A 115,343-nucleotide genomic window follows, 5' to 3' on the forward strand; every position below is an offset into this window, starting at 1 on the left:
TTTATCAACGTATTCGATGTCTTCTGCTAGCTCAATGCGATCAATAGGCTCTCCGGCTGCTATAGAGCCAAGTAGAGGTATTTGTATAATGCGATCTATGGGAAGACTACCAGATTGTGCATCTTTTACTCGAATGGCACTCTCATATTCTCTTCTTAGCTCTTCAGCTTTAATCAATCTAATCAGTTGATTATGGAGTTCATGGGGAGCCCTCTCCATTAATGCTGCCAGTAGCAGATCCTCTGGATTAGTATTTATCGCTTTCGCAATTGCACGAGTCAACTCATCTGTTGCAGGGTTTTTTACTTTCCCGTTTTGTAGTCTACTTATGTACCCCTTGCCCACCCCAAAACCATCATTTTCGATTTTTTCAGCTATTTCTTCTAGTGTAAGTCCGGATTCTTTTATTCTTTTTTTCAAAAGTTCAAAATAATTCATTCCTCTTAATAGCCTCCTTTTCGATATCATCAGTATACACTCGTTTAACTAATAAGTAAACAAATTATTGTTGTTATAGCTTGACGTAAACTTTTGCTGTGTTACACTATGACTACAACAAGAGTTTAACTTCTTGTTTAACAAGTGGTTTGAGGAGGTGGACACAGATGCGATATGCCAATATCCTCTCTAACGCAATTGCCGAAAGTGGTATGACTTATTCACAAATCTCCATGAAATGTGAATTAAAAGGTAAAAAATTATCTAGAGCGTACCTTTCTCTCTTATGTACAGGTCATAAACCTCCAGCAACAGATGAGACAAACAAGGTTTTAGCTTCTGTACTAGCTTCTCTGGATTTTAGAGAACTCACAGTAGCTAAATACAGAGAAGTTTTGTCGCCAGAGACATTTAACATCATTTGCACACAGGGGGCGAAGATATGCGAAGAGTCGAAGACATCCTAAAAGATATGCAGGCGTTGGGGTTATCGCCGGAAACAATTGATGAAGACATATTGGCGATGCAAAGAAATATTCTGGATCATGTTGTAAGCATTGACGAGAGTATGAGCGATGATCAAGTACGCGGGGCATTTAAATTTGTAACTGATTGTCACAAGCGTCGTCCAATTGATCGCCCTGTTTCAATTAAGTTGAACGAGTCTGGCGGGGTTGTTTTGAATCGCGGAAGCATAACTAGCTTGGATGCTACTCAAGTAGCCGAAAAGCATAAAGCAAGGTTGCTAGCAAGGGAACCTTCTGCAATGCAATTAAATCGATTGCTAACCCTGCAGAGTGAAGAAACGGGCTAATGGGATTTTAAACTCTTATTTAAGGAAGTGTATCCACTTGAACAAATCACCAAGCTTTGCACCGCCAGAAGTAATGGATTTCTGCGCTAATCCAGAATGTGCTTCTGAAATCGTAGATGGCCAGATCGCCGTACGACATGGCAAAGATCTGTATTGCAAGTTGAGCTGCATGGCCAAGTCCATCGGTGCTGTAACGATCACAGCTGGAGAGGACGGTGGCATCGATGCAGATCCCACAGAATCTATTCCAGGATAAGTACTGGAAATGCACGCTTTACCTGTTCATGAATCAGCCACGGCTTTCACAATGCCTGACAAGCAAGTATTTCGACCTGCAGGGTGGAATCATCAAGTCAGCTGCGTTGAAGAAGCTCTCCAAGCCCTGGAGCCAATCGGAAAGGTTCATGCTCCATCTGGCACTGCACCTGTTCAACTCAGGACTAGCCAAAGTGAATCTGGCTGATATGGACTACCTGGACAGCAACAATAAAGCTCTGGTCCATGAAGCCTTAAAAATACGGTTTGGATGAGGAGGATCAGGATCTATGAGTCGGCCGAAGAAGGCAGCGTATGCGGTCTACCGGGGAGATGAGTTAATTGCTACGGGTAACGTTGATGAATGTGCGAAGGCGCTAGGTGTTTCTGCAGCGTACATTTACTGGCTGATAACTCCCACCGCGAAGAAACGACTTGCGAAGCGCGACAATCCGGATCAGTGCATCGATGCTGTAAAGATTGAAGATGACGAATGAGAGGAGGTGAGAATCTTGCCCTTGATGACAGAACAGCATTACAAAGCAGCCTGTGGCTTTTACTTGGCCCTTGCAAGTCAGATGCGCCGCAGTGGCCATATCAAAGTCGCTACACATGCGGACAAGCAGTACCGGACGTATCGTAATCGTCTGCACGCAAAAATGCAGCTGGAAGGCTCCTACCCCTTGTCAGCTGCACACAATTAAACACTCTATCGTCAGTTTACCACTGATAGAAAGGATTATGCAATGAATGTATCCGGAAAGGTTTGGCTTGCCCTCACTCGTGATGAACGAATGATCTGTTTAGAATTTGCTGCTTACGAGAATGCCAAGCGTCAAGCACGTATTCATTCGCTAAAATATTTAGCCCGATTTAAAGCCGGTTTACGGAAGAGAGGAGATTCAGTATGAGCATGAAAGCTACTGGTATTGTTCGCCGCATCGATGACCTGGGCCGTGTCGTTATTCCGAAAGAGCTTCGCCGGGTTCACGGTATCGAGGAAGGAGATCCGCTTGAGTTCTTCGTGGACGGTGACAAGATCATTCTTCGCAAGTATCAACCTGGTTGCTTCTTTTGCGGAAATGATGAAAGTCTGAACTTATTTCATGGTAAGCAGATCTGTACACCTTGCATTAAGCAGGCAGCTGAGAATGTTCACTGACCTGTATAAATCAGATATCCCTTGGGATATTGTCACAGACGATAGCGGAAAGGTGATCGGTGAGGTGTACAAGCCTCTACCGGTTCCGCCGCCAAGGAGGCGACAAGCTAAATGGGGCATTATTTCTACATCACTCCAGGGGAGTATGAAGAAGCGGCCAAGCTCGGAATAAAGCCGGCAATGTTAGATCGGCGTGTACGTGCACAGGGTTGGCCAAAACATCGTGCGATGACAACGCCGCCTCGCCCTCTCACAGATCGTAAACACTGGAGAGCTGAAGCAGAGAAAAATGGAATCAGTTATGAAACGTTTATGTCTCGTGTCAACCGAGGTTGGACGATGGAACGATCTGCAATGGAGCCACTTCAGACGCCCGAGCAAGCAAGGGCTGTAGCAATAGCTGCTTCTGAGCATATCAGAGTTCTACCTAAGGAGTTTACCCAACTCGCTGAGGAAAACAAAATCCCGTACTTCACGTTCCACCGCAGGGTACACGTAATGGGCTGGGATCTGCAAAGAGCGGCCACTGAACCGCTATGGACTCGTCAGCAGTCAGGGACTCTTGGGGCTCAACGGCTACGAGAGCGCGAAGGTGATTGGGCAGTACAGATTTTTGGGAAGCAGGTGTAGGTCGTGAATACAGAAGTAAATCCACTGCAAGAAATAACCCTGATTTCTCACCGGCTACCTACCATTGTCCTGAATGACATCAATCGACGTATCGGTGACTGGCTAGCTTCTGGTGGCAATGAAACGGACCCTTATATTGAACAACAACTGCGCTTTGCACGCAGATTCATATCTGAATAAAGAAAGGTGACCGCCATGATCAAAATTAATAAGCTCGAAATCGAAAATGTAAAGCGCGTCAAAGCTGTAAAAATGGAGCCATCCAGTGCAGGGCTTACGCTCGTCGGTGGTCGGAATAACCAGGGCAAGACAAGCGTTCTGGATGCCATTGCATGGGCTCTTGGTGGAAATAAATATCGTCCTTCCCAAGCTAACCGTGAAGGATCGATGGTAGCACCATACCTGCAGCTTACCTTGTCTAACGGGCTGGTAGTCGAGCGGAAAGGTAAAAACTCTGACCTGAAGGTAATCGATCCGGACGGCCAGAAAGGTGGTCAGCAACTTTTGGATAGCTTTGTGGAAGAGTTGGCCATTGATCTGCCAAAGTTCATGAATGCTACGAGTAAGGAGAAAGCCAACATCCTACTCCGGATCATCGGTGTTGGTGAACAGCTTCAGGCTTTCGAGAAGCAGGAACAGGAGGTTTACAGTCATCGCCATACCATTGGTCAAATTGCAGACCAGAAAGCCAAGTTTGCTAAAGAACAGCCTTACTTCACAGATGCACCGAAGGAACCTGTCTCTGCTTCAGAGCTAATCAGTCAGCAACAGGAGATCCTGGCACGCAATGGCCAGAACCAACTCAAGCGACAACGTGTGACACAGATTCAGGCGGAGTTTGAGCAACAAGGCCGCGAAGTCGTTCGGCTGACAGCAATTCTGAACGCCGCCCAGGAGAAATACACTCAGCTGCAGACGGATCTGGGCATCGCTCAGAAGGATGCACTTGATCTGCATGACCAATCAACCACTGAGCTGGAACAGAACATTACTCAAATTGACGAGATTAACCGGAAGGTCCGCGCTAATCTGGACAAGGATAAGGCTGAGACAGACGCTAGCGATTATCGCGTTCAATACGATCAATTGTCTACTCAGATCAACGAGATCCGCCAGCAGAAAGCTGAGCTGCTGAACAATGCTAATCTGCCGCTGGAAGGATTGTCAGTAGATGATGGTGAGCTGATCTACAACGGACAGCGCTGGGACAACATGAGCGGATCTGATCAGCTGAAGGTGTCCACGGCCATTGTTCGTAAGTTGAAGCCAGACTGTGGTTTCATTCTCCTGGACAAGCTCGAGCAAATGGATCTGCAGACGCTGAATGAGTTTGGTGTTTGGCTTGAGCAAGAGGGCCTGCAGGCAATCGCAACACGTGTCAGCACCGGCGATGAATGCAGCATTATTATCGAAGACGGCTACGTAGCTGGACAGGAGCAAGCGATCGCAACGGACGCCCCGCCTGCAGCTGAAACAAAAACTTGGAAAGCAGGTGAGTTCTGATGCAAGTCATCAGTGGAAAAGTGCAGAAAGCAAAGAAGGTCGTCATCTATGGTCCGGAAGGCATCGGTAAATCATCCCTTGCTGGACGATTCCCACGTCCCGTATTTATTGATACAGAAGGTTCCACAACAGAAATGGATGTCGATCGGGTACCCAAGCCCACAAGCTGGACCATGCTGAACGAGCAAGTCAGATGGGTATGGCAACAGGGCAACCGCTTCGGTACCTTGGTCATTGATACAGTCGATTGGGCAGAGATGCTTGCTGTAAGCAGTGTATGCGCGATTCACAACAAAAGCGGTGTCGAGGACTTCGGGTATGGCAAAGGATATGTATTCGTCGCCGAAGAAATTGGACGTTTCCTGAATCTCCTTCAGGATGTAGTCGATTCCGGAATCCATGTGGTGCTAACCGCTCATGCTCAGATCATCAAGTTTGAACAGCCGGATGAAATGGGAGCCTATGACCGGTACCAGCTCAAACTCGGTGCCAAGACGGGAAGCCGTACAGCGCCACTCGTAAAAGAATGGGCTGACATGGTTTTGTTCATCAATTACAAGACATTCAGTGTGGCTGCCGATGAGAAAGGCAAGAAGCATAAGGCGCAAGGTGGTAGCCGAACCATGTACACAACTCACCATCCTGCATGGGATGCGAAGAACCGGCATGGACTCCCTGACGAGCTGCCGTTGGATTATGGCCATATTGCACACATCTTTGACGGAGTGGTACAAGCCAGTCCTTCTCAAGCGCCTGTCACTCCACCGCCAGTGAACACACAATCAGCACCACCTGCAACAACGTCGGCACAACCTGTTACGCCGCCACCTGCACCTGTGCAGACGCCAGCACCATCTGCTCCCGCACAGGTTGCAGATACAAGTCAGGGACTGAATCCAAGCATCCCTGCATCACTTCGCGATCTGATGGTTCAGTACCAGGTGACGGAGAACGACATTCAGATTGTGGTGAGCAATAAGGGGTACTACCCGATTGATACGCCAATTGCCAATTATGACCCTGGATTCGTAGATGGTGTCCTGGTCGGAGCTTGGCAACAAGTGTACGGCATGGTTCAGGATATGAACAAACAAATTCCGTTTTCATAAATTTTAATACACATTAGGAGGACTCATACATGACTCAAATGGAAAGAGAATTTGGTTGGGATGACGAGATTGTCAATGAAGGAGGGACAGGCTTCACTATTCTCCCACCTGGAGACTACAACTTCACGGTAGCAAAATTTGAACGTGGACGTTTCGCCGGCAGTGAAAAAATGCCTGCTTGCAATCAAGCGAAAATGGAGATTATCGTTCATTCTCCAGAACACGGGGATGTGACGTTAACACACAACTTGTTGTTGCACAGTAAGACAGAAGGTTTCCTTTCAAACTTCTTCGCAGGCGTTGGATTGAAGAGAAAAGGTGAACCCCTGAAAATGAACTGGCCAGCTACGTTGGGACGTAAGGGTCGTCTGAAAATTGAGATTCGCAATTATACCTATAAAGGTGAACCGCGTTCGGCCAATGAGATTAAGACGTTCTATGCTCAAGATGAGGTTCAGCAACCAGGTACTCAGCCAACTGGACAACAGTCCTATCAAGCTCCACAACAACAACAGCAGCAGCAGACGCAATATAATCAGCCACAGACACAGTACAATCCACCAGCTCAACAACAGAATGCACCATTTCCTGGTCAACAACAAACAGGTAACTGGAATCCAGGTCAATTCTAGGAGGTAACCGATGGAACTCAGACCCTATCAGCAAGAAGCGCGTCAGTCCATCCAAGCTGAATGGAACAAAGGAGTCAAGCGTACGTTGCTTGTGCTCCCTACCGGATGCGGTAAGACGATTGTATTTTCTAAGGTAACAGAAGACCGGGTTAAGCTGGGTGAGCGTGTGCTCATCCTGGCTCACCGGGGTGAACTACTTGATCAAGCTTCAGATAAGTTGGAGAAATCGACTGGACTGAAAACAGCAACCGAGAAGGCAGATCAGACATCGATCGGCAGCTGGTACCGGGTCGTTGTGGGCAGTATCCAAACTCTAATGCGAGATAAACGTCTGCAACAATTCGCGGCAAATCACTTTGACACAATTATTATTGATGAAGCCCACCACTGTTTATCTGACAGTTATCAGCGCGTGCTGCAATATTTTGAAACAGCCAACGTGCTTGGCGTTACGGCTACACCAGATCGTGGCGACATGCGAAACTTGGGCAGCTTCTTCGAAAGCCTAGCCTACGAATACACGTTACCCAAGGCCATAAAGGCCGGGTTCCTTAGCCCAATCAAGGCCATGACAATTCCCCTGCAGATAAACTTGTCAGCGGTTGGCCAACAGGCAGGCGACTTCAAAACGCAGGACTTGGGTACCGCATTGGATCCGTACCTGGATTCCATTGCTGAGGAAATGCTTCGTGTAGCTAAAGACAGAAAGATTGTTGTATTCCTTCCTCTGGTGAAGACCAGTCAGAAATTTACCCAGATTCTGAACTCGATTGGGTTCCGAGCAGCTGAGGTAAATGGGGATTCTCAAGATCGATCACAGATATTAGAAGACTTTGATGGCGACAAATATAACGTACTTTGCAACTCCATGTTGCTCACCGAAGGATGGGATTGTCCGAGCGTCGATTGTGTCGTAGTGCTTCGGCCCACCAAGGTTCGCAGCTTGTACAGTCAGATGGTCGGGCGTGGTACCCGTCTATTCCCTGGCAAGACAGAACTTCTGCTGTTGGACTTCCTGTGGCATACCGAGCGGCACGAGCTTTGCCATCCTGCTCACCTCATTGCGGAAAATGAAGAGATTGCCCAGGCCATGACCAAGCAGATCGAGGAGGCGGGTATTGCACTGGATCTGGAAGACGTGGAGAAGCAGGCAGCTGAGGATGTCGTTGCTCAGCGTGAGGAAGCTTTGGCCAAGCAATTGGCCGAGATGAAGCGCCGCAAGCGTGCCTTGGTGGATCCGCTGCAGTTTGAAATGAGTATCCAGGCTGAGGATCTATCCAGCTATGTACCATCGTTCGGTTGGGAACAAGCGCCCCCTTCTGATGCTCAGGTTAAGACACTCGAAAAGTTGGGCATCATGCCGGAACAAATCGATAATGCCGGCAAGGCGACGAAGCTATTGGAACGCTTGGACAAGCGTCGTGAAGAAGGGCTGACTACGCCGAAGCAGATCCGCTTCCTGGAAGGCAGAGGTTTTGAACATGTGGGTACCTGGTCCTTTGACTCGGCCAAAAAGATGATTGATCGGATCGCCGGGAACGGGTGGAAAGTACCTGCAGGTGTTGAGCCGAAACAGTACCGGGGTGAGTAACGATGATCCAGGACTATAAGGGCATTCGATTAGAACTGATCAATCGGAAATATGAGGGGCGTGCTGCTAAGCGTTATACGCTTGGTGGCACGAACCAGAATGTGTGGATTCCCAATAAACACCTCGAAGCGGATGGGCAGATCAAAGAAGGCGAGAACATTGATTATGTTTTCCGCAAGGCACAGCGGCAGCTTGAACTAGCGGGTTACACAGGGCCGATTGTGGGCATCAAACGTCGTTCAAATAACCAATAAGGGAGCAATCATATATGAGTTGGGTACGCATGAATATTTTTAACGATCAATTATCTGGTGAACTGGAAATGGACCAGCTTGGAGCTGGAGAAACGAAGGCTGTCATTGAGGGATTCTTTGGAGCATTCGGCCTGCAGGTGAAGGATAGTAAGCCTGAAGTGATTGCACCAGTTCGGACACTGGCTATCTCTCCACCGTTTTCTGCCTCGGATATAACTCCTGCTGCAGAAATTCAGACGAAGGTCATGGCCAGCACGATTAAGAGCAAGCAGGCTGTAAAAGAAATATTGAAAGATGCTGTTATAGAGAATGCAAAAAGGGTCACGAAGCCGGCCATGATTCATTCTGAACGTACTCTCTCAACTTCACTGGGTGAAAAGTTGGCCGAGGCTTACCAAAACATCGATTCAGAGTCTCTGAACGTGATCTCCAATTCTACTGAGACAAACGAGCAGGTAGATGATTATAAAGTGACTGGCATCAAGTACAAGGATGGCGTGCCTCACTACAAGTGCCGGTACTGGTGCAAGAATCCGAAATGCCGTGCTAAGGGGAATCTCTACATCATTCCGGAAGAGAAGACAGTAGAGTGCTACGATTGCGGATCCGTTCATGAGGTGCGGGAAGCTGTATTCGCTGATCCCCTGAAAAGGGACGATTGGGGCAACTTCTTCATTGCAGACCACTTGGCATAATTATGGGGCTCCGGCCCCTTCAAAGGAGCGGATAAGTATGAATAAAGCGGTTTACACCAAAAACGGATCTTTGCGTAAGAACCCACCGCCTCAATATGTCATTCGTGGAACTGACATAACTGTGCCAACCAAACAGTTGCAAAAAATAAGGCTGACAGGCATCACTTTTATAGTTGGTCCTCACGGTCAATCGTTGGACGAAAATCCGAATTACACCGAGTGGATTCGGTTGAGGGAGGTAAAGTCATGAGTGATCGTAGATACAAATTACTCAACGGATTCACTCTGGTTGTAAGCGAGGAATGTCTCGGTGTTCAGCTTGATACAGGTATGACAATCACAACTGATGGGGATGAGATCATAGATGATGTACTTGTCTTACTTGATCAAACCAAATCCGAACGGGATCAAGCCATTCGAGATCTCCGTGATTATAAATCGAAGCGCGGCGAGAATATTGGTGAAATGTTGGATGCTCGTGCTGAAGCTGATCGGCTCCGTTTGGAGCTTGAAAGGGAGAAAGAGCATTGTACCAAAGCCATAAGGCTGCTTGTGCAGGTGACGGACATTCTGAGTATGGGCAGGACACCGGATAGAACTGGGGCGGCATTAAAGGTAATTTACCAGTGGTTACACGACAATAAGCCTGAGAGTCAAGAAGGAGGAGGAAATAAATGCTTGCAATGAAATCAGTTAAGTTGATGCGAAAATACGCTGCGTGTGTTGATTGTGGTAATGAGCTGGTTGGAGACGGAGAAGGTGTCCTGCTGATTGAAGACGACATTTTCAAACGCAGTTGCAAGTGTGGGTGGAGCATCGAAGTGGACGAGGATGATAAGCCGCTGCTTGATCTGAATGTGGCTTGCTGGGCGACGATCGGACCGAAACGAGTCTATGAGATCCACGATAGACAAGGAAAATTCTATGGTTATGTCAACGTGAATAAGCTGCAGGAAATGGGACATGTGAAACGCATTAATCATACCAAGAAAACGGAAGAGTTTATAAATACGCCTGAAGGCAAAAGTTGGGTAGATCAAAATCGATTTTTTAATATCTAAGTAAAGGTAGTGAAACGGATGGAGCACAAACTGGATCTTATGGCATTGCTGGACCACGTTGATCCTTCGTACCTGGATTACCAGGAATGGGTCAACGTCGGAATGGCATTGAAATATGAAGGTTATACGGCCAGTGATTGGGATGATTGGAGCAAACGGGACAGCGGCCGGTACCGTCCCGGGGAGTGCTTCAGAAAGTGGACTTCCTTTGAAGGTTCAGGCATCCCTGTTACTGGTGCAACCATTACGCAGATGGCCAAGGATAACGGATGGGTACCACGTTCTGCAGGTCGAGAGGATCGGGAGCTGGGCTGGGATGATGAAATTGCCGGCGGCGATTATGTCGTGGTCGATAAGAACTGGATTGAAGGCAAGGAGATCCACGAACCAGCCGTATGGAATCCGATTCAGCAGCTCACCACATACCTGCAGACGCTGTTCGAAGCATCGGAGAACGTGGGATATGTAACGGATACTTGGCAGAACGATGAAGGTAAGTATCTCCCCACCAAAGGAGCATACGATCGGACAGCAGGTGAGCTGATCCAGGCGCTCAACCAGAGCGGTGATGATATCGGTTCCGTGCTGGGTGATTACGATTCAGCTGCCGGCGCGTGGATCCGGTTCAACCCGTTGGATGGTAAAGGGGTCAAGAACGATAACGTGACCGAATTCCGGTACGCACTTGTTGAGTCAGACACGATGGACATTGAGAAGCAGAACGCGATTATGCGGGAACTGGAGCTGCCTATCGCTGTGATGGTCTACAGTGGCGGGAAGAGTGTTCACGCTATTGTGAAAGTGGATGCAGCTGATTATGACGAGTACCGGAAGCGGGTTGACTACCTATATAACGTTTGTAAGAAAAACGGCCTGAATATCGATAAGCAGAATCGAAATCCCTCGAGGCTTTCACGGATGCCAGGTGTCGAACGTAATGGGAAAAAGCAGTTCATTGTGGATACCAATATTGGCCGTGCAAGTTGGGCGGAATGGCATGAATGGATCGAGGGTGTGAATGACGATCTTCCGGATCCGGAGAGCCTGACCGACTATTGGGATAACATGCCGGTGCTGGCTCCACCTTTGATTCATGGGGTACTGCGGCAAGGTCACAAGATGCTGATGGCCGGACCGTCGAAGGCAGGTAAGTCGTTCGCTTTGATCGAGCTGAGTATTGCCCTGGCTGAGGGAGATAAGTGGTTGGGCTGGCAATGTACTAAGGGTAAAGTTCTGTACGTCAATCTGGAGCTTGATAGAGCCAGCGCCTTGCATCGTTTCAAGGATGTGTACCAGGCGCTTGGGCTCCCGCCGAAGAACATTGGAAATATCGATATTTGGAACCTTCGGGGTAAGACGGTACCGATGGACAAGCTGGCTCCTAAATTGATTCGTCGTTCTGCAAAGAAAGATTATATTGCTGTCATTATCGATCCGATCTATAAGGTCCTGACAGGCGACGAAAACAGCGCGGACCAGATGGCCCATTTCACCAATCAGTTTGACAAAGTGGCTACTGAGTTGGGTGCCAGCGTTATTTACTGTCATCATCACTCCAAGGGTTCCCAGGGCGGTAAGAAGTCCATGGACCGTGCATCAGGCAGCGGCGTTTTCGCTCGGGATCCGGATGCACTGATTGACTTGGTGGAACTGGACATTCCGGAAGCGTTGCGGAATCAGGAAGAGAACAAGGCGATCTGTTCGATGTACCAGCGTCTCTTCGAACAGTACAACCCATCATACCTGCAGGAGCATGTTTCCCAGGATGATCAGCTCAGTGCAAAGGCTATGGAGGACCACGCTAAGCGTGCAATTCCAGGAGTCATGGCGAACATCAAGCCAGAGATTGATCGAGTCATCAAGACTGTACGTGGGCATTCTGCATGGCGTGTAGAAGGTACGTTGCGGGAGTATGCCAAGTTCGAGCCGGTGAACATGTGGTTCCAGTATCCGGTTCATCGCATCGATGATGTGGGCAGCCTGAAGGACATCGATACGGACAGTGAAGCTTCAACGCCGGCATGGCAAAAGGCTTCCGGCAAAAGGAAGGATAAGGCTAAGCAAGAACGTCGAACCAAAGCTGAAGAGTTTGAGGATGTCGTGAACAATTGTAACTTTGGTGAACCTCCTACTTTAATGGATATTATGGCCTGGTACGGATCTACTGGTAAGGAAGTTGCCGAGCGTACTGTAAGAGATTGGATTAAGAAGTTTGGGTATGAAATTGATCGTTCTAATGGCTTCCGCATCGTCAAAAAAGAAGAGGAAGCAGAATAATGAAGTTGCGGGGCGACCATAAATTTATGGTGGTTGCAATCCGCACAAAGTTGCGGCAATGATCATCATTTTATGGTCGCCGCAACTTGCGAAACATGGTTGCCGCAATTCCGCGAAAAGTTGCGGGGATTTAGGTACGTCCTGATTGCCGCAACATGCGGCGGCAACCACTATATATAAATATATAAGGAATAAGGGAGGGGGTCTAGAACTCCCCCTCCCCCTTCCCCTAAATTTATTTGAAAGTCACCCCCCCGCAAAATTAAAGTTTAAAAATGGAAGTGGTGAAATAGATGACAGAATTTTTTATGCCGATGAAACCACCGACAGCGACGCACCAGGAGAAGAAGGTAACGATTGTGAATGGCAAACCTGTCTTTTACGAACCAGACGATCTGAAAGCAGCTCGTGCGAAGTTAACAGCTCACTTGGGTCAGCATGTGCCTGAGAAAAAATATACGGGGGCGCTGCGTGTAATTGTAAAGTGGCTGTTCCCGATTACGAAGGGGAGCAAGCATTACGACGGAGAGTGGAAAAAGACAAAGCCAGATACACACAACCTGAACAAGTTGCCGTTTGATATTATGACTGATCTGGGATTCTGGACAGATGACGCGATTGTGGCCAGTGAGATCATCGAGAAGTTCTGGGCTGATCATCCAGGCATTTACGTCAAGATCGAGGAGCTGTAGGCCATGGACTATAAAGCATTTTTCTGGGACATGTTCCTGTGGACCCAGGGTGTGAACGATGCAGCGAGACAGTTCGGGATGCAGAGCCCTGACTTCTGGAAGTGGGTTGCAGATTCTGCTGGTGCGATCTGTAGGAAGTACGAGGATAACCGTCTGGCCGTAAAGCAAATGGTCATGATGATTGAATGGCTGGAGGAAGTATACGAGAAACAAAGGCAGGCGGGTTGATCTGTCCGGAGTGCTGCAGCGATATGGACGAGATCCAGCCGGATCTGTATGAGTGCGTGGGTTGTGGCTTTACGGCAGAGCAGATTGCTTTCAAGTTAGATCAACATGGAGAGGGTGAGCCCTTTGAGTAACTGGCACTATGGCATTCCCAAGCGAGAGAACGAATTGAGAGCTGCAGTTAAATCTCCCGTCATAACTACGCAATTGTCACCCGAAGAGCTGGAGGAAATCCGGCAGAAGTACCCTGCAACGAAGGCTGATAAGGCCTTCAAAAAGCCGGTTGAGATAAAAAGCAGACCTAAGGGGGATAACGATATGGCAAAACCAAAATTCAACCTGACGGAAGAACAGTTCAACGCTGAACGTGCTTCTGGCAAAACGATCGGACGGATCGCAGAGGAACAAGGGGTTACAGAGGTGACAGTATACAATCACATTAGCAAATGGACCGAAGCGCGGAAGCCAGGACAGGAGAAGCTTCTGAGGGAGAAGAACGTTTCACCGCCAGGACCACCAAGCGCGGAACTGCTGGACAAAGCTGAGAAGGAGATCGAGCGGCTGTCGATGGCGTTGGTTGAAACACAGAACGAACGTGACAGTCTGTCGGTTGAGCGTGAACAATTGTCTGCAGAAAATCAACGGCTTGACCAAAGAATGATATCGGCACAGAACGAAGCGACGAAAGCTTGGGCTGAGGTTGAACGGCTGCGAGATAAGCAGGATGAATCTGATCGACAATGGACAAAGCACAACGAAATAATGCAGATCAAAAATAAAGAATTGGATAAAGAGCGAGACGATTTGATTCAAGAGATTAACCGGTTGAACGATTGGATAGTTGGTCTGGAGGAGCAGCTGCGTCAGCAGGAGCCTGTCAATGCGGTACCGGACAGCGAGGTTCAGCGTTTGGAATTAGCCATACAGGATCTTACCCGTGCGCGTTGGATTCTGAACCGACTGTCTGCATCGGGGGAATAGCCTATGACAACCACAACCAAAGCCACATGGATTGAGACACTGATCAGTCAATATGCAACGGATTCCCGAGCCTTGGACAAGTACCGGAAGGGTCTAGATCTGGACGATCCCCAAGAGAAAGAGGAGGCTGGCACGGTCTCTGAAATGTTATCGGACATGCGATATGCCCTGACGTGGCTAAAACGCGGGAGACGGCCAGGCAGCCGCCGTGGCGTCGAGATTACCGACGTGTATCGGCAACGGGAAATCTATATCAAGCTGTCCGGACAGGAGATCACCGATGCTGAACGGTTGAAGCTGGTGGATGCACTACTGGCCTTGAGTGATCGGGAGCGGACGTGTTTCCTGCTGCACATGGCGCAGGGGTTGACGCTTCTGGAGATTTCGTCTAAACTAGGACTAAGTAAGAGAACGGTTCAGGACTATGTGGACCGGGCTAAAGACAAGATTTCAAAAGAATTTTTGTGATCTTGCCGTACGGACTGCCGTACGTCGTGCCGTACAACATGTACACCATAAGTCTGTCTATAACAGGGCTCTCCATTGCGGAGGGCTCTTTTTTGCGTTCAAAACTATCTTAGGAGGTCGATTCTGTGGATCGGATTAATGATCGGCATAAGCACATGTTTGCTAAAATGCGCCAAGCATTTGTACGCTTGAGCGAATCTTTCGCAAACTTCGCCAATGCGATCCAGGAGCACCAGGGAGTCGTCGAAATGCTGGAACTGATCGAGCAGTATGACGAGCAACCTGCGAAGACGAAGCCACTTCGTTTGCGGGATCTGCCAAGAGCTTTGCCGATGAGGCACCAGGTACTGAACCGAAAGCCGGTTCTTCAGGTGGCACGGAGTCGTTGTTAAAAGAGGAAGAACATCCCTTTTTGTCGAATTTGTGTTTGACAGGAGGTGGATGATAGCATGAGCAAAGTAGAATCAACTTGTCCGAAATGTGGCGGACCCATTTACGAAGATGAAAATGCGTTAACTGGATTTTGTGAGAAGTGTTCCAAAGAAGAAGAGTAAACCAAGCATCCTTCGGGGTGCTTTTTCTTTTGCCAAAATACATAGAGGAGCTGACTGATATGGCATTGACGGCCAAGCAACAACACTTTGTAAAAGAATACCTGATTGACCTCAATGCCAAGCAGGCAGCGATCAGAGCAGGATATAGCCCCAAGACGGCTGAACAACAGGCCAGTAGATTGTTAAGTAATGTTAAGGTTCAGGCAGCCATACAGAAGGCCATGGACAAACGAGCGGCCAAGGTTGAGGTTACGGCCGATATGGTGCTTCGACGATGGTGGGATCTGGCTACTGCCGATCCTAACGAGCTGATCCATTTGAGACGTTTGGCGTGCCGGTATTGCTACGGAATCGATCACCAGTACCAATGGGTCGATGCGGCTGAGTATGCCCAGGCGGTAGAGGATGCCATTAACGATGCCGAGGCTAAAGCAGAGGAGATGGATAAGCCGGTACAAGATATCCTGCCGAGTGAAGCTGGCGGATATGGCTTTGATCGTCTTGCGGATCCACATCCATTCTGCCCTCAGTGCCGTGGCGAGGGTCGCCCCGATTTGCATATCGAGGACACCCGTAAGCTTCAGGGCGGCGCTAAGCTACTGTACTCTGGCATTAAGCAGACGAAGGCAGGGCTTGAAATTGTGATGCATGATCAGGCGAAGGCGCTGGAGAATGTCGCCCGGCACCTGGGAATGTTTAAGGATAAGGTGGAGCTGTCGGGTGGGGTTAGCGTCAGTGATCCGTTCCAGGGGCTAACTACGGAGGATCTGAAGAAGTTGGTCCGAGATGGTTAATCTTGCGGCAATCAAGCGTGGTGCCCGTGTAGAACTGGCGAGACGTGAGTTCTTCTATTTCTGCCAAGCTATGGCACCGGACTTCTACCAGGAAAATCGTCAGTTCCTTGTTGATCTGTGCAATGAGATGCAAGACTTCTATGAGTCGGACGACGATATTCTGATCGTCAATGAGCCCCCACGCCATGGTAAAAGCCGAACGGCATCGATGTTTGCACAGTGGGTATTCGGACAGGATCAGTCAGCCAAAATTATGACCGGTTCCTATAACGAGACGCTATCGACCACGTTCTCCAAAGCGGTGCGCAACGGGATCAGCACGGAGAAGGCTGATGAGAATATCATCGTGTACAGTGACATTTTCCCTCAAGTGCAGATCCGCCGAGGGGATGGAGCTATGAACCTTTGGAGCCTTGAAGGTGGATACAGCAACTATCTGGCCACGTCTCCTACGGGTACAGCAACGGGCTTTGGTGCTTCTATTCTCATGATTGATGACTTGATCAAGAATGCCGAAGAAGCGAGCAATGAGAGTGTTCTGGAGAAGCACTGGGATTGGTTCACGAATACGATGCTGAGCCGTTTGGAAGAGGGCGGCAAGATCATCATTATCATGACCCGATGGGCAACAGGAGACCTTGCAGGCAGGGCCCTGGAGCATTTTGCAGAGGAGAAGAAGAAGGTACGGCACCTGAGCATGAAGGCCCTACAGGATGACGGTACGATGCTCTGCGAAGAGATCCTTTCCCGCGAGTCTTACAACATGAAGGTACGGGCCATGGGTGCGGACATTGCCAGCGCTAACTATCAGCAGATTCCAATTGATATCAAGGGTAAGCTTTACAGCAGCTTCAAGACATTTGAGCATCTACCGCTGGATTCTTCTGGAGAACCGCTGTTCACTGGCATTTACGCTTATTGCGATTCAGCAGATGAGGGTGCGGATTATCTGTGCAACATCATATGGGGTGCGTACAACAAAGAGGCGTATGTGCTTGATATCATCTACACCAAAGAGCCTATGGAGATTACAGAGCCGGCAGTTGCTAAGGCTCTTTTTGCGTTTCAGGTGAATAGGGCACGGATTGAAAGTAATAACGGGGGACGTTCATTCGCTCGGAGTGTTAAACGGATTCTGGAACAGGACCTGAGAAGTAACCGGACAGACGTGAGCTGGTTCCATCAAAGCAAGAACAAAGTAGCTCGTATTGTATCGAATGCAACATGGGTCATGCAGCATGTCTACTTCCCTGTGAACTGGCGGGACCGCTGGCCGGAGTATCACAAGGCTATGAACAATTATCAGCGCGAGGGTAAGAACACCCATGATGATGCGCCAGATGGTACGACAGGCATCGCAGAAACGATGTACATGTTAGGAGGCTGAGGAAATGGGGTGGTTTCAGAATATGGTCATGAAGATATTGAGGATACAACCAGCACCGGAGAACAAGTCATTTATCATCCGTGAGCCATTCAGCTATCGGACCAGTGTCCTGCGTAACCGGCTCTGGTATCGTGGAGATCCGTCCGAGCTGGAACAGTTCTACAAGCAGTCGGTCACAGATAACGTGAGCCGTTCCCGATTCTGGGCAGCGGTCCCGAGTGAGAACCGGCATATTCGGAAGATCCATTCAGGGCTACCAGCTATGATCGTGGAACGTCTGTCTGACATCGTGGTTTCGGATATGGACCAGATCGAGCTGAAGACGCCGGATCAGACGAATCTGTGGGAGGAAATCGCCAAGGATAACAAATTTGATGAGCTGCTGGGTAGTAGCCTAATTGAAGCGCTGGTAGAGGGGGATGGTGCATTCAAGGTAACACTGGATACAGCTATCACCCCTTATCCGATCATTGAGTTCTACGCAGGCGATAAAGTGCAATACAGACGAGAACGTGGCAGGCTCCAGGAGATCATCTATTACACGGAGTACCGCCACAACGATAAGGATTACCAGCTGGAAGAGACATTTGGCAAAGGGAAGATCAACTACAAGCTACTGAGTGCAGACGGGAAAGAGGTTCCTCTGGCTATGGTGCCTGAATTGGCTGGCTTGGATGAAACGACATTTACGGGTGACTTTATTTGGGGTGTGCCGCTGTCTGTGTTCAAATCATCCAAGTGGCCTGATCGTGGCAAGTCCATTTATGAGAGCAAGGCAGATAGCTTTGACGCTTTGGACGAGGTTATCAGCCAGTGGTGGGATGCAATTCGGTCAGGGAGAGTGCAGAAGTACATCCCGGAAGACTTGCTCCCCCGAGATCCGAATAACGGAATGCCCATCAAGCCAAATCCATTTGATATGGACTTTATCGCGGCTGGTAGGACAATGGCCGAGGATACCAAGGATCAGATTTCCCTGGTGCAGCCGGCAATCCTCTATGAGGCGTTCGTATCGTCTTATGCGTCTGCATTGGACATGTGCTTGCAGGGGATTGTATCGCCCTCAACGCTTGGCATCGATCTGAAGAAGACGGATAATGCCGAGGCGCAGCGTGAGAAAGAGAAGGCCACACTTTACACCCGTGGCAAGATCATTGAACGTCTGAACGAAGTCATTCCGGAATTGGTGTCTATCGTTCTGAAGGTGCATGACAACAACCAACAACGGACTCCAGGAGATTATGAAGCATCCGTCAAGTTTGGGGAGTATGCCAGCCCTTCCTTCGACGCTGTTGTTGAGACGGTGGGCAAGGCCCGGACGTTTGGTGTGATGAGTGTTGAACGTGCGGTTGAAGAGATGTACGGCGACACCTGGACTGATGCGGAAAAGACAGAAGAGGTTAAACGCCTGAAGGATGAACAGGGGATCATCTTTGAAGAACCGGCACTGAATCGTGATGCTCCACCAGATCCGGATAACCCGGAAGATGATGACGAATGAAAAAGAAATATGACATTCGCCAGATCTTCAGCGACATGGAAATGGATCTGATAAAGTCCATGCAGCGTAACCTTCAGCGTCACGAGGATGACGAGGAACGAGAGGGCAAGGAATGGGAGCAATGGCAACAACGTAAGCTGGAGGATATTCAGCGGTACCGTAAGGAGACCCGCCAGATATCCAAGAAGTATGAGCCGGAAGTGAAGAAGGCCGCCGAGGAAGAGGTTAAAGGCTCCTGGCGGCGCGGGGCTGATCGTGTGGTGAACACCGTCAAGGGCCTGTGGAACAAGATTACGGGCAAAAAGCCGGATATAGAGTCAGAGGATGGTTCAGATCGGAGCTTCTTTAGGATCAATGAGAAGCGGGTTAACGCTCTGGCAGATGCAGCAGAGAACAATCTACAATTAGCTCGTCATGCCATGCTGAGACAAGCGGATGACGTGTATAGACAGACCATCTATAAGAGCCAGGTATACCTGAACAGTGGAGCTGCTTCGCTGAATCAAGCAATCGACAGGGCTACTAAGGATTTTCTTGAAAAGGGCTTCGACTCCATCACATATGCCAATGGTCGCAGGGTGAATGTGGCCAGTTATGCGGAAATGGCGCTGCGTACAGCTTCCCAGCGTGCAGTATTCGCCGGAGAGGGTGCCAAACGGGATCAGCTCGGCATCCGTACCGTTGTTATATCGTCACATGCTAACTGTTCCAAACTGTGCCTGCCATATCAGGGCAAAGTGTTCATAGACGACGTTTATTCAGGCGGGACTGAAGCTGATGGCAAGTATCCGCTTCTGAGTACCGCCATTGCTGCTGGTTTGTTCCATCCGAACTGTCGCCATAACATGACTACGTTCATTGTGGGGACCAGCTCACTGCCTAAGCCAGCTGATGATGAGAAAGCTTTGGCCAACTACCAGGCAGAACAGAAACAGCGCTACATGGAACGTCAGATACGCAAGTACAAGCGCCTGGAAGCAGGTAGCGTGGACGAAGGAAACCAGGCGAATTACAAGGCGAAGGTTAGACAGTGGCAAGCCCAATTACGGATACACCTGAAAGAACATGATTACTTACGTAGAGATCCCAAACGGGAGAAGGTAAGAGTTTGAAGGCCCTAGCTGAGACTGCTGGGGCCTATTGCTCGTTGACCGGAGCATCACGGTCCGCTCCCTTAGCTGGAGAGCAGCTATATAAATCTATGGAGGCTGATGACAAATGGATTGGCTTAGAGAACTGTTGAAACAAGCAGGTTGGGAAGATGCGAAGATCGATGCATTTATTGGGGACGTAAACAAGGAATTACCGAAGCATTTTGTACCTAAATCGCAGTACAACGAGTTATCCGAGACTAGGAAGAAGCTGGAGAAGGACGTTGCAGATCGTGATAAACAGATTGATGACCTGGGCAAAACTGCGGGGCTGTCTGAGGATCTGAAACAACAGATCGAGACGCTGAAAACCGAGAATCAGACAGCCAAGACACAATATGAATCCGATCTGAAGGAAGTCAAGATCAGCAACGCCATTACGGCTGCATTAACGGGCAAGGTTCATAACGAGAAAGTTGTAACAGGCCTGATCGATAAGACGAAGCTGGTTCTTGGAGACGATGGCAAGATTGTTGGTTTGGATGAGCAGCTGACAGGCTTGAAGACATCCGATGCTTATTTGTTCAAGCCTGAAGAAGGGCAACAACAGCAACAACAGCAGCAACCAGGCATTAAAGTGGGTGCCGGAAAAACCGAGCCACCTGCAGGCGGACAGCTCTCCCTGGGAGATGCCATTGCCGCACACTTTACAAAATAGAACAGGAGCTGATTTGAATGGCAGTAACATTGGCAGAAGCAAAGAAAAACGTACAGGATGCAATTACACTTGGGGTGATTGACGAATTCCGGAAGAATAACTTCCTGCTGGAAAACCTCACCTTTGACGATGCGGTCTCCCCAACGGGTGGCGGCGCTACACTGACATACGGTTATACACGTTTGATCACACAGCCTACCGCGCAGTTCCGTGAAATTAATAAAGAGTACACTCCACATGAGGTATCCAAACAACGGCACACCGTTGACCTGAAGGTGTTCGGTGGTACGTTCCAGATTGACCGAGTTATCGCTAATATGGGTGGTATCGTGAGCGAGGTTACGTTGCAAATGGCGCAGAAGGTCAAAGCTGCTCAGGCACTGTTTAATGATACCGTGATTAACGGTGATTCTGCAGTAGAGGCATTGGCGTTTGATGGTCTAGACAAAGCACTGGCAGGCTCCAGCACTGAGTATCTACCGTCTACGCCTATTGATCTGTCCACCTCTGCTGCTGTTGATGCCAACTACAAGGTGTTTTTGGATCAACTGGACGAATTCCTGATGGGCTTAGATGGACCGCCTTCCGCAATTATGGGCAATCTCAAAATGATTGCTCGGATTAGAGCTGTAGCCCGTCGATCCGGATCATATACGACAACCCGCGATGAATTTGGCCGTCAAGTTGAGAAGTACAATGAGATTCCATTAATCGATCTTGGGGCGAAGTCTGGATCTAACGAGGACGTGGTTGGTACGGATGCCAATGGTGAAACCAGCATCTACATCCCGCGTTTAGGTTTGGATGGCTTCCACGGCGTTTCCATGGCAGGCGTAGCACCTGTACAAACGTGGCTGCCTGATTACAGCACGTCAGGTGCAGTTAAGACAGGTGAAGTCGAGATGGTAGCAGCTGTGGCGTTAAAAGCGACCAAAGCGGCTGGCGTTATGCGTAATATTAAAGTTTCCTAGGAGGGATATTTCATGGCTAAAGTAATTGCACCAAATAAGGAATACACAGGGCTGTCCGCAGGTATCCCCTTTGCAAATGGCGTAGGTGAGACGGACAACGAGCATTTGCTGCAGTGGTTTGAGGGGAAGGGATACACGGTGGATCGATCGGAACCGGATACGGATCCGCAGACAGATGAGATTGCAAAGGCCGCTGAGCTTGAGAAGAAAGAGGCAGATAAGCGGTTGAAGGCTCTGCGTAAGAAAGCAACGGATCTCGGGATCGAGGGCGCAGCAGAAAAAGACGCTGCTACGCTTGAGGCCGAGATTGAAGCTGCAGGGAAGTGATCCTATGGCTTATGCCACAGCTGATGAGTATGAACTGTATGGTGACGGGATGATCCCGGCTGAGGACTTGAATAAGGCTCTTAGTCGGGCATCCGACCAAATAGACAGCCTGACCTATAATCGCATCGTACAACGTAGCCTGGAAGGTCTGACAGCCTTTCAGCGGGGGAACGTGGTTAAGGCAGTATGCCAGCAAGCGGATTTCCAGTATCAATATGGGGATTACTTGGACTTCCCTCTCTCTGGATACTCCGCAGGCAGCGTCAGCGTATCATTTAAGGCCGTTGATGGACCCGGAGGGGTTAAGACTACCGAAGGTGTAGCAAGCCTGCTGAGAGCCACAGGGCTGATGAATAGGGGGCTACGTTGATGCGGGGTAAGTTTCCGTTTCCACATTGGATATTGAAGACACCGGTTCAAGTGTTTCACACCAAGCTGTCAGAAGACGGGGAGCCTGTCGAGGAATTAATCTTTGACGGGCTTGCTTGTTATGACGAGAAGATGCGTCAGAAGCTGGATAAGGAGCGCCGATTGGTCACGCTATCCGGTAAGGTGATCATCCGGGGCGATATCCTGCCAGGAGAATTGATTGAGGGCTTTGTCCGGGTTGGTGGAACCGATCGAATCATATTCAGCGCTTCAAGGCCGCAGCATCCAGACGGCAGCGTCTTTTCTACGGAATTGGAGCTGAGCTAATGGTTAAAGTGAAAGTGACGATGGATCCCCGGGCTATGCGGGAGCTTGCAAATGCCCCGATCAAGGCGCTTGAAGTCATAGCGAACGGGAAGGAACAGAGCATTTTGACCGAGATTGCCAATGCTCAGGTTGTGCCGAAGCAAACAGGTGAGTTGGAACGAAGCGCTTGGGTAGACAAAACTGGGCTGAAAAAGGGCCAGGTGAAGATTGTCTATGACACGCCATATGCGCGCCGTCTTTACTGGCATCCAGAATACAACTTCCGCAGGGATAAGAACGCCAACGCCCAAGGGCTATGGCTGGAAGCTTGGCAGAAGGAACAGAAAGGTTGGATTCGCAAAACGTTTGAAAAGCTGGTCAAGAAGTTTGGGGGTGGGTTCATCAAATGATGCTGTCCGAGATTCGGGATTGGCTGAAAACGCAGATCGATTCCCCATATTGGTACATTGGCAAGATCGACGGCAAGAAGGAACAGTCCATTGGTGTTTACAACCTGAACACCGGACAACCTTACATTGCCATCGGAGGGCTGGAGAACACCAGCTATGCCAGCAAGTCCATATCCATCCTGGTTCACTGGAGTAAAAACGCAGATACAGCGGAGCGTAAGGCCCATGAGGTCTATGCTGCGCTATTTGGTCGTTCTGATGGCGAGATAGCAGGGCACCGCGTCATTGCCTTTGAGATGCGGACACCATGGCCTATTGATGTGGGCACGGATGATGCTGGGATTTACGAATATGTGATTGAGACAACTATTTATTATGAGAGGTAGGGGATTGATTTGCTGAAACTTGACTTGCAATTATTCGGGGGCACTGGTGTTTTCCCGGTTCATAACAACATTTTCAAAATTGGTATTAAGGGCAGGGCTTCCACAGATACGGATATGGTATTGATCAAGGATTTAGAGAACTTTGCACCAGCTATCGACGGTAACACTGAAGAATGGAGTGCGATGGACCAAGCGGGTTGGACGAGACGTGCAGTAACGGGTAAGTCCTTGTCTTTCAGCTTTAGCGGTAAACGTAACTATGGCGATCCAGGTAATGATTACATTGCAGGTTTGATGCTGGGGACGGGTCAAGATGTGGAAACGATTTTTGAATGGACCTTGCCTTCAGGTGCCACGCTCACGATGAATTGCGTGATTAACTTGACCACACCAGCAGGCGGCGATTCGACCAACATTGACGGTCTAGAATTTGAGCTGCTGTCTGACGGTAAGCCGGAATTTGAGAAAGCACCAACTACACCATAATTCATAAACCAAGGGGGATTTACCCATGTCAAAAGTTATTAATATTACAGATAAGTTTTCTACAGAAATGCCATCTATCCAGATCGGTGAGAAGTTGTATCCAGTCAATAACGGTATTTCAGCCATGTTGGCGTTTGAAGAAGCTGCAACAGGTGGCGTTACTGGCATCCTGAAAGCCTTGGAAGGTGCGTTTGGCAAAAAGGCATATAAGGAAATGGGGGTCGAGGACATGAACATGGGGAACATCATGGTCCTGTCTTCTGCTGTCCTTGCTGCAATGTCCAATATCAGTTATGAGGAAGCTGATGCGCGATTTCAGCGGGGCGTCCAGTCCTAACAGTTGGTATGACCTGTATGAAGATTGGGAGCTGATTGAAGCCAGTCTTGCCAAGCAGTACGGTATCCGCATTCGGCAGCAAGGAGATATGCCGTGGGAAGAGTTCTGCACATTGGTTGGTGGTCTTATGCCCGATACACCGCTTGGAAGCATTGTTTCAATTCGAGCAGAGCAAGACCCTAAAACGATTAAGGGGTTCAACGCAGATCAGCGCCGCATCTATAACGCTTGGCGTAAACGCCAATCAGATCAGAAGATGATTGAGCCCAAGAAATTGGATCAGGAAATGAAGAGTATGGAAGCGGTTCTAGAGCGGTTATTTGGGGGTGGGTAGATGTCAAGCGCAGGCCGCGTAGATTTAGACTTGGGCTTGAACTACGGAGCCTTTCAACAGCAGCTCAATAGTATATCGAGTACCGCTACTAATATGGTTGGCGGGGCATTCAAGAGACTGGGCGGGATCGTTGCCGCAGCCTTTGCAGTCAATAGCTTAAAAGAGTTTGGTAAGGAAGCCATTAACCTGGCATCGGATCTGGCCGAAGTGCAGAACGTAGTTAACGTTACGTTCGGTGCCATGACTAGCCAAATTAATAACTGGTCCACTAACCTTATTGACAGCTTTGGTTTGTCGGAGCTGGCAGGGAAGCGATATGCATCCACTATGGGTGCCATGCTCAAGTCATCCGGGATTTCCGGTGAAGCCATGAAACAGATGTCTGTCAAGTTGACGGAATTATCTGCTGACATGGCTTCTTTTTATAACATCTCGAATGACATGGCCTATCAAAAAGTATTTAGCGGTATGGTCGGTGAGACTGAGCCGCTGAAGCAATTGGGTGTCAATATGTCTGTGGTCAATATGGAAGCCTACGCGATGTCCCAGGGCATCACGAAATCTTGGCTATCCATGACCCAGTCTGAACAAGCCATGCTTCGTTACGGATACTTGCTACAGGTAACAGCCGATGCTCAGGGCGACTTTGCCCGTAACGGTCAGTCATGGGCGAACCAAGTCCGTATGATGTCCGAACAGTGGAACATCTTCAAGGGCACAATGGGCGCGGGGTTCATTAACATTCTGACGCCGATCCTGAAAGGGCTCAACTGGATCATTGCCAAACTACAAGTTGCGGCGGCTTATTTCAAAGCATTTACGGAACTGGTCTTTGGTGACGCTGTGAACGCTGGTGGTGCCGGAATGACGGTGGCTACGGATGCCATGGGCGGCATGGGTGATGCAGCAGCGGCCGCAGCTCCTGCTGTAGAAGATACAGGGAAAGCGGCTGAGAAGGCAGGCAAGAAGGCTAAAAAAGCCGGAAAAGACATGAAGGGCAGTCTGGCCGGATTCGATCAGCTCAATACACTGGCCCAATCAGCGGCGTCCGCTCTGGATGATGCTGGTTCAAAGGCGAAGGGCGCAGGCGCTGGGATAGGCGGTCTGGGTGCGATGGCTGGATTTGGTGACCTGGACTTGGGCACACCTTCAATTGAGATCGATCCGATCAAGCAGCAAGTGGCAGCGTTCTTGGAAGACGTCAAATCCCGATTCTCAAAAGCTTGGGCGTATATCTCTTCGGGCTGGGGTGAAATGCGGCCGGCACTGCAACCGTTCATTGATATGATGGTGCCTATTCGTCAATCGGTATCAAACATGGGCAAGACGTTCTTGGATCTGAAAGACAAGGTGCTTGTTCCGGTGGCGAAGTACATTTTGGGCGATTTCATTCCGGCTATCGTCACAGGCTTTGTTAAATCGTTTGCTCCAGTCATTGCGAAGCAGATCGTATGGACATTTGATTTCCTTGACCGGACATTCCGGAATTCAACGGATCAATCCATTAAGCTGTGGGAAAACGTCTGGTTACCGAGTCTGGAGAAGGTAAAGAACGCCTTTGTTACCAATATGCCGTTAATCGCAGCAGCCTTGCAAAGCTTGCTGGACGGGACACTTAATCCATTCACCGACTTTATGATGAATGACTTTGCTATCCCAGTATCTACGGTGCTTGCTGAAACACTGGTACCCATCTTCACGGATACACTGGTCTGGGCCATTGACACATTCACCAAGACTTTCACGAATGCAGTCAACCATATCAATGATCTATGGGACAGCACACTTAATCCAGCGCTTGAGCAGTTCAGGGATTTGTTCTTGGACATCATTCCGCAGATCGGGAAATCATTTTCTGACTTGCTGAATGGTACGTTAAAGCCATTTGTGGATTATGCCTTGAATGATTTCATCATCCCAATTGCCGCGAAGATTATTGATACGCTGGTACCTGTGTTCACGGATACTTTGGTTTGGGCCTTTAAAGAAGCTGCCAACACGTTTGAATGGGCCGTCAAGCTGATCAATGATATCTATAACACGGTGTTGAAACCCGTCTTTGATCTGATTAAAAAAATTGTCTTGGACACGTTGGAGACGATCAAGGGGCTTTGGAACAAATACGGTGCGGAGCTACTTGCGAAACTCACGGAGTTCATGACCAATACACGGAATCTGTTCCAGAAGCTTTGGGATGATATCCTGAAACCGATTATAGAGCCGTTCCTCAAAAAAATGAATGAAATTTGGGACGGCACACTCAAGGGGATCATCAAGCAAGTGGGCGAAGTGGTCATGAAACTGGTTAACGCTGCACTGGACATTTACAACAAGTTCATTGTGCCATTGATTAGTTATGTAATAGACAAACTGGCACCTGGATTTGTGAAGGGCTTCAACATCATTTTGAACATAGTAACGACTGTGGTCCAAAGCGTTGGGGGCGTCATCAAGGGGCTGCTTAAAACCTTAGGCGGCATTATTGATTTTGTGGCGGGTGCTTTCACAGGTGACTGGAAGAAGGCATGGACCGGGGTTAAGGATATCTTTGGTGGCATATTCGATTCCTTGTACAGCTTGGTCAAAGCGCCGCTGAACCTGATCATAGATGGCATTAACAAGGTCATCGAAGGATTCAACAGCTTGAGCGTAAGCATTCCTGAGTTTGAGGTCTTTGGTCAGAAGGTCGGCGGGGGCAACATTGGGGTACCACAGATCCCGAAAATTCCGAAGCTGGCGAAAGGCGGTTTGGCTTACGGGCCGACACTTGCCATGGTCGGGGATAACCGAGGGGCTTCCGTTGACCCCGAAGTCGTGTCACCGTTGTCTAAGCTTCAAGACATGATCGGTGGGAACAATCAGCCGATGGTGGAAATATTGCTCCTGATTCTGGATGCCATCAAGAACGGAGACAAACAGACCGTCATTCAGCTCAACGGTACGGAGCTGGGGCGTGCTACTGTGAGTGCAATAAACGAGATCACAAGGCGTCAAGGCCGTTCACCATTAACGACATAGGAGGGATGCAGAGTGGAAATTAAAATTAATGGTCAAGAGATTGCAGCCTATCCTTCATCGTACCAGGTGACGGTCCTTGACTTGGATGATGCGAATTCATCCGTACGTACTGCAAACGGAACCTTGAACCGGGACCGGATAGCGGTCAAACGGCAGATAGACATGACTTGGGGGATGCTGACATGGGCAGAAATGTCCTCCATCCTTCAATCCATGTCCAATGTGTTTTTTGATTGTACGTATCCAGATCCGATGACAGGTAAGCATGAAACCAAACGGATGTATGTCGGCAATCGGCCCGCACCGTTCAGTGTGATGAGTGGCGGCGTCATGTACTGGAACGGGCTCAAATTGACGCTGACGGAGAGGTGATTGGATGTTTCCTATATCGCCACTTTACAAAGATTATTTAAGACGGCCTGACCGGGAATTTATTGTCAAGGCTCTGGTGGGCAGTGAGGAATACGATAGCAGTAGGATTGTGGATTTCAGCATTGAAAACAGCTTGAGTCTGACAGAAGGGTTCGAGATTGGGACGTCTATCCCTTCGAAACTGACAATTAAGTTACGAACCAATGAAATCATACCAGCAAATGCACGAATCGTGCCGTACCTGTCACTGTCTCTGGCTGGCCTGACGTGGTTGGAAGCGCAGTACCCATGGAAAGACATGAACCTAACGTGGACGGGCTCAGGGACGGACTGGTTGCCGCTGGGAGAGTTCTTTGTTGATGACCGGGAAAAGATCAATGATGTCTGGACATTCACCTGTTATGACAAGCTGGTTATGGCTGACGTGGCGTACATATCGTCATTGACATACCCAACTACCCAGAAAGCAGTTTTTGATGAGATATGTAAGCGTCTGGGTTGGACGTATGACAGCAGCGTGGTCATTAATTCTGCATACCGGATTCAGGCAGGGCCAGCGGGATACACCATGCGTCAGGTACTGGCTTATATTGCTTCTGCCAATAGCGCAAGCATTTATATCGATAAAGCCGGTACGCTCAAATTCAAGCGGTTCACAGCTTCTGAAAACCCTGTGTTTGATATGACCACGGCCGATTATGTGACCGTCAAACAAACGAATCCGGTCAAGACCTACACGCGGGTTGTGGTCACATACAACACGGAGGACGGCTTGCAGTATGAAGCGGGTACCGGGGATGAGAATCATACACTGTATGTAGAAAATCCATTCGCTACGCAGGCGGTCACGAACGGCCTTCTATCAACGCTGAATGGATTTTCCTATCTACCTCTTACGATGGATGCGCGGGGCTATCCGCAGCTTGAACAAGGTGACGTCATCGGGTTTGAGCAGCAGGAAGGTACCACTTGGGATGAAACGGTATCGACCTGGCAGGACACAAATATTCCATGGGATGGCGTTGTCAGATACAAGACCATTATCCTGCATCAAGTATTCAGTTTTGCAGGCGGCTTGAAGATGAGCCTGGAAGCACCGTCTGTGTCCGAACAGCGAAGTGAGTTTATCGTTGAAGGCAGTCTAACGCAACAAGTGAACAAGCTGAACAAGGATGCCATCAAGGAAGGCAAGTCCTATTACGGGGCGACCATCACACGTACTGAGGGATTGATCATTGAGCGGGAAGACCACAGAAGCAAGGCGGTGTTCAACTCAGATGAATTGACCTTCTACCGTGGATCGGATAAGGCCCTTTGGTTTGACTTGCCAAGTAACCGATATAAATTCAATGGTACTCTGGAAGCCGTGGATGGTGTATTCTCGGGAAACTTGAGCGCGGCAGGTGGTACATTTGCCGGAACCTTGCAAGGCGTGGATGGTACGTTTACAGGTAATCTGAGTGCTGCTGGGGGAACTTTCAAAGGCAACCTTAGTGCTGCGGGTGGGACCTTCACGGGTACACTTGTTGGTGTGGATGGTACGTTCTCAGGCACTTTGCAAGCGGCCACAATTAACGGTGGTACGATCAATGGTTCAACTATCATTGGTTCGGTATTAAAGACGGCCAACAGCGGGAGACGAATTGAGATTGATTCGGGGGGCTTCCGTTCTTATGACTCCAACGGACGTAACAGGGTTCAGATTGCGACCACCGATGATGCTTCTGCTGCCGCTGTGATCTGGAGGGATTCGAACGGGACGGCTGTAGGTGAAATTAACTCATATCAATCGAGTGGCGTTCTGACTATGTATGGTAATAACATCACGATCGGATCAAACAACACAGGGAATCCGATTCGCATGCAAGGTGCTGTAACATTTGGCGGTGCGATAAATGGGTTAGATATCTCAGATGTAAACGGGTTACAATCCCAATTGACATCTTTACAAACTCAAATTTCTAATTTATTAGTTACTTTTTATGCTCACTCACACAACTTCACGTTGCCTACGCACAACCACGGGCTTGCTAATGCCGCAAATTGGGGCGGAACCTTCACAACTTCAACTCCGTAATGTATCATAATAGGAAAATAGCACCAATACGGAGGTAGAGTTATGAAGAAGTTTGCACATAAAGCTGCATACATTGCAGGTGGAATAATTATTGGTGTGGTTTTTTCGACATCAGCAGGAGCATTTGCGGATACGGTTAAGAGTATGGTAGGTAAAAAAGTAAGCGGAGAATACACAATCATTGTAGATGGAAAGAAACTGTCGGACAAAGGAGCAGTAATTGACTCCCGGGCAAATGTCCCAGCGCGCGCCCTGTCCGAATCATTAGGAGCTGATGTAAGGGTGTCTGGAAAAACAATAATTATTACATCGGAAGTAAATGGACCTGGTGAAATTACTACCTCGAATCCGACAAATAATCAGAGTAACAAGTATGCCGGGAAATCAAAATCTTACTTAGAAGCTATGAAGTCGGAATACAATAACAAGATCCTGCCACCTATAGTTACCGGACTGGAAAAAGTAACTAAAGAATACGAGGGTATAAAAGCTGCTGGACAAGATGATGTGACTGCCTTGGCAAAACAAAAGGTTGAAGATTATCAAAAATTGGTAGACGATGCACAAGCCGAACTGAAACTGATCGACGAAGCACTAGCAACAGCAAATTAATATCAACATTACAGAGAGTCCATTTCATGGGCTCTTTTTTTGTTGCCCAAAAAGGGGATGATTTCTTGGAAGTGGACGGTATTACCTATAAAAGACCATTGGCGTGCTGCGGATACTGTGGCACGTCTGTTTTTGTTCTGCACAAGGATGTCCAGGCAAAGGAACAGATTTTTGAAAGCATTCTGAAATCCAAAGGGATTCCACCGCAGCCTGATCCGTTTCCTGAGCAGGAACCACGATGCGCTACTTGCGACGAGGTTTGGACTCAATCTGATTTTACATTGAGGGAGGGTGAAGGACGTGGAGGAACAGCAATTACGCGAGATTATCCGTGAGGAATTGATTGCCCATGACGAAAGGATTAAGGCTGAAACCATAACGATCCGGGTCAATGATCAGACGAAGGCCACCATGCTTGAAATCATGAAGAATATGAAATGGGGTGCACCAGGTGAGAATTAAAAAGGTTCTTGAACTGTCCGTGGATGTGAGCGACATTTTTCGTGAGAGCCCATTAGTGATCCGTGCCATGCTGGAGACGTTGCCGACCCTTGAATCTCAGGTGGCATTCCTTCAGGCAATCCGGCAGGACGTTGACACGCTATTGAAAGGAGCTGAAGCAAATGGCGAACCGTTACGCGAATCTGGAAGGAAGTAAAAAGATCAGTGAGGATTTCCCAAATATTAATATTGGCTTTGACCGTGTGCAGGCTGAAATGGATACCAAAGGCACGCCAGCCGATGCCCAGTCTAAAGCCGATGCAGCTAAGGCAGCAGCCATTGCCGCCGCTGCTGCTGATCTGGCTGCACATAAGGCACGCGGGGCAGATGAGCATCCCACGGCAAAGGGAAATGCCGCAGGGTTCATGAGTGCTGCCGACAAGCTAAAATCTGATGCCAGCACCAGCGCCGCAACTGCTGACACGCTTATGCAACGTGACGCCACAGGGCGTGCGAAGGTAGCGGCTCCAGCGGCAACGGATGACATTGCCCGGAAGGCAGAGACAGACGCCGTACAATCCAATCTGGACAGCCATACGGGCGATACAGTAAAGCACGTCACACAGGCCGAGCACGACAAACTGAACGGCATTGCCGCAGGAGCTGAGGTCAATCAAAACGCCTTTGCAGTTATCAATGACGTGGCAGCAACCAGCAAGTCCGATACGGTTACATTTGTGGGCGGTACCGGGATTACCGTTACAACCGATCCAGACGGGAAACGGGTTGTCCTTACGGCAACAGGGGAAGCAACGCCAGGTGCTCATGCGTCATCTCATATCACTGGCGGTACAGACGTTATTCCAGATGCAGTGATCGGTGGATCTAGTGGCTTGATGAGCGGGGCAGATGCCAAGTATGTCCGCCAGGACGGGGAAACTAAGACAGGGGCGCAGGCAAAGGCAGACGCGGTAAAGGAATATGTGGATGATCAGATTTCGGCCATTCCACCTGTTAATGATGCTTCCCTAACTGAAAAAGGAATAACGATGCTTTCTGATGCAACGGACGGAACCCGCAGTAATGTAGCTGCGACTGAGAAAGCGGTTGGACTGGCTTTTCAAGCTGGAGTTGAACGTAAAGCGGAAGTGGTTGCCGCGCTTAACTCCATAGGTGTATCGGCATCCACAAGCGAATCATGGGACGCGCTCATTGCCAAGATGTCTGGGGTGATTCGGGCGACAGGAACAGCCACAGCCGCTCAAGTTCTAGCAGGGTCAACGTTCAGTAACGCTACAGGCAATAACCGATCAGGCACAATGGTTAACCGCGGGGCAGTATCACAGGATATCACGACTCAAAACGGTTCGTATGTAGTCCCGCAGGGGTATCACAGCGGATCTGGTATTATCCGTGCTGTATTCGCCAATCTGATTGCAGCCAATATTCGTAACGGTGTGAACGTTGGTGGAGTCGTGGGAACGTTGAATGAAGGTATTAGGTACGCGACAGGTACAACAGGAATATCCGGTTCGGCCCGATCATTCCAAAGGACTGATGGTGTAGTAAACAAGTATTATATAGAAGTTAGTGGACTGGCTTTCAAACCGAAAATAATTGTGGTAACAGTGGAGGCTGGGGTCCCTATCCTATCCGGATCAACAATTACAGCTCAAAGCTCGGTATACACAGAGAAACCGGTTCGAGCATCCAACGGAAGTCAATTTGCAGGGATGTCTACCGTTACGATAGGAAATGGAGAAAAGTTTTATGTCGAAGGAACATATGCCTTTGTTTCCGAGACAGGATTTCGAATACCTTTAGACCTCAATAACACGGGGGTAAACTTCACTTGGTATGCATTCGACATTTAAGGAGGTTCAGCAATGGAGATAGGCAGAAAAGTTTATTACGAGAAAGCGTCTGGAAATGTGATATGGGTTACTGACCAACGAATGGGTATGGTAGTTGAAACAACTGTAGAACAAGACTTCGCTTTCTATTCAGCATTGGCCGGACGCGTTCCTGAAACGGTAGGCTTGTTGCAATTGGAATTTGATGCCTACGAAGCCGACTATGGCGCTGGTGGACAAATAACTCGGATTGATCTGGAGACAATGGAACCGCTGTTCACCTATCCAGATCCAACCGATCCAGAAACACCACAGGAACCACGTCCGGCACTCAGTAAACAGGTTGATCAGTTAGCCGCAGAAAGCAATGCAAACCAACTGGCGCTTATGGAGCTTCACATGATGTTGCTTGGCGAGATGCCAGATGCGGAATAACATCGGCAGGCTGCTGATCCGTTGGGCTGTGGTACTCATGAGAGGGGGTGACACCATGTTAGCTGTATACGTAATGATGATCCATAAAGGCTTGATCAAGCTGGAGCAAGTGCCAACAGGCAGCCGGGATAAAGTGGCTGCCGTGCTGGAAGCAGCAGAGATGGACCAAAACGGGAATATTGTGTAACAGGCGTTCCAATTATGGAGCGCTATTTTTATGCCCTCTGGAGTGGTCAGGGGGCTTTTCCATATATTCAGATAGAGACGGGGGATTGGCGTATGGAAGCCATACCAGGAGGTGTGAACGACATGCAGGTGCAGGATGTGAATACGATTGTTGATTTGAAGGTTCAACTGGCCCGGATTGAAGAAGCCTTAAAACCTTTGGCGGCTTTGGCTCCAGGTGTAGCAGAGGTTAGAGAGATTTCCAAAGAAGCCTTGCAGACAGCGCAACAAACGGCTTTGAGACTCGTTGAACTTGAAGCGGAATTGAAGAAGACAACCGATGTAGCCCATGAAGCCAAGCGCAATGCGGCCGATGCGCTGACACGTTTAAATAAGCATGACGAGGACCAAAAGTGGTTAAAGCGTACCGTGTATGGTGCGGCATTAACTGGATTGACTGGACTTCTTATCGCGGCTGTATGGGCCGGAATTAAGTTAGGGGGAATGTAGTGTGGAATGGGACATTATTCAAGGGTTGATTGATGGTAGGCTGCTGATCGTATTGGCAGCCTGCTGGGTGATCGGATATGTATTGAAGAAGACGCCGAAGGTACAGGATTGGACCATCGTTTATATCGTCTCCGGTGTAGCAATTGTATTTTCTATCCTGATGCTTGGCCTGAGTGTGGAGAGCGTGGTACAGGGCGTTCTAGTGGGCGCTGTGGCGGTTTATGGGAATCAGTTGGTGAAGCAGACGAAAAAGGGAGCTGGTACAGATGCAAGCACGTAAACAGGGGAATGCACAGGGGATTGACGTATCCCATCACAATGGTAATATCGATTTCAAGAAGGTGGCAGCGGACGGGATTTCCTTTGTCTTCATGAAGGCGACACAAGGCAAGTCCTTCAGGTCATCGAAGTTCCTTCAGTTCGTGAAGGATGCCAAGGCGGCTGGTCTGCTAATCGGTGCATATCATTACGTGGATGACTCTGCCGGCAGTGTGGATGCTGCAAAGGCAGAAGCACAGAATTTCTTCAGAGCCATTCAGGATGCAGGCGGGATTGGTGTGTTTGATTTGCCACCTGTTATGGACTATGAATCAAACAAAAAGGGCCACAGTAAAGCAACGATTACGGCAGTAGCCAAGACGTTTCTGGAAGAGGTTCACAGGCTTACAGGGGTCAAGCCATTGGTATACACTTATCCGGCATTCATCGGAAATTTCAGCGGTCTGAGCGGGTACCCTTTGTGGATTGCACGATACAGTAATCAAACGCCTGCTGATGCTTCTGGTTGGACACGTTGGGACTTCTGGCAGTACAGCGATGGAGCGGCTGGTGGATATCTGCCACGGGGTAATCGCAAGGTTGACGGGATCAACGGTGCGGTGGATCTGAATGAGTTTGACGGGACAGTTGCAGAGCTAAAGTCCAAGTATTCGAAGAAGAGTGAACCAGTTAAGGAGGACAAGCCAGTGACACAGGAGAAAGACATTAACGTGCCCAGCAAGTGGGCAGAAGCGGCATGGGCAGAGGTTACAGCCAATGGTTATTTTGATGGGACACGTCCGGGGGCGCAGATCACGAGAGAAGAAACAGCGGTAGTCATTAATCGGCTCAGGAAAAATATCCTGGCCTTGATTGCAGGAACCAATGAGGATGTCAAAGACATGGACCTGAGATTGAAGAAGATTGAAGCAACTCAGGAATAATCCCAATCACTTGGAAAAATCAAAGGCCCTTCCAGTTAATCTGGCGGGGCCTTTTTTTTTGCGTTCATTAAAACATATACATACACAATAACCTATTGACTAAAGTAAATAGATATGGTATATTATTTATGGGAGGTGAGAACAAGGATGAAGAAAAAAAGGAGAAAGAAAAAGGAACTCCCGGTGGACAAGCTGGTTACGCTTCTCACGGCCATTGTCAGCTTGCTTACCGCAGTAGTCAACCTCATCATAGTCCTACGCCGATAGGCGGGACTTGAGGGTAGCACGGTCGGTTAATCCCAAAGGCCGACCGTGTGAGTTCCTTAATCCTTCTCTTCCCTTAGTATAGCATGACAAGAAGGGAGCATGTATAATCATGAGTATGTCAAAAATAACTAAAGTGACTTTGATCATCAGTTTGCTTTCGCTGGGTCTAAGTGTCGCTACAATGGTAATATTGATTACGAGGTGATTTGATGGAACGGGACGATCTGATCCGCATCATACAAGAGAACGTAATAACAGCAAGCGAAGCGGTGGAGATGCTTGGTGGATCAAAGCAGAACCTTTCTTCATTGGTGAAACGTAAGAAGCTGCTTCCAATAAAAGAGTCCGGGTCAGTTCGTCTCTTTCTCAAATCGGATGTTGAGGACCGTAAGCGAGAGGCGGAACAGTTGCGTGAGAAGTATAGACCATATGAATGAATATTTTAACCCACCAGCTCATTCCGGTGGGTTTTTCTCTTTTGTCTTCAAGGGCTTTTTCGTAAGAGTCTTATAATACTCCCAAGGTACATTTTTGTAATGCGATCGGGTCTGCTGCTTTTCTCTCTTCTGAATGACTACCTTTAATTCGACGTTTGAAACCTTCCGCTGAAAACCTGACGCATACTCCTTACATTGCGTTAGTCCTCTTTTCTCGGTTTCACCATAAAAAACGTTTAATGTAAAGCCATTCGCAATTAGTTCCATCCTGTACACGTTCATCTGCTTGTCCCTTTCTGGATGTGATTACTTAAATCATACCAAAAACATCCGTTAAAGCTACTTCGTTAAAACAGATAAACGATAATATATAGATAATATTCGACAATATAATACGCATTAACAAGAACGTATGTTCCGTGTATAATGTGAAGTATATCTTCCGTGTAAAGTTAATTCATCGTTTGCAGAAGCCAATAGATGTAAAGTTTTACCTTCGGGACGTTCGACATATTATGACACCGAATGTCATAGGAAAAAGGTATTATTTACATATAAATACCTTACACGCTCATTCGCTTATTTAAGAAAGGGGAAGATATTATGATCGATATAAATGTATGGCTTAACCATACAAATGCCCGTGGGGAGAGCCGACCAGGCTCAATGATAGATCAAATCGTATAAATCTTCAACTCGGCAGCCTAAGGCATACGCTATAGTAAGCATAGCATCTGCAGACATCTTATCCTGATTATTGGCCCAATTAGATATAAGGTGTCTGCTATAGCCTGTTAGCTTTACTAAGTCAGATTGTTTCATACGACGCTCTTTGAGAAGTATTTTAAGTCGGCATCTCCCACGGGAGACTTTGACCACTTTTGTAATTCTCCTTGTGTATAAGGGTGATTCGAGGCAAATTATAGCACGCGGGGAAAATGGGGTAAACATCAATACTTATATCTACCTTTCCAAAACATTAGATATTTAACATGCTGCACGAGAATGGGGAGTGTGATTCGAATTGATTAATAGAGCAGAATCCATAGGAGAAGTGTTTTTGATAGCATGGGAAAAAGGACTACGTATTAATGTAGAAAAAAATGAGAACAGCATAAATTCATACGATGACTTAAGTGTTGATGATCTACTTTGTGTTGGTTGGGATGGGGAAAACCCACCGACAGAAGAAGACGATGTAGCGTTTATCGCGCAGTACATCCAGTTTAAGAAAATCTACTCTTCAAATAAAAAAGCCTGATAAACCAGGCTTTTTTATTTGTTTGTAAAAAGAGTCTATCATGGCGCTATGTACAAATTTAGAGGCCATGAACGCTACGCACCGCTCCTAACCGCGCTGTTGATTCAAGCCTTTCAAGCGATGAGTGAGGAACAGAATTCTGCTTTGGCAAAAGAACCCCCAGCCCCCGTGGCTCATTCCGCCACACATGCTCAACAAACGAAGCCGCAATGGCGGCCTGACGCGGTCACCTATGTCCCGGTGAGCGGCGAGCGCCTGGCCGAGCGCGGCTTCAATCAGGCGGAGCGGCTGGCTGTTGGACTCGCCACCGCTTGCCGCCTACCCATCGTGGATCTGTTGCAGCGCCAGATCAACACCACCAAACAAAGCTTCAAATCACGTGGTGAGCGTATTGAAACGATGAAGAACGCTTTTTCCATCAACCCGGATGGCACGAAGTTAATTGAAGGGCTATACAAGGGATCTCATCTGCCAACACATATGGGCATATCGCGTGCCAAACCCATACAGTTACTGCTGATTGATGATATCTATACAACAGGCAGCACCTTGGACGCTTGTGGCCGGGTTATTCTAAATGCTGGCTTCCACATGGAGATTCCGGTCAATGTTTACACACTGACACTGGCGAGATCCTAATCGGCAAATCAGTATATTGAGCTACTGTTTAATATTCTTCAGGTCTCCCTGCATACACAACCTACGCTTCATCTTTTAATAGATAGGAAAATGCGTTCTCGTATTAGTGATTTCACAATTGCGAATTACTGTCTTCGTATTTATACCGTTTGAAATATAGTTGTTTGATGAAATTATAAATGAAAGCGTAATAAGAAATTTTTTACATGTAAAAAAGAGGAATTGTCTTTCTCGCGCAGAATAGATAGTTTTGCCGTTCACCACAGGTGACAGCATAGGGAGTGGCACAACATATCTGTTGAAGGGGAGAACAAAAGTGGTCGCAGGAAAAAGAAAAAACGGATTTTACTTATGGACTGTCCGTCTACTAGTATTCATGCTGGTATTCGGACAGTTTGGCGTGTACGGGGGGAACCGTGCAGATGCTGCAACGAGTAATAGAATTATCGCATCCAGTAATGATTATCGTTTTGTATTATCAGAACAGAATGGAAATCTGATGGTGAATCAGAAACCGGTTGATTTGGGTTGGGTAAGATCATACAGCTTTTCAGCAACAGGATATTCCTTCTCAAGAAGTCAGTCTATTAGAGGAACTGTTGAAGATATGACCAATGTTACCTTTGGTAAATATACTTCTACCTATACTGGGCAAGTGACTAATGCATTTATCGTTGACTTTTCCGAGGTTTGGGAATATTACAGTACCATGGAATATAGACAATCAGGTATGAATGTAGGTGTTTGGGACATTTCCAGAGTCGATGAATTTGGAATGGAAACACCCAGATATGTACAAAGTTATGAAGCCTCTCAACTTAGTTTGGTGATTAGTGCGGATACGGGCGCTGTGGTAGATTTTGTATCCAACCTTAATCCATATTACACACGCAAGGCAGAATCATTCAGCTTTGTTAAGGAGTCGGGAACAAAGGAGCCAATTACGACGGTTCCTGCTATTCCAACTGGCCTGGTAGCCACAGCGAATGATGCGACGATCAACCTTAACTGGTCAGCTGCACAACAAGCAGTTCAGTATGAGATTGAAGAAAATGGTGTAACTAAAGGTCCATTCTATGGTCTGAACTATACAAGTAGTCCTTATAGAAATAATACAAACTATACTTACAGAGTACGTGGTATTAATCAAAGAGGTACAGGTGAGTGGAGTGATCCATTCTCTCTGAGAACTTTACTTGAAAAACCGATCTTAACCGTAAAAGGCGAAGAGGGAAAGAATACATTGAATTGGAAATCCGTTGAATTTGCAGATCGATATCAATTGCGAATTGACGGAGGAGAACCTATTGAATTGGGCAATGTGAACTCATATGAGCATGACGATTTGGAGGCCAATTCAACACACACCTATGTGCTGAAAGCATTCTCAACTGACAATGAGAGTTCGTGGAGTAAATCACTAAGTCAATTGACAGTACCTAACCGTGCAGATGGTTTGAAAATCACAGATGCTACATTGAATAAATTGTCTGTATCCTGGACTGCTGTTAAGGGAGCTACTGGATATGATCTGGAGATCAATGGGGCGGTTGTTGCGGTAACAGGAACAACATACAACAAGACTGGACTTGCAGCCAATACAGAATATACCTTCAGAATCAGATCCAAAAATGCTGGTGGGGTAGGAAGTTGGAGTGATCCAGTAATGGGCACCACTCAATTGAGCACACCTGTAGTTCAGTCTAATGCCACGGCGGAGGAAGTTGTGCTTGTGTGGGCTCCAATCGAAGGTGCATCTTCGTATGAAATTGAAGCAGATGGAGTTGTTTCTTCAGGTTTAGAAGATCCAATCTTTAACCACACCAATCTGACACCAGGCACAGCGCATAAATATCGTGTGCGGGCAATCAATGAGACGAATACGAGTGCTTGGACAGCAGTAGTGACGCAAAATACCTTGCCTGGCTCTGTCAGTGGGTTGAATGTGAGTGCAGTCACCAATGCAGCCATTACGGTAAAATGGAATGCAGTTACCGGCGCTACAGGCTACGATCTGGAAATTGACGGCACCCCGATTTCTTTGACAGCTACAAGTTATACGAAGAGTGGACTCGCCGGAAACACGGAGCACACTTTCCGTATTCGTTCGAAGAACGTTGCAGGTGCAGGAGCCTGGAGCGAAATAGTAACAGGTCGTACGCAATTTAATTTGCCTGTATTGAAGGCATCCTCTGAGGAAACAGCAATCACTTTGACGTGGACATCCATACCAGATGCTACTGCATATGAAGTTGAAGCAGATGGTGTAATTGTTGCGAATGTAAGTGAATCAAACTACACACACGAAAATATATTACCAGGTACTTCTCATAAATATCGTGTTCGTGTAGCTACTGACAATAACACAAGTGCTTGGACAGCTGTCCTGACACAGAGTACATTGCCTGCAATAGTATCAGGTCTCAATATAGCATCCACAACGAATGCTGCAATTTCCTTGAAATGGAGTGCAGTGACCGGTAGCTCTGGATATGACTTGGAGATTGATGGAGTAGTAGTTCCAGTTACTGGTTTAACATATACGAAGAGTGGTCTTGCAGCGAATACGGACCATACATTCCGTATCCGTTCCAAAAATATGGCAGGTGTGGGTGTGTGGAGTGACGTGGTAAGTGGTACGACTCAACTCAATACGCCTGTTCTGAAAGCATCTTCCCAAGAAGATGCAATTACAGTAACTTGGGCAGATGTTACTGATGCAACCAAATATGAAGTGGAGGCAGATGGTATTGTTGTAACTACGGTTACGGCGCCAGTCTATACACACGAGAGTTTGACTCCAGGAACAACGCATAAGTATCGTGTAAGAGCCCTGACGGAGATGAACGTTAGCCCTTGGACTGCACTTCTCACTCAGAATACTTTACCGGGTTCAGTCACAGGGTTGAGTGTAACCTCTGCAACCAATGTCGCTATCGCGCTTAAGTGGAATGCCGTAACTGGAGCAACGGGTTACGACTTGGAGATTGATGGCACGGTAGTAGCTGTAAGTGGATTAACCTACAACAAGACAGGTCTTGCAGCCAATACGAATCATACGTTCCGCGTTCGCTCTAAAAATACGGCAGGTGCCGGAGCATGGAGTGATCTCATTGATGGTACGACATTGTTGAATACCCCTGTTTTAAAAGCTTCCTCGGAAGAGACTGCGATTACATTGACATGGGCAGATGTATCAGATGCGATCAAGTATGAGATTGAAGCAGATGGCTCAATTGTGGCAACAGTTAATGAGCCGAAGTATGTACATTCAAGTCTTCAGCCAGGAACAGCGCATAAGTATCGTGTACGAGCACTGACAGATACAAACAACGGGGCTTGGACTGCTGTCTTAAATCAAAATACACTACCAGGTTCAGTTACTGGATTGGGCATTACCTCTGTAACGAACACAACAATGGCTTTAAAATGGAATGCTGTAACCGGAGCAACAGGTTATGAGCTTGAAATTGATGGCACGGTAGTAGCTGCTACTGGATTAACCTACAACAAGACCGGACTTGCGGCTAATACGGATCATACGTTCCGCGTTCGCTCCAAAAATGCGGCAGGGACCGGAGCATGGAGTGATGAGGTAAGTGGTACAACGTTATTGAATACCCCTGTTCTAAAGGCTTCCTCGGAAGAGACTGCGATTACATTGACATGGGCAGATGTAACAGATGCAACCAAGTATGAGATTGAAGCAGATGGAGTCGTTACTGGTACAATTAGCGAACCGAAATATGTGCACACTAGTTTGCTTCCAGGAACGGCGCATAAATATCGTCTACGTGCACTGACGGACTCTAATACAGGTGCCTGGACTGCGGTGCTGACGCAAAGTACGATACCTGCTTCAGTTACTGGTTTAAGTATTAGCTCTGTTACCAATGTAGCCATTGCCTTAAAATGGACGGCAGTAACGGGAGCAACAGGATATGATCTTGAGATCGATGGTACAGTTGTACCAGTAACGGGAGTAGCTTATACGAAGAGCGGGCTTGTGACAAATACGGATCACACGTTTCGTATTCGTTCTAAAAATACAGCAGGTGCAGGCATATGGAGTGAGATTGTAGATGGCACAACTTTACTGAACACACCTGTGCTGAAGGCTTCTTCTGAGGAACAAGCGGTCACGTTGACATGGCCTGAAGTTAAAGATGCAACTAAATATGAGATTGAAGCGGATGGAGTCTTAGTGGCTACTGTTAAGGAGCCTACTTATACTCACAATAAACTTATAGCTGGAACAGCACATAAATACCGCGTACGCGCTCTGACCGAAACCAATGTTGGAGCTTGGACTGCGGTCTTGACACAAAATACGTTGCCTGGTTCTGTTACCGGGCTAACGGTAACAAGCGTAACGAACACAACTGTTGCTCTGAAGTGGAACGCAGTCTCAGGAGCGACAGGATATGACCTTGAAATTGATGGCACGGTGGTACCTGTTAGTGGAGTGGTTTACACCAAAACGGGACTTATCGCCAATACGGACCATACATTCCGTATTCGTTCCAAGAATACTGCTGGAGCTGGGGCTTGGGGAGATGTAACAGATGTTACAACCCAGTTAAACACACCTGCTCTGAAAGCAACATCAGAGGAAACAGCTATTACTTTGAATTGGCTTGATATTAAAGATGCAACCAAATACGAAATTGAGGCAGATGGAACAATTGTTTCTACAGTAACCGATCCCTCATATGTTCATAGTAATTTGCTTGCAGGAACATCGCACACCTATCGTGTGCGTGCATTAACGGATAAGAACAGTAGCGCTTGGTCTACGGTCTTGACTCAAAACACTTTCCCGGGCATTGTGACCGGATTGAGCATGAATTCTGCAACAACAGTAGCCATTGCTATGAAGTGGAATGCAGTTACGGGAGCAACAGGATATGATCTGGAAATTGACGGTAAAATAGTCGCTGTAACCGCTTTGGCTTATACCAAAACAGCACTTCTGGCCAATACAGATCATACCTTCCGCATTCGTGCCAAAAATGCTGCCGGCGTCGGTAGCTGGAGTGAGATCGTAACTGCCTCGACCCAATTAAATGTACCAACGACGTTGAAAGCTGTACCTGAAGAAACTTCAGTTACGCTGACATGGAATGAAGTTGCTGGTGCAACAAAATATGAGATTGAGGCAGACGGCATAGTAGTTGCTACGGTGAGTGATCTCTCGTATGTCCATAATGGAGTACTTGGTGGCACCATTCATAAATATCGTATTCGTGCCCTGAATGACACTAATGTGAGTGCATGGACATCAATATTGTCCCAAACTACGTTGCCTGCCAGTGTCTCAGGTTTGAGTATTAACTCAGCAACAACAGCGGCTATCTCGCTGAGATGGGGTGCTGTTACCGGAGCTACCGGGTATGATCTGGAGATTGATGGTACGGTGGTTGCCGTGAGTGGAGTTGCTTATACGAAGAGTGGGCTTGCACCAAATACGGAGCATACTTTCCGGATTCGTGCCAAAAATGCTTCTGGTGCGGGAGCTTGGAGTGAGATCATAACGGGAATGACTCAATTAACTACACCTGTGCTGAAAGGAACTTCGGACAAAACAAACGTTATTCTGACGTGGGACGCGGCTGTGGGAGCTTCGTCTTACGAAATTGAAGCCGATGGGCAAATTGTGGCGACGGTCAGTGATGCAACATTTATTCATTCTGACCTGTTACCGTCCAGTTTGCATAAATATCGTGTTCGGGCATTCAACGATCAGAACACAAGCATATGGTCTTCTGTACTAAGTATTAGAACATTGAATTAGGGATATAAAATTGGGGAGCAGGGATGCGTATATGTGCATCCTACTCCCTTCTTTTGTTTTGCAAATAGACTATGGCTTCATCAGAGAAAATAAGGTAATCTATAGTTATTATCTATTCGGAAATGGAAGTTTGAGAGGGGCGTTTTAGCGATGAATCTAGGTAATTGTCCTCGCTGTGGTAAATTATATGCGTTGAATTTTCGAGATGTATGCTCGAATTGTATTAAGGAAATGGAACAGGAATATCAGATCTGTGTAGATTATTTGCGCGAAAATAAAGGCACCAATATCCAGGAACTATCTGATGCAACAGAAGTTTCGATCAAAACCATTACCAAGTTCATCCGTGAGGGACGGATTTCCATCGAAAATGCCCCGAATATGATGTATCCTTGTGAAGTATGCGGAACATTGATTCGTGAAGGTCATATGTGTGACTCTTGTCGTCATCGCTTGACGAAAGACTTAGCTAGTGCAGCTCGTGATGTAGGTCAGAAGGATAACGGCAATATAGGCGGACGAACCTACAATGCTGTCGACAAACTACGCGATTCATAGGAACGAGGTCTTAAATACAGATCTTGCTATAACAAATGTTTTGAAACGTACCGATAAACTTATTAAAGATTATCGGTTTTTTTTATTATCCTAATCATCTCGATAACATAAAGATAAAGTAAGAAAAACGCATATCAATGTAAAATTCTAACGTGGAAGGAAGTGTAGTTCATATGAAAATCAATGAACCGAGTAGAATTGGAGCAATCAATTCATATCAAAGGAACGTTGAATCCAATCAGCAGGCTGATGCCAAGAAGAACCGCCGTAAGGACGAAGTATCCATTTCTCCGGAGGCGATGAAGATGCTTGAGGAACAAAGTCGTACACAAGATGCAGGACGCATTCAGCGGATACAGGAACTGAAAGAACAGGTCAGTTCGGGAACGTATCAGGTAGACAGCAGCAAGCTTGCTGACAAATTGCTACCGTATTTTAAGTCTTTTGATAAGGAATAGGTGATCACGTAATGGCAGCATTGGACAGATTAATTGCAGTTTTGCAGCAAATGGAACAAAGTCACCGCGATATGCTGGCACTCAGCGAGGTCAAGAGACAGGTCATTGTCAAAAACGATGTGGATGAACTCATTGCCGTTCTGAACAAAGAATCCCGTTTCATGAAACAACAGGAGCCATTGGAGATTGAGCGGCAGAGCGCAGTTCACGAATTGCTTCAGGAGCGGGGCATCAAGTCCATGCTGAACCTGAATATCACCGAGATCTCAAAGCTGATTTTTGATCCGGCTGACAAACTGCGATTGCTTGAAGTCCAGAAGAAGCTGGCGGGAACACTGCAGGAGTTAAAGGAAATCAATCAACTGAATCAAAAGCTGATCGAGCAATCGTTGATGTTTATTGATCTCTCAATGGACATCTTTGCTTCTCGGCCAGAACAGGATGCCACATATCAGCATCCTGCTGATAAGAACGGCAATCCAGGGCGAATCGGTCTGTTTGACACGCGTGCCTGATTAATTAGGGGGAAACCAGGTGACATCTACATTTCATTCAATCGAAACGGCTAAACGCAGTTTGTTCACACAGACGACAGCTCTTAGCACAACAGGTCATAACGTAGCCAATGCCAATACGGAAGGGTACTCACGCCAAAAGGTAAACATGCAGGCATCCATTCCAATGGAGCCATTTGCATTTCTGCATAGCACAACACCAGGACAGCTCGGTACAGGGGTAGAGTTCGACTCCATTACCCGTGTGCGTGAGAAATTCTTGGACGACCAATATCGTAATGAAAACACCAACTTCGGGAGTTGGTCCATTCAACGAGACACGCTTGAGAAACTAGAAGCTATTGTCAACGAGCCATCGGATACCGGATTTCGGACTGTTATGGATAACTTCTACAAATCATGGTCAGATCTGAGTAAAAACCCTGAGGACGTTACGGCACGCCGAATTGTTAAGGAAACCACACTCGCTCTTACAGATGCAATGAATCAGATTAGCCGTCAATTGGATGCGCTTAGTCAGGATTTGGATAGTAACATCGCTGTGAAAAGTAATGAGATCCAGGGTTACCTGGGTAACATTGCAAACCTTAATAGTGCCATCGTGAAAATTGAGTCTCTTGGAGACAATGCCAACGATTTGCGTGACCAACGTGATCTGATGACAGACAAGCTGTCCAAAATCATGAACGTTACCGTTACAGATTCTCCGCAAGGATACCAGGTTCAGATGAATGGACAGGCACTCGTCACAGGCGGGGCAGTACAAGTGGCGGTAGATCCTGCTTTTCTGAATGCCGCGTATACAGCAGGCACGCTCACTAATGGTGAAGTCCACGGCATGATTAAGTCCAGAGACACGTTGGTGAGTGATTACCAGAAACAAATGGATGACTTGGCTAATACCCTTGCTAACGGAGATATTGAAATTACTCTTCCTGCTGGCTCGGTATTGCCAGACAATACTGTACTGGATGGTGTTACATACACAGGTGCAACACGCACACTCGCTACAGACTTGAAGGTTACGGTCAAAGGACTGAACGGTCTGCATCAGCTTGGATACAGCATGGATGGAACTAACTCTGGAGGAGTCCCATTCTTCACAGCAGCAGGTGGGGGAACAGCCATTACAGCTGGCAATATCTCATTGAATGCAGAAATTTTAGCTGATCCGAATAAAATTGCTACTTCTTTGCGTACAACAGATGCGTCCGGCACAGAGACTGTAATCAAAGGTAATAATACACTTGCCATCTTGCTCGCGAATCTGAAAGATACACCGATGAAATCTGCAGACGGGTTACGTAATGCAACGATCGGTGCACAATTCAGTGCCATTGTGGGACAACTGGGGGTACAATCTCAGGAAGCTGCACGTCAGACATCCAACTCGGAGTTCCTTGTGGAGCAAGTGGACACCCGTCGTCAATCTGTTAGTGGTGTATCGCTGGATGAAGAGATGGCCAACATGATCAAGTTCCAGCATGCCTATAGTGCATCTGCGCGTTTTATGACCACATTTGATCAACTGCTTGATAAATTGATTAACTCTACTGGCGTAGTAGGCAGATAGTTAAGGAAGGAGTAAGCATCTATTATGAGAATTACTAATAATATGTTGAGTTCGCAACTGCTTTTGAACTTGAACCGGAATGCACAACAGATGAATAATACCCAGACTCAGTTAGCGACAGGCAGGAAAATAAACAAGCCTTCTGATGACCCTGTAGGGATCACCTATTCCCTTCGCTATCGTGCAGAATTGTCCTCTAATGAGCAATATCAGAAAAACGTGGACAGTGCAGTTTCTTGGCTGGAATTCAATGACACTGTTTTGAACCAGGCTGGAAACGTAATGCAACGTCTTCGTGAGTTAACGGTGCAAGCTTCGACGGGAACAAATCCTCAATCGGCATTGGATAGTATCAATGAAGAAGTACAACAACTTAAGGAACAGCTTGTGGATATATCCAACAGTAAACTGAACGGAAAATATATTTTTAATGGCGAGACCTATGATGTTAAGCCTTATGAATTCCCTTCTAATCCAGATGGCTCTTTCGACACAACCAATGCTGCTTCTGTTGTAACGGATAAAGGTAAGATTAATTTTATTGTTGGTGAGAGTGTACAATTACCAATTAACGTGGATGGTAATGAAGTGTTTGGTACAAGTACAGAAGATGACAATTTATTTGTTATTATGAATACAATTATGAAAGCATTGTCGGATGGTGACCAGAAGGAGCTTTCAAATCAACTTGATAACATTGACAGTCGGATGGACAAAATGCTGGCAATTCGCTCTGAGATTGGTGCGAAGACGAATCGTGTTGATTTGATGATGGGCCGATTAGATGATCTAGGGATTAACTTAACCAATCTTCAATCCAAGGTTGAGGATGCCGACTATGCAGAGCTTGCTATACAATCTAAGATTCAAGAGAATATTTACAATGCTTCCTTGTCTGCAGGTGCCAAAATCATTTCTCCGTCTTTGGTAGATTTCCTAAGATAGAAGGGGGAACGGACTCTTGAAGACTCTTCCTGTCGTTCAGATTCGAACAACGCCATCTATTCTTAACTTTAATGTTGATCCTGGGCATTACTCCATTCGTCAGCCTAAGGCGGAAGTTCAACTAAACACCAGACCTGCCAAACTTACAGTGGAGAGTCATCCGATTACTCTTCATGTAGATCAGAGCAAGGCCTTCTCTGCATACAATGGTGGAAATATGATTGACATGAATGCCCGAATTTACTCGGGTATTCAACAACAGTTTTTGCAAAACATGGCTGAACGCGTTCAACAAGGAAATCAGTTGGCGGCTATTCATAAACCTAGAAACACGATAGCTAATATTATTGGTACGGACTGGAAACCAAAGCCTTTTCCAGAAACGAGGACTCCCGCATCATTTGATAACGTAGATATTCAAATTGATACGAGACCGCCAGACATTAGTTATGAACCAGCTGTCTCCGAAATGAACGTTATTGTTAATAAACCGGAAATTGAGTATCAACGAGGTAAGTTGGATATCTATGTGAAACAGTATGCATCAGTTCAATACACTCCACCTGCCATAGATGTGGGGTTATGAGTTATAATGTAGAGCTATAGACGGTCTCGGATGCAGCCCTCTATGGCTCTTTTTGTATATATTATTAATCGCCAAGGAGGCGTTCGTTATTATTATTCATACAAGTACCTGGGGAGATGTAGAGGTTAGTGGGGAAGATGTATATCAGTTTCCCAAAGGTTTGCCTGGATTTGAAGAAGAGACGGAGTTTGCGCTAATTCCATGGGAGGGAACGCCGTTTAGTTATTTACAGTCTGTGCGAGAACAGGATTTATCGTTCTTGTTGGTAAGTCCATTTACGTTTGTGCCCGATTATAGCTTTGAGCTGAGCCATGCGGACAAGGAGGAGATGGGAATCATTGATCAAGTATCGGTGTATTCCATGGTTACGATCCATTCCCAAACGAATAAATCTACAATGAACCTTCTTGCACCTATTGTGCTTAATCCCGTAAATCGTGTGGGTAAGCAAGTTGTACTCCATCAATCCAGCTATGAGACACGTCATCTCATATGGGCAGAAGATGAAGCAAAATCAGTGAAGGGTGGAGTCTGACATGCTGGTACTATCACGAAAAAAGGGCGAGTCCATCATCATTCAGGATCACATTGAGGTGACTGTACTTGCCGTAGAGGGTGATACGGTACGAATAGGTATCTCTGCACCCAAGCATATTGATATATTCCGGCAGGAGATATATGCATCGATCCAAGAAGCGAACCGTGAGTCTGCAACACCTCTAGCAGCCAACGTTGAAGCGTTTATGGAACGTTTGCGAAATGATAGTAATAAAAAAGAATAAAAAAATTCCAATTTGCTATAAACAGTTGCTCCTCTTCTGTCGATATATTATTTAGACGCTGCTTCGGCAGGGCGGCCGACCTTAATGTCGCGGCGTTTACCACAAGGATGTGGAACTAACTTATTTTCAGGGAGGAAATATCAAATGATTATTAACCACAATATCGCGGCGTTGAACACTCATCGTCAACTGTCTGCAAACACTGCTAACACTAACAAAAATATCGAGAAACTGTCTTCTGGTCTTCGCATCAACCGTGCTGGTGACGATGCTGCAGGTCTGGCAATTTCCGAAAAAATGCGCGGTCAAATCCGTGGTTTGGATCAAGCATCCCGTAACTCGCAAGATGGTATCTCTTTGATCCAAACTGCTGAGGGTGCATTAAACGAAACTCACTCCATCCTGCAACGTATGCGTGAACTCGCAGTTCAATCCGGTAATGATACGAATACTGCTGGCGACCGTAAAAACCTGCAAGATGAAATGAACCAATTGAATGAAGAGATTGATCGCATTCAATCTACTACGCAATTCAATACTAAGAACCTTCTTGACGGTTCTATGGGTAAAGCTGTTAACTCTGCTGTTGCGAATGTTAATGTAAACACTAGTCTTACAGTTTCAGCAGCTGGAGGATTGACTACAGGAGCTAAGGCTACAGATCTTTTGGATAAAAACGGTAACGATTTAGGTATTGTGAATGGTGATATTGTTACAGTATCTTATGTAAAAGATGGGACTACTTTTACTAAGGATCTTAAAGCATCTGTTGCTACTCTTGCAACTTTAGGTGTTGGTACAGCCGCAATCACATCTGCTGGTTCTGCTGTATCAGGAGCATTGAAAATTACATCTTCAGTAGCTGGTACTGCAGGTGCGATCAATGGTTTGACGATTTCTGTGAAAGATAAAGACGGAAATGTCAAAACAGCAGCAACTAATGCTCTCTCTTCCTTCACAGAGCAAACTGCAGCAACAAATAAAAGAACTGATGGAACAGCAACATTCCAAATCGGTGCTAATACAGGTCAAACAATGAATCTTTCCATCGAAGATATGGGTACTTCTGCTTTAGGCGTTAAAGGATTGCAGGTCTCCACACAATCCCAAGCAACAGTGGCTATTAAAGTTATTGATGTGGCGACACAAAAAGTATCTAGCGAACGTTCTAAACTGGGTGCAATTCAAAACCGTCTCGAGCACACAATTAACAACTTGGGAACAGCCTCAGAGAATCTAACTGCAGCTGAATCCCGTATCCGTGACGTTGACATGGCTAAAGAGATGATGCAACAAACTAAAAATAACATTCTGGCACAAGCTTCGCAAGCAATGCTGGCTCAAGCTAATCAACAACCGCAAGGCGTTCTGCAATTGCTCAGATAATTCCTTTTTCGTAGTAATAATGCCCCACACTTGTGGGGCTATCTTTTTATACAAGGAAACAAAGTTATGCATAAAGGGGAATAATATGTTGGAATTTTTGGATAATAATATAAATGTTTTGTCGAGAAACTCACTACACTGGATCAGTGAGCCTATAGATAAAGAAATCTCCTTTCAATTACATGAAAAAGATCATGATAAAGGTGATTTAGTTGAAGTTGATGGTAGCTTTATATATATAAAAAATGATTTTGATGAGAGCAGTAAGCCCAATCCAGACAAAAAAGAATTGATTTTTGTTATGGGTATTTATTCGATAACTGAAATTATGCAGTTGATTCAAACTATGAGCAAAGAGTCTTTTTTGGTAATCATAGAACCAGGATTTTCATTTTTTAATTACGTTTTAAGTGATGAAGATCTATTATTTTTTGAGTCCTCAAACGTAATTCTTTTTGCTGATGATTTGAGTAATATACCTGTATTTTTAGATCGTTTGTTTTCGACAAGCTTAATATTTTACCTGAAAAATATTAATTTTTATTTCACCTCATATTATAGGAACCATGATGTCGATTCATGTATCTCGCTAGTGAGAGAAGTAAAAGGAGCAGCTAAATACAAAACTACAATCTACGGAAATTCTGTTGATGACAGTTTAATTGGCTTTAGACATAATATGAAAAATATTAAACATATTATTCGATCAAAAGATGTTTCCCAAATCAAGGGGATCTTTAGTAATATTCCGGCAATTGTCGTAGCGGCGGGTCCTTCCCTGAACAAGAATATTGATTATATTAAACAATTCAAAAATAAAGCCTTAATTATTGCAGTGGATACTATTGCTGAACGACTGCTTAAAGAAGGCATTACCCCTGAGTTTATTTGTTCGGTTGAGAGGGGAGAAATGACATATTCCTATTTCTATAAAGGCAAGTCTTACCCATCGGAGGTTTCTCTAGTAGGTCCGTTACTTCTTTATCCAAACATTTTCGAAGAGTTCAAGAATGAATTAATCATTCCGATACGAGAAAATGTAGGTGAATATGCCTGGTTGAAGGAAATGCTAAATCTTGCAGATAATAATTCTATTAGCATGGGACAATCATGCGCTCATGTTGCCTTCGGATTGGCAGAACACCTGGGTGCTTCACCAATCATTTTGGTTGGACAGGATCTTGCTTACGGGAAAACTCAGGAGGAAACGCATGCAAGTAATACTATATATGATCTGAAACCTGTGACTACTGCCACTAATGTTAAAAGTATAACTACGGATGGCTATTATGACGAACAGGTGGAAACAACAGAGATTTGGAATGCATTCCGAAATTGGTTTGAATCCGAAACGTTTAATAAAAAGTTGAATGTTATTAATGCAACAGAAGGCGGTGCGAAAATTCACCATACCGTGCAAATGAATCTTTCTGAAGTATACGAAAAGTATTGTAGTGACAGTTTAATCGATTTTCAGGAGAAAATAAGAAGTGCAAATAATTATCCAGTAGATATGGATCAGGTTTTTCTGAATTTGCAGAGAGAACTTAAGAGCTTTAAGGCTATTAAAAGGAAACTTGAAGAACAACTTAGTCTGTTGTTAAAAATTAAAATAGAAGCGGACTTTACAGAAAAAAAACTCTTAAACGTCTTGAATAACTTAGAGAAAACGGACGTTATATTTAATGAAGTAATGGGCAATATGCTCTTACGTCATAATTTACAAGCCATGTTAATCACAACCGTTTGGAATCTATTTGAAATTGAGCAAGTTCTGACTGCTGAGAATTTAAGCAGGAACAAAGATGTACAAGTTAATTTTCTGGAGACGGGTATAGTGGTCTTAACTGAACTCATTGAAGTATTGGAATCAACGATTATAAATTAAAATTGAAAAAATATAGAAATAGTAATTGGAAATTCAGAAATTTAATGAGAGATCAATTCTCAGGAGGCTACAGTTGATGAATATAGAATTATCCTTATCCACAAATGGGGCAATAACTACCCAACGTAGTACAGAACACTCTAATTTAAACAATACTGCAGAAAACTCCACGAATTTCAAGATGAATTCTAACGAATTAGCGTTTCCAAAACGTCAAGCGACAATAGCAAGGGTAGCGGACGAACAGCTTGTCAAAACAATCGAGCGTGCAATTAAATCATTACAAGGTCCTGAGACTTCTCTGGAAATTAGTGTTCACGAAAAGACACATGATATTATGGTGAAAGTATTGAACAGAGAAACTGGTGAATTAATTCGTGAGATTCCACCTGAAAAAACATTAGATTTAGTAGCTAAAATGATGGAAATTGCTGGGATTATTATTGATGAAAAAATCTGAACTAAAGGGAGAAAGTTATTATGGTAACTCGTATTAATGGTTTCTCAGGTATGGATATAGATAGTCTTGTGAAAAGTATGATGACTGCAAAACGTGCTTCATACGATAAAATTACCCAAAATAAACAATTAGTCGAATGGAAGCGTGACAGCTATCGGGAGATAAATAGCAAGCTCTATGATTTTCGTTTTAATAAATTAACGGATAAGTATGGTAAAGATTCAGCATTAAACGCGAATAAAGCTATTGTTACGGGGAATACGGATGCACTTAAAGCAGATGCCACTGCTGATGCTAATGGGATTGATATGAAAGTACAAATATCAAAACTTGCAACAAGTGCTACCGTGCAAACTACAGGTACGGATAAAACTTATAAAGGTACTTCTACTCTTGCAGAAGTTGATGGTGTTAATTTAGCGGGAATGAGTGAAACTGATCGTAAGAATTATCTTGATAAAGGCTTCGACCTAGTCATCAATGGTGTAAGTTTCAAAGATGATAATGGAAAGCCATTGTTCAATGGTCTTACATCAATTTCAAGTATGATTTCTACAATTAACTCTAATACCAAAGCGAATGTTAATGCAAGTTATGACGAATTAACAGGCCAGTTGATCATTCGCTCTAAGACAAGTGGCCCTGCTGGTAAGGTAGATATCGGAGGGAACACTGGTACAAATTCTGTTATTAATTTATTTGGTGGTACACCTGATAAAACAGTTATCGAGACCATCGGCGCAGGTTCAGGTTTTTTAGGAAGTACCAAGTTGTCTGCACTTACTGGAGGCACTGAACCTTTTTCTCTCAAAGTTAACAATGAAACTTTTAGTTTTGCAGGTTCTGTTACTATTGATGATGTCATAGCAGACGTATCGTCTCGAGCAGGTGCGAATGCAACAGCAAGTTTTGATAATGCAACTGGGAAATTGGTGTTCACCTCCAAAAATGGAGATCCAATTAAACTGGGAACGGATACTGGTGATAACACCTTACTGAATTTGTTTAATGGTGAGAAAACATTTAAATCTGGTGAAAATGCAAAATTAAATATTAACGGAATAGATGTTGAGAAGGATAGCAACAACTTCATATTAAATGGAATTACATTCAATTTACTTTCAACAACCCCCCCTGGCGAGACCGTTAATATAACAACTCAAAGAAATCCCGATAATGTTTTGGAAACTATTAAGGGATTTATTGAAGATTATAATTCTTTACTCAGTACATTGAATACCAAAACGAGTGAAGCAAAATATCGTAGTTTTGCGCCACTTACAGACGAGCAAAAGAAGGATATGAAAGAGTCCGATATCAAGGCATGGACAGAAAAATCACAAAGTGGGTTGCTAAAAAATGATGATATATTGACATCTACGGTATCGCAGATGAGAATGATCATCACCGCGAATTTGGGTGATCTTAGTGCTATGGGGATAACTACAGGCAAGTATTATGATGAAGGTAAACTTATACTGGATGAGTCTAAATTGAAGACTGCTATCACTGAAAATCCTCAAAAAATATTGGATCTATTTCAAGGACCGGGGAGTTCTCCTTCTACGGGGATTTTTGATAAGTTGGCTGATAAAGTTAGTAATTCAATCAACACGATTTCTGATCGTGCAGGTACTGACCGTTTTTCTGGCTCGATCACAGGAGCTTATAAACCTGAGAGTGTTATGGGGCGTGAACTGAAGTCATATAATAGTCGTATGGATACAATGCTGAAAAATCTTACTATTGCTGAAAATAGATATTACAAACAATTTACTGCAATGGAACAGGCAATTAGCAAATTAAATTCCCAGTCTTCCAGTTTATTATCAAGTCTGGGCTCGAATTCATAATTAGAGGTGAGCGAATTGATTAATTCTCCTTACAATAAATACAAACAATCGGCGGTCCAAACTTCAACTCCAGCTCAACTGGTTGTTATGCTGTATGATGGAGCAATAAGGTTTATCAAAACTGCGCTTCAAGGCATGCAACAACATGATAATGAGAAGACAAGTACAAATCTTGGTAAGGCCCAATCTATTGTCAGTGAATTGATGGGCACGCTTAATTTTGATTATGAGATATCGAAGAATTTGTACTCACTTTATGAATATACCAACTATCTGCTTATCGAAGCGAATATACGCAAAGATCATCAAAAGATTGAAGAAGCGTTAAGTTATCTAGTTGAGTTACGTGAGACTTGGGTTCAAGCAAATAAATTAGCATTAGGTCAAACGGAAGCAGCTAATGGATAATTATATCGAACAATTAGAAAAGTTAACCACTTCATTTATGGACAGTATCGAGATATGTTCTTATGAGGAAGTAGAAGAATTCATTACTAAGAGACAATCCATTGTGGATTTCATTAATATGGAATTGCAAAATGAAGAAGTATCCACTGAAGATCAAAAAGACAGGATTAAACGAGTTCTCAGATTGGATCCGGTGATACTGGGGAGAATGGAGTCACTCCGTCTTGAAGCTCAGGAATGGTTGTATAATCGTAGGCAAGCGGCAACACAACGGAGTGCCTATGAATCTAATTCCTCATCTGGAAGTATTCTTATGGACCGTAGGAAATAACGGAGAATTTATGTGTAGTTAACCTCTCAGTTTAAAATTGAGGGGTTTTTTTTGTTGTAAGGATTCATATAGTAGGGTTTTATACCGATAATGATATTAATGATACTATTAATGAAAAAATACTGTGAAGTCGCATTAATTTAAGGATGTGCATAAAAATGAAATCAATCTATACTGAAAAAAAGATTCTCGTTATAGGTGGTACAGGAACTATCGGAAAACAGTTGGTGCAGCATTTACTCAAATATAATCCACATGTTATTAGGATTTTCAGTAGAGATGAGCATAAACAATATGAATTGAATCATGAACTTAGTTCTTTCTCTGATCAACTTCGATTCTTAATCGGAGATGTGAGAGATTTATCCAGACTGATGAGAGCTATGGAGGATATTGATTATGTTTTTCATTTAGCTGCAATGAAGCATGTACCTTCATGTGAATATAATCCTTTTGAAGCGGTACAGACCAATGTTATTGGAACACAAAATGTTATTCAGGCTGCAATTTCTAATGGTGTGAAGAAAGTATTGTTTACAAGCACTGATAAAGCAATTTCTCCGACCAACACATATGGAGCAACGAAACTTACCGCGGAAAGACTGATTTCGGCTGCAGAGTATCAAAAGGGTTCAAAAGATACTGTATTTTCATCTGTAAGGTTTGGTAATGTTATGGGATCACGTGGTTCTGTAATTCCATTGTTTAAGAAACAGATTATGGAGCAGGGAAAAATCACAGTGACTGATTTGGACATGCTTAGATATATGATGACTCCTACACAAGCTATTGATCTAATTTTGCAGGCTAATGATAGAGCTGTGGGAGGAGAAGTGTTTGTTCTCAAAATGCCTGTGATTCGTATTGGTGACTTGGCAGAGGTTTTAATAGAAAAGGTATCTGAGCATTATCGTATTTCTAAACAGGTGGATATACATGTGATTGGACTTCGCCCTGGTGAAAAAAGATATGAAGAACTGATGACTATGGATGAACACTTGATAGCTGAGGAAGATGAAAATATGTTTATTGTTCCCCCTTTTTTTAGTGAAGAGGCTAAGAAAAAAAAACTTTCATATGTTACTCCTTTGGAAATGATTCCGATTCCTAAGATGCTCATTGCTGATTGGTTGGAGACAGAAAATCTTATTTGATTTCAGGGGGATTTTATGAACACTATAGCCATTATTCAGGCTCGTATGGGCTCTAATCGTTTACCCGGAAAAGTAATGAAAATTTTGGGGGATCGTTCTGTATTAGGTCATGTAATTAAACGCTGTCTTGCAATCCCTTCGGTTAATCAAGTTGTAGTTGCTACTTCTAATTTGGAAGAGGATACAATCATTTGTCAAGAGGCAGAACGTTATGGGGTATCTTATTACCGAGGGAGTCAAGAGAATGTTCTCAGTCGCTATTATGAAGCGGCTAAGGAAAATGGAGCTGAAAATATTGTTCGTATTACTTCAGACTGCCCACTCCTTGATCCAAATATCTCAGAGTCAGTAATTAGTCATTTTTTGGATAATAATTTCGACTACTCAAGTAGTGGGTTAAGTGGGACATTCCCCCGAGGACTGGATACGGAAGTTTTTACTTTTTATGCATTAGAAAGATGCTATTTGGAAGCCACAATTGAATATGAGCATGAGCATGTAACTCCATATATATATCAACATCCTGAATTTTTCAATTTTTATAAGTACTATAATTCAGAAGATGATTCTCGATATCGATTAACATTGGATACACCAGAAGATTGGAAGTTAATTCAGCTTATCTATAAGGAACTATATAAAGGGGAGATTTTTTATTGGGAGGAGATACGTCAACTGTTAAAAAATCGTCCTGAATTAATGATGATTAACGAAGGAGTTAAACAAAAGATTTTGGGAGAGTGAGATAAAATAACAAGGATTTGTTTCCCGATGCTACATCGGATCTATATTGGACTAAATCCTGTGTTGGTAAAGGATGAATGCACGGATGAGGATTGTTGCAATTAGGACTAGTGCTTCTTCTCTAATAGGTATAGGGCATTTTATGCGTTGTTTAACACTGGCTTGTATGCTAAAGGAGCTTGGAATTCATATTATTTTTATTTGTAACAGGGATCTTCCGTCTGAGCTTGTTCAAGATATACAGCAGGAACATTTTGATCTTAAAAATACAAATGAGTTAACTACTGAAAAATTAAATTTAGTTGAAGATGCTATGTACACAACAGATGCCCTGAAAAATTTTCAAGTTGAATGGTTAATTGTAGATCATTATGGGATAAATGAAAATTGGGAACGACAGTTAAGAGCTTGCGTGCGTAATATTATTGTTATTGATGATTTAGCGAATCGTCATCATGATTGCGATGTGCTTCTTGATCAAAACCTTTATCCCAATCCTGAACTAAGATATCATGGGCTTGTTCCAGAAAAGACCATTCTTTTCCTGGGGCCTGCTTACTTTTTAATTCGACCTAATTTCTATGAACATTATGATTCTAAACATAAGCAGAAGGACTATTTTCATGTTTTTGTGAACTTTGGAGGTAGTGATCCTACAAAAGAAACAAACAAAATATTGAGTTTAATATATAAAAATGAACAGGTATTGCCTAGATTACATTTCCACATTGTAGCTGGTCCGGCCAACCCACAAAAAAAAATAATGTATCAAAACTCTCAATATTTAAACCAAGTAACTTATTATGAACAAGCTAACATTCCACAATTACTTACTATCGCTGATTTTGCAATTGGCGCTGGCGGGACTATGCTTTGGGAGCGGTGCTTTATGGGTGTTCCCTCAGCAGTTATTATTGTTGCAGATAATCAAAGAGAAGGCACACGAGAGGCTGAACGGCTAGGGTTAATTTGGAATTTAGGTGAGAGTAAAGATGTAACAGAGGGAAAGATTCTTCATTTTCTCCAGTCAATGCTTACATTTAATGAAGAGAGAGATAAGTTGCGTGAAAGGTGTCTATCATTTATGGAACCTTTGCGTAAAAAGGGCCAACACCCCGTTGTTACTATGATTAAGGAGGAAACATGATTGGAATTTCAAATTGGAGATCGCTGGATCGGCTCTAATCACAAGCCATTCATTATTGCCGAGATGTCGGGCAATCATAACCATTCCCTTGAACGAGCTTTGCAGATTGTAGAGGCTGCTGCTGCTGCTGGAGCAGATGCACTTAAACTCCAAACATATACAGCCAATACGATGACGCTAGATCTACATGAAGGTGACTTTTTTATTGAAGACTCTAATAGTTTATGGAAAGGGCAGTCACTTTATAAACTATATCAAGAAGCCTATACTCCATGGGAGTGGCATAAACCAATCTTTGATCTTTGTACTGAACTTGGTATGTTGGCTTTTAGCACACCATTTGACGAAACAGCTGTTGATTTTTTGGAAAGTTTGAGTGTGCCTGCTTACAAAATAGCTTCTTTCGAGAATACAGATGTTCAATTGATACGCAAAGTTGCTTCAACTGGTAAGCCAATAATCATCTCCACTGGAATGGCATCCATCGCAGAACTTGATGAGAGTGTTCGTGCAGCGCGTGAAGCTGGCTGTGAAAAACTTGTTCTATTAAAGTGTACCAGCACATATCCTGCATCACCAGAAAATACGAATATTTCAACCCTCCCGCATATGCAGGAGCTATTTAAATGTATGGTAGGAATGTCTGATCATACAATGGGGGTTGGTGTGTCTGTGGCTGCTGTCGCATTGGGAGCTACTGTAATCGAGAAACATTTTACATTAAGCCGCGCTGATGGTGGTGTTGATTCTGCTTTTTCGTTAGAGCCGGAAGAAATGCTCGCTCTCGTAACAGAAACTGAAAGAGCATGGAGGTCATTGGGGGAAATTACTTATGGCGCGACTGAACTAGAGAAAGAATCTGTAAAGCTTCGTCGATCACTCTATATCTCTGAAGACCTAAAAAAAGGAGACGTTCTTACTCAAGAAAATATTAAAGCAATCCGTCCAGGTCTCGGGTTACCAACTAAATATTTGAATGAACTACTTGGACGTAGCGTATCCAGAGATGTAGTCAGAGGCACACCGCTTACATGGGAGGTTATTTAATTATGGGACAAAATATTTTACTTACCGGAGGGGCTGGCTTTATAGGCCGATGGGTTGCTAAACATCTTTTGGATGTTGGTCATAATCTTTGGATTTTGGATGATCTGTCGAACGGTCGTGAATCCAATCTTATTGAATTTCAAAAACATCCTAATCTTAAGGCCTTTATTCGAGGAACAATCCTTGACGAGAAATTACTAACGAGCCTTTTCACAGAAAATAATTTTTCAGTATGTTATCACCTTGGCGCTTCAATTAATGTGCAAGATTCAATTGACGACCCACGGACAACGTTTAACAATGATACGGTCGGTACATTCTATATTTTGGAACAATGCAAGAAATTCAATACTAAAGTTGTTTTTATGAGTACTTGTATGGTGTACGATCAATGTAGCAGTGAGAGTGGTATCGATGAGATGCATCCCATAAAACCTGCTTCTCCATACGCAGGTGCTAAAATCGGGGCGGAGAATATGGTGCTTTCATATTATCATGCATATGGTTTGCCTACTGTCGTTATTCGTCCGTTTAACACATACGGTCCGTTCCAAAAAACAGGAGGAGAGGGTGGAGTAGTAGCGATCTTTATCAAAAATGAACTGGATGAAGAAGTACTTAACATCTATGGAGAAGGTACTCAAACCCGAGACCTGCTGTACGTGGAAGATTGTGCACGTTTTGTTGTATCTGCTGGTTTTACAGATGCTGTAAATGGAGAAATTATTAATGCTGGGCTTGGACGTGATATCTCAGTAAATGATTTGGCGCTGCTGATTGTCAAAGACTCGAGCAAAATTAGACATGTCAAACACATTCATCCACAAAGTGAGATTCAGAAACTTCTATGTAATTCAGCCAAGGCAAAAGAATTGCTTGATTGGGAGCCGGAGTTTTCACTTGAAGATGGGATATCACGTACTCGTGAATGGATTGTAAAAGGCGGGCTGGCTTAGCCGGTCTTTTCTTCTATGTTGTAAAGTGAATTATAATATTTTTGTTTGAGGGAGGCTGCAGCAATGATACATGGAAATGAGAAAAGATCTACCATGCTACCTTATGGGCAACAGTGGCTGGATGAAGCGGATATCGAGGCAGTCGTAAAGGTTTTGAAAGGAGATTTCATCACACAGGGACCAGTAATACAAGCTTTCGAGCAAAAATTAGCAGATTATGTGGGAGCGAAATACGGGGTAGCCTTTACTAATGGAACTGCTGCTTTGCATGGGGCCTGTTATGCTGCGGGAATTGGTCCAGGTGACGAAGTGATTACTAGTCCTTTAACGTTCCTTGCGAGCAGTAATTGTGTTCTATACCAAGGTGGAAAGCCAGTATTCGCTGATATCGATCCCCAAACATATAATATTAATCCTGCTGAAATTGAAGCGAAACTAACCTCAGCTACTAAAGCAATTATTGCAGTGGATTTTACCGGACAACCGGTCGAGATTGATCGGATTTCTAAGATTGCCAGTGACCATAACCTCGTTTTGATTCAAGATGCAGCACATTCCATTGGGGCAGATTATGATGGTCGCAAAATTGGCTCGTGGGCGGATATGACAATGTTCAGCTTCCATCCGGTTAAGCATGTAACTACTGGAGAAGGCGGCATGATTATGACAGACAACGAAGAATACTATCGAAAACTTTTAAAATTTCGAAGTCATGGAATGACTCGAGACCCACAAGAATTAACCAAAAATGATGGCTCATGGTATTATGAAATGCAAACGCTTGGTTACAATTACCGCATGACCGATATACAAGCAGCACTAGGATTATCTCAAGTGAAGAAATTGGATGATTTTATCCTCAGAAGAAGAGAAATTGTAAAAATTTATAATCGCGAACTATCAGGCATTCAAGGTCTTGTTCTTCCAGAACAGAACACTAAGTCCAATTCTAGCTGGCATCTGTATGTAGTACGTTTCCTACCCGAATATTTTTCAGCTTCTCGAAGAGAAATTTTTGACGCATTTAGGTGTATGAATATTGGTGTGAATGTGCACTATCTTCCGGTCTATCTTCAGCCGTATTATAGGGAATTAGGATTCGAAGAAGGATTGTGTCCAATTGCTGAGGAGTATTATGAGACTGCAATTACTCTCCCGCTTTATCCTAAGATGAAAGATTCAGATGTAATAGATGTAATAGATGCAGTTGAACTTATAGCAAAGAGTTTCCTAAAATGAGGGAGATAATAGAGATTGATTTTCGAGAAGTAAATAGTTCTGATATGATGTTACTTTATGAATGGGCAAATGATCCAATAACTAGGGCGATGTCATTTAATACTACTATTATTTCTAAAACAGAACATGAAAAGTGGTTTGAAAAAAGTTTACACTCTAAAAACCTTTATTTATTTATAATAGAGATTAACGAATTAAATCTACCTGTCGGTCTTATACGTATAGATGAGGAAGGATTATTGGGAATTTCGATAGATAAGCAGTTTAGGGGACTAGGCTTAGGAAGTGAAATCCTAAAAAAATTCATTAAGTATATAAAAATTAATAATTATATTCCTAAGATTGAGAAAATAATAGCTCTTATCAAGAGTGAAAATAAGGCATCAATTGTTTCATTTGAGAGAGCAGGGTTTGTAGAGAAGGGATATTCATACTTTAAAGGCCAGGCATGCTTAAATTACCACTATAGTTTACGATGAGTATATGAGAACGATGTTTTCGTTATTATCTAAATGACCAACAATGGTCATGTTAACTAGACAATGAAGAAGGATTGCAGCGTTGCAAAGGTACTCATAGAACGGACACTTAATAAAAGGTGTGCGGTCTATGGGTACTATTTTGTGTGCTGGAGTAAGCACTGGGGAATACATTATGATAAAGGAGTAATTTACGGAAGAAGACATGAACAAATGTTAAAGGGGAGGCCATCAAGAATCACTTCCTCAGTCACTGAAAAAGTGTCTCTTATAGAAACGTCAAAAAACGAGCCTTTAGAATCGCTTCTAAGGCTCGTTTTGCGTCCTGGAAATCTATGCTACCCTAAGCCTCTACTCTTTTAAAAAAGATTAATATGTTATTTCAATGAAAACTTCAGCAATATCCCTTACGCCTTCTTGTACGACTCCAACTGAACCAACAGCCTCACCAGGGATTGTCGGTGGTAATTTTAAAGCTCTTACTAGACCTGAATTTGTAACGCTGAAATAAGGCCCACCTTCGCTATATTGACTTGGATAGTATTTGTAATTACGACCGTATGGCAGTTGATAGGTTTCACCAACTTTGAGTTTTACTTGATAAGTAAGCATCTGAATCGTGACATCTGCTTTTGCTACGGGTTTAATTGTTGCATCTGATGCGGATGCAATGCCAGTGCTTAGTGAGAGCAATAGAAGTGCAGATGCAGTAAGTAGTACTTTTTTAGAATTAAACAAATTGAACATCTCCTTGGAATATATTTACTATCGCTCTAAATATATCACAAATAAATATTTATTTATTAAATACTTGTTATAAATCCAAATTGTTACATATTGTATCTGTTATCATATGTACTAATAAGATATCAGACGACTATAGCTATACATAATGTGAATGTTGCTGGTCTACTTTCGCGTTATAATTTTCTGTAAATGCACCTTGTTCTCTATTCATGTCGTTCGTTGTATCCCAGCTTTTCACCATGTTCAGAGGCAATTACATTGTATTTCAATCATCGCTTATAATCCGCTTTAGTTACTCTTTACATCGATGAGTCTCGCAATTTTCGTTGTTGTGTTGCTTGGTATGTAACAGAAGAAAACATTCTAAAAGATGCTCTGCTCAGAGGTTACTCCTATAAGTTGCTACATAAGTTTGATTGCATTTGCTATAGTTGTAGCACAGCTAGATTGTTATTTGCGCAATGTAATATATATTTTATGTTACCCTATTAGCGTTGCGTTTGTTAATCTTACTTGTATATAAGGTCACATCCGTACTTTAACAACTGATATATTCAAGTTATCCCACCTTTCAACACAATCCCCAATTAATCTACAAAAAATTCCAAGAAAACATTTACTTTTCCAATTGACAATGGATAACTTTGGATGGTATTATCTGAATTGTGGGCAGAGGTTAAGGCCGAAAGCTTCACTTCATTTGATGACGAAGGGAATGTTAGTGCATGCAAGGTAAAGTAAAATGGTTCAACGCAGAAAAAGGTTACGGTTTCATTGAGACTGAAGACGGCGGCGACGTATTCGTACATTTCTCCGCAATTCAATCCGAAGGATTCAAAACTTTGGAAGAAGGTCAATCCGTAGAATTCGACATCGTCGAAGGCGCGCGTGGACCGCAAGCAGCTAACGTAATCAAATTATAATCATCCGGACAATCCGACCTACATATATGGTTAGATGGTTACCAAATTGAATTATCGCTAGCATCAGACTCCGGTGTTCCGGGGTCTTTTTTTGTTTCAATAGGTTCGAGATTTGAGGATCATCCTAGACACATTATTCTAGTGAGTTTAATAGATTCAAGAGATAGATTGAAGTTCATTTTACATATTAGATTGAGCAGGCTCAAAATGGGTTAAATACATCATCAAGCGCCTAATAAGACATTCCATGCAAATATACGATTATGGCTGAATATGATGAAATATCGCGAAATATGGCGTTATGCCTACGTTGGCAGATGTGGCTTGAACAGATGTCATTATTCGGTCACCGGGAGTTTTTACATGGCGCTTACATTCGTGTTATAATGAAGTGGCAAAGGAAAAAGGAGGAGTGCCCTATGAATTTAAGTATTCGAGGTCAACAAATCGAGGTTACTGATGCTTTGAAGGATTATGTCGACAAAAAGTTGAGTAGACTCGAGAAGTATTTCGATGCACCCCTTAACTCTGACGGTGCTGTTACATTGAGCACGACGAGAGGTTTGCATACGGTAGAGGTGACAATCCCTTTGAAAGGCATTGTGCTCCGCGCCGAGGATGAGAGCGACGATATGTACGCATCCATTGACTCCGTGGTGGACAAGCTGGAACGTCAGATCCGCAAACACAAAACAAAAATTAACCGTAAGTTCCGCCAGGAAGGTAGCCTGAAAACACTCTTCGTTGAAGATCCAACAGGTACTGTAGCTACAGCTGAACTGGATGCGGATACGGATGACGATGATTTTGAAGTTGTACGGACGAAACGCTTTATGTTGAAACCAATGGACGTGGAAGAGGCCATCCTCCAAATGAACATGGTTGGTCACAATTTCTTCGTATTCTCCAACATTGACAGTGAAGAAGTTAGCGTTGTGTACAAACGGAACGATGGTAAGTACGGATTGATCGAACAAGGTTAATCTTAACGTACAGGATCATCGGATCGGAGTTGCGTATGAATATCTAATAATAATGAAGACAGGGACTATAGTTTCCTGGATTAGAATTAACAAGAGCTTCCATCCCTTAGGGGATGGGGCTCTTTTGTGCGTAGAGAAGCTGGGAAATGACCTTTGAAAATAAAATGGTGAAACTATTCCCTAAGCTGCTGCGTCTAATAGATAGTAAGAAGAATCACAATTGGTGCAAGTTTATCACCAGATTCTGGTGATTACGAAAATATTCGTACGCCTACATTTGAGAACTGGATATTGAGATTTCCATCCAAATTTACCATCAAAATTCGATGACAGGGCTGTCTACCCTGCAAAATGAAACATGACAATCGAACGCTTCCGCTAACGACTATGATTTTTTGCACTTAAACTCCATTTGATATGTCTTAGAAGTTCAAAGAAGTGTGCCGTGGCGTGTTGCGGCGGCTCTTACAAACTGTTACAATTTATGCAAAGAGAATCATTGTCCTGATGAGGAATTGTCAACGAATGATCGCTAATCATAATCAATGACAGGCACAGCACCATGAACATGATTCGCAAGGCTCGGGCTTCGGCTGGTTTTTAATAACCGAATCCATTTGAATACCGAATCAGCTTCATGAGGAACCTTTGGCAAGCCTGGAGTTGATTCATCATATTACTTATTAGCATATGATTTGAATTTGATTTTTACACGAATGACGAAGAGGGCAGAAATGACCTGTAGAAGCGAAGCGTTCGCCTGAAAGCTTTCTGAAAGAAAGCTACATCGGAAGCATACGCTTTATCCCCGGATTTTCCCCTCTGAGAAGAGAGTTTAAAAGAAATCAGGGGATAACAGCGATCGAAAGGACATTCTGGCAACTGAGTTGACGAAGTGTAACCTTCATTAAGCTCAAATCATATTGTTTGTCACCCCCGGGTAAGTGGATACAACATCCATCCGATGGTGTCGCGTGGCGGCAACAGGGGGTCTATTCTGTTTTGCACGAAAGGGGTATACCATGCTAGGACTTGTCAAAAAGATCTTCGGCGACATGAATGAACGTGATGTTAAACGTCTGATGAAGACGGTCGATGTGATCAATAAACTGGAACCACAATTTCAGGCGTTGTCTGATGAACAACTGAAAGGTAAAACGGACGAATACCGTGCTCGTATTGAAAAGGGAGAAACAACAGATGAGCTTCTTCCAGAGGCATTTGCAACCGTACGTGAGGCTTCACGCCGTGTACTGGGCAAACGTCACTACGATGTACAGATGCTGGGCGGTATTGCTCTGCATGAAGGCCGTATTTCCGAGATGAAAACGGGTGAAGGTAAAACGCTGGTAGGAACACTTCCGGTATATCTGAACGCGTTGATGTCCAAAGGTGTACACGTGGTCACGGTCAATGACTATTTGGCACAACGGGATAGCCAGGAAATGGGACAAATCTATGAATTTATGGGCATGACGGTAGGGGTTAACCTGAGCGGTATGGACCATGCTTTGAAACAACATGCGTATGCATGTGATATTACGTACGGAACGAACAATGAGTTTGGTTTTGACTATCTGCGTGACAACATGGTGCTGTACAAAGAACAAATGGTACAACGTCCATTGTTCTTCTGTATCATTGATGAAGTAGACTCCATCTTGGTCGATGAGGCGCGTACACCACTCATTATCTCTGGACAAGCTCAGAAGTCGACGGATATGTACTATGCAGCAGATCGTTTTGTGAAGCGTTTGGTGCCGGAAGAAGACTTTACGGTAGACATTAAGGTGAAATCCGTAGCGTTGACTGAGGCGGGCGTAGCAAAAGCAGAGAAAGCATTTGGTATCGAGAACTTGTATGATCATGCCAATGTAACTCTCAACCATCACATTGTTCAGGGCTTGAAAGCTAATGCAATCATGCGTCGTGACGTGGATTATGTAGTCAGTGATGAGGAAGTTATGATCGTTGATGAATTCACAGGTCGTCTGATGTCTGGACGTCGTTACAGTGATGGATTGCACCAAGCGATTGAAGCCAAAGAAGGCATTGAAGTACAAAACGAGAGCATGACGCTTGCTACGATTACCTTCCAGAACTATTTCCGGATGTACCGTAAACTTGCAGGTATGACGGGTACAGCGAAAACCGAGGAAGAAGAGTTCAAAAAAATCTACGGTCTCGAAGTACTGCAAATTCCAACCAACCGTCCAAACAAGCGGGATGACATGGCAGATGTCGTGTATAAGAGCATCGATGGCAAGTTCAATGCCGTTGTAGAAGAGATCGTGGCACGCCACAGTAAGAACCAGCCGGTTCTGGTAGGTACAGTATCCATCGAGAACTCGGAGCGCCTGTCTGACATGCTCAAACGCCGTGGTGTAAAACACCAGGTACTGAACGCCAAGTACCATGCGGAAGAAGCAGAGATCATCTCAGGAGCCGGCCAAGCGGGTGCAGTAACAATTGCAACCAACATGGCTGGACGTGGTACGGATATTATCTTGGGTGAAGGTGTAGCTGAAGTAGGCGGCCTTCATATCATCGGTACAGAGCGTCACGAATCACGCCGGATTGATAATCAGCTGCGTGGTCGTGCGGGACGTCAAGGTGACCCGGGTTCAACACAATTCTACCTGTCACTGGGTGATGAATTGATGAGACGTTTCGGTGCAGACAATGTATTGAACATGATGGAACGCCTTGGTTTTGAAGAAGACCAACCGATCGAGAGCCGGATGATTACCCGTGCAGTAGAATCGGCGCAGAAGCGTGTTGAAGGTAACAACTTTGACGTGCGTAAAGTCGTTCTCCAATATGATGATGTTATGAACCAACAACGTGAAATTATATATAAACAGCGCCGCGAGGTACTGGAGTCGGAAAATATCAAACAGATCGTTATGGATATGATCAAACCTTCCATTGAACGTATCGTTGAAGCTCATTGCAGTGACGATATTCCGGAAAACTGGGAGCTGCAGGAAGTTGCCGATTACATGAACAGCAAATTGCTGGACGATGGTTCGGTAACAAAAGATGATCTGTGGGGCAAGGAAGCAGAAGAAATCATCGAGTTCCTGTTCACGAAAGTTCAGAACAAGTACAATGCACGTGAAGAGCGAATTGGCGAAGAGATGGTTCGTGAGTTCGAGAAAGTGGTTGTTCTCCGTGCAGTAGACAGCAAGTGGATGGATCATATTGATGCAATGGATCAATTGCGTCAAGGTATCCACCTTCGTGCCTACGGCGGTACAGATCCACTGCGTGAGTACCAATTCGAAGGCTTCGAGATGTTCCATCAGATGATCGCTTCGATTCAGGAAGAAGTAGCGACTTATGTGATGAGAGCACAGATCGAGAGCAATCAGGAGCGTCAAGCGGTTGTTGAGGAAAGTCAGATCTCGACAAGCGGTGAACCTGCTGAGAAACGTCCAGTGAAGGTTTCTGACCAAATCGGACGTAACGATCCATGCCCATGCGGTAGTGGCAAGAAGTTCAAACACTGCCACGGTCAAGAGTAGAGCGATGGTTTTTATATACACTATAGTGTAATAAGTTGAACCTTGATTTTACACCATAACGGAGAGTGCAGAAGCAATCTGAAGAAGCGGAGCGTTCGCCTTTATCCCCGGATTTTTCCCTTGTAAGAGGGAATCAAGAAAATCTGGGGATAAGAGCGATCGGAAGATGCTGCTGTAATCGGAGTGACCGGTGTAACATGAACTAGATCAACTTATATAGATTGACATGAACGGCTCCTTGCAGCCGGGTATTCCATAGGATGAAGTGAAGGATGCAAAACCGGTTAATGGTGCATAGTTATAATAATATGACCATGATCACGGGGAAGAGATATACTGATACAACAGTAGTCTCAACACCAGGGTGGCGCATCACTTACTTGATCTGGAGGAATGTCCTGGATGCGGGGAGCTTATCTTAATGAAAAGAGGAATTGCACATGATCGATCCAAACGTGAAGCATGACCTGCGTGAAATAGGCAAGAAACTAACAAACCTTAGGGGGTCTCTTTGACTTAGATCTGAAGCAAGAGATGATCGGCAACTTCGAAGTTAAGATGTCTGCCCCGGATTTCTGGGATGATAGTGATAAGGCGCAATCCGTAATCGCTGAGCTAAACGCGGTGAAGGGATCTGTGGATCAATACACCAAACTTCAACAGGACTATGATGATGCGGTGATGATGATAGAGCTGGCGGACGAAGAAGGCGACGAAGACCTTGCTACCGAGATTGGTAACAGTATTACCGCGATCGTGAATAAGGTCGCAGAGTTCGAACTTCAGCTTCTCCTGAATCAACCGTACGACAAGATGAACGCGATTCTGGAGCTTCACCCGGGTGCGGGTGGTACCGAGTCCCAGGATTGGGGACAGATGCTGCTCCGGATGTACACACGTTGGTCCGAGAAGCGTGGCTTCAAGGTTGAGGTACTGGATTATCTGCCAGGTGACGAGGCTGGGATTAAGAGTGTTACATTGTCGATCAAGGGGCATAACGCTTATGGTTATCTGAAAGCCGAGAAGGGTGTACACCGACTGGTGCGGATCTCACCTTTTGACTCATCGGGCCGTAGACATACGTCTTTCGTATCCTGTGATGTGGTACCGGAGATTGATGATACGATTGAATTGGACATTCGCACAGAGGACCTCAAGATCGATACGTACCGGGCAAGTGGCGCGGGTGGACAACATATCAATACCACCGACTCTGCCGTACGGATTACTCACCTTCCAACAGGTGTAGTTGTAACGTGTCAGAATGAACGTTCACAGATCAAGAACCGTGAGCGAGCGATGACAATGCTTCGTTCGAAATTGTATGAGCGTAAAATTGAAGAGCAAAAACAACAGCTGGATGAAATCCGAGGAGATCAGTCGGATATTTCATGGGGTAGCCAGATTCGCTCCTATGTGTTCCATCCCTATAGTATGGTAAAGGATCACCGTACAAGCGTAGAGACTGGAAACACAGGAGCAGTAATGGACGGCGACCTCGATGCATTCATCGATGGTTATTTGCGTAGCCAGATTAAAGTAGAAACCGATTAATATAAGTTCCTGTATGGACCCATGCGTGTAGGCGTATGCTGGTGTATACGGGAGCTTTTTTTTGAATAATTTTATAGGATAGAAAAAATGAGCGAACATCTGATCAGTCACATAAAAGGAGAGCACGAGAACATGCAACAACGATCACAATTTCATAATAACCGCAAAAAGAGGTTAACCAGCCTCATTCCCCTTAATGGTCCATGGAGAAACGTCGTGGATACGGTATCTATCATTGTAGGCTCGTTTTTAATCGCAGTGGCCTTTAATCTATTTTTATTACCGAATCAGATCGCTTCAGGTGGGGTGTCCGGGTTATCCATCCTGGGCAAGGAGTGGCTCAATCTGGAGCCGGCATACACCCAGTGGGCGATTAACATTCCACTCCTTATCGCGGGTTTCCTGCTCATTGGGAAGCAGTATGGTGTGCGCTCTGTATTGGGCAGTATTGTCCTGCCATTGTTAGTCTATCTCACGAAGGATTGGGCCATTCCAACAACGAATCCACTACTTGGTTCACTGTATGGTGGGATTGGCGTTGGTCTCGGGATTGGAATTGTATATAGAGGTAGAGGGTCAACAGGGGGTATGAGCATTCTTGCCAGAATCGTACAGAAATACAGCGGACTGAGTTACTCTCTGTGTGTCGTAATTATGGATGCTACGGTTATTATTATGGCTGCATTTGTGTTGTCCTTGGAGCAGTCCCTCTATGCGCTGATTGGGTTGTATGTTACCGGTAAAGTGATCGATGCCGTTGAGATGGGCCTAGGCTTTTCCAAGGTGGCGTATATTATTTCCAACCAGACAGAAGCGATTAGCAAAGTGATTCTGGATGACCTGGATCGCGGATTAACGAAGCTGGAAGCCAAAGGCGGTTACACTGATGATCAACGAACAGTACTGATGGTCGTGGTTGGGCAAAATGAGGTGCCAAGACTCAAAGCGTTGATCCGGTCTGTGGACCCGGGAGCTTTTGTCATTATCAGTAACGCGCACGAAGTGCTCGGCGAAGGTTTTAAGCGGGGAGAACATGTGTGAACGGGTGTGAAAAATAGCGGATGAGCCGTGTAGGCTCATAAGAAATGACTTCAACAAAAAAAAGCAGGCATATCCTTCTCCGAAATGACGGGAGAGGATATGCCTGTTTTTTTACTACTAAACATCACGATAACGGAGAGGACAGAAATAGCCTTAAGAAACGAAGCGTTCGCTTAAAAGCTTTCTGAAAGAAAGCTACTTCGGAAGGCGATTCTGTCATCGGAGTGCCACCACTACAGAATCGGAGATAGCAGACGGGAAATGGCTTCTTTGAAGCGGATAATCAGACTGCGTTTTTGGTATTCATCAAGCGTCATTTCCCGCGATACATGCAGGTCGTGCTCAAAGGTTTGTACAAGTGCTGTCGCAATCGTTTCATCATACATAAAAGCATTAACCTCAAAGTTCAACCGGAAACTGCGGTAGTCAATATTGGCGGTTCCCACGGATGCTACCAAACTGTCAATGATAAGTGTTTTGGCATGAATGAAGCCATTATCATATATAAATACTTTGGCGCCAACCTTCAGCAACTCACCAATATAAGATAACGTAGCCCAATATACAAAAGCATGGTCTGGTTTATTTGGAATCATGATGCGAACATCTATGCCGGACAGACACGCGAGACGAATAGCTTCGAATACACTGGCATCCGGGATAAAATAAGGCGTTTGAATCAGGATTGATTGTTTGGCCCCGTTAATCATCTTAAGGTAACTGTTCTTGATATGCTCGGTCTCTGCATCTGGTCCACTGGAGACAATCTGCATGGCAATCTTTCCTGTACCCTCGATATTAGGGAAATGCGCGGGAACGTAAGGTGTGTCGTGTTGTTTGGACGCTTCATTCCAATCCAGGAGGAACCGGGTCTGCAGCGCATGAACGGCATTCCCCTGAATACGCAGATGTGTGTCACGCCAGTAACCGAATTTCGAGTTCAAGCCAAGATACTCATCTCCAACGTTAAACCCTCCTGTGTACCCAAGGTTACCATCGATGATGACAATCTTCCGGTGGTTCCGATAGTTCATACGCAAGTTGATCAGACTGAATTTGGATGGGAAAAAGACTTCAACCAAACCGCCTGCTTCGCGCAATTCTTTGAAAAAGCGTTTCGATACCCGCCGTGATCCGAGCGCGTCATACAGCAAACGAACTTTAATGCCTTCCCGCGCTTTGCGGATGAGTGCATCCCGAATTCTTTTGCCCAGACGGTCGCCTCTATAAATGTAGTATTGCACGTGCACGTGATCCTGAGCCGCTTCGATGTCATCCAAGAGCCGCTGGAACTTGTCTGTTCCGTCCGTAATGATCTCAACTGCATTATCCTCCGTTAACAGAGCACCGTTCTGCTTCAGGTTCATATAGATCATGTCCTGACTACTCTCGGTTGCTTGGTTGCGGAAAGGGGTGCGGTTATCGTGCAACTGCGTGAGCTGGGCTTCAATACGTTCCTCTAGCCCGAGTTTCTTACGTTCTTTCCACTGGAAAAGCCGGTATCGGGTCAGGTTCTGACCGGTTAAAAGATAAAGTACAAACCCAAACACCGGAATAAAGTTCAAAACGAGCAGCCAAGCCCAGGAAGCGCTGGCATCCTTCCGTTCGAAGAAAACGACTGCTGCGGCAAAAATAATATTCAGGCCCAGGAGCACAATAAGTAAAATGGATTCGATATGCACTATAGTCCCCCACGTCTCATAATGACCATCATGAATCTATTCATATGTCCTTGACTAGCAGGTTAGTTATGAATGAGACCCTGATTGTAATGTTTCCTACTAATACGTATTTTAACAGAAGTATACCTGTTCGTCCCGGATGTTAAAAAAAGATATGTTCGGATTGGATGGAAATCCATGTGAAATTGATGATAGAGTGTTGTATTTATATAACCAGAGTCGTATAATAATACACAAATATGCATATAAGCGACGGAATTGCTGTGTTCAGGCCTCGTTCAGGCAAGGGCATAGCACAAGTAGCGCATACATCGAGATTGGGGGAGCGAGAGTGAATAACAAATTAAAAGTAGCAATCGTCGGTTCCACCGGCTACGGCGGGGTGGAACTGATTCGTTTTTTCCAGAACCATCCGTTGGTTGAAATCACATCAGTGATCTCATCATCGAGTAGTGGTGAGTCCATCGCAGATGGATTCCCGCATTTGACGGATGTGATTCACAGGCCACTCGACGGCGTAGATCCGGCTGAAATTGCGAGTCGTGCGGATCTGGTATTCACAGCGACCCCGTCCGGCGTAAGTGCAAAGCTCGTACCAAGCCTGCTGGCGGCAGGGCTTAAGGTTATTGATCTGTCTGGCGATTTCAGACTCAAAGATGGAACAGTGTACGAAGAGTGGTATAAACATCCGGCGCCTTCAGCGGATTTGCTGGAACAAGCGGTATACGGCATGGCTGAGGTGTATGGCGAAGAAGTGAAAGGACAGAATTTTATATCGAACCCGGGCTGTTATCCAACAGCTACACTTCTTGGACTGATCCCTGCTGTAGAGGCAGGCTGGATTGATCCTTCTACTATTATAATTGATGCTAAATCAGGCGTATCCGGTGCAGGACGGGGAACCCATCTGTCATACCATTATGCAGAGATGAACGAGAATCTCAAAGCCTATAAACTGAATAAACATCAACATATTCCCGAGATCGAACAAGTGCTTGGCAATATAACGGGAACGCCTGTTACGGTTACCTTCACAACACATCTGGTGCCAATGACACGTGGAATCATGAGTACGATGTATGCAAACCTCGTTGGGGAACACAGCGACCGGGAGATCGTAGATTTGTACCGTAAATATTATGAGAACAGACCTTTCGTACGTGTACGTGAACCGGGCATCTGGCCTTCTACCAAAGAAGTGTACGGATCCAACTATTGTGATATCGGATTTGCGGTGGATCCTCGGACAGGGCGTTTGACAATTATTTCGGTCATCGACAACCTGGTGAAGGGTGCTTCCGGGCAAGCGATTCAAAATATGAACCTGATGATGGGATGGGAGGAGAACCTCGGGCTGAACATGACACCGGTATATCCATAAGGGATTGGAATTCAGGAGGAGTGCTGGAACATTCGGTGTAGAGTGCTCTCTCGGAGTCAACTTAGGGAGAATGGATCAGGTTAAGCAGGCGATCATCAGCATATAGCTGAACGCATACGGGGGATATGATATGGGAACGAATGTGGAGCAATATACTTTTACCGTGGTTGAGAACGGAACAATTGTAACCCCTGGGGGATTCACTGCTGGTGGACTTCACTGCGGATTGAAAAAGACATCTCGCAATGACATCGGAGCGATCCGATGTGATGTACCTGCTACAGCTGCTGCTGTATACACAACGAACGTGTTTCAGGCAGCACCACTCAAAGTAACGCGTGAAAGCTTGAGCAACGGACGCCTTCAAGCTGTTATCGTCAACAGTGGTAATGCTAATGCATGTACAGGGCAACAAGGTGAAGAAGATGCTTATGCGATGCGTTCGGCCGCTGCGCGTGAGTTGGGAGTGGCGGAAGAGGACGTGGCTGTGGCCTCCACAGGTGTCATTGGGGAATTGCTCAAAATGGATGCTGTACATTCAGGCATCACCGGACTTCCAGCGCATATGGGCAAGGAGTCTAATGAGGCGGAACAATTTTCACAAGCGATTCTGACAACGGATTTGGTGAAAAAGGAAGCCTGCGTCTCCGTTGTAGTTAACGGCAAGACGGTAACAATTGCGGGAGCCGCCAAAGGCTCGGGTATGATTCATCCGAATATGGCGACAATGCTCGCTTTCATGACCTCTGACGCGGTCATTGGTGCAGAAGCGTTGCAGCGCCTGCTGCGCCAGGCAACCAATCATACATTCAACATGATTACCGTTGATGGGGATACAAGTACAAACGACATGCTCGTAGCCATGTCCAGTGGATATGCAGACAATGAAGAGCTGACCACAGAGCATCCGGATTGGGACGCTTTTGCAGCCGGCTTCACCTATGTATGCCAAGTACTGGCCAAAGCCATTGCTCGCGATGGTGAAGGAGCAACCAAACTGGTCGAGGTAGAAGTTACAGGTGCAGTAAGTGATGAATCCGCACAGGCCATTGCCAAAACCGTCATTGGGTCCAGTCTGGTGAAATCCGCCATGTTTGGCGCTGACGCCAACTGGGGACGGATTATTGCAGCTGTAGGACGTGCAGGACAACCGGTGAACCCGGATGCGGTGGATATTCGTTTGGGAGAGATCTCTGTACTCGCGCAGTCCCGTCCAGTCGTGTTTGACGAAGAAGCAGCATTGGCCTATTTGCAGACTGATACAGTTCGCATTGTGGTGGATCTGCACCACGGCGAAGGAACGGCTACAGCCTGGGGCTGTGACCTGACGTATGACTACGTCCGAATTAACGCCGCATACCGCACGTAATAAGACTTTTGGATAAAGGTTTTTCGAAACAGCTGTCTTCTATTGTGAAGCTGTTTCGTGAGATGTTTCAAAAATTATCAATAAAATTTAAACTTGTTGTTTGGTGTTGGACCTATAGCGATAGTAATGGAGAAGACGGAATTGATTCTGCAGAAGCGGAGCGGTCGCCTTTGTCTCCGGGTGTTCCCCTATATAGGGATAATTCAAGAAACCTGGAGACAACAGCGATCGAAAGAACAATCCGAATTCGGAATGGCTCCTACCAGCCTTTGTCACCTTATAAAAGTGTTATATTTTTTTGAATGTAATTTTTACTATGGAAGGAGCTTGCCCTCATGAATTCAACAATGCCAAACGAGAGTACCGCAACGAAAGCGAGCACAGAGAAACAGATGTTTGTCATGAAATGTGGAGGCAGCACGCTGGCAGCATTACCCGATTCTTTCTTTGCGGATCTGCGTGATTTGCAGTCTCAGGGCACACAGCCAGTCATCGTACATGGCGGAGGTCCTGCAATCTCAGATAACCTGGCGAAGCTTGGCATCGAAACCGAATTTGTTAACGGCCTGCGCAAAACGACTGAACCTGTGCTGGACGTAGTGGAGATGGTGCTCGCTGGAAGCATCAACAAACAGATCGTGCGTTTGATTCAACGTGTTGGTGGTCGTGCACTAGGCTTGTCCGGCGTCGACGGGGGTCTGATTCAGGCTAAACCTGTTACAAACCACGCAGAGATCGGTTGGGTAGGGGATGTCACTGGTGTGAATGCAGAGATTATCCAAGGCATCGTGCACATGGGTTACATGCCGGTTATCGCGCCGGTTGGTGTAGATGCAACTGGACAACGCTACAACATCAACGCAGATACAGCTGCGGGTGCAGTGGCGTCTCATCTCGGCGTAAGTCGGATGATTGTCGTGACAGACGTTCCTGGCATCATGAAGAACGTAGGCGGTGAGAAAAAAGTGCTGCCATCCGTATCTGTACAAGAGATTGAAGACATGATCCAAACCGGAGAAATCTATGGCGGCATGATTCCCAAAGTGCGTGCAGCTATCGCATGTATTCATGGCCAAGTACGTGAGGTCGTCATCGTAGACGGCAGCGAACCTCAAATCCTGAGCCGTGTACTCGGCGGAGAAATCATCGGAACAAGAATCATCCGTATGCAATAATTCGCTCTCAGTGTGCTAGGGTCTTAATAGTCTTATATTAAATAAAAAAATATGTGCACGATTTTTTTGTGAATCTGGGCATAACGCGATAACGGAAGAGTGCAGAGCCAATCTGAAGAAAAGAAGCAAGAACGGAGAGGACAGAAATAACCTGAAGAAGCAAAGCGTGCGCCTTTATCCCCGGATTTCCCCCTGTAAACAATTAATCAAAGAAATCCGGGGATAACAGCGATCGGAAGGTTGTTCTGTCATCGAAGTGGAAGTATGCATACGTTCGGAAGATGGACTGCAATCGAAGTGGTCTAGTGTTATGTCTATTCACCTTAGGCGTGCACCAACCAATAGGAGTGATATGGTCATGGCAAAAGGCAACGAACAGCCAGGTTCTGGCACAGCGGTAGCAGGCGCAGCAGCAACAGGTGTAGCGACACAGACGGAAAGCTCGCTTTTCCAAACGTATGCACGTTATCCAATCAGTCTGGTCAAAGGTAAAGGCAGCTGGTTGTGGGATGATCAGGGTAACCGTTATCTCGATTTCATGTGCGGACTCGCTGTAACTAGCCTGGGCCATGCACCGGAGAAAGTTGGGGCCAAGCTGAAAGCTCAGATTGATGAGTTGTGGCATGTGTCCAACCTGTTCCAGATTCCAGGCCAGGAGAAGGCAGCGGCATTGTTGACAGCTAATACGTGCGCTGATGCAGTATTCTTCTGTAACAGTGGTGCCGAAGCGAACGAAGCGGCTATTAAGGTAGCCCGTCGTTATCACCAGAAGGTGAAAGGCACAGATCGCTATGAAGTGATCACATTTGCCCAGTCCTTCCATGGACGGACACTCGCTACACTGACAGCAACCGGACAGGATAAGGTGAAAGAAGGATTTTTGCCATTGCCAGCCGGATTTGTAACCGTACCTTTGCATGATATCCCTGCACTTGAAGCGGCAATTGGACCCAACACAGCAGCTATTATGCTGGAAATGGTTCAGGCCGAGGGTGGCGTATATCCAGTTGAACCGGAATTCGTCAAACATGTACGGAAACTGTGTGACGAGCATGGGCTGTTGTTGATTGTCGATGAAGTACAGACCGGAATGGGACGTACAGGCAAACTGTTTGCACACGAGCATTATGGCATTGAGCCAGACGTGTTCACCGTTGCTAAAGGCATCGGAAGTGGTTTCCCTGTAGGCGCGATGTTGGGTAAAGGTTTCCTGCGGGATGCGTTCACGCCAGGTAGCCATGCGACGACATTTGGCGGAACACCACTTGCTTCATCCGTTGTGATTGCAACAATTGAAACGATGCTTGAAGATCGCTTGCCAGAGCGTGCAGCGGAGATGGGCGAATACCTGATGAGCTCCCTACGTGATCGTTTGGCGGGTAACTCCTTTGTGAAGGAAGTACGTGGCTTGGGATTGTTAGTCGGTATTGAATGTGCTGAGCCAGTAGGTGATATTGTGCTGGCTGGGCAAAAACGCGGGATTTTGTTCGTCTCTGCAGGGCCAAATGTGATTCGTTTGCTTCCGAACCTGTATGTGAGCAAAGAAGAGATCGACGAGGCCGTATCCCTGGTAGGCACATTGATCGAAGAGCACGTAGCGGCGAAAGCCTAACATAAAAATGAGAACATTTCTGTCTCGGGGCCATTACCGGCCTCGAAGCAGAATGAGATGATGAATCCCTGTAGCCGCGCGGTGAACTCGCAGAAGGTGGAAATGAATAAATTTGAGAAGCACGAAGCCAAAGTGTCAACGTTGCTCTCTCTTCTGCCCATGCGGGTGCAGGGAACCGGAAATAAGGAGGACATTATAGATGACAGCACAACAGACGGAAAAGATTCAGAAGATTGATCTGAGAGGCCGGGATTTTATCGAATTCACGGACTACACAGCAGAGGAAATTCGTTATCTGCTTGATCTCGCGATTGAGATTAAAGGCAAGCAAAAAAGCGGTGTACCTTTTCAACCGTTGAAAGGTAAAACGATCGGCCTTATTTTTGAAAAATCATCCACACGTACGCGTGTATCCTTTGAAGTGGGCATGTTCCAATTGGGCGGACACGCACTCTTCCTGAGCAAAAATGATATCCAGCTGGGTCGTGGGGAAACAACACATGATACAGCCAAAGTATTGTCCCGCTACCTGGACGGCATCATGATCCGTACCTTTGGACACCATAATGTAACTGAACTGGCAGAGCATGCTGATGTTCCGGTCATTAACGGCCTGAGCGATGCAGCGCATCCTTGTCAGGTACTGGCAGACTTCCAAACGGTGCTGGAGCACAAAGGCAAGCTCGCAGGTCTGAAAATGGCCTACATCGGAGATGGCAACAACATGGCACACTCCCTGATGCTCGGTGCAGCGAAGATGGGAATGCATGTTGCTGTAGCAACGCCAGAAGGTTATGAGCCGGATAGCGCAGTTGTGGAGCAGGCACGCATTATCGCACAGGAGAGCGGTTCTGAAGTGACTGTAACCTACAGTGCACAAGAAGCAGCCAAAGATGCAGATATCGTGTACACAGATGTATGGGCAAGCATGGGCTTTGAAGAAGAGCAGAAGATTCGTGAGCAGGCATTTGCCGCATATCAAGTGGACGAGGAACTGATGAAAGGCGCGAAGCCGGACTACATGTTCTTGCATTGTCTGCCAGCACACCGCGGCGAAGAAGTGAGTGCCGGTGTAATTGACGGACCGAACTCCCTGATCTTTGATCAGGCGGAGAATCGCTTGCATGCACAGAAAGCATTAATGGCTGCGTTAATGAGCGAATAGATGTTGTTTGCCTTTATGGGTTGATTTTAGGCGCAGATTTCGCGATGATAGATTCATCTATAATGTACTTTAAAAAGTTAATTAAACAAAAAGCATACACAAACACGGAGAGACAGAAAAAGCCTGAAGAAGCGAAGCGGTCGCCTTTATCCCCGGATTTTACCCTTTATCATAAAGGGATGAAAAAATCTGGGGATAACAGTGATCGGAAGGGTTTTCTGGCTCGTAGGATTCAGTGTATGAAGGCTCTGTTTAACTTAACTGATCTTGGGGAGGACCATCGAACATGGCTAAGGAAAAAATTGTACTCGCGTATTCAGGCGGGTTGGACACATCTGTAATTTTGAAATGGTTGAAAGAAACGTATGATGCTGAGATTATCGCATTCACAGCGGATATTGGACAAAAGGATGAATTGGATGGTTTGGAGGAAAAAGCACTGGCAACAGGCGCTTCCAAAGTATACATCGACGATCTGCGTGATGAGTTCGCAAAAGATTTCATCTATCCGATGTTCCAGGCAGGTGCCCTCTATGAAGGACAATACCTGCTCGGCACAAGTATCGCTCGTCCACTGATCGCTAAACGCATGGTGAATATCGCTCGTGCAGAAGGTGCTACAGCCATCGCTCATGGCGCTACAGGTAAAGGTAATGACCAAGTTCGCTTTGAGCTGAACGCGGCTGCGCTGACACCAGACATTAACGTCATTGCACCTTGGCGTCTGGAAGAATTCCGTAATCAATTCCCTGGACGTGCCGAGATGATCGCGTACGCTGAGAAACATGGTATTCCGGTAACCGCATCTGCGGCTAAACCATACTCCACAGACCGTAACTTGCTGCATATCAGCTATGAGAGCGGTGTGCTCGAAGATCCTTGGTTCGATCCAAGCGCGGACGAAAACAAAGACATGTTCCTGCTGAGCAGTGCACCTGAAGATGCACCGGATCAAGCGGAGTATGTTGAACTTGAATTCGAACAAGGCGACTGTGTTGCACTGAACGGTGAGCGCCTGAGCCCGCTGCAAGTGATGGAGCAACTGAACGAGCTGGGTGGCAAACATGGTATTGGCCGTGTAGATATGGTTGAGAACCGTTTTGTTGGTATGAAGAGCCGTGGCGTGTACGAAACACCGGGTGGAACAATCTTGTTCACCGCACATCGCAAAATGGAGTCCATCACGATGGACCGTGAAGTGATGAACCTGCGTGATAGCCTGATCACACGTTACAGCACGCTCGTTTACAACGGCTTCTGGTTCGCACCGGAACGTTTGGCGCTGCAAGCGCTGGTGACTGAAAGCCAGAAAAATGTAACAGGTACGGTTCGTGTAAAACTGTACAAAGGCAATATCATCGGCGCAGGTGTGAAAAGTCCTGTCAGCCTCTACAATCCGGACATCGCAACGATGGAAGCTGATCCAACACAGGCCTACGATCAAGGCGATGCAACAGGCTTTATCCGCCTGAATGCACTGCGTTTGAAAGTAAACTCCGGCGTGGAGCAAAACAAAAACTAATTTCAACCTGCATACTAGAGCTACATCAATATAATTGACAAGGCAGGCCGTTCTTGCACATCTGGCAGGAGCGGCTTTGTCCATGAGCGAAAGGGGAGTACTCACCGTGAGCAAGCTGTGGGGAGGACGTTTTACAAAACAAACCAATCATTTGGTTGAGGAATATACGGCATCGATCAATTTTGACAAGGCTTTGGCTGAGGAAGATATTCAGGGCAGTCTGGCCCATGTGACAATGCTGGGCAAATGCGGTATTCTTCCGGCGGAAGATGTAGAGACCATCAAAGAAGGATTGATCATCGTTCTGCACAAAATCCGTGCGGGAGAAGTGGAATTCTCCGTATCGGACGAAGACATCCACATGAATATTGAGAAAAACCTGATCGAGACGATCGGCCCTGTAGGCGGCAAATTACATACAGGACGTAGCCGAAATGACCAAGTTGCAACAGATATGCACTTGTACCTGCGCGAGCGTGTGGTTGGATTTGTAGGCATGCTGCATTCCTTGCAGGAAGCACTGATTGGACAAGCGAAAGATAACCTCGATACCATCGTACCGGGTTATACGCATCTTCAACGGGCACAGCCGATCCTGTTTGCCCATCACCTGATGGCGTATGTATCCATGTTCCAACGGGATGCGGAGCGTCTGATGGACAGCTACAAACGCATTAACATCCTGCCACTGGGCGCAGGTGCGCTCGCGGGCACAACATTCCCGATTGATCGTCATTTTGTGGCGGAACAACTGGGCTTCGATGGGGTGTACGAGAACAGTCTGGACGCAGTAAGCGACCGTGACTTCATCGTTGAGTTCCTGGCGGCAGCTTCGCTGATCATGACTCACTTGTCCCGTCTGAGTGAAGAGTTGGTACTGTGGAGCAGCACAGAGTTTGGGTTCGTTGAACTGGACGATGCGTTCTGCACAGGCAGCAGCATTATGCCTCAGAAGAAAAACCCGGACGTTCCTGAACTCGTTCGTGGTAAAACAGGACGTGTGTACGGCAACCTGATCGGCTTGCTGACAGTACTGAAATCTCTTCCCCTGGCATACAACAAAGACATGCAGGAAGACAAAGAAGGCATGTTTGATACTGTAGCAACGCTGGAGGGTGCACTGCAACTGTTTGCTCCAATGATCGCAACAATGACAGTGAACAAGGATCGGATGCGTCAAGCGGTCAACCAGGATTTCTCCAACGCTACGGATATTGCTGACTTCCTCGTAGGCGAAGGCTTGCCTTTCCGTCAGGCGCATGAAGTGATTGGTAAAACGGTGCTGTACTGCATCCAGAACAGCAAATACTTGCTGGATCTGACGATTGATGAATTCCGTCAGTTCTCACCACTGTTCGATGACCGGATCTATGACGTGCTTCAACCTGAAGCGGTAGTGAACGCTCGTAATGTTTACGGCGGAACAGCTTCGGGTCAAGTCGCTGAAGCCATCGGACGCAGTGAGAAGGTACTGGAGATCACCGAGCAATGGATTACGAACCGCGGTTAATACCACGGATACAATAAGTTTCCCGAGATATACAATGCGAAAGCAGGCCGTTGAGAACCTTGTTCTCCACGGCCTGCTTTTTGTGTTTTACAGCTATAGCGAAGTGAGCAAAATATATTTAACTCAGCAGTGAAACAAAGGCATAATGTCATCGGAGTATCAGTCTGATTAAGTCGCAGTCGCTCCATTAACAAATTACATTACAACGTTCTACTAGTCCCGTTTCGGCAAAGGCAACCATTTCAATACATCTTGGATCTTGGCATCCCAGTAGCCCCATTCATGTTCACCAGGCCTTTCCTGGTATGTCAGTTCGAAGTCCATCTGTTCACAGGCTTGACGGAAGGTTTGATTATCCTCATACAGGAAATCTTCCGTTCCGCAGCATTGGTAGAGCAAAGGTCGAGGACTTTCGCTAGATTGATTTTCTTTTAACAGATGGATTAGATCGTTCTCTGTACCTGCCACCTCGGGTCCGAAAATCCGCTGTAACTCCGTCTGTTGTAATGCTGAGGATGCATTTCTATCCATATGTGCAGACATATCGAGTGCTCCAGACAAACTAGCAGCTGCGGCATATTGATCTGGTTTGCGAAGGGCCAGCTTGAAAGCCCCATAGCCACCCATGGATAATCCGGCAACGAAATTGTCCTCCCGTTGGTCTGAGAGCGGGAAGAAAGAACGAGCAAGTGCCGGCAGTTCTTCACTGATAAAGCTCCAATAACGTCCGCCTTCTACCATATCGGTATAGAAGCTGCGGTGAACCTGTGGCATAACAACGGCGATCCCGAGGTTGGCCACATAACGTTCGATGGAAGTCCGGCGCAGCCAGATGGAATCATCATCAGACAGACCGTGTAACAGGTATAGGGTTGGGTGCAGCCCTTTGCCAGTCACATTCTCCATACCAATCTGATTGTGGGTTTGTTGCGGCAGAATGACATGCATGCTGGTGCTAAGCCCGAGCGTATCCGAGTAAAAATCACATTTAATAAGTGCCATGAGTATAAGAAACCCCTTTCATAAGTTCGTTAACCACGTGTTCTGACATGAGACGATGGGATGAAAAATCGGATGCCTGAGCCTCCAAAGTGTGTATATGTAACAGGTTATACGCATTACGCTTCCATTGCAATAACAAGATCTACAGTAGAAAACAAAGAATTTCACACCAGTGGTTAAAGTGGAAAACTGTAATTTGATCATCGATTTTTCAATGTGGTTTACAACGTAACAATGTTATGTTACACTCATTTCAATAAAAAGGGGGACCATATATGACGGATGATTTGATCTCCAAGAAAGAGTTGTTGGACCTGACAGGAATCTCATATGGCCAGTTATACCGTTGGAAGCGGAAAAATCTCATTCCGGAAGAATGGTTCATTCGGAAGTCGTCCTACACCGGACAAGAGACCTTTTTTCCCAAACAACAGATTTTACTGCGCATTGACAAGATTCTCAATATGAAAGACGGATTATCGCTGGATGAGCTGGCAGACGTGTTCTCACCTACGTTGGGCGAAGTGGAGATGTCTGCACAGCAACTATTAGAGCGAAACATTGTTTCACAAATCTCGCTGGATCTGTTAAAAGAAGCAGGTCGAGAACAACCGCTGTATGCTTTGGAGCAGATTATGATGCTCTACGTCCTTGATAAGCTGTTAATGAGCGGAGATATTACTCGGCAAGAGGGTGCGTTGCTGATCGAAGTGATGTCCGAACATTATTATCGTTTTACAGGCAAACCCAGCGAACTCGTACTTATTCGTAAGATGGGTGTTCCTTCATTCATGCTGGTAACAGCAGGAACGGAGTTTTATTTTGACAATGGTGTGAAAGTGGTTCTTAGGCAGCCGATAGGAACATTTATGGAAGAATTAAAACTCAAATTGGGATAAGGAGAGGATCATCTATGGAAGAGCGAAATAAGCGGAATGATCTGAATGTGGCGGGCATAAGTCAAACGGCAGGCGGGAATTTTCACCGTGTATCTATTGATGGCATGGCTAAGGTGAACGGCAACCTGGACTGCACCTCTATGGAAGTGAATGGAACATTGAAGATGCACGGCGCTTTGAGTTCCGAGAGTGTAACGATTAACGGCATGTGTACGTTGAATGGCCCTTTGACCAGTTCTCGTGTTCGGGTGGATGGCTTAACTACGATTAACGGAGATCTCCATAGCCCTGAGCTTGAAGTGAACGGAAAGTGTACCGTACGTGGAAGAGTGGATGGGGAACGAATTGATATTGGCGGTGTGATCGATATTGAAGGGGATGTCCAATGTGAGTCCCTGAATGTACGGGGCAATATTAAGATCAGCGGCTTACTGAATGCGGGAACAGTGGAGATCCGACTTCACACATCTTCTTCGGCTAAAGAGATTGGCGGAGAGCGCATCGATATTCGTCGCAAGGAACAACAGAATGGATTTTGGAAAAGTATTGGTCTGGGCGGGACCCCTTCTTTTAAGACATCTTTAATTGAGGGTGATGAGATTGTGTTGGAAGATACCGAAGCTGATATTGTTCGGGGGAGTAACATTTTTATTGGTCGCGGCTGTAACATCAGGCTGGTCGAGTATTCAGGTGAACTTGAGGTGGATCAGGATGCCAAGGTGGGCAGCAGTCAGCGAATTTAAAGTTTGGATATGGAGAGAAAGGGATGGGATCGACATGAATAACAATCCGGGGCGTTCATTGGAGAAAAAAATGGATATCAGCATCGTTGGTGACGGCAGTTCTGCTGGGGGCGTGTACGGCAAGGTCAAGGTCGTAGGGGACTCATCCTTTAACGGCAATCTATACTGTGATCGATTCAAATGTACGGGTACATCGGTCATATACGGATCGCTTGAATCCACAGAGATTAAAATTACCGGAACCCTTACTCTGACAGAGCGCGCTGCCAGCAACGATGGTGAGGACGGAATCCAGGCATCTGGTCTGTATGCCAAAGCTGAGCAGATAAAAGTGGTCGGTGAGCTTCATCTGTCAGGGGATTGTCAGGCGGAAAATATCAAGCTGAACGGACGATTGACGATAGCTGGGATGCTCAGCGCTGAACACATGACACTCAAAATCATGGGTCCATCCGAGGTCAAGGAAATGGGCGGTTCCATCATCTCGGTGAAGAGTGGCCGGTTGAATGACTTGTTTAAGGGGAATAAGTCAATTCTTAAGGCACAGATTATTGAAGGTGACGATATTGAATTAGAGAATACGGAGGCCGAGATTGTCCGTGGCGATAAAATAAAAATCGGTTCTGGCTGCCGGATTGGCTCAGTGGAATACCGTTCATCTCTGCAAATTCATCCGCAATCGGAAGTTTTGCTGCAAAGCAATCGGTCCTTGGACTGATTAACGAAAACTTCTTTTCGGATATACTAATGCAGTCATATGAATAGAGCGTGAATGGAGAGATTGAGTACAATGGTTGCACGTAAAAACAGTATTGGATTGGTGCTGGCAGGGTTATTGCTCAGCATACTAATGGCTTCGATGGATAATACCATCGTGGCAACAGCTATGGGGGATATTGTCGGGAAGCTGGGTGGGCTCGACAAGTTCGTCTGGGTTACCTCCGCGTACATGGTGGCTGAGATGGCGGGGATGCCAATCTTCGGTAAATTATCCGATATGTATGGACGGAAGAAGTTTTTTGTATTTGGTATTATTGTGTTTATGCTTGGCTCAGCGCTGTGCGGAACGGCAACGTCTATTGTGGAATTGACGATGTACAGAGCGATTCAAGGTATTGGTGCGGGTGCCTTGGTGCCGATTGCCTTTACGATCATGTTTGATGTCGTCGCACCGGAATCACGTGGTAAACTGGGTGGATTGTTTGGAGCGGTCTTTGGCCTGTCCAGCGTATTTGGACCACTGCTGGGTGCTTACATTACTCAGTATGCGACATGGGAATGGGTATTCTATATCAACCTGCCACTCGGCTTGATTGCATTTGTGTTTATTGCGTTCTTCTATAAAGAATCTCATCAGCATCAATCCCAACAGATCGACTGGCTGGGTGCAGTAACGCTGATCGGCGCTGTAGTGTGTTTGATCTTTGGTCTGGAACTGGGCGGCAAAACGTTTGCCTGGGGTTCGTGGCAGATTCTTGGCTTGTTTGCCGGATTTGTAGCACTAGCGCTGCTTTTCCTGTTTGCAGAAACAAGAGCGAAGGAACCAATCATCTCCTTCGGTATGTTCCGCAACCGTGTCTACTGGTCCAGTAACGTTATTGGTATGTTCAGTGGTGCGGCGTTTATTACAGCATCCGTCTACATTCCGATCTTCATACAGGGGGTACTCGGTGGTAAAGCGACCAACTCCGGTCTCGTACTATTGCCGATGATGCTGGGGTCTGTTGTGACGGCGTCCTTGGGCGGGGTGTTGATGACCAAAATCAAGTATCGCAATATCATGATTCCTACGTTGGCCTTGCTTGTCATTGGACTTGGATTGCTGACTACACTGGATGAGAATTCTTCCCTTTGGACGATACGTATCTACATGGTGATGGTTGGTCTGGGTGTCGGTGCTTCGTTCTCCGTACTTAGCAATGCAGCCATGAACGCCTTTGAACCGCAAAGACGCGGAGCAGCAAGCTCCACACTTAACTTTTTGCGGTCCCTCGGCATGACGATGGGCATTACGATCTTTGGTATCGTACAGAGCCAGGTATTTACGCGTAAAATGAATGATGCTCTCGCTGGTTCAGCTGGGGAAGCAGCAGGTGGTGCTTCAACGGGGGGCATGCCGCAGGGAGTGGATCTGACCGATCCACATGCGTTGCTCTCACCAGAACTCAGACAGGCGATTCCGCCTCAGGTGCTGGATACCATCACACATGCCCTGTCTTCTTCCATCGTGCAATTATTTGCCTGGGCTGTAATTCCAGCTGCACTCGCGCTGGCTGCTTCCTTCTTCATGGGAAAAGAAAAGATGGTTGTAGGCGAAGAGCAAGGCGAATACACCGGCGGTCACTAAAACGTAATACAGTAAACCATAAAGTTAAGGTTTTTTAAAACATGAAAGACACACTTCTCGTGTATCCCAAAAGGGGCGGGATGTGTGTCTTTTTGTTTTGTTGTCTTCGAACATAGAACCTAAGGCTGTTTCGTATCACTAATCCCGTCCTCAACCACAGAAGGCCCTTGTGAATCAGGCAGGCTGCTATGACCAGAGCGGGCAATCAGGCGATTCTGAGCTTTGTACGTGTCCCGTGTAATCGTTTTGGATTCGACCACTTTGCCGTCCAGCCTCTTGGTTCTTACCGTCTCCACAATATATCCAGGCTGTCCGTCTTGCAGCACCTGCTGTGCACCATCAGGCAGTACCGTACTGGACACATACTTTACCGGAACACTTAATGTTTCAATGGTGCGAGATTCAAGTGTATAGCTGACGTTCTCCGGGAAGGTGCCGAAAAATTTTACCATCAATTGGTGGTTCTTCACCTCTGCATGAATGAGTAAGGATTTTCCAGTATTATTCTTGAAGCGAAAGTTGATGGCTCCGGAGGCAAAGGTGGCATCCAGTCCTTTCGGCAAATATTTGACCGGCAGGGAATGGTTGCGACGCTCAATAATATCAAGACCCGTCAATAGCGCTGCGTTATACACTGTACTAGATACCTGGCAGATTCCCCCGCCAATTCCGGGGGTTAGTCTTCCATTGACAATGACCGGTGCCTCACGAAACCCATACTCCTTTTCAGCTTTACGGACGACCTTCTCATAATCGAATGTGGCATCCGGTGGCAAAATCATGCCGTTAATCGCTTCCGCCGCTGCGCTGACATTATGTATCCGGCCTTCACTGCTATTGCCCAGACCCGTGGAGAACTGGATGATCTTTCGGTCAATGCCTTCCTGGCGTAGCGAATCAAGGGTTACTTCAGGCTTCAGCGTATACAGTGGTACCTGGATCAGCAATGGGGCAGGTTTCTCATCCGGGTTGAGTACACTGAAATCCTTGTGTAGCTTCGTCTGAATGAGATTTCCGAGTGTTTCCCAATCAATCCGGCGGACGCCCTTTTCCGGGATATACTGAACTTTGTCACTTGTGGTAATGCGGCGAACAGCGTCCGCGGGTGTACCGAAGGTTTCTTTTTCCCAGGCAGGGCTGAGATGTTCTTGAAGTGGCTGTAAGTCGTAGCTCATATCCAGAGAGAACTCTTTCGGAAAATGATAACGTGCATACGCGCGTTCCCACAGGTTACCTTCCTCCAGCTGCTGTACCGCGGATTCCAAGCTGTTAACGTTGTAGCTCACCCCCACTTGAGCTGCGGTATACGACATCGTCTGGGGATCGGGTTCAGCCACTTCGAAGGTAACAGGCCAGTCCTCCAGCTTTTGGATCTGTTCATTTAATTCATGCAATACGTTCTTGCGATTCTTCCCCTCCACCAGCATGCCGCCAACATGAACATCTTTGGGCAGGGCAGGTTGATTCACGTACATATACAGCAATCCATAAGACGCGGAGCCGATCAAGAGGATGGAGAATAGAACAATGACCGTCACATGTATTTTTTTCATAACCGTACGCTCCTTTATACTTCTGTTGTTCCGCACTTTGTAACACTTTCTATATATATGATCCAATGCAGGAAAACTTTCGGGTACTCAATAGGTAACAAATTTGTTACAATAAACTTCATATGAATCCATGCTTCACCAACGAAATAGGGACGAAGTGGATTTTTTCCTGATGAAATTCAGGTCTTTTTAAAGGAAATGCCGGGATTGTGTCGAAATGATAATGGCTAACTATGCGAGCAGGAAGTGATGATGTGATAGAAATGCAGGACGTGTGGAAGACCTACGCCAATGGGACCCACGCATTACAAGGGGTGTCGGTGAAGATCGACCGCAATGAATTTGTTTATATCGTCGGTCCGTCCGGCGCAGGTAAATCGACATTTATGAAATTGATGTACAGAGAAGAAGTTCCGACCAAAGGACAAATATCCATTAACGGATTTAATATTGGTAAGTTGAAGCCAAGAAAGATTCCTTATGTGCGTCGTAACATCGGCGTTGTGTTCCAGGATTTTCGTCTGCTGCCACGTATGACAGCATTTGAGAATGTGGCATTTGCCATGGAAGTTATTGAAGCGCCGAAGCGTCATATCAAGAAACGAGTGATGGAAGTGCTCGACTTGGTGGGACTGCGCAGCAAGGCGAATCGTGAACCTTCACAGCTCTCGGGTGGAGAACAGCAACGTATTGCTATTGCACGGGCTATCGTCAATAACCCATCGGTTATTATCGCGGATGAGCCTACAGGTAACCTCGATCCGGAGACGTCGTGGGGCATTATGCAACTGCTGGATGAGATTAACTTCCGGGGAACAACCATTGTTATGGCGACCCACAACAAAGATATCGTGAATACGATGCGTAAACGGGTAATCGCGATTGAACGTGGACAGATTGTACGGGATCAGATGAGAGGGGAATACGGTTATGAATTTTAGTACTCTCTTGCGCCATCTGCGGGAGGGATTCAAAAACGTATTCCGCAACGGCTGGATGTCTGTGGCCTCCATCATGTCCATTATTGTGTCGCTATTGATTCTTGGTGTGTTTATGCTGCTGGTCCTCAATGTGAACTCCATGGCGAATCAGGTTGATAGCCAGGTGGAGATCAGCACGTTCCTCGAACTGAATGTGGACGAGAACCTGCGTAACACACTGGAGAAAGAAATCAGCGCGATGCCTGAAGTAAGTGAGATTCGTTTTGTTTCCAAGGAAGAAGGACTCAAAGAGTTCCGTGAGCGTCTTGGAGAGAGTGCAGATAACGTTCTTAGCGGTTTCGATGTGGACAACAACCCACTGCCGGAGACCATTGAAGTTGAGGTCATTGAACCGGAAACCGTCACTTTTGTGGCGCAAAAAATCGAAGCTTTGAACGAAAAACACCCGGAGAAGCCAATCATGAAAGTGAACTACGGCAAGGAAACGGTGGAAGTGTTGTTCAAATTTACGAAGCTTGTTCGTAACATCGGATTTATTTTTGTTGGGGGACTGGGTCTCATGTCCATGTTCCTGATCTCGAATACGATTCGCGTAACGATTCTGGCACGTCGCCGGGAGATCGGTATTATGAAGCTGGTCGGCGCAACCAACACCTTTATTCGGTGGCCTTTCTTTATTGAAGGTGCACTCATTGGATTTATTGGCTCGGTCATTACGGTTGGGGTGCTGTTTGTTGGATATAGCCAGTTGATGGCCACGATTGGTCAGGATGTCTTCATGCAGATGCTTAACTTGATTCCGCTCAGCGAAATCTGGCTGCTGTTTGGGACACTGTTGATCGGACTGGGTGTGCTGGTAGGTATTTTGGGAAGTACACTGTCCATTCGGAAATCACTCAACGTTTAATTTTTGTTTTCAACGATCGAATTGCAGAATATGTCGAAAAGAATGGCAAAGCAGGTTCATTAATGGACGCTGTTTGACGATATGTAGGGAAGACGGAGTCTTTAAGATTGAAGAAAGCAAAGAACATGCTGTTCACCACCTGTGCAGGTTGCTTTCTTGTGAAATCATAGGATGGGGGATCATCATTTTGAAAAAAACTGCTTCGCTGCTGGCCTTTACGTTATTGGCCAGTTTGACGCTTCAACCTTCTGACGGATATGCCAAGAGTAGCATCAGCGATATTGACCAACAGATTCAGCAACTGGAGAGCAAGGCGGCTTCTGCCAAGCAGGAGCAAAAAAAAGCGGCTTCCAACAAAAAGGAAGCTCAGCATTACAAGAACAAAACCAACGCTTATCTGAAGGTTGTCATGGAACAGATCAATGTCGTTAGTGATGAACTGGCCAGTGTATCCTTGCAGATCGAGAACACGGAGGAAGATCTCCGTACAACGAAAAAAGATCTGCAAGCGGCAGAAGAACGCATTGTTGCAAGGGAAAAATTGTTGGAGTCACGCGTGCGTCTGATGTATACGGACGGTGCTGTATCCTATCTGGATGTATTGTTGTCCTCTACTAGTTTCACTGACTTTCTGACCCGTGCGGATTCACTCAAAACAATCGTGGATCAGGATCAGCATCTGTTGGATGAGCACAAAGCGGACAAGCAACTTGTCGTGGACAAAAAGGCAGAATTGGATGTGCAATATGCGGAAGCCAAGAGCCTGTATGCACAGAAGAAACAGCGCAAGTCCCAATTGAATGAAAAAGAAGCGGAAAAGCAAGTGCTTCTCGCTTCATATGATGCTAAAATTGAAGAGTCAGAAGAGCTGACACAAGAGCAGGAAGATGTATTAATGCAGATTGCCAGCAAACGTTCGGCACTTCTTCAAGAGAAAAATAAATTGCGTGAACAGCAAGCTGCAGCCGCAGCCAAGGCAAAAGCCGCAGCTGCTGCCCGCGCGAAAGCTGCAGCCAAGACACCAACCAGAGTCAGTTCGGATAGCAGCACGAGTGGTTCAACCAGTTCATATTCAGGCGGCAATGGCATATTTAGTATGCCTATCTCTGGTGGAAGGATTTCCTCGTCGTTTGGTCCACGTACACATCCTATTACCGGAGAAGTGGGCAAACTGCATGCTGGCGTTGACTTTGCTGTTCCGCAAGGAACGACAGTACGAGCGGCCTCCGGTGGTGTCGTGATTGTTGCTGAATGGATGAGCGGTTATGGTAATGCCGTAATTATCGATCATGGTGGAGGATTATGGACCTTATATGCTCATAACAGTAGTTTGAGTGTTAGTAAAGGCGATACCGTCTCACGTGGAGATAAGATCTCAGAATCAGGCAATACCGGTAATTCTACGGGACCGCACTTGCATTTCGAAGTACGTGAAAACGGGACTCCTGTCAATCCGATGAACTATCTGTAAAATCTGTTTAAGCACCGAATGGAAAAAACATATTCCGTACAAGCTAGACATATACTAAGCTGGCATGTTCAGGGAATGGATTCTGGCAACAATGGAATCGGACACGCTTCAAAACTAAAGGCGGTGACAAACGGATGATGAAGAAAAGATCGGCGCTACTGCTTGTCATTGTGGGTCTCCTGGGTGGTAGTTTGCTAACCCTGGTATTAATGACTTATCCAGGAATAGCGAACCAGACCACAGCGGGCGAAGGTTTGCTGGCTAGTGTAACCGGCAATACACAGCAGAAGAACGATTTGAAAAAGATTGAAACTGCGATGGATTTGATCTCCAGCAACTATTATAAAGACGTGGATCAGACCAAATTGATTGACGGTGCGATCAACGGCATGATGGAATCGCTTGGTGATCCGTACTCCAACTATATGGGGCAGGAAACAGCTGCTCAGTTTGAAGAGTCGATCGAAGGTTCATTTACCGGTATTGGCGCAGAGGTATCCTCACAGGATGGAAACGTTGTTGTTGTTTCCCCAATCAAAGGATCTCCTGCCGAGAAAGCGGGTATTCGTGCAAAAGACATGATTATGTCGGTCAACGGCGAATCCCTGCAAGGTTTGGAACTGAACAAGGCTGTCAACAAAATCAGAGGTCCCAAGGGCAGTGAAGCGAAGGTACAGGTCAAACGTGCCGGATCTTCCGAGCTGATTGAATTTGTGATTGTACGGGATGACATTGATCTGGAGACCGTATATGCTCACATGGAGGATGGCGGAATTGGTGTTATTGCCATTACTCAATTCTCTTTGAATACAGGCGATCGCTTCAAGGAAGAGTTGGCGAAGCTTGAGAAGCAGAACATGAAAGGTCTGGTCATCGACGTACGGAATGACCCAGGCGGTGTATTACAAGTTGTTATTGATATTGCTGAACAGTTTGTTCCTAAAGGCAAGGTTATTGTGCAAGTTGAAGACAAGAACGGCAAAAAGGAACAAAGCAAATCCAATGGATCAGCCAAAGCTTATCCAGTCACAGTCCTGATGAACAAAGGCAGTGCCAGTGCGTCGGAGATTTTGGCCGGTGCATTACAACAGTCAGCAGGTGCTAAGTTGATTGGTGAAAATTCCTTTGGTAAAGGAACCGTACAGACGAGTTATGACAAGCAGATGGGTGACGGCAGCTTGCTGAAGATCACTATTGCCAAATGGCTCACTCCGAACGGAGACTGGATTCATGAAAAAGGAATCAAACCGGATATTGCGGTAGACCAGCCGGATTATTTCTCGGTGGCACCGATTAATAAAGAGAAGTTACCACTTAAATATGACAGTAATAGCACGGATGTGAAAAGTGCGCAGACGATGCTGAGAGGACTCGATTTCAAACCGGATCGTGTGGATGGATACTACGACCAGAAGACGGAAGAAGCGGTCAAGGCATTCCAGAAGCAAAAAGGCATTCAGGCCACAGGCCAGATTGACGAGAAAACCGCTGAATCACTGGAAGCGGCTCTGATTGAACGTATTGCCAATCCTCAATATGATGCACAGCTGAAACGCGCGATCGAAAATGTCTCAAAGGATATTTCGTCCGCTGTGTCGAAGCCATAAAGAAGGCTGATTTTCAGCCTTCTTTTTTTCTGAACCGGCTGAAAGAGAGGGGTGAAGAGCCACAATGGAATGGGTATGGCCGTGGTTAACTACATTAGGAGAAGCATTGTTGCAGTTGTTTATTCAGCCGTTTTATTATATTGCGGTGATCCTGATTGCGCTCATCTATCATCGTCAGTTGCTGCAGGAGCGTAAATTGTTCCATGTTCGTTTGCAAAGCTCGATAACACAGACGATTCGTGCCGTGCTCGGAGGCATACTCATTGGTACCATCGTCTCGATTGTGTCCCTATTCCTCGGTGCACATCTTACACTGGGAAGCCTGATATGCATATGGGCTGCAACGTTAATTCTATCCTTGTTTCGTATCCGGTATCTGTGTTTTGCCTACGCAGCCGGGTTACTGGGTGTGCTGCAATTTGGTTTGAATCTGGCTTCAGGCTGGCAACCATCGGGTTGGATGGGGAGTATAACGGAAACGCTACGTACCCTGGATATGCCTGCACTGCTTGTCTTGGCGGCACTTCTACATATGGGTGAAGCCCTGTTGGTACGCATGCAGGGGGTATCCATGGCATCACCGCTTCTCTTCGAGGGAAAACGCGGGAAACTGGTTGGTGGATATCAACTGCAACAGTTCTGGGCCATTCCCCTACTGATTCTTGTCCCAGTCACAGGTAGTGGCGCGGAACTGGCTTGGAATCCACTGATGAATGCAGGTCATAGTTACATGCTGGTTGCGTTGCCGATTATGCTCGGATTTGGTGAGATAACGCAGAGTATGCTTCCGGGACAGAAGGTGCAGATCTCATCCAAGCGATTGATGATATATGGCGCAATTTTGCTCGTGTTCAGTTTGCTTGCTGCATGGTGGTCTCCACTCATGGTGGTTGCTGCGCTGATCGCATTTATTGGACATGAATTTCTGGTATGGTACAGCGCGTTTGAAGAGCAAAACCGTAGTCCGGTATTTGTCCATCCGCAGCATGGGTTGAAGGTATTGGCTGTTATTCCGGAGAGTCCTGCAGCGGATTTGGGGATTGAAGCAGGAGAGACCTTGTACAAGGTGAATGGTAAGTTGGTTCATTCACCGGAAGAGTTGCATCGTGCTCTGCGGATGAACCCGGCTTTTTGCAAACTTGAAGTGCGAAATCATCAGGGAGAAAGCAAGTTCATGCAACGAGCGATCTATGAAGGGGAGCATCATCAGCTTGGGGTCATTATGGCACCGGACAATCACGAGGTCTGGGCGATTCGGTTACGTCCACTGACGCTGTTCCATATCATCAACCTCAAATTGTTTGCCCGTCTGAAAAAACCACACAGGGACGAAGCTCCATTGGCGTTACCGCCAGCCCCTGCGGCCAGTGATAAAGGGTCCGTGGAGATGTAATTGGCATACGTGATTAGGTATATTGCATAAATCAAGCCATGAAAAAGGTATTTCCGAGCGCCGTCACAGGCAAGGGAAATACCTTTTTGTTATTTTTTCAACATAAAGATGGCGATTTGGGTCCGATCACGCAAGCTCAGCTTGCCGAGAATATCCGTGACGTAGTTTTTGACCGTGCCTTCACTGAGAAACAGTTTGGCGGCAATTTCTTTATTGGATAACCCCTCCGATATGGCCTCGGCAACCGCCAGCTCCATACGGGTCAATCCATAGGCTTCGATTGGATTCGGGGTCAGGGGAATCGCAGCAGGACGAAGAAGTCCTGTTAGCTTGCGGGCAATATCCGGATGAATTAACATATCACCGTTATGTACGGTCTTGATGCCTTGAATGATCCGTTCGGGTGGAACATTTTTGAGCAAATAACCGCTTGCTCCATTCTGTAATGCCTGAATAATATACTCATCGTCGTCAAACGTAGTCAGCATGAGCACCTGGATTTCAGGAAAACGTGCCTTGATACGTTTTGTACCTTCAACACCGTCACATTCCGGCATCCGAATATCCATCAACACAACGTCCGCAGGCGTTCCTGCTTCAAGCAATTCCAACGCTTCCTGCCCATTTGAGGCCGTGCCTGTAACACTAATGCCGGAGCCCAGTCCGAGCAGGACTTTAAGGCTCTCACGAATGAAGTAATCATCGTCAGCGAGAATCAGCCGAATAAGTGGGAGCTGGCCTGAATCATTCTTATTGTTCACATCATTCCGTTCAGACATGAGAACATTCACTTCCTTTTTCAGAGTATATTCATCTGGTTCGTTATTGGAATGCGTGTAATCACCGTATATGGATAAGCCAATTGGATCTCCAAGGTTCCTCCCACCATTTGTGTACGCAGACGCATGCCTTCCTGTCCTATGCCATTTACCTTAGTGGAATGGGGATTAATTATGCCATCATTACTTACGCTCATACAGACTTCCTGATCCCCGAATACCAACTCCACTGTGATTGAAGAAGCATTTCCGTGTCGCAGGGCGTTGGTCAAGGCTTCTTTGGCATTTTTGTATAAAACAATCTGTATGCTGGGATACAGCGCATGAGATAGGCCATGAACTTCATAATTTGTCTTTACGCCGGTGTCTCTACCGAATTCCTCTAGGAGACGATCCAGCGAGTAGGCTTCGGATGCATAGGAGTTAGGTTGCAGTTTGTGCAGTGTGCTGCGCATATCATCCATACTGGTGGCCAACTGATCGCGAATCTGTCTCACCATTTCCGTTCCTTGTTCCATATTCAGGGGGAGGGTCAGCAAAGCGGCTTCCGACATCATTTTGGTGCGAATCATTCGGTGTCCGATATCATCATGAAGCTGTCTGGAGATACGAGTGCGTTCCTCTGCCTGAGCTACTCCTTCAAGTTGCTTTGTAAATAGTAGCAGCTGTTCGCGCGCTTCTTGTAGCTCGTAATGTTTACTGCGGAGCTCGTCATAGACTTGTTCCAGTTGTCCGCGGCTGCTCGCCGTTCTTGATACCTGCCAAGACAGAGCTGCGGTGATGAGCAGAAGCAGGTTGCCAAGAACCATCGCTGTTGCTTCTGCGGAGAGTAATGTAGTGGCGGTTGTATTTAGTGTGGTTAACCCTGGCTGCGGTGCCTGTGGGTCAGCATAATACCAATCCAAAGCGACATTGCTTGCGACAAGCTGAATTGCAAACATCATCCACCTCGGGCTTCCCTCCAGTCTGTATATATACACGTAGAGCGCGGATAGAGAGAGGAATAGCAGGAATGGTCCATACGAAGCAATCAGCCAGCAGCTCCAGAGTATTTCGGCAAGAAGAAACAGCCATTGCTGTGTATTTGAACGGTAGAAATCTTTCCACACGGAGAGTCCAAGCGCGATGATGATATACAGGGTGTAGACGGCTTCGTTTTCCAAGGGGAGCATCAACAGGTACAGCACGGCTGGAACGAGAATTAATCCGTATTGCAGAAACCGCATCGGCATATGGTTGTGACATCCTTTATATAAAAAGTGGAGTAGAAAATCTCTCGGTAATGCGCCCTTGATTATACCATAAGCAGCATTCGAATCAGGAGATGACTTAAGTCACCTTCGATTCATGACTTTTCGTACCTTCGCTACAGAGTGCGATCCGTTACAATACAGGTATGAAATCCAGCGGCGGAAGCCGAAACGGAAGAGGGGCGTAAAAGGGATGGGTATACTTGAAGTGGATCATGTTGTGAAACGATACGGCAGCAAGCTGTCCGTGGATCATTTGAACCTTAGTGTTGGCAAAGGCGAGATTTTTGGATTGCTCGGTCCCAATGGAGCAGGAAAAAGTACGACCATCAGCATGATTGCAGGGCTCCTGAATATGGATCAGGGTGAAATTAGATTAGATGGTATATCGGTCAAGGAGCGACCGCTTGAAGTAAAGCGCAAGATCGGACTGGTTCCGCAGGATCTGGCTTTATACGAAACCATGTCTGCTGCGGCGAATGTGACCTTTTTTGCCCGACTGTATGGACTGCGTGGGAAATTACTTAAGGAAAGAGTGCAGGAGTCCCTTGAATTTGTAGGGTTACAGGATAAAGCAAAGGATGCTCCCTCGACCTTCTCTGGTGGTATGAAACGCAGGTTAAACATCGCATGTGCGATTACACATCGCCCGGATCTCATTATTATGGATGAGCCGACAGTTGGCATTGATCCGCAATCTCGGAATCATATTCTTGAATCCGTACGCACACTCAACAAGATGGGTTCAACAATTATATATACAAGTCATTACATGGAGGAAGTGGCGGCGATTAGTCACCGGGTCGCGATTATGGATCAGGGGCGAATTATTGCCTGTGGGACTGAAGCAGAGCTGAGAGAACGGGTAGCATCGGAGGAAAAAGTAGTGCTCTCCACTTCCGGTATCGGTGCAGACGTCGTGGAAGAACTGAAACTTCACCCCCGTGTGCGGATGGTAGACGTTTCAGAGAATACGCTGACCATTACGCTGCCTTCGGCACAGCAGGATCTCCAGGATCTGCTCTTCATTTGCAGCAAACATGAAGTAGCCATTCAGTCGCTCAAGGTCGAAGAGCCGGATCTGGAAACGTTGTTCCTCAATCTGACCGGGCGTACGCTTCGGGACTAGGGGGAACAAGAGATGAATATATGGCATATTTGCATCTTTGAATTGAGGCGTATTCTTAAGATTCGATCTGTGGTGTTGAACCTGTTTATTCTGCCGTTGTTACTGATTTTTATATTGGGCACGGCACTTTCCAGTACGATGGGGACGGCGGATGATGTTATTCCGGATACTGTACGTGTGGGAATCATTCATTTGAGTACTGAATCAGGTGGAGGATCAAGTACGCTTAATCAAGCGCTGGATACATTCGTTCATTCCCCGGGAGTAGCTGAGATGGTCAAAGTACAGAACTTTACGACAGAAGAAGAGGCCGTCCACTCGCTGCGTACCGGCAAGCTGGACTTTGCTGTAATGATCCCTTCGGATTTTGAACAGAACGTAATGATGGGGAAAGAGGCCAAGTTACAGTGGATACGAGGAAAGGACAACACTCTGAATACCTTGGGTGAAACCTTGTTTACACGTTTTACGGATGAATGGAACAGACAGATGGCGATTACCAAAGTGCTCGGTCCAAAAGTGGTTGCTGCCATGACCTCATATTCGGAGTCTGGTGCAGCGAATTCCACCTCCATTGCTGTTATTAATCCCGGTAAGACAGGTACGTCGTATAGTGCCTCCCAATACTATGCAGCTTCCATGCTGGCGATGTTCATGTTGTACTCGGGCATGACAACCAGCACCAGCCTTTTTGGAGAGCGTGATAACAAAACGTTAATTCGCCTTCAGGCTGCACCTATAGGCAATGGAGTTATTTTCGCTGGCAAAATTGCAGGCAATAGTCTGCTCGCTTTCTTACAAGCAACGACGATTATCCTTATGACATATTGGCTCTACGGTGTGGATTGGGGAACCCATCCTTGGTATATTGTGCTGACTTGTGTATTCATCACATTGGCCTCCATGACCCTTGGCGTGATCGTGGCATTGGTATGCAAAAGCACGGCATCGGCCAGCGCAACCTTACAAGGTATCATCATTGTTATGACATTCATTAGCGGTGGATTCAGGCCCATTCCGATTGATTTTGTACAACGGATTAGTGAATTTACGGTTAACCACTGGGCGCTCCAAAGTTTTCTGAGAATGATGCTGGATGCACCTGTAGCAGAGATTGTTTATAACATTCTAATGTTAGGCGCGGTATGCGTTGTATTACTGTTCATCTCAGGAATGATCTATAGAAAGGCAGGATACCGATATGAATAGTCTACACATCGCCTGGTTGATGATTAGACGTACACTCGGCCGTAAAATGGGCTTCATTACGTTTCTGCTTCTACCTTGCCTGGTGATTACAGGAGCGGTTGCTCTTTTTGGGAGCGAGCAGAGTGCACGTACTGTTATTCCCTATGTCAATGAGGATGGAGGGGTGGCAGGGACATGGATGATTCATGAACTTGCTGACAAAGAGGAGTATCTGCTCAAGCCGATGACAAACGAAGCAGAAGTGAAGGAAGCCATCGCTCAGCAAAAAGGAAGTTCGGGCATTATCATTCCGGCACATTATACGGAGGATCTGTTACAAGGAAAGCCAACCGAGATCCAACTGGTGGAATTGCGTATAAGTGAAGATTCCTATACACTACGTACGGCAGTTGAAGGTTTGACCAGCGGATTGCAACAATCTGCTATAGCTGTTAAGGTGGCGGCAGGCCCTGTCTCAAGTGAGACTGACATACTATCGAGTATACAGAAGTCATTTGAACAGCTTTTACAGGAGATCGGAAAACATCAGGTTGCTGGTGAAGTCACCGATCTGCAGATCTATCCCAAGCCAGGCCTGAACAATGTGACTGGATTTACAATCATGTTTATGATGGGGCTGCTGACCAGTGCAGTGGCTGTGATCATGGAAGATCGCAGGAAACGTACGATGGCCAGAGTATATACGGCACCCGTCCGTGCATATGAGATTGCGCTTGGTAATTTCCTCGGCAGCTTTGTCATTGGCATGATTCAGATTGTTCTGGTTTTGGGAGTCAGCAGATGGCTGATTCATTATGATGCTGGTATTCCTTTTGGCATTCATTTCATCATCTTGGCCGCATTCATGCTGGTTTCCATGGGGATCGCAAGTACCGTGGCAGGATTAATCCGTAATTCCAAAAATGCGAACATGTTGAATTCTCTTATTATTATGCCAACCTGTATGATAGGCGGTTGTTTCTGGCCGATCTCCTTGATGCCGGACTATATGCAGAAGCTAGCCAACTTTGTTCCGCAGAAGTGGGCGATTCAGGCGGTGGAAACGATCTCTGCTGGCGGTACATTGTCGGATATCACATTGCCACTATTGATTTTGTTTGGCATGGCTGCCATTTTGCTGACTGTAGGCTCTGCGATTCTACGCCCTAGCCAGCCAGGAGTAGAGGCATAAGGTAAATACCAATTTTGAAGAAGCCGAATGCATAAGGGTGCATTCGGTTCTTTTATATTAAGGGGCTCAGTGAAACAGATGATTTGACTGAATTTATACACTACACTGTTACGTCAATGTATGGAGTTATACCTATGTTCTGTTGCTTTAAATCTATGGTAGATTATTCGTGTAGGGCTGAACTAGACAGGTTACGATCTGTCACGTATGATATGTTGCAGTCGGCGCATAACAGCGTGTGGTTTCTTCTATAGCAGTGTAGATGTTAAACAGAAAGAGGGTTAGAAGCTTTATGACAATGATAGGAATAGATCTTGGAACAACAAATAGTTTGGTATCATGCTGGGTCAACGGGGAATCCGTTATTATCCCAAATGCTCTCGGGAATCGTTTGACACCTTCAGTGGTGAGTGTGGACGACAATGGGGAAATTTTAGTAGGGGAGATTGCCAAAGAGCGATTAATCACGCATCCAGAAAAAACAGCATCTGTATTTAAAAGGTACATGGGAACAAACAGAACGTTTAGTTTGGGTACATATCAATTTTTGCCTGAAGAGTTATCGGCCTTTGTCTTGAAATCTTTGAAAGCGGATGCCGAAACCTATTTAGGTGTTGAAGTAACAGAGGCTGTTATCAGTGTGCCAGCATATTTCAATGATACTCAGCGAAAAGCTACCAAACGTGCTGGACAACTGGCAGGAATTAAAGTAGATCGACTGCTCAGCGAACCAACCGCTGCAGCGATTGCGTATGGCCTGCATCAACAGAAACCAGAGACAAAATTCCTCATTTTTGACCTTGGAGGGGGAACCTTTGATGTATCCATCCTGGAATTGTTTGACGGAATTATGGAAGTAAAATCAGTAGCAGGGGATAACTTTCTGGGAGGGGAGGATTTTACCGAACTGATTAAGCATTGGTTTTTGAATCATCACCAGATTCAGCAGAATGATCTGTCTGACAAGGCACAGATGGCGATTTGGAAGCAGGCAGAGTTATGCAAGCAGGCATTGAGCGAAGGGCGTGAAGGAACGATAACCTTGACACTTGAAGATGGTGTGAAAGAGGTGAGCATTGATCGCACCCAATTTGAACAGTTAGCGAAGCCGCTGCTTGCCAGGTTGCAAAAGCCTGTGGAACGTGCGCTCCGTGATGCCGCCGTGCAACTCGATGAATTGGATGCCGTTATTCTTGTTGGAGGAGCAACCCGCATGCCTGTAATCTACTCGTTTACGGGTAAATTGTTTGGCAGACTGCCAGCAAATTACTTGCACCCTGATGAAGCCATCGCCATTGGCGTGGGAATTCAAGCTGCTATGAAAGCTCGCCATGCGGATGTGCAGGAAGTTATTCTGACAGATGTATGTCCATATACTTTGGGGATTTCCATCTCGAAACCTTTAGGTGAAGGTCGATATGAACCGGGTATTTTTGACCCAATCATCGAACGGAATACGGTTGTTCCGGTAAGCAGGGTTCAACGTTACTGTACGTTAAGGGACAATCAAACTAAAATTACAGCTGATGTGTATCAAGGCGAAAGTCGCCTTGTCGAAAACAATATTAAACTTGGTGAACTGACGATTAATGTACCACCTGCACCGGAGGGGGAACAGGCTATAGATGTTCGCTTTACTTACGATATTAATGGCATCTTGGAAGTGGAGGTGTCTTCCGTGGATACGGGTGAAAAGAAAGTGGCGATCATAGAAGAGAAAGAAAGCGGTTTGTCCCACGAAGAGATTGCCCAACGTTTCAAAGAGTTGGAGTCTATCAAAGTACATCCTCGTGAGCGGATGGAAAACCGGCATTTGTTAGCGCGTGGAGAACGCTTATACGAAGAATCTCTGGCAGAGCAACGTTTGGTAATCTTAGATGCCATGTTGAAGTTTGAAGAGAAGTTAAAACAGCAAGAAGATCGTGAAATTAAGAAGGAAGCAGAAAAATTGAAATTGACGTTGGATGAGATTGAAAACAGTCACCGATTATAGTGAGAAGTGTAACATCATAACGAAAAGCACGGTCTTGTTCGAAGAGGAACAGAGATCGTGCTTTTTCAATGTTTGAAAAGATGAGATAACATTAGACCATTTTAAGAAGTGAAGATTAAGGTTGGAGTTGACGCAGGACAGTTATTTCGACCCGACGGTTCTTTTGTCTTCCGGCCGCTGTGGTGTTGTCACCCGTTGGGCGAGTATCCGCATATCCGGCATACTGGAAGCTGTCCGGGTTAAGCTTCTCTGTATCCAGAAAAAATCGTAATACAGACAGTGCACGTTCCCCGGAAAGCTGCCAGTTATCGGTATAGGCGGAGTTTGCTCCCACAGGAACGTTATCGGTATGACCCTCAATGCTGACAACGGTATTCAGATCACGGAACAGGCTGGCAAGTTTACTGAGTGTTGGCGCTGCACCGTCCTTTAGAGCGGCCTGTCCCTGATCAAACAGGAAGCGGTCACTAAGTGTAATGGATAGGCCCTGTGGCTTGTCCGCAACAAAAATCTGATTTTCCAGTTTATTATCCTCGATATATTGGGTAATCACATTGAACAGATTTTGCAATTCCTGCTCCTGTGATCTGAATTGTTCTTCCCGTTCTGTAAGGGGCTTGTTGTCATCATCTGGTGTTGCAGCCCCGGAATCGGAAGGGCTTCCTTCACCTTTTGAAGGATCTTCACCCTGAACCTCGGATGGTGGAGTCTCTGTAATCGTTTGACCGGGTTTCTCACCGAGTCCCTCACCAAGCTCAAGGATAGAGTCGGACGCATTGAATGTATTTTGTAACGATTGAGTAACGACGTCATATTTACCGGAATCCAGATTGCTCATGGCATACATGATGACAAAAAAGATCAAAAGCAGAGTTATGAGATCGGCATAAGTAATCATCCAGCGATCCCGATGATCGATAGTTTCACGTTTTCCGCGCCGTTTACTGCGCCGACTCATCCAATCCCTCCTTTGCTAGGGGACGTATATGCTGACGATGCGTGAGGGTGAAGGACTCCAGTCTTTTGCGTACAAGCTGGGGATTCTCACCGTTCTGAATGGCAAGTACACCTTCGAGAAGCATTTCCATGGTCTGCACTTCATCGGCACCTCTGGATTTGATCTTGGAGGCAATGGGCAAAAAGATAAGATTGGCACTGGCGACCCCATACAGGGTTGCGGTAAAGGCAACAGCAATGGCAGGTCCGAGTCCTGTGGGATCGGTCAAACTGCCAAGTACCTGAATAAGTCCCATCACGGTTCCGATGATCCCCATGGTTGGAGCGTACCCACCAGCGGACTCGAATATTTTGGCATAACCCTCATGTTTTTGTTCAATCGAGTCAATCTCCATCTCCAGGATCTGGCGGACCACATCCTGATCCGTACCATCAACAACCATCTGAATACCGTCTTGCAAAAATGGATGCGGATGATCCATAACCTTGCGTTCCAATGCAAGTACACCTGAGCGGCGTGCGATTGAAGACATCTCCACCAGTTCTTCGACCCATAAGCCTGATTCATTATTGTGACGTCCAAAAGCCATACGCAGGGCAGCTGGAATCGTACGAAGGCGATGCGCCGGGAAACTGGCAACCACAGCAGCAATCGTCCCACCGAATACAATTAAAGCAGCCGTTTTTTGCAGGAGACCGGACAATTGGCCGCCTTCCCACAAAAAACCGCTAATGACTGCGGCAATTCCGGCAATAATACCGATAAGTGTCGCAATATCCATAAATTAACCCACTCCTATCTTCATTTCACGTTTGCATCACTAAAACGAACGAGGTATAATTAAACGGGAACAAATATTCCTATTACTATAAGTTTTCCCATATGAAAATTCGGGGAACTTCGACAATATATAGTGACTATTATTTTAGACGATAGGGTGAGATACGGCAATGAGCGATATTATAATGAGCGACAAAACGTTCGAAATCGAGTCAGAGTTTTCTCCCCAAGGTGATCAGCCGGCAGCCATTAAAGAATTGGTGAAGGGTGTTCAGGAGGGGAAGAGGTACCAGACATTGCTGGGTGCAACGGGTACGGGTAAGACGTTTACGATAGCCCAGACGATAGCCCAACTGCAACGTCCGACGCTGATTATTGCACACAACAAAACGTTGGCAGCGCAGCTTGCAAGTGAGTTCAAAGATTTTTTTCCTAATAACATGGTTGAGTATTTCGTCAGTTATTACGATTATTTTCAGCCAGAAGCATATATCCCGTCCTCCGATACGTATATCGAGAAGGATTCCAGTATTAATGAAGAGATCGACAAACTGCGGCACGCAGCGACAAGTTCGTTGTTTGAGCGCAGGGACGTCATTATTGTAGCGAGCGTTTCCTGCATTTATGGTTTGGGTTCACCGCACTCGTATTCAAGCATGTTGCTGTCACTTCGGGTAGGCATGGAGAAACCGCGCAATCAGATTTTGTCTCGTCTGGTAGAGATCCAGTATCAGCGGAACGATATTAACTTTGTACGGGGTACGTTCCGTGTTCGTGGGGATGTTGTTGAGATTTTCCCTGCCTCCAAGGGCGAACATGCCATTCGGGTTGAATTGTTCGGTGATGAGATCGAGAAAATTACGGAGATTGATGTGTTAACCGGAGAACTGATTGGCGAACGTGAACATATTGCCATCTTCCCGGCGTCTCACTTCGTAACGCAAGAAGAGACGATGAAGGTTGCGCTGGTGAACATTGAGCGTGAACTGGAGGAGCGTCTTGAGGTGTTGCGTGAACAGGGGAAACTGCTGGAGGCTCAGCGACTGGAGCAGCGCACACGGTATGATATCGAGATGATGAAGGAAGTTGGATTCTGTTCGGGGATTGAGAACTATTCCGGTCCACTGACTTTCCGCGAACGGGGCGATACTCCATATACACTGATGGATTACTTCCCGGATGACATGTTGATCGTGGTCGATGAGTCTCACGTGACTCTGCCACAGATCCGTGCGATGTACAATGGTGACCAGGCGCGGAAGACGGTATTGGTTGAGCATGGTTTCCGCCTGCCGTCGGCGCTGGATAATCGTCCGCTCAAATTCGAAGAGTTCGAAGGCAAGATGGATCAAATTATCTATGTATCGGCCACACCGGGCCCGTATGAGATTGAGCATACCGATACGATGGTGCAACAGATTATCCGTCCAACTGGACTGCTTGATCCAATCATTGAACTGCGTCCAACCAAGGGACAGATCGATGACTTGATTGGTGAGATTAACGACCGGATTGCCAAAGACGAGCGTGTGTTGATTACAACATTAACGAAGAAGATGTCCGAGGACCTGACGGATTATCTGAAGGAAGTTGGAATCAAGGTTCGTTATCTGCACTCCGAGATCAAGACGTTGGAACGGATGGCGATTTTACGTGATTTAAGATTGGGCGTTTTCCATGTCCTAATCGGAATTAACTTGCTCCGGGAAGGTCTCGATCTGCCGGAAGTATCCTTGGTAGCCATCTTGGATGCCGACAAGGAAGGATTCCTGCGTTCCGAGCGTTCACTGATCCAAACGATTGGTCGTGCGGCACGGAACAGCGAGGGTCGCGTTATTCTATACGGTGATAAAGTGACCGATTCAATGGATAAAGCGATAAAGGAAACAGAGCGTCGCCGTGCAATCCAGATCGAGTACAACGAGAAGCACGGAATTACACCACAAACGATTCGCAAAAAAGTGCGTGATGTGATTGAGGCAACCAAAGTTGCCGAATCCAAGAAAGACTATCTCACAGGCGCAGCCGAGAAGATGTCGAAGAAAGATCGCCAGGCGCTTATTCAGCGCCTAGAGGTAGAGATGAAAGATGCAGCCAAAAACCTGCAGTTTGAGCGTGCTGCTGAGCTTCGCGATGCGTTGCTGGAACTTCGCGCTGAATAAGATACAGCTCATTCATATGCTCCAGTAAAGATGGATCTGTAACAAGAGAACGGCCAATTGGGCGTTCTCTTGTTGAGTAAGGAAATCGTCGATATCTACCGATAATAAGAGATGTTGAAATCTTGAAATCAAGTCTATACTGATAGAAATGTTGAAATTGGTTAAAAGGTTTATAGGAAAGCAATTGGGAGTCGAGAGTGCCCCAGTGTTGACCTCGGAGCCGAGCCGAAGGCAATGGCGACCTTGCCGCGACCAAGGCGAAGCCGAGAGCGTCCCGGTATTGACCTTGGAGCCGAGCCGAAGGCAATGGCGACCTTGTCGCGACCAAGGCGCAGCGGAGAGCGTCCCGGTGTTGACCTAGGAGCCGAGCCGAAGGCAATGGCGACCTGCCGCGATCGAGGCGAAGCCGATAGCGTCTCGGTGTTGACCTAGGAGCCGAGCCGAAGGCAATGGCGACCTGCCGCGACCAAGGCGCAGCGGAGAGTGTCCCGGTGTTGACCTTGGAGCCGAGCCGAAGGCAATGGCGACCTGCCGCGATCGAGGCGAAGCCGATAGCGTCTCGGTGTTGACCTTGGAGCCGAGCCGAAGGCAATGACGACCTGCCGCGACCAAGGCGAAGCCGAGAGCGTCCCGGTATTGACCTTGGAGCCGAGCCGAAGGCAATGGCGACCTTGCCGCGACCAAGGCGAAGCCGAGAGCGTCCCGGTGTTGACCTTGGAGCCGAGCCGAAGGCAATGGCGACCTGTCGCGAACGTGGCGAAGCCGAGAGCGTCACCTCACAGTAGAGCGGCCGTATAAGGTTCCGGCAATGAGCCGGAACCTTATACGGAGCCGCGGGCACACGACAACCCTTCACATAGCAAGACCCGACCCCTCACCGTTGCACCGCTTGTTTCGGGTGTCCAGAGGGCTGCGCCCTCTGGGGCCCTCCCTTCCAAGGGAGGGTTTGGGAGGGATCGAAAGGTAAGGTTTGGATTAACACACTGAGAGGATGAATACTATTGGCGAGCGATAACATTGTCATTAAAGGCGCACGAGCGCATAACCTGAAGAACATCGACATTACCATCCCGCGTGACCGCTTTGTTGTATTGACTGGTCTGAGTGGCTCAGGCAAGTCCTCGCTGGCTTTTGACACGATCTATGCCGAAGGACAGCGGCGTTATGTAGAATCATTGTCAGCTTACGCACGGCAGTTTCTGGGACAGATGGAGAAACCGGATGTGGATTCCATCGAAGGATTATCTCCTGCCATTTCAATAGATCAGAAAACAACAAGCCGTAACCCACGTTCCACGGTTGGAACTGTGACCGAAATCTATGATTATCTGCGTCTGTTATTTGCACGTGTGGGCCATCCACATTGTCCGGACCATGGCGTGGAAATCAGTTCCCAGACCGTAGAACAAATGGTTGACCGCATTATGCAGTATCCAGAGCGTACCCGGTTGCAGATTTTGGCACCCATTATCTCGGGCCGTAAGGGCGAGCACAAAAGTGTATTTGCTGATGTGTCCAAACAGGGTTTTGTCCGTGTACGGGTGAACGGGGAACTGCGTGACCTGTCAGAAGATATCCAATTGGAGAAAAACAAAAAGCATACGATTGAAGTCGTTGTTGACCGGATCGTTGTTAAAGATGATGTACAGGCGCGTCTGGCCGACTCTATTGAAACAGCACTAAATCTGTCTGGTGGACAACTCCTGGTGGACATTATGGGTGAAGAAGAGCTGCGCTTCAGTTCCAACTTTGCCTGCCCGGTGTGTGGATTCAGTATTGAAGAGCTTGCACCACGGATGTTCTCATTTAACAGTCCCTTCGGGGCTTGCCCAGATTGTGATGGGTTAGGTGTCAAGATGATCGTTGACCCTGATCTGCTTGTACCGGATCGGACTAAGACCATCGAAGATGGTGCTTTTGATGCCTGGACAGGTGGCACATCCACCTATTATCCGCAGTTCCTGAAGTCAGTATGTGAGCACTTCAACATTCCGCAAAATGTACCTGTCGAAGATCTGCCAGCTGAGCAGATGAACAAGTTGTTGCAGGGTACAGGTACGGAGAAAATCCGTTTCCGCTATGAGAATGATTTTGGACAACGGAAGGAAGCGCTGGTTACCTTTGAAGGTATCGTGAATAACCTGGAGCGTCGTTATCGTGATACAGCATCTGAAGGTATTCGTGAATTTATCGAAGGTTACATGAGTGCGAAGCCTTGTGGTACATGTAAAGGTCAGCGTCTGAAACGCGAGAGTCTTGCGGTTACGATCAATGATCACAACATGGCCTATGTGACTAGTTTGTCCATTGGTGAAGCTGGCCGATTCTTCGATACATTGGAATTGACGGAGAAGGAGCAGACGATTGCCAAACTGATTTTGAAAGAAATCAACAGCCGCCTCGGCTTCCTGGTGAATGTTGGTCTGGATTACCTTACACTGAGTCGGGCTGCCGGAACATTGTCCGGTGGGGAAGCGCAGCGGATCAGACTGGCTACACAGATTGGTTCCAGCCTGATGGGTGTGCTGTATATTCTGGATGAGCCAAGTATCGGTCTGCATCAACGGGATAATGACCGTCTGATCTCAACGCTTGCACATATGCGCGACATTGGTAATACGTTGATCGTGGTTGAACATGATGAAGATACGATGATGGCTGCCGATTATATTATTGATATTGGCCCAGGTGCAGGTATTCACGGAGGTACCATCATGTCACAGGGCACACCGGAGGAGATCATGAACGATGAGAACTCCTTAACTGGTCAATATCTGAGTGGACGCAAATTCATTCCGATTCGTACAGAACGTAGAAGCGTGGGAGACCGTTGGTTGGAAGTACGTGGAGCCAAAGAAAATAACCTGAAGAATCTGAATGTGAAGATTCCTGTAGGTGTATTTACTGCGGTAACGGGTGTGTCTGGCTCAGGTAAATCCACATTGATCAATGAGATTCTCTACAAAACGCTGGCACGTGATCTGAACCGTGCTCGGGTACGTCCGGGTCAACATAAAGAGATTCGTGGTCTGGAGCATATTGATAAAGTAATTGATATTGACCAGTCGCCAATCGGGCGGACACCACGTTCCAATCCGGCTACGTATACCGGTGTCTTTGATGATATCCGGGATCTGTTTGCTCAGACCAATGAAGCCAAAGTTCGTGGATACAAGAAAGGCCGATTCAGCTTTAATATCAAAGGTGGACGTTGTGAAGCCTGCCGTGGAGACGGTATTATCAAAATCGAGATGCACTTCTTGCCGGACGTTTATGTTCCTTGTGAAGTCTGCAAAGGCAAACGATACAACCGTGAAACGCTTGAAGTGAAATATAAAAACAGAAATATTTCCGATGTGTTGGAGATGACGGTTGAAGATGCAACCCAATTCTTCGAGAACATTCCGAAGATCCATCGCAAAATGCAAACACTGATGGATGTGGGTCTGGGTTATATCAATCTGGGACAACCTGCAACCACATTGTCTGGTGGTGAAGCCCAGCGTGTGAAGCTCGCTTCCGAGCTGTATCGCCGCAGTACAGGGAAAACCATCTACATCCTCGATGAGCCGACGACCGGTTTGCATGTCGATGATATCGACCGTTTGCTGAACGTATTACACCGTCTGGTTGATTCTGGGGAATCGGTGTTAGTGATCGAGCATAACCTGGATGTGATCAAAACGGCAGACTATGTTGTTGATCTGGGTCCAGAAGGCGGTAGCGGTGGAGGAACCATTGTTGCAACTGGAACACCTGAGGATATCATCAAAGTGGAAGCTTCCTATACCGGCAAGTACTTGAAGCCGGTTCTGGAGCGGGATACCGAGCGCAGCAAGGCACTGCAATTGGTGGACTAAGGTCCTCTAACCCGTAGTTGTATCAATATGAAGTGGCAGTATTGGCCCTTCTTTTCGAAAAGGTAAAGACGTTGGATTACGATCTGATGTGCTTTGCTTCCGAGAAGAAGGGCTTTTTAATTTTGAATTATGCACAGTGTTTCCCTCGAACTAAGGTTATTTCGTGAAAGTGTTTACATATGCATTGCAACGAGCATTACAGGAATATTCGGCCAAATTGGCTTTTTTTCATTTTTATGGATGATAGGGCTTGCATTACAAGCAGGGTACAGATAACATAGAGGAAGATATTAGGGTATGCGTTAGCTGTTCAACTATGGTAAGGAGGTCTGTCTATCCATGCTGTTTGCAGAAGCTGCCACGGCGAGTACATCGAATTTTAATGCATTTGATATTTTTGTCATCTTATTTACGATCCTGATTTTCATCGGAGTTGTTCGCCTTCTACGGGCACCGAAGAAGAATCTGTTTGCGATCGGATTTGCAGTAGTCAGCCTACTGGTATTTCTGATGACAGACTATGCGATGATAACGGGTTGGTTTGCTCAGTAGGAATGACGTAGAATTGAATTAAGCCAATAGTGCATGTTCAAAAAGATCGGTTTTCAGTACCGAGAAGATGGGATGAAGCTAGAAATGGAGTAGCGGAGCGTAGGGAGAACTACGTGAGCAACGGACATTTCGGCTGAATTCTATATTCGATGCTGATGATGCCACTAGGCATCCTTCGTAATCAAAAGCGGACTTTTTGAACAACCTCTAAAAGAGGTACAGACGAACACTTTCCAGAGAGACATGGAGGGTGTTTTTTTCATTTATACTGAAACGATTGAACAGGATTCTATCTTCTCTACTAAAATAGGACTTAAAACAATTGTATATCCAGATTCTGTATGATACATTGAGGGATACCGGAATTGCAGATGAGAGAAAAAGAGAATAGATTCAGCGATGAATCCGATGTCGAGTCACGCAAGAAGGATGTATAGAGAGGGTCAGGTGAGAATATGAGCGTGTTGGGTAAAAAGGGGATAGCCATTCTGATGGCTGCTGTACTCTCGATTAGTGTAGCGGCAACGGCTGGTGCAGCTGAATCCAAAGCGGCGATGCAAGCGAAAGTGGTAGACGGTCAAGTCTATGTGAACACCAAGGATCTGCTCAAGGCAGTTGGTGGAAGTGGACAATATGATGCCAAATCCGGAACGTACACGTACAAGGGAAGTGAAGCCATTCCCAGCGTTATCGAAAAGGTATCTCCTTCGGTCGTAGGCATTATTGGGAAATCTACCGAAGTGCAGGACGGTGCAACATCAGACGACCGTTATAATCTTGCACATGGTACAGGTGTCATTATCCGGTCCAATGGATGGATTGTAACGAATGCCCACGTGGTGGATGGACTAACAAACCCAGTGGTCGTAACGACGGATGGCAATACATACAAAATTACGAAAACATACAGTGATGCACTCAGTGATCTGGCGCTAATCAAAATCAATGCCAAATCACTCAAACCGGCGAGCTTTGCCAAAGCTTCACAAACTACTGTTGGAGAAACGGTGATTGCCTTGGGTACGCCGATTTCCTTTTCTTTGCGCAACTCGGCAACGGTAGGGGTAATTAGCGGCTTGAATCGTGGTGTTGAGGCGACCTACCGGTTGATTCAGACTGATACGGCGATTAATCCAGGAAATAGCGGAGGACCGCTGGTCAACCTGAAGGGTGAAGTGGTCGGTATCAATTCCATGAAATTTTCTGCGGTCGGCGTAGAGAGTTTGGGGTTTTCGATTCCCGTGGATACCGTTCAATATATCATCGATCAGTTTTTTAAATATGGAAAAATAAAACGTGCAAGTCTGGGGCTGCAGCTGGAAGAAAGCTGGTCTGCAATTGTGGGCTTGCCTACAGATGATCCCTTAACGATCACGGGCGTACTGTCTCCTGAAGCAAAGAGAGCCAAAATCAAAGAGGGCGATGTCCTTTATAGTGTGGCAGGTACACGTGTCTCCTCAGTAGTAGATATCAATGAGTTGCTCAAAAAGTATCTGCCTGGGCAAAAGGTAAAGCTGTTGATGCAATCGGATGGCGATATCGTCACCCGCACGTTGGTGCTTGCTGATCGCGCAGACATCGTAGACGAGGAAGATGAAGCGTTCCTTGCAGATGAAGAACAATAAAGCCCGGCGATCAGCCCGGATGGAGAGAGGACGAAAGAACGGAATGAAAAAGTCATGGATACGTGTGCTAAGCACAGGTGTATTAACCGGGATACTGACCATTGGAGCGGCATTGCCTGTATGGGCATCTGATCTGACGACAAGTGAACTACGGGTCAAAGCCGGCAGCACGAGCGCCTACATTAACGGCGATAAGCAGGCCATAGCCAAACCATACAAGGTCAAGGGTGTAACGATGGTACCTGTCGGTGTATTCAAGAGAGCATTTGGCAGTGAAATCCGGTTGGAGAAAAATGATGTTGTCAAAATCAAGGAAGGCCCGCACACCGTGACTCTAACGATTGGCAGTTCAATTGCTTGGGTGGATGGTGTAAAACATGAGATGGGTGCCGCTCCCAAGATGGTGAATGGCGTACTTATGGTTCCACTTCGTCCGGTTGCTGCAGGTATCGGAGCGACGCTAGCTCCAACCAGCTCCGGAGAAATGGTGATTCGTCTGTTGCAAACGGATGATTCGGTGGATGACGAGGATGGCATTCATCCGGATGAAGGCAAAACCAGAATTGGCAACAGTTTTTACGGTTGGTCCATTAACTACCCGGCAGACCTTATAGTTTTCCAGACCGGTGAGCAGGAGCGCATGATGACTTTTGGCGCTGCGGACAACAGTTATTATCTTGAAGTGTATGTCAGCGATCAGGATGTGGCTCTGGATGCGGATGATTTGTTGCAGCAACTCGTCCAGGAGGCCAAACAATCGGGAGATACGGTGCTGGATCGTGAAGCGGTGTCGAAAGGCAAAACGCCTTATGCACGGATTGTCGTGAAAGATGTAGACGGCATGTTATGGGAGATGCGTCAGTATCTGAGCGAAGGTCGTCAATATGATGTGTACCTCGCGGATTACGAAGCCCTGAATTATAAAGATCTGGGCAAACGTGCAGCGCTACTCAATTCATTCCAGCCAACCTATGCGGAATCGGATCGAACGATTAAGGATCTGTCCACCGTAGATAATGGCATGCGCTCCGCGTGGAACGATGACTATGGTATTGAATTGAAGATTCCTGCCGGCTGGTCTATGGATAACAATCAGATGATCTATGAAGCCAAGGATGGTGCGTATCTGCAATGGCGTGTCACTTCGGCGAAGGCAGGTACAACGGTAAAAGACTGGAGCGGCCAACTGGATAAGTGGATGCGCGAGACATTTACACCAGAGAGTTACGAGCCAATTGGTTCATATACGATGGATATCTCGGGAGAGACTGCCGAGGTGAATGAATTCCGTTATAACTTTGGCGGGGGCTGGCAGACCGAGTTCGATGTTCTTTTGCAGAAGAATGGGTATCGATATTATGCAGAGTATACGTTCCCTGAGGAGCAGGTTGCAGATCGGGCATGGTTTGAACGGATTATGAAGAGTGTGGAGATTGATTTTGATACGGTTGCCGATAATTTCGGTCAGCTGGATGAAGATCCTTATTTGACAGACAAAACGAAGACACTTACACGTACGTCCAAACGTTATAAATACAGTGTAGATATTCCGCGGTACTGGACGCCGTATAGTGATCGATTCGAATATTCACCTGTGGTGTACACCTTTACCGGCGGAGAATTCTCCATTGCGGCGAGCGAAGACAAGTCGATCGAGATGACGGTCAGCCAATTGAGAGAAGCTTATGCCGAAGCCACCAAAACCCGTAAGAACTTCAAGTTGCTTGGCAGTGAAGAGCTGACGTTTGCGGGTGTGCCTGCATTTTCCTTTACGTATCATGAACTGGACAAAGGCGTGCCATATGCGGGTCGCCAGATCGTGTTTGAAAAGGACGGAACAACCTATACGATCACAAGTGGCCTGAATGATGCCAACAAGACAGAAGTTCAGGCGGCAGCCTTGGAAAAAGCAGTGAACTCATTTACTTTTATTAAATAAAAGTATTACATGCCGGAGGGTCAAAAGACCTTTCGGCTTATTTTTTTCTGTATAAGATAAATTAAATATTTACACTGGGACGAAGAGTGCAGAACTGATCTGAAGAAGCGAAGCGTGCGCGTTTATCACCAGATTTTTCCCTTTAGAAAAGGAAATAAAAAAAATCTGGGGGTAACAGCGATCAGAAGATGGTACTGCAATCGGAGTGTCTAGTGTAAATCTTAATGGAAATGAAAATGGTAAACGGTTTTTTCAGGAAAACGTAGAAGAGTCGGTGCAGAAGTGGTACACTATACTAGTTCAGGAGTTATGACTGCTGATTTGATGATTATGAATGACTGTAAGCTTGGAGTTCAGGCAATACAGACATAATAGATAGATATTGTAATACCGTGACAATGCAGGTGTACCCGATAAGGTGCAGTCTTAGGCTTAGTATGTTCAGGCGTTTAAGGATATAGGGATGAAATCCGGCGGATAGCCGGTTATGGGGAGGATCTACATGAAAACAGCAACAATACGAAGAGAAGAC

118 protein-coding genes (2 of these 118 cut by a window edge) are annotated in these 115,343 nt (G+C 46.1%); 108 read left to right on the forward strand and 10 right to left on the reverse strand.

From position 1 onward, the window contains the following. Positions 1-438, reverse strand: partial view of a helix-turn-helix domain-containing protein gene (locus tag QVE09_RS16130; protein ID WP_301880094.1) — the 5' portion only. Its footprint begins 291 nt before the window's first position; only the first 438 of its 729 coding nucleotides appear in the window; its start codon is at positions 436-438; its stop codon lies beyond the left edge, outside the window. Between the two features lie 167 nt (positions 439-605). Here QVE09_RS16130 and QVE09_RS16135 point away from each other — a divergent pair, with 167 nt between their 5' ends. The 52 genes from QVE09_RS16135 (at position 606) to QVE09_RS16390 (ending at position 36,147) form a co-directional block, all read left to right on the forward strand. Next, positions 606-905: a hypothetical protein gene (locus QVE09_RS16135; RefSeq protein WP_315937594.1), complete on the forward strand. Its 300-nt coding sequence runs from the start codon at positions 606-608 to the stop codon at positions 903-905. Then, on the forward strand, positions 881-1,252 hold the full coding sequence (locus tag QVE09_RS16140) for a hypothetical protein (RefSeq protein WP_315937595.1): 372 nt from the start codon (positions 881-883) through the stop codon (positions 1,250-1,252). The genes QVE09_RS16135 and QVE09_RS16140 overlap by 25 nt, the downstream gene beginning before the upstream one ends. A gap of 37 nt (positions 1,253-1,289) precedes the next feature. Further along, positions 1,290-1,508 carry a hypothetical protein gene (locus QVE09_RS16145; RefSeq protein ID WP_315937596.1) on the forward strand — a complete coding sequence of 73 codons (219 nt, stop codon included), beginning with the start codon at positions 1,290-1,292 and terminating at the stop codon, positions 1,506-1,508. Further along, complete coding sequence (locus QVE09_RS16150) at positions 1,477-1,782, forward strand: hypothetical protein (RefSeq protein ID WP_315937597.1); 306 nt, start codon at positions 1,477-1,479, stop codon at positions 1,780-1,782. The genes QVE09_RS16145 and QVE09_RS16150 overlap by 32 nt, the downstream gene beginning before the upstream one ends. Before the next feature lie 15 nt (positions 1,783-1,797). Then, complete coding sequence (locus QVE09_RS16155) at positions 1,798-2,004, forward strand: hypothetical protein (RefSeq protein ID WP_315937598.1); 207 nt, start codon at positions 1,798-1,800, stop codon at positions 2,002-2,004. A 15-nt stretch (positions 2,005-2,019) separates the two neighbouring features. Next, on the forward strand, positions 2,020-2,211 hold the full coding sequence (locus QVE09_RS16160; RefSeq protein WP_315937599.1) for a hypothetical protein: 192 nt from the start codon (positions 2,020-2,022) through the stop codon (positions 2,209-2,211). Positions 2,212-2,420: 209 nt separating this feature from the next. After that, complete coding sequence (locus QVE09_RS16165) at positions 2,421-2,669, forward strand: AbrB/MazE/SpoVT family DNA-binding domain-containing protein (RefSeq protein WP_315937708.1); 249 nt, start codon at positions 2,421-2,423, stop codon at positions 2,667-2,669. 111 nt (positions 2,670-2,780) lie between these two features. Next, complete coding sequence (locus QVE09_RS16170) at positions 2,781-3,299, forward strand: hypothetical protein (protein ID WP_315937600.1); 519 nt, start codon at positions 2,781-2,783, stop codon at positions 3,297-3,299. A 3-nt stretch (positions 3,300-3,302) separates the two neighbouring features. Further along, entirely contained in the window at positions 3,303-3,479 is a 177-nt protein-coding gene (locus QVE09_RS16175; protein ID WP_315937601.1) for a DUF6877 family protein, read from the forward strand. 15 nt (positions 3,480-3,494) lie between these two features. Continuing rightward, complete coding sequence (locus QVE09_RS16180; RefSeq protein WP_315937602.1) at positions 3,495-4,802, forward strand: AAA family ATPase; 1,308 nt, start codon at positions 3,495-3,497, stop codon at positions 4,800-4,802. Beyond that, entirely contained in the window at positions 4,802-5,911 is a 1,110-nt protein-coding gene (locus QVE09_RS16185) for an ATP-binding protein (RefSeq protein ID WP_315937603.1), read from the forward strand. Before QVE09_RS16180 ends, QVE09_RS16185 begins: the two co-directional genes overlap by 1 nt. A gap of 29 nt (positions 5,912-5,940) precedes the next feature. Then, positions 5,941-6,543, forward strand: a complete 603-nt coding sequence (locus tag QVE09_RS16190) for a hypothetical protein (RefSeq protein WP_315937604.1) — start codon at positions 5,941-5,943, stop codon at positions 6,541-6,543. Positions 6,544-6,553: 10 nt separating this feature from the next. Beyond that, positions 6,554-8,134 carry a DEAD/DEAH box helicase gene (locus QVE09_RS16195; RefSeq protein WP_315937605.1) on the forward strand — a complete coding sequence of 527 codons (1,581 nt, stop codon included), beginning with the start codon at positions 6,554-6,556 and terminating at the stop codon, positions 8,132-8,134. A gap of 2 nt (positions 8,135-8,136) precedes the next feature. Next, complete coding sequence (locus QVE09_RS16200; RefSeq protein ID WP_301880975.1) at positions 8,137-8,388, forward strand: hypothetical protein; 252 nt, start codon at positions 8,137-8,139, stop codon at positions 8,386-8,388. A gap of 14 nt (positions 8,389-8,402) precedes the next feature. Next, on the forward strand, positions 8,403-9,083 hold the full coding sequence (locus tag QVE09_RS16205) for a hypothetical protein (protein ID WP_315937606.1): 681 nt from the start codon (positions 8,403-8,405) through the stop codon (positions 9,081-9,083). A 37-nt stretch (positions 9,084-9,120) separates the two neighbouring features. Then, on the forward strand, positions 9,121-9,333 hold the full coding sequence (locus QVE09_RS16210) for a hypothetical protein (RefSeq protein WP_315937607.1): 213 nt from the start codon (positions 9,121-9,123) through the stop codon (positions 9,331-9,333). Then, positions 9,330-9,770, forward strand: a complete 441-nt coding sequence (locus QVE09_RS16215) for a hypothetical protein (RefSeq protein ID WP_315937608.1) — start codon at positions 9,330-9,332, stop codon at positions 9,768-9,770. The genes QVE09_RS16210 and QVE09_RS16215 overlap by 4 nt, the downstream gene beginning before the upstream one ends. Next, positions 9,758-10,144, forward strand: a complete 387-nt coding sequence (locus tag QVE09_RS16220) for a DUF3797 domain-containing protein (protein ID WP_315937609.1) — start codon at positions 9,758-9,760, stop codon at positions 10,142-10,144. Before QVE09_RS16215 ends, QVE09_RS16220 begins: the two co-directional genes overlap by 13 nt. 18 nt (positions 10,145-10,162) lie before the next feature. Continuing rightward, positions 10,163-12,421: an AAA family ATPase gene (locus QVE09_RS16225; protein ID WP_315937610.1), complete on the forward strand. Its 2,259-nt coding sequence runs from the start codon at positions 10,163-10,165 to the stop codon at positions 12,419-12,421. Between the two features lie 293 nt (positions 12,422-12,714). After that, positions 12,715-13,113: a RusA family crossover junction endodeoxyribonuclease gene (locus tag QVE09_RS16230; protein ID WP_076328799.1), complete on the forward strand. Its 399-nt coding sequence runs from the start codon at positions 12,715-12,717 to the stop codon at positions 13,111-13,113. A gap of 3 nt (positions 13,114-13,116) precedes the next feature. After that, positions 13,117-13,341, forward strand: a complete 225-nt coding sequence (locus QVE09_RS16235) for a hypothetical protein (RefSeq protein ID WP_301880970.1) — start codon at positions 13,117-13,119, stop codon at positions 13,339-13,341. A gap of 123 nt (positions 13,342-13,464) precedes the next feature. Further along, complete coding sequence (locus tag QVE09_RS16240) at positions 13,465-14,319, forward strand: hypothetical protein (protein ID WP_315937611.1); 855 nt, start codon at positions 13,465-13,467, stop codon at positions 14,317-14,319. Positions 14,320-14,322: 3 nt separating this feature from the next. After that, positions 14,323-14,787: a sigma-70 family RNA polymerase sigma factor gene (locus QVE09_RS16245; RefSeq protein ID WP_315937612.1), complete on the forward strand. Its 465-nt coding sequence runs from the start codon at positions 14,323-14,325 to the stop codon at positions 14,785-14,787. Between the two features lie 125 nt (positions 14,788-14,912). Beyond that, complete coding sequence (locus tag QVE09_RS16250; RefSeq protein WP_315937613.1) at positions 14,913-15,179, forward strand: hypothetical protein; 267 nt, start codon at positions 14,913-14,915, stop codon at positions 15,177-15,179. Positions 15,180-15,400: 221 nt separating this feature from the next. After that, complete coding sequence (locus tag QVE09_RS16255) at positions 15,401-16,135, forward strand: terminase small subunit (protein ID WP_315937614.1); 735 nt, start codon at positions 15,401-15,403, stop codon at positions 16,133-16,135. Continuing rightward, entirely contained in the window at positions 16,128-17,522 is a 1,395-nt protein-coding gene (gene terL / locus QVE09_RS16260; RefSeq protein ID WP_315937615.1) for a phage terminase large subunit, read from the forward strand. Before QVE09_RS16255 ends, terL begins: the two co-directional genes overlap by 8 nt. 4 nt (positions 17,523-17,526) lie before the next feature. Continuing rightward, the gene (locus QVE09_RS16265) at positions 17,527-19,023 is read left to right on the forward strand and encodes a capsid protein (protein WP_315937616.1); all 1,497 of its coding nucleotides are present in this window, start codon (positions 17,527-17,529) and stop codon (positions 19,021-19,023) included. Further along, positions 19,020-20,135 carry a phage minor capsid protein gene (locus QVE09_RS16270; protein WP_315937617.1) on the forward strand — a complete coding sequence of 372 codons (1,116 nt, stop codon included), beginning with the start codon at positions 19,020-19,022 and terminating at the stop codon, positions 20,133-20,135. The genes QVE09_RS16265 and QVE09_RS16270 overlap by 4 nt, the downstream gene beginning before the upstream one ends. A gap of 106 nt (positions 20,136-20,241) precedes the next feature. Further along, the gene (locus QVE09_RS16275; protein WP_315937618.1) at positions 20,242-20,832 is read left to right on the forward strand and encodes a phage scaffolding protein; all 591 of its coding nucleotides are present in this window, start codon (positions 20,242-20,244) and stop codon (positions 20,830-20,832) included. 17 nt (positions 20,833-20,849) lie between these two features. Next, positions 20,850-21,803 (forward strand): major capsid protein, encoded by a 954-nt coding sequence (locus QVE09_RS16280; protein WP_124113862.1) that lies wholly within the window; start codon positions 20,850-20,852, stop codon positions 21,801-21,803. A 12-nt stretch (positions 21,804-21,815) separates the two neighbouring features. Then, positions 21,816-22,130, forward strand: coding sequence for a hypothetical protein (locus tag QVE09_RS16285; RefSeq protein WP_315937619.1), 315 nt, complete (start codon positions 21,816-21,818; stop codon positions 22,128-22,130). Positions 22,131-22,134: 4 nt separating this feature from the next. Then, complete coding sequence (locus tag QVE09_RS31625; RefSeq protein ID WP_315937620.1) at positions 22,135-22,500, forward strand: hypothetical protein; 366 nt, start codon at positions 22,135-22,137, stop codon at positions 22,498-22,500. Beyond that, a complete protein-coding gene (locus QVE09_RS16295) occupies positions 22,500-22,826 on the forward strand; it encodes a hypothetical protein (RefSeq protein ID WP_222215888.1) in 327 nt (108 codons plus the stop codon). Before QVE09_RS31625 ends, QVE09_RS16295 begins: the two co-directional genes overlap by 1 nt. Next, positions 22,826-23,215 (forward strand): hypothetical protein, encoded by a 390-nt coding sequence (locus QVE09_RS16300; RefSeq protein WP_315937621.1) that lies wholly within the window; start codon positions 22,826-22,828, stop codon positions 23,213-23,215. Before QVE09_RS16295 ends, QVE09_RS16300 begins: the two co-directional genes overlap by 1 nt. Beyond that, positions 23,212-23,601, forward strand: coding sequence for a minor capsid protein (locus QVE09_RS16305; protein ID WP_315937622.1), 390 nt, complete (start codon positions 23,212-23,214; stop codon positions 23,599-23,601). The genes QVE09_RS16300 and QVE09_RS16305 overlap by 4 nt, the downstream gene beginning before the upstream one ends. 9 nt (positions 23,602-23,610) lie before the next feature. After that, entirely contained in the window at positions 23,611-24,087 is a 477-nt protein-coding gene (locus QVE09_RS16310) for a phage tail tube protein (protein WP_315937623.1), read from the forward strand. A 25-nt stretch (positions 24,088-24,112) separates the two neighbouring features. Beyond that, positions 24,113-24,424 carry a hypothetical protein gene (locus tag QVE09_RS16315; RefSeq protein WP_315937624.1) on the forward strand — a complete coding sequence of 104 codons (312 nt, stop codon included), beginning with the start codon at positions 24,113-24,115 and terminating at the stop codon, positions 24,422-24,424. Further along, a complete protein-coding gene (locus QVE09_RS16320; RefSeq protein WP_315937625.1) occupies positions 24,393-24,758 on the forward strand; it encodes a Gp15 family bacteriophage protein in 366 nt (121 codons plus the stop codon). The genes QVE09_RS16315 and QVE09_RS16320 overlap by 32 nt, the downstream gene beginning before the upstream one ends. Next, entirely contained in the window at positions 24,759-27,776 is a 3,018-nt protein-coding gene (locus QVE09_RS16325; RefSeq protein ID WP_315937626.1) for a phage tail protein, read from the forward strand. Between the two features lie 12 nt (positions 27,777-27,788). Beyond that, a complete protein-coding gene (locus QVE09_RS16330; protein WP_315937627.1) occupies positions 27,789-28,148 on the forward strand; it encodes a DUF6711 family protein in 360 nt (119 codons plus the stop codon). A 4-nt stretch (positions 28,149-28,152) separates the two neighbouring features. After that, positions 28,153-30,225 (forward strand): bactofilin family protein, encoded by a 2,073-nt coding sequence (locus QVE09_RS16335; RefSeq protein ID WP_315937628.1) that lies wholly within the window; start codon positions 28,153-28,155, stop codon positions 30,223-30,225. Between the two features lie 42 nt (positions 30,226-30,267). Beyond that, on the forward strand, positions 30,268-30,837 hold the full coding sequence (locus QVE09_RS16340) for a stalk domain-containing protein (RefSeq protein ID WP_315937629.1): 570 nt from the start codon (positions 30,268-30,270) through the stop codon (positions 30,835-30,837). A 26-nt stretch (positions 30,838-30,863) separates the two neighbouring features. Beyond that, the gene (locus QVE09_RS16345) at positions 30,864-31,172 is read left to right on the forward strand and encodes a hypothetical protein (RefSeq protein WP_315937630.1); all 309 of its coding nucleotides are present in this window, start codon (positions 30,864-30,866) and stop codon (positions 31,170-31,172) included. Beyond that, a complete protein-coding gene (locus QVE09_RS16350; RefSeq protein WP_315937631.1) occupies positions 31,138-31,299 on the forward strand; it encodes a hypothetical protein in 162 nt (53 codons plus the stop codon). Before QVE09_RS16345 ends, QVE09_RS16350 begins: the two co-directional genes overlap by 35 nt. Next, positions 31,289-31,495, forward strand: coding sequence for a hypothetical protein (locus tag QVE09_RS16355; protein ID WP_315937632.1), 207 nt, complete (start codon positions 31,289-31,291; stop codon positions 31,493-31,495). Before QVE09_RS16350 ends, QVE09_RS16355 begins: the two co-directional genes overlap by 11 nt. Further along, positions 31,461-33,152: a tail fiber protein gene (locus tag QVE09_RS16360; RefSeq protein WP_315937633.1), complete on the forward strand. Its 1,692-nt coding sequence runs from the start codon at positions 31,461-31,463 to the stop codon at positions 33,150-33,152. The genes QVE09_RS16355 and QVE09_RS16360 overlap by 35 nt, the downstream gene beginning before the upstream one ends. Positions 33,153-33,164: 12 nt before the next feature. Next, positions 33,165-33,566, forward strand: coding sequence for a hypothetical protein (locus tag QVE09_RS16365; protein ID WP_315937634.1), 402 nt, complete (start codon positions 33,165-33,167; stop codon positions 33,564-33,566). Between the two features lie 55 nt (positions 33,567-33,621). Continuing rightward, positions 33,622-33,753: a hypothetical protein gene (locus QVE09_RS16370; RefSeq protein ID WP_315937635.1), complete on the forward strand. Its 132-nt coding sequence runs from the start codon at positions 33,622-33,624 to the stop codon at positions 33,751-33,753. Between the two features lie 14 nt (positions 33,754-33,767). After that, positions 33,768-34,241 carry a hypothetical protein gene (locus QVE09_RS16375; RefSeq protein WP_315937636.1) on the forward strand — a complete coding sequence of 158 codons (474 nt, stop codon included), beginning with the start codon at positions 33,768-33,770 and terminating at the stop codon, positions 34,239-34,241. A gap of 1 nt (position 34,242) precedes the next feature. Beyond that, entirely contained in the window at positions 34,243-34,521 is a 279-nt protein-coding gene (locus QVE09_RS16380) for a phage holin family protein (protein WP_315937637.1), read from the forward strand. Beyond that, positions 34,508-35,443: a glycoside hydrolase family 25 protein gene (locus QVE09_RS16385; protein ID WP_315937638.1), complete on the forward strand. Its 936-nt coding sequence runs from the start codon at positions 34,508-34,510 to the stop codon at positions 35,441-35,443. Before QVE09_RS16380 ends, QVE09_RS16385 begins: the two co-directional genes overlap by 14 nt. Positions 35,444-35,919: 476 nt before the next feature. Beyond that, positions 35,920-36,147 carry a helix-turn-helix domain-containing protein gene (locus QVE09_RS16390; protein ID WP_315937639.1) on the forward strand — a complete coding sequence of 76 codons (228 nt, stop codon included), beginning with the start codon at positions 35,920-35,922 and terminating at the stop codon, positions 36,145-36,147. A gap of 663 nt (positions 36,148-36,810) precedes the next feature. On the opposite strand, the gene QVE09_RS16395 is transcribed toward QVE09_RS16390, so the two are convergent. After that, positions 36,811-37,098, reverse strand: coding sequence for a helix-turn-helix domain-containing protein (locus QVE09_RS16395; RefSeq protein ID WP_315937709.1), 288 nt, complete (start codon positions 37,096-37,098; stop codon positions 36,811-36,813). Positions 37,099-37,171: 73 nt separating this feature from the next. Here QVE09_RS16395 and QVE09_RS16400 point away from each other — a divergent pair, with 73 nt between their 5' ends. The 24 genes from QVE09_RS16400 to QVE09_RS16515 all read left to right on the forward strand — a co-directional run bounded on the left by QVE09_RS16400 (position 37,172) and on the right by QVE09_RS16515 (position 62,350). Then, on the forward strand, positions 37,172-37,408 hold the full coding sequence (locus QVE09_RS16400) for a hypothetical protein (protein ID WP_315937640.1): 237 nt from the start codon (positions 37,172-37,174) through the stop codon (positions 37,406-37,408). Positions 37,409-37,576: 168 nt separating this feature from the next. Beyond that, complete coding sequence (locus QVE09_RS16405) at positions 37,577-38,047, forward strand: ComF family protein (protein ID WP_315937641.1); 471 nt, start codon at positions 37,577-37,579, stop codon at positions 38,045-38,047. A gap of 316 nt (positions 38,048-38,363) precedes the next feature. After that, complete coding sequence (locus QVE09_RS16410; protein ID WP_315937642.1) at positions 38,364-43,841, forward strand: fibronectin type III domain-containing protein; 5,478 nt, start codon at positions 38,364-38,366, stop codon at positions 43,839-43,841. Between the two features lie 150 nt (positions 43,842-43,991). Next, a complete protein-coding gene (locus QVE09_RS16415) occupies positions 43,992-44,399 on the forward strand; it encodes a TIGR03826 family flagellar region protein (RefSeq protein WP_076328744.1) in 408 nt (135 codons plus the stop codon). A gap of 173 nt (positions 44,400-44,572) precedes the next feature. Next, positions 44,573-44,857, forward strand: coding sequence for a flagellar biosynthesis anti-sigma factor FlgM (gene flgM / locus QVE09_RS16420; protein ID WP_315937643.1), 285 nt, complete (start codon positions 44,573-44,575; stop codon positions 44,855-44,857). An 11-nt stretch (positions 44,858-44,868) separates the two neighbouring features. After that, on the forward strand, positions 44,869-45,372 hold the full coding sequence (locus tag QVE09_RS16425) for a flagellar protein FlgN (protein ID WP_076319201.1): 504 nt from the start codon (positions 44,869-44,871) through the stop codon (positions 45,370-45,372). 19 nt (positions 45,373-45,391) lie between these two features. Further along, positions 45,392-46,945, forward strand: a complete 1,554-nt coding sequence (flgK, locus tag QVE09_RS16430) for a flagellar hook-associated protein FlgK (protein ID WP_315937644.1) — start codon at positions 45,392-45,394, stop codon at positions 46,943-46,945. Positions 46,946-46,969: 24 nt separating this feature from the next. Continuing rightward, on the forward strand, positions 46,970-47,890 hold the full coding sequence (gene flgL / locus QVE09_RS16435; RefSeq protein WP_315937645.1) for a flagellar hook-associated protein FlgL: 921 nt from the start codon (positions 46,970-46,972) through the stop codon (positions 47,888-47,890). A gap of 16 nt (positions 47,891-47,906) precedes the next feature. Continuing rightward, entirely contained in the window at positions 47,907-48,476 is a 570-nt protein-coding gene (locus tag QVE09_RS16440; protein WP_315937646.1) for a DUF6470 family protein, read from the forward strand. Positions 48,477-48,528: 52 nt separating this feature from the next. Continuing rightward, on the forward strand, positions 48,529-49,011 hold the full coding sequence (locus QVE09_RS16445) for a flagellar assembly protein FliW (protein WP_315937647.1): 483 nt from the start codon (positions 48,529-48,531) through the stop codon (positions 49,009-49,011). A gap of 1 nt (position 49,012) precedes the next feature. Further along, complete coding sequence (csrA, locus tag QVE09_RS16450) at positions 49,013-49,258, forward strand: carbon storage regulator CsrA (protein ID WP_110000849.1); 246 nt, start codon at positions 49,013-49,015, stop codon at positions 49,256-49,258. Positions 49,259-49,402: 144 nt separating this feature from the next. Next, positions 49,403-50,644, forward strand: a complete 1,242-nt coding sequence (locus QVE09_RS16455; protein WP_315937648.1) for a flagellin N-terminal helical domain-containing protein — start codon at positions 49,403-49,405, stop codon at positions 50,642-50,644. A gap of 85 nt (positions 50,645-50,729) precedes the next feature. Then, positions 50,730-52,532, forward strand: coding sequence for a motility associated factor glycosyltransferase family protein (locus QVE09_RS16460; protein WP_315937649.1), 1,803 nt, complete (start codon positions 50,730-50,732; stop codon positions 52,530-52,532). Positions 52,533-52,608: 76 nt separating this feature from the next. Continuing rightward, positions 52,609-52,992, forward strand: coding sequence for a flagellar protein FlaG (locus tag QVE09_RS16465; protein ID WP_315937650.1), 384 nt, complete (start codon positions 52,609-52,611; stop codon positions 52,990-52,992). A 20-nt stretch (positions 52,993-53,012) separates the two neighbouring features. Beyond that, positions 53,013-54,845, forward strand: coding sequence for a flagellar filament capping protein FliD (gene fliD / locus QVE09_RS16470; protein WP_315937651.1), 1,833 nt, complete (start codon positions 53,013-53,015; stop codon positions 54,843-54,845). Positions 54,846-54,851: 6 nt separating this feature from the next. Next, positions 54,852-55,253, forward strand: coding sequence for a flagellar export chaperone FliS (fliS, locus tag QVE09_RS16475; protein WP_315937652.1), 402 nt, complete (start codon positions 54,852-54,854; stop codon positions 55,251-55,253). Continuing rightward, positions 55,246-55,584 (forward strand): hypothetical protein, encoded by a 339-nt coding sequence (locus QVE09_RS16480; RefSeq protein ID WP_315937653.1) that lies wholly within the window; start codon positions 55,246-55,248, stop codon positions 55,582-55,584. The genes fliS and QVE09_RS16480 overlap by 8 nt, the downstream gene beginning before the upstream one ends. Before the next feature lie 158 nt (positions 55,585-55,742). Beyond that, positions 55,743-56,738 carry a UDP-N-acetylglucosamine 4,6-dehydratase family protein gene (locus QVE09_RS16485; protein WP_315937654.1) on the forward strand — a complete coding sequence of 332 codons (996 nt, stop codon included), beginning with the start codon at positions 55,743-55,745 and terminating at the stop codon, positions 56,736-56,738. Positions 56,739-56,753: 15 nt separating this feature from the next. Then, the gene (locus tag QVE09_RS16490) at positions 56,754-57,482 is read left to right on the forward strand and encodes a cytidylyltransferase domain-containing protein (protein WP_315937655.1); all 729 of its coding nucleotides are present in this window, start codon (positions 56,754-56,756) and stop codon (positions 57,480-57,482) included. Between the two features lie 85 nt (positions 57,483-57,567). Beyond that, complete coding sequence (gene pseG, locus QVE09_RS16495) at positions 57,568-58,629, forward strand: UDP-2,4-diacetamido-2,4,6-trideoxy-beta-L-altropyranose hydrolase (protein WP_315937656.1); 1,062 nt, start codon at positions 57,568-57,570, stop codon at positions 58,627-58,629. Then, on the forward strand, positions 58,630-59,676 hold the full coding sequence (gene pseI / locus QVE09_RS16500; protein ID WP_315937657.1) for a pseudaminic acid synthase: 1,047 nt from the start codon (positions 58,630-58,632) through the stop codon (positions 59,674-59,676). 2 nt (positions 59,677-59,678) lie between these two features. Further along, on the forward strand, positions 59,679-60,632 hold the full coding sequence (locus tag QVE09_RS16505) for a dTDP-glucose 4,6-dehydratase (protein ID WP_315937658.1): 954 nt from the start codon (positions 59,679-59,681) through the stop codon (positions 60,630-60,632). A gap of 63 nt (positions 60,633-60,695) precedes the next feature. Then, positions 60,696-61,871, forward strand: coding sequence for a UDP-4-amino-4,6-dideoxy-N-acetyl-beta-L-altrosamine transaminase (gene pseC, locus QVE09_RS16510; protein WP_315937659.1), 1,176 nt, complete (start codon positions 60,696-60,698; stop codon positions 61,869-61,871). After that, positions 61,868-62,350, forward strand: a complete 483-nt coding sequence (locus QVE09_RS16515; protein ID WP_315937660.1) for a GNAT family N-acetyltransferase — start codon at positions 61,868-61,870, stop codon at positions 62,348-62,350. Before pseC ends, QVE09_RS16515 begins: the two co-directional genes overlap by 4 nt. A 369-nt stretch (positions 62,351-62,719) precedes the next feature. Here QVE09_RS16515 and QVE09_RS16520 read toward each other — a convergent pair whose 3' ends face one another. Next, a complete protein-coding gene (locus QVE09_RS16520; protein ID WP_315937661.1) occupies positions 62,720-63,088 on the reverse strand; it encodes a hypothetical protein in 369 nt (122 codons plus the stop codon). Positions 63,089-63,822: 734 nt separating this feature from the next. Here QVE09_RS16520 and QVE09_RS16525 point away from each other — a divergent pair. From QVE09_RS16525 to QVE09_RS16545, 5 genes are all read left to right on the forward strand, one after another. Then, a complete protein-coding gene (locus QVE09_RS16525; protein ID WP_024631599.1) occupies positions 63,823-64,020 on the forward strand; it encodes a cold shock domain-containing protein in 198 nt (65 codons plus the stop codon). A gap of 419 nt (positions 64,021-64,439) precedes the next feature. Continuing rightward, the gene (hpf, locus tag QVE09_RS16530) at positions 64,440-65,003 is read left to right on the forward strand and encodes a ribosome hibernation-promoting factor, HPF/YfiA family (protein WP_017691993.1); all 564 of its coding nucleotides are present in this window, start codon (positions 64,440-64,442) and stop codon (positions 65,001-65,003) included. A 1,022-nt stretch (positions 65,004-66,025) separates the two neighbouring features. Then, a complete protein-coding gene (gene secA, locus QVE09_RS16535; RefSeq protein WP_315937662.1) occupies positions 66,026-68,530 on the forward strand; it encodes a preprotein translocase subunit SecA in 2,505 nt (834 codons plus the stop codon). A gap of 440 nt (positions 68,531-68,970) precedes the next feature. After that, a protein-coding gene (prfB, locus tag QVE09_RS16540) for a peptide chain release factor 2 (RefSeq protein ID WP_124116498.1) occupies positions 68,971-70,084 on the forward strand; the annotation gives its coding sequence in 2 pieces (ribosomal slippage) (positions 68,971-69,042 and positions 69,044-70,084; 1,113 coding nt in all). Positions 70,085-70,216: 132 nt separating this feature from the next. Beyond that, complete coding sequence (locus tag QVE09_RS16545; protein ID WP_017691997.1) at positions 70,217-71,125, forward strand: YitT family protein; 909 nt, start codon at positions 70,217-70,219, stop codon at positions 71,123-71,125. Positions 71,126-71,358: 233 nt separating this feature from the next. On the opposite strand, the gene cls is transcribed toward QVE09_RS16545, so the two are convergent. Beyond that, complete coding sequence (cls, locus tag QVE09_RS16550) at positions 71,359-72,807, reverse strand: cardiolipin synthase (protein ID WP_315937663.1); 1,449 nt, start codon at positions 72,805-72,807, stop codon at positions 71,359-71,361. A gap of 331 nt (positions 72,808-73,138) precedes the next feature. Here cls and argC point away from each other — a divergent pair, with 331 nt between their 5' ends. The 8 genes from argC (at position 73,139) to argH (ending at position 82,541) form a co-directional block, all read left to right on the forward strand. Beyond that, the gene (gene argC, locus QVE09_RS16555) at positions 73,139-74,188 is read left to right on the forward strand and encodes an N-acetyl-gamma-glutamyl-phosphate reductase (RefSeq protein WP_315937664.1); all 1,050 of its coding nucleotides are present in this window, start codon (positions 73,139-73,141) and stop codon (positions 74,186-74,188) included. Between the two features lie 130 nt (positions 74,189-74,318). Then, on the forward strand, positions 74,319-75,557 hold the full coding sequence (gene argJ, locus QVE09_RS16560) for a bifunctional glutamate N-acetyltransferase/amino-acid acetyltransferase ArgJ (RefSeq protein ID WP_315937665.1): 1,239 nt from the start codon (positions 74,319-74,321) through the stop codon (positions 75,555-75,557). Between the two features lie 335 nt (positions 75,558-75,892). Further along, the gene (gene argB / locus QVE09_RS16565; protein WP_315937666.1) at positions 75,893-76,732 is read left to right on the forward strand and encodes an acetylglutamate kinase; all 840 of its coding nucleotides are present in this window, start codon (positions 75,893-75,895) and stop codon (positions 76,730-76,732) included. Between the two features lie 358 nt (positions 76,733-77,090). Then, positions 77,091-78,344 (forward strand): aspartate aminotransferase family protein, encoded by a 1,254-nt coding sequence (locus QVE09_RS16570; RefSeq protein WP_315937667.1) that lies wholly within the window; start codon positions 77,091-77,093, stop codon positions 78,342-78,344. A gap of 102 nt (positions 78,345-78,446) precedes the next feature. Further along, complete coding sequence (locus QVE09_RS16575) at positions 78,447-78,581, forward strand: hypothetical protein (protein ID WP_315937668.1); 135 nt, start codon at positions 78,447-78,449, stop codon at positions 78,579-78,581. Then, positions 78,544-79,509 carry an ornithine carbamoyltransferase gene (argF, locus tag QVE09_RS16580; protein WP_047840650.1) on the forward strand — a complete coding sequence of 322 codons (966 nt, stop codon included), beginning with the start codon at positions 78,544-78,546 and terminating at the stop codon, positions 79,507-79,509. Before QVE09_RS16575 ends, argF begins: the two co-directional genes overlap by 38 nt. Before the next feature lie 286 nt (positions 79,510-79,795). Continuing rightward, positions 79,796-81,031, forward strand: coding sequence for an argininosuccinate synthase (locus tag QVE09_RS16585; protein ID WP_315937669.1), 1,236 nt, complete (start codon positions 79,796-79,798; stop codon positions 81,029-81,031). Between the two features lie 106 nt (positions 81,032-81,137). Further along, on the forward strand, positions 81,138-82,541 hold the full coding sequence (gene argH, locus QVE09_RS16590) for an argininosuccinate lyase (RefSeq protein ID WP_315937710.1): 1,404 nt from the start codon (positions 81,138-81,140) through the stop codon (positions 82,539-82,541). A gap of 213 nt (positions 82,542-82,754) precedes the next feature. Here the strand turns inward: argH and QVE09_RS16595 are convergent, their stop codons facing one another. Continuing rightward, positions 82,755-83,543, reverse strand: coding sequence for an alpha/beta hydrolase (locus tag QVE09_RS16595; protein WP_315937670.1), 789 nt, complete (start codon positions 83,541-83,543; stop codon positions 82,755-82,757). A 275-nt stretch (positions 83,544-83,818) separates the two neighbouring features. On the opposite strand from QVE09_RS16595, the gene QVE09_RS16600 reads away from it, so the two are divergent. The 4 genes from QVE09_RS16600 (at position 83,819) to QVE09_RS16615 (ending at position 87,532) form a co-directional block, all read left to right on the forward strand. Next, positions 83,819-84,442 (forward strand): YhbD family protein, encoded by a 624-nt coding sequence (locus tag QVE09_RS16600; protein ID WP_315937671.1) that lies wholly within the window; start codon positions 83,819-83,821, stop codon positions 84,440-84,442. 14 nt (positions 84,443-84,456) lie between these two features. Further along, on the forward strand, positions 84,457-85,185 hold the full coding sequence (locus QVE09_RS16605; protein WP_315937672.1) for a polymer-forming cytoskeletal protein: 729 nt from the start codon (positions 84,457-84,459) through the stop codon (positions 85,183-85,185). Between the two features lie 34 nt (positions 85,186-85,219). Beyond that, positions 85,220-85,903: a hypothetical protein gene (locus tag QVE09_RS16610; protein WP_315937673.1), complete on the forward strand. Its 684-nt coding sequence runs from the start codon at positions 85,220-85,222 to the stop codon at positions 85,901-85,903. Positions 85,904-85,975: 72 nt separating this feature from the next. Beyond that, complete coding sequence (locus tag QVE09_RS16615) at positions 85,976-87,532, forward strand: MDR family MFS transporter (protein WP_315937674.1); 1,557 nt, start codon at positions 85,976-85,978, stop codon at positions 87,530-87,532. Between the two features lie 119 nt (positions 87,533-87,651). Here QVE09_RS16615 and QVE09_RS16620 read toward each other — a convergent pair whose 3' ends face one another. Continuing rightward, entirely contained in the window at positions 87,652-89,085 is a 1,434-nt protein-coding gene (locus QVE09_RS16620; RefSeq protein WP_315937675.1) for a VanW family protein, read from the reverse strand. Between the two features lie 254 nt (positions 89,086-89,339). Here QVE09_RS16620 and ftsE point away from each other — a divergent pair, with 254 nt between their 5' ends. From ftsE to QVE09_RS16645, 5 genes are all read left to right on the forward strand, one after another. Next, on the forward strand, positions 89,340-90,026 hold the full coding sequence (gene ftsE / locus QVE09_RS16625) for a cell division ATP-binding protein FtsE (RefSeq protein ID WP_024631580.1): 687 nt from the start codon (positions 89,340-89,342) through the stop codon (positions 90,024-90,026). After that, the gene (ftsX, locus tag QVE09_RS16630; protein ID WP_315937676.1) at positions 90,016-90,933 is read left to right on the forward strand and encodes a permease-like cell division protein FtsX; all 918 of its coding nucleotides are present in this window, start codon (positions 90,016-90,018) and stop codon (positions 90,931-90,933) included. Before ftsE ends, ftsX begins: the two co-directional genes overlap by 11 nt. Positions 90,934-91,120: 187 nt before the next feature. Continuing rightward, positions 91,121-92,404, forward strand: coding sequence for a murein hydrolase activator EnvC family protein (locus tag QVE09_RS16635; protein WP_315937677.1), 1,284 nt, complete (start codon positions 91,121-91,123; stop codon positions 92,402-92,404). Positions 92,405-92,538: 134 nt separating this feature from the next. Beyond that, positions 92,539-94,011, forward strand: coding sequence for a S41 family peptidase (locus QVE09_RS16640; RefSeq protein ID WP_074096593.1), 1,473 nt, complete (start codon positions 92,539-92,541; stop codon positions 94,009-94,011). Between the two features lie 64 nt (positions 94,012-94,075). After that, a complete protein-coding gene (locus QVE09_RS16645) occupies positions 94,076-95,404 on the forward strand; it encodes a PDZ domain-containing protein (protein ID WP_315937678.1) in 1,329 nt (442 codons plus the stop codon). A gap of 89 nt (positions 95,405-95,493) precedes the next feature. Here the strand turns inward: QVE09_RS16645 and QVE09_RS16650 are convergent, their stop codons facing one another. Together QVE09_RS16650 and QVE09_RS16655 are read right to left on the reverse strand one after the other, a co-directional pair. Next, positions 95,494-96,183, reverse strand: coding sequence for a response regulator transcription factor (locus tag QVE09_RS16650; protein WP_315937679.1), 690 nt, complete (start codon positions 96,181-96,183; stop codon positions 95,494-95,496). 20 nt (positions 96,184-96,203) lie between these two features. Continuing rightward, the gene (locus QVE09_RS16655) at positions 96,204-97,415 is read right to left on the reverse strand and encodes a sensor histidine kinase (protein ID WP_315937680.1); all 1,212 of its coding nucleotides are present in this window, start codon (positions 97,413-97,415) and stop codon (positions 96,204-96,206) included. 211 nt (positions 97,416-97,626) lie between these two features. Here QVE09_RS16655 and QVE09_RS16660 point away from each other — a divergent pair, with 211 nt between their 5' ends. From QVE09_RS16660 to QVE09_RS16675, 4 genes are all read left to right on the forward strand, one after another. Beyond that, positions 97,627-98,562 (forward strand): ABC transporter ATP-binding protein, encoded by a 936-nt coding sequence (locus tag QVE09_RS16660; protein WP_315937681.1) that lies wholly within the window; start codon positions 97,627-97,629, stop codon positions 98,560-98,562. A 12-nt stretch (positions 98,563-98,574) separates the two neighbouring features. After that, positions 98,575-99,771, forward strand: a complete 1,197-nt coding sequence (locus QVE09_RS16665) for an ABC transporter permease (RefSeq protein WP_315937682.1) — start codon at positions 98,575-98,577, stop codon at positions 99,769-99,771. Continuing rightward, on the forward strand, positions 99,764-100,942 hold the full coding sequence (locus QVE09_RS16670) for an ABC transporter permease (RefSeq protein ID WP_315937683.1): 1,179 nt from the start codon (positions 99,764-99,766) through the stop codon (positions 100,940-100,942). Before QVE09_RS16665 ends, QVE09_RS16670 begins: the two co-directional genes overlap by 8 nt. A gap of 292 nt (positions 100,943-101,234) precedes the next feature. Continuing rightward, positions 101,235-102,935: a molecular chaperone HscC gene (locus QVE09_RS16675; RefSeq protein WP_315937684.1), complete on the forward strand. Its 1,701-nt coding sequence runs from the start codon at positions 101,235-101,237 to the stop codon at positions 102,933-102,935. A gap of 115 nt (positions 102,936-103,050) precedes the next feature. Here the strand turns inward: QVE09_RS16675 and QVE09_RS16680 are convergent, their stop codons facing one another. Together QVE09_RS16680 and QVE09_RS16685 are read right to left on the reverse strand one after the other, a co-directional pair. Further along, positions 103,051-103,893: a flagellar motor protein MotB gene (locus tag QVE09_RS16680; protein ID WP_315937685.1), complete on the reverse strand. Its 843-nt coding sequence runs from the start codon at positions 103,891-103,893 to the stop codon at positions 103,051-103,053. Further along, positions 103,877-104,674, reverse strand: a complete 798-nt coding sequence (locus tag QVE09_RS16685) for a flagellar motor protein (protein WP_315937686.1) — start codon at positions 104,672-104,674, stop codon at positions 103,877-103,879. The genes QVE09_RS16680 and QVE09_RS16685 overlap by 17 nt, the downstream gene beginning before the upstream one ends. Before the next feature lie 169 nt (positions 104,675-104,843). Here QVE09_RS16685 and uvrB point away from each other — a divergent pair, with 169 nt between their 5' ends. The 6 genes from uvrB to QVE09_RS16715 all read left to right on the forward strand — a co-directional run. Continuing rightward, the gene (gene uvrB, locus QVE09_RS16690; protein ID WP_091013102.1) at positions 104,844-106,835 is read left to right on the forward strand and encodes an excinuclease ABC subunit UvrB; all 1,992 of its coding nucleotides are present in this window, start codon (positions 104,844-104,846) and stop codon (positions 106,833-106,835) included. A 1,001-nt stretch (positions 106,836-107,836) separates the two neighbouring features. Beyond that, positions 107,837-110,695 (forward strand): excinuclease ABC subunit UvrA, encoded by a 2,859-nt coding sequence (gene uvrA, locus QVE09_RS16695; RefSeq protein ID WP_091036448.1) that lies wholly within the window; start codon positions 107,837-107,839, stop codon positions 110,693-110,695. A 339-nt stretch (positions 110,696-111,034) separates the two neighbouring features. Beyond that, entirely contained in the window at positions 111,035-111,247 is a 213-nt protein-coding gene (locus QVE09_RS16700; RefSeq protein WP_017692026.1) for a hypothetical protein, read from the forward strand. A gap of 455 nt (positions 111,248-111,702) precedes the next feature. Next, positions 111,703-112,872 (forward strand): S1C family serine protease, encoded by a 1,170-nt coding sequence (locus tag QVE09_RS16705; RefSeq protein ID WP_315937687.1) that lies wholly within the window; start codon positions 111,703-111,705, stop codon positions 112,870-112,872. A gap of 43 nt (positions 112,873-112,915) precedes the next feature. Then, positions 112,916-114,811, forward strand: a complete 1,896-nt coding sequence (locus QVE09_RS16710; protein WP_315937688.1) for a stalk domain-containing protein — start codon at positions 112,916-112,918, stop codon at positions 114,809-114,811. 502 nt (positions 114,812-115,313) lie between these two features. Beyond that, positions 115,314-115,343, forward strand: partial view of a U32 family peptidase gene (locus QVE09_RS16715; protein WP_315937689.1) — the 5' end (the start) only. It continues 2,484 nt past the right edge of the window; the window shows 30 of its 2,514 coding nt (coding positions 1-30); the start codon lies at positions 115,314-115,316; the stop codon falls past the right edge of the window.

This window comes from Paenibacillus sp. ClWae2A (assembly GCF_032452295.1).
Classification (GTDB): domain Bacteria; phylum Bacillota; class Bacilli; order Paenibacillales; family Paenibacillaceae; genus Paenibacillus.

Bases quoted from the DNA above. Each gene is read 5' to 3' on its own strand.
- QVE09_RS16135 (WP_315937594.1), top strand. From the start codon at position 606: ATGCGATATGCCAATATCCTCTCTAACGCAATTGCCGAAAGTGGTATG.
- QVE09_RS16140 (WP_315937595.1), top strand. From the start codon at position 881: ATGCGAAGAGTCGAAGACATCCTAAAAGATATGCAGGCGTTGGGGTTA.
- QVE09_RS16150 (WP_315937597.1), top strand. From the start codon at position 1,477: ATGCAGATCCCACAGAATCTATTCCAGGATAAGTACTGGAAATGCACG.
- QVE09_RS16155 (WP_315937598.1), top strand. From the start codon at position 1,798: ATGAGTCGGCCGAAGAAGGCAGCGTATGCGGTCTACCGGGGAGATGAG.
- QVE09_RS16165 (WP_315937708.1), top strand. From the start codon at position 2,421: ATGAAAGCTACTGGTATTGTTCGCCGCATCGATGACCTGGGCCGTGTC.
- QVE09_RS16170 (WP_315937600.1), top strand. From the start codon at position 2,781: ATGGGGCATTATTTCTACATCACTCCAGGGGAGTATGAAGAAGCGGCC.
- QVE09_RS16180 (WP_315937602.1), top strand. From the start codon at position 3,495: ATGATCAAAATTAATAAGCTCGAAATCGAAAATGTAAAGCGCGTCAAA.
- QVE09_RS16185 (WP_315937603.1), top strand. From the start codon at position 4,802: ATGCAAGTCATCAGTGGAAAAGTGCAGAAAGCAAAGAAGGTCGTCATC.
- QVE09_RS16190 (WP_315937604.1), top strand. From the start codon at position 5,941: ATGACTCAAATGGAAAGAGAATTTGGTTGGGATGACGAGATTGTCAAT.
- QVE09_RS16195 (WP_315937605.1), top strand. From the start codon at position 6,554: ATGGAACTCAGACCCTATCAGCAAGAAGCGCGTCAGTCCATCCAAGCT.
- QVE09_RS16200 (WP_301880975.1), top strand. From the start codon at position 8,137: ATGATCCAGGACTATAAGGGCATTCGATTAGAACTGATCAATCGGAAA.
- QVE09_RS16205 (WP_315937606.1), top strand. From the start codon at position 8,403: ATGAGTTGGGTACGCATGAATATTTTTAACGATCAATTATCTGGTGAA.
- QVE09_RS16210 (WP_315937607.1), top strand. From the start codon at position 9,121: ATGAATAAAGCGGTTTACACCAAAAACGGATCTTTGCGTAAGAACCCA.
- QVE09_RS16215 (WP_315937608.1), top strand. From the start codon at position 9,330: ATGAGTGATCGTAGATACAAATTACTCAACGGATTCACTCTGGTTGTA.
- QVE09_RS16220 (WP_315937609.1), top strand. From the start codon at position 9,758: ATGCTTGCAATGAAATCAGTTAAGTTGATGCGAAAATACGCTGCGTGT.
- QVE09_RS16225 (WP_315937610.1), top strand. From the start codon at position 10,163: ATGGAGCACAAACTGGATCTTATGGCATTGCTGGACCACGTTGATCCT.
- QVE09_RS16230 (WP_076328799.1), top strand. From the start codon at position 12,715: ATGACAGAATTTTTTATGCCGATGAAACCACCGACAGCGACGCACCAG.
- QVE09_RS16235 (WP_301880970.1), top strand. From the start codon at position 13,117: ATGGACTATAAAGCATTTTTCTGGGACATGTTCCTGTGGACCCAGGGT.
- QVE09_RS16245 (WP_315937612.1), top strand. From the start codon at position 14,323: ATGACAACCACAACCAAAGCCACATGGATTGAGACACTGATCAGTCAA.
- QVE09_RS16255 (WP_315937614.1), top strand. From the start codon at position 15,401: ATGGCATTGACGGCCAAGCAACAACACTTTGTAAAAGAATACCTGATT.
- terL (WP_315937615.1), top strand. From the start codon at position 16,128: ATGGTTAATCTTGCGGCAATCAAGCGTGGTGCCCGTGTAGAACTGGCG.
- QVE09_RS16265 (WP_315937616.1), top strand. From the start codon at position 17,527: ATGGGGTGGTTTCAGAATATGGTCATGAAGATATTGAGGATACAACCA.
- QVE09_RS16270 (WP_315937617.1), top strand. From the start codon at position 19,020: ATGAAAAAGAAATATGACATTCGCCAGATCTTCAGCGACATGGAAATG.
- QVE09_RS16275 (WP_315937618.1), top strand. From the start codon at position 20,242: ATGGATTGGCTTAGAGAACTGTTGAAACAAGCAGGTTGGGAAGATGCG.
- QVE09_RS16280 (WP_124113862.1), top strand. From the start codon at position 20,850: ATGGCAGTAACATTGGCAGAAGCAAAGAAAAACGTACAGGATGCAATT.
- QVE09_RS16285 (WP_315937619.1), top strand. From the start codon at position 21,816: ATGGCTAAAGTAATTGCACCAAATAAGGAATACACAGGGCTGTCCGCA.
- QVE09_RS31625 (WP_315937620.1), top strand. From the start codon at position 22,135: ATGGCTTATGCCACAGCTGATGAGTATGAACTGTATGGTGACGGGATG.
- QVE09_RS16295 (WP_222215888.1), top strand. From the start codon at position 22,500: ATGCGGGGTAAGTTTCCGTTTCCACATTGGATATTGAAGACACCGGTT.
- QVE09_RS16300 (WP_315937621.1), top strand. From the start codon at position 22,826: ATGGTTAAAGTGAAAGTGACGATGGATCCCCGGGCTATGCGGGAGCTT.
- QVE09_RS16305 (WP_315937622.1), top strand. From the start codon at position 23,212: ATGATGCTGTCCGAGATTCGGGATTGGCTGAAAACGCAGATCGATTCC.
- QVE09_RS16315 (WP_315937624.1), top strand. From the start codon at position 24,113: ATGTCAAAAGTTATTAATATTACAGATAAGTTTTCTACAGAAATGCCA.
- QVE09_RS16320 (WP_315937625.1), top strand. From the start codon at position 24,393: ATGCGCGATTTCAGCGGGGCGTCCAGTCCTAACAGTTGGTATGACCTG.
- QVE09_RS16325 (WP_315937626.1), top strand. From the start codon at position 24,759: ATGTCAAGCGCAGGCCGCGTAGATTTAGACTTGGGCTTGAACTACGGA.
- QVE09_RS16335 (WP_315937628.1), top strand. From the start codon at position 28,153: ATGTTTCCTATATCGCCACTTTACAAAGATTATTTAAGACGGCCTGAC.
- QVE09_RS16340 (WP_315937629.1), top strand. From the start codon at position 30,268: ATGAAGAAGTTTGCACATAAAGCTGCATACATTGCAGGTGGAATAATT.
- QVE09_RS16345 (WP_315937630.1), top strand. From the start codon at position 30,864: ATGGGCTCTTTTTTTGTTGCCCAAAAAGGGGATGATTTCTTGGAAGTG.
- QVE09_RS16360 (WP_315937633.1), top strand. From the start codon at position 31,461: ATGGCGAACCGTTACGCGAATCTGGAAGGAAGTAAAAAGATCAGTGAG.
- QVE09_RS16365 (WP_315937634.1), top strand. From the start codon at position 33,165: ATGGAGATAGGCAGAAAAGTTTATTACGAGAAAGCGTCTGGAAATGTG.
- QVE09_RS16370 (WP_315937635.1), top strand. From the start codon at position 33,622: ATGTTAGCTGTATACGTAATGATGATCCATAAAGGCTTGATCAAGCTG.
- QVE09_RS16375 (WP_315937636.1), top strand. From the start codon at position 33,768: ATGGAGCGCTATTTTTATGCCCTCTGGAGTGGTCAGGGGGCTTTTCCA.
- QVE09_RS16385 (WP_315937638.1), top strand. From the start codon at position 34,508: ATGCAAGCACGTAAACAGGGGAATGCACAGGGGATTGACGTATCCCAT.
- QVE09_RS16390 (WP_315937639.1), top strand. From the start codon at position 35,920: ATGGAACGGGACGATCTGATCCGCATCATACAAGAGAACGTAATAACA.
- QVE09_RS16395 (WP_315937709.1), bottom strand. From the start codon at position 37,098: ATGTTTACCCCATTTTCCCCGCGTGCTATAATTTGCCTCGAATCACCC.
- QVE09_RS16415 (WP_076328744.1), top strand. From the start codon at position 43,992: ATGAATCTAGGTAATTGTCCTCGCTGTGGTAAATTATATGCGTTGAAT.
- flgM (WP_315937643.1), top strand. From the start codon at position 44,573: ATGAAAATCAATGAACCGAGTAGAATTGGAGCAATCAATTCATATCAA.
- QVE09_RS16425 (WP_076319201.1), top strand. From the start codon at position 44,869: ATGGCAGCATTGGACAGATTAATTGCAGTTTTGCAGCAAATGGAACAA.
- flgL (WP_315937645.1), top strand. From the start codon at position 46,970: ATGAGAATTACTAATAATATGTTGAGTTCGCAACTGCTTTTGAACTTG.
- csrA (WP_110000849.1), top strand. From the start codon at position 49,013: ATGCTGGTACTATCACGAAAAAAGGGCGAGTCCATCATCATTCAGGAT.
- QVE09_RS16455 (WP_315937648.1), top strand. From the start codon at position 49,403: ATGATTATTAACCACAATATCGCGGCGTTGAACACTCATCGTCAACTG.
- QVE09_RS16460 (WP_315937649.1), top strand. From the start codon at position 50,730: ATGTTGGAATTTTTGGATAATAATATAAATGTTTTGTCGAGAAACTCA.
- QVE09_RS16465 (WP_315937650.1), top strand. From the start codon at position 52,609: ATGAATATAGAATTATCCTTATCCACAAATGGGGCAATAACTACCCAA.
- fliD (WP_315937651.1), top strand. From the start codon at position 53,013: ATGGTAACTCGTATTAATGGTTTCTCAGGTATGGATATAGATAGTCTT.
- QVE09_RS16480 (WP_315937653.1), top strand. From the start codon at position 55,246: ATGGATAATTATATCGAACAATTAGAAAAGTTAACCACTTCATTTATG.
- QVE09_RS16485 (WP_315937654.1), top strand. From the start codon at position 55,743: ATGAAATCAATCTATACTGAAAAAAAGATTCTCGTTATAGGTGGTACA.
- QVE09_RS16490 (WP_315937655.1), top strand. From the start codon at position 56,754: ATGAACACTATAGCCATTATTCAGGCTCGTATGGGCTCTAATCGTTTA.
- pseG (WP_315937656.1), top strand. From the start codon at position 57,568: ATGAGGATTGTTGCAATTAGGACTAGTGCTTCTTCTCTAATAGGTATA.
- QVE09_RS16505 (WP_315937658.1), top strand. From the start codon at position 59,679: ATGGGACAAAATATTTTACTTACCGGAGGGGCTGGCTTTATAGGCCGA.
- pseC (WP_315937659.1), top strand. From the start codon at position 60,696: ATGATACATGGAAATGAGAAAAGATCTACCATGCTACCTTATGGGCAA.
- QVE09_RS16515 (WP_315937660.1), top strand. From the start codon at position 61,868: ATGAGGGAGATAATAGAGATTGATTTTCGAGAAGTAAATAGTTCTGAT.
- QVE09_RS16525 (WP_024631599.1), top strand. From the start codon at position 63,823: ATGCAAGGTAAAGTAAAATGGTTCAACGCAGAAAAAGGTTACGGTTTC.
- hpf (WP_017691993.1), top strand. From the start codon at position 64,440: ATGAATTTAAGTATTCGAGGTCAACAAATCGAGGTTACTGATGCTTTG.
- secA (WP_315937662.1), top strand. From the start codon at position 66,026: ATGCTAGGACTTGTCAAAAAGATCTTCGGCGACATGAATGAACGTGAT.
- QVE09_RS16545 (WP_017691997.1), top strand. From the start codon at position 70,217: ATGCAACAACGATCACAATTTCATAATAACCGCAAAAAGAGGTTAACC.
- argJ (WP_315937665.1), top strand. From the start codon at position 74,319: ATGGGAACGAATGTGGAGCAATATACTTTTACCGTGGTTGAGAACGGA.
- argB (WP_315937666.1), top strand. From the start codon at position 75,893: ATGAATTCAACAATGCCAAACGAGAGTACCGCAACGAAAGCGAGCACA.
- QVE09_RS16570 (WP_315937667.1), top strand. From the start codon at position 77,091: ATGGCAAAAGGCAACGAACAGCCAGGTTCTGGCACAGCGGTAGCAGGC.
- QVE09_RS16575 (WP_315937668.1), top strand. From the start codon at position 78,447: ATGAATAAATTTGAGAAGCACGAAGCCAAAGTGTCAACGTTGCTCTCT.
- argF (WP_047840650.1), top strand. From the start codon at position 78,544: ATGACAGCACAACAGACGGAAAAGATTCAGAAGATTGATCTGAGAGGC.
- QVE09_RS16585 (WP_315937669.1), top strand. From the start codon at position 79,796: ATGGCTAAGGAAAAAATTGTACTCGCGTATTCAGGCGGGTTGGACACA.
- QVE09_RS16595 (WP_315937670.1), bottom strand. From the start codon at position 83,543: ATGGCACTTATTAAATGTGATTTTTACTCGGATACGCTCGGGCTTAGC.
- QVE09_RS16600 (WP_315937671.1), top strand. From the start codon at position 83,819: ATGACGGATGATTTGATCTCCAAGAAAGAGTTGTTGGACCTGACAGGA.
- QVE09_RS16605 (WP_315937672.1), top strand. From the start codon at position 84,457: ATGGAAGAGCGAAATAAGCGGAATGATCTGAATGTGGCGGGCATAAGT.
- QVE09_RS16610 (WP_315937673.1), top strand. From the start codon at position 85,220: ATGAATAACAATCCGGGGCGTTCATTGGAGAAAAAAATGGATATCAGC.
- QVE09_RS16615 (WP_315937674.1), top strand. From the start codon at position 85,976: ATGGTTGCACGTAAAAACAGTATTGGATTGGTGCTGGCAGGGTTATTG.
- QVE09_RS16620 (WP_315937675.1), bottom strand. From the start codon at position 89,085: ATGAAAAAAATACATGTGACGGTCATTGTTCTATTCTCCATCCTCTTG.
- ftsX (WP_315937676.1), top strand. From the start codon at position 90,016: ATGAATTTTAGTACTCTCTTGCGCCATCTGCGGGAGGGATTCAAAAAC.
- QVE09_RS16640 (WP_074096593.1), top strand. From the start codon at position 92,539: ATGATGAAGAAAAGATCGGCGCTACTGCTTGTCATTGTGGGTCTCCTG.
- QVE09_RS16645 (WP_315937678.1), top strand. From the start codon at position 94,076: ATGGAATGGGTATGGCCGTGGTTAACTACATTAGGAGAAGCATTGTTG.
- QVE09_RS16650 (WP_315937679.1), bottom strand. From the start codon at position 96,183: ATGTCTGAACGGAATGATGTGAACAATAAGAATGATTCAGGCCAGCTC.
- QVE09_RS16655 (WP_315937680.1), bottom strand. From the start codon at position 97,415: ATGCCGATGCGGTTTCTGCAATACGGATTAATTCTCGTTCCAGCCGTG.
- QVE09_RS16660 (WP_315937681.1), top strand. From the start codon at position 97,627: ATGGGTATACTTGAAGTGGATCATGTTGTGAAACGATACGGCAGCAAG.
- QVE09_RS16665 (WP_315937682.1), top strand. From the start codon at position 98,575: ATGAATATATGGCATATTTGCATCTTTGAATTGAGGCGTATTCTTAAG.
- QVE09_RS16670 (WP_315937683.1), top strand. From the start codon at position 99,764: ATGAATAGTCTACACATCGCCTGGTTGATGATTAGACGTACACTCGGC.
- QVE09_RS16675 (WP_315937684.1), top strand. From the start codon at position 101,235: ATGACAATGATAGGAATAGATCTTGGAACAACAAATAGTTTGGTATCA.
- QVE09_RS16680 (WP_315937685.1), bottom strand. From the start codon at position 103,893: ATGAGTCGGCGCAGTAAACGGCGCGGAAAACGTGAAACTATCGATCAT.
- QVE09_RS16685 (WP_315937686.1), bottom strand. From the start codon at position 104,674: ATGGATATTGCGACACTTATCGGTATTATTGCCGGAATTGCCGCAGTC.
- uvrB (WP_091013102.1), top strand. From the start codon at position 104,844: ATGAGCGATATTATAATGAGCGACAAAACGTTCGAAATCGAGTCAGAG.
- QVE09_RS16700 (WP_017692026.1), top strand. From the start codon at position 111,035: ATGCTGTTTGCAGAAGCTGCCACGGCGAGTACATCGAATTTTAATGCA.
- QVE09_RS16705 (WP_315937687.1), top strand. From the start codon at position 111,703: ATGAGCGTGTTGGGTAAAAAGGGGATAGCCATTCTGATGGCTGCTGTA.
- QVE09_RS16710 (WP_315937688.1), top strand. From the start codon at position 112,916: ATGAAAAAGTCATGGATACGTGTGCTAAGCACAGGTGTATTAACCGGG.